Source organism: Pseudomonas wadenswilerensis (assembly GCF_900497695.1).
GTDB classification, from domain to species: Bacteria; Pseudomonadota; Gammaproteobacteria; order Pseudomonadales; family Pseudomonadaceae; genus Aquipseudomonas; species Aquipseudomonas wadenswilerensis.
In genome coordinates this window covers 399921-494253 of the sequence record NZ_UIDD01000006.1, presented here as the reverse complement: position 1 = coordinate 494253, position 94333 = coordinate 399921, and the positions used below count along the sequence as shown (strand labels likewise).

Here is a 94333-nt window from a genome sequence, read left to right as displayed (position 1 = left end):
CTATTATGGCGCCCAATTGGAGGCAAAATCAGTGCGAAAATCTTACTCGAACGAATTCAAAATCAAAGCTGCCGAGATGGTGCTGGACGATGGTGAGTCAGTCCCTGATGTCTGCGAGAGCCTTGGCCTAGGGCGGACCGCGCTTCGTCGCTGGGTCGAGCAACTGCGCCAGGAACGAGAAGGTCAAACACCAGTCGGCGCCAAGGCCATCACTCCAGAGCAGCAGCGAATCCAGGAGCTGGAAGCGCTAGTCCGGCAAAAGGACCGGGATATCGAAATCCTAAAAAAGGCCAGTGCTCTCCTGCTTCGGGACTCCAAGGATCGTTCTCGTTGATCAACGAACTGAGTGAGCAATTTGGTGTTTTCGACTGCTGTCGCGTCCTTGGAGTTCGGCGCAGCAGTTTCTACGCATGGCGAAAACGCCAGGGACGAAAGGATCCGGTCAGAGAGGATCTGCGTTCAACGATGGCCAGCCTTTTCAAGGCCTCTCGTAGCTCTGCTGGGTCGCGAACGCTGGTTCGGGAATTGCGTCGTGCTGGCCATAAAGCCGGGCGATACAAGGTACGTATGCTGATGAAGGAAGCCGGTCTGCAATGCAAGCAACGCAGGCCGCATCGTTACCGATCATCGGGCACAGAAGCATTGATCGCGAGTAACCAGCTCAAGCGAAACTTCAACGTCTCGACGGTCAACCAGGTGTGGTGCGGCGATGTCACCTACATCCAGGTAGGCAAGCGTTGGCTGTACTTGGCGGCTGTGATCGACTTGTATGCTCGCCGAGTGGTGGGCTGGGCTTTCTCAATGATCGCCGATGCCCGGCTTGCCTGCGAGGCGCTACGAATGGCGGCCGAATCTAGAGGTAGACCGGCTGGAGTGATGTTCCACTCGGATCAGGGCTGTCAGTACACCAGCCATAAATTCAGGGCTGCTCTTGAGGAGTACGGTCTGGAACAGAGCATGAGTCACCGAGGCCAGTGCTGGGATAACGCCGTCATGGAGCGCTTCTTCGGTGCATTGAAGTCTGAGTGGATGCCAGCAGAAGGTTACGAAACCGAAGCGCAAGCACAGTTAGACATCCAGGCTTATCTGATGCGTTACAACCTTAAGCGTCTCCACAGCTACAACGGCTATGAAACCCCGGTAGCCATGGAGAAAAAGCTCAAGGTTGCGGCATGAACCTAAACCGGTGTCCAAAATCTGTTGACCAGTTCAGACCTGCTCTTCTAGGGAGCTAACCGGCCCAAGAATTCTTGCAGCCGCAAGATCGGACCTGTCCTTCTCTATCCTTCGGCTGTCCGCTAGGGCGCGATACGAAAAGACCAAAGCCACTATTACGGCTGCGCATGTGCCTATGGCGGCTGCCGCCTCCCAAACATCTTTCAGCACCAAAGCTATTTCCCTCTCAATACGCCTCAAAACGGACAGTCAGAGATATCCCACTTTCTTGATTCGCGCCACCCCGGCGAGGGCGGCGCCTGCAAAGGAGATTGCCATGAACCCCTACCAGATCACTGGGCCGGCGCAGATCGGCGTCAGTGGTGGCCGCACCAGCGGGCACATGCTCTGGAAAATCCTTGAGGCCCACGGCGGCAAGCTCCCGGCAAACGTGCACGCCTTCTTCCAGAACACCGGCAAGGAGCGCGAGGAGACACTGATCTTCATTGGCGCCATGGCCAAGCACTGGAGCGTCAACATCGTTTGGATGGAATGGTGCCGCGTGTACGGCCAACCGGACGACGCGCCCTGGTACAAGATCGTCGACTTCGAGACGGCCAGCCGCAACGGTGAACCATTCACGATGATGCTGGAGTACTACCAGGCCTACCGCAAGGCGGAAAAGAACCTGCCCGCCGTACTGCCGAACTTCAGCAACAACATGTGCACCGCTTACTTGAAGGTGAAGATCGGCGAGAAGCACATGCGCGCCTTGGGCTATGACGAGTGGGACTGCATCGTCGGCATCCGCTACGACGAACCCCGCCGCTACAGCCGAATGATGACCGCCAACGAGCGCGCCAATGCTCGCTGGGACAGCGTCTGCCCGTCCTACGTCGCGGGCATCACGAAAGAGGCTGTGACGGCCTTCTGGGCAGCGCAGCCTTTTGACCTGGGCATGGACTCGGATTACGGTAACTGCGACCTGTGCTGGAAAAAGAACGAGGCCAAGTTGATAAGAACCATTCAGGCAGACCCGTCCAGAGTGATCTGGTGGTCTGGTACCGAGGAGCGGTTCGGCCAAGTATTCCGCAAAGATCGTCCCAACTACCGATCGCTGGCTTGGTCAGCAGACCAGCGCGCTAGACAAACTGACTTGGATTTTGACTTCCTGACAGAAGACATTGACTGCTTCTGTGGAGACTAGCTTGCCCGCTCCTTCCGAATTATAGGCTCTCCCGGCATCCCCACGTAATGATAATCATGTCCCCTCTCAATTTTATCATAGTATACTTTATAATGACCCTCAAACGGATGCCCCTCAAGAAGAACATCCTCTAACCTCTGTCTCCCGCAAAACTTCAGCAGTCTACTCATAACTTCTGAAATATTAAAAACGTGCCTCGCAGGACTACTAACAAATCCCGTGTCTGTTACGTGCTCTGAAAAAGCCCAGAAACATATTTGTGGCTCCGTTTGGCGCTTGTCTTCAAAGTACATTTCTCGACGGAGTTCCATGCAATCTACAATCCAGAGAAATAGTTCATCATCGCTCAGGCCGTTTTCAGTTCGTTCCACTATACTTTTGCGCAGTTCCAACCACTTCTCAACCACCTCATCACTCCCGGAAGACTCGAACACGTCGCCGGAATAATGATTGCTGGGGAAAAGCTTACTGTACAAGTCATTTTTTTGGTAGAAGATAACTCCAAGCTCTTTAGCGGTGTAATCGAGCATGTCGACAAAGTCAGCACGATGACTTATAAACAACTGTGCTTTTGAAAACGAATTATTATCCTCAGAGGAGGATTTCGCGATATCCGCAGCTCGCCAAGCTGCCCAGGCAGCAACTGCAGCAGCGATTGCCGATAACATGCCAACAATGTCAGATACTGAGAATTCTTTTTTGAGTGTAAAGTCCGAATAAGATTTCACATCAATACTCAAAATAACAATTACCAGAAGAGCCCAACATACAACGCGCCAATCCTTATTCATACCTTTCCCTTCTGTATCTTGGCCTAGATTATGCAATAACCCTGCTCACTATAGGTATCCCCATGCCCACAGAAAACCGACCCAGCAACACCGAACAGATAGTCAGCGCCCGCGTGTGCGCTTACACACCAGGCCAATCGAAGGTCGAGCTTCAGTTGATCCCACCCAGCGCTCTGCCATCTTGGCTTGAGCTAGGGCAGCAAGTCATAGCCCAGCCAGCCGCCCAGCACCAGGGCGAGCCGGCGGTCGTGGTACCGGAAGGATACTGCCTCATGCCCAGGCAGCTCACAGCCGAAAACGGCGCAAAGGCCCTGTTGCTTGGTGAGTTCAAGTTGCAGGTCACGCGCGAATGTCCTGAATGCCAGGAGCTCGAAGAGCCATTAGAGGGCTGCGAGGTCTGCGATGGAGAAGGTGAGTACGCGCAGCGCCACACCATTCCATGGGATCAGATCAAGTTCATCTACAGCGAGGCGGTCAAGGGTCTCGCTCTCCAGCCGGAAGCCGTCCGGTAGCGCAAACCCCAACAAGAGCACTTTTGTACTCCAGGCTGCCTCATAGCCGCCTGAGCATCCAGACTGCGCTCTCGATCTCATCGATAGCACCAGGCACGTACTCAGCTGTCACCCAGCGCCAGGAGACGTTGCCGATCAGGCCGCCAGTGGCTTGCCTTCGAAGCTCATCAGCATCGAGCCCCTTCTGCTCAGCCGCAGCCAGAATGGCCACAAGCGCCTGCTCTAAATGCACAACCCGTTCTGCGGACATGGCTGCTCTCCGGTTGAGAGATTCAGCCTAGTTCCTCTCCCCTCTATTGAACAGCCGCTATATGGCGGCAAGGACGAAGTCATGCCCAGGAAAAAGCACCTCATCGTCGACTCAGGATGCACTCAGGACAATGAGCGCTGGTCTCTCTCGGCCTGCGGGCTGAATGAAGACTCCGATGTGGAGTGGGACGGCACCCGCGATCGGGAGTCGGTCAGCTGCAAACGGTGCCAGGAGCACATGACGAAGCCGAGAAAGGCACCAGATCCATTCCACAAAGAGCGCCCCATTCTGTTCAACGGCGCGATGGTCCGCTCAATCTTATCCGGGCAAAAGACAGTGACGCGGCGGCCGATCAAGGGCCGCCAAGTGCCCAGTCGCAGCGAGTCCGACTCTCCCGAGCACCAGTGGATCGCGGTGGTTCAAGATCATCCGCGATGGGGATTTGCTGTTTTTGGCGCAACTGAGGAGGAGTGTGCCGCTGAACTGGCTGTTTACGGGGCCGGCCCGTATGGCCGCCGCGGTGACCGGCTGTGGGTGCGCGAGACGTTCATGGATCTGCTGGGCACCGGAGTTGAACACCGGCCGACACCCGACAGCCCGTTGCAGCGCTACGCCTACGCCGCCGAATGCCCGCCAGGCTCGTTCTCGGATGAGGCGCGCAAGGACTTCGGCTTGAAGTGGAAGCCCAGCATCCACATGCCTCGGGCGGCCTGCCGCATCCTGCTGGAGGTCACCGACGTGCGTGTCGAGCGACTGAAGGACATCACCCCGGACCTGGCGATTGCCGAAGGCGTCGACGCCGACATGTGCCGCCAATACCTGGAAACTTCACCTTCGCGTTTTGAGTGCAAGGCTGCGGCAATCCACGGGTTCGCGGGCCTTTGGCAATCCACCGGCGGCGATTGGGACGCTAACCCCTGGGTCTGGGTCGTCGAATTTAAACGAGTTGACTAGCTATCCGATTGGCATTCGAAGGGCTGGGAAGCGACTCATCCAATCAGTTAAAAGCTGAACCATAACGCCGTGAAGCTCTTTGCTCTCTGACGCAACGCGAATGCACAAAGCACGAATCTCGACACGCTCTTCAAATGTGGCTGCAGCAGGCCAGTTCACCTCACCGGTTAAGCGATGCACAACTCTGTGACGATCCTCCACCAACGAGGTGATCCTTTCTACCAGCTCTGGCATAGGCCCTATTTCAGAGACCTCATTCAGAATCGCCTTCACGGGTTGCTTGAACGCCGTTGACGAATGTACTGGGACTACATCCTCCAACGTGTCTGCATCCGCCTGTTTGATTGCAAGCCTTGCCGCTACAACGAAAATCCTTTCAAACATCTGGCAACTGACTACAGCGACTCCAATGGCTTCGTAGATCTGTGCGTCGGTGATCTGTTCCATAAGCGATCTCGGTCTGTTGGCTAATTACATTCTGACGCAAAGCACGACCGTAACCCTTCCCCCTACAACAACTCAAGCCTGCCGGTAGGCGGGCATGGAGAGCTATTGCCATGACCCTGAAAACCATCTACTCGGCTCACCTCGAGGCCGGCCTGGAAACTCCCGCTATCACGCAGCAGCAACTCAATGACGCCCTCACCGAGTTTCGTCAGCACGGCTTGAGCATCGACGGCGGCAACGCCTACAAGCGCGATCTGTGCGACGCAATCATTGGCGCCATGGCATTCGGTAAACAGAACAACAATCCACCGCCTGCCGAACACTGGTGCAAGGAGTTTTGGGATATAGGTCGGGCCGAGGGGGCTCGGCAGGAAGAGCTGTTGGAAGCGCTGGCCCAAGCACGCGAACAGCGGGATGCCCTGCTCAGTGCGGCGCAAGAAGCCTTGAGGGTGATTGATCGAATCAAACCCGCAGGAAATGGAAACGGAACCCAGGTGCGCCTCGCAACAGCCATCGAGAAAGCCACCGCTTGACCCCTACCCACCTCTGCCGCCATGCGCGGCGTGGAGACAATCATGAAAAGAGAACTGATCAAGATCAGTGAATTCCAGCGCCGAAAATGGGGCGAGAACGGCACTCCGCTTTGCTCCCAGGCTATTCGCAATTACCTGCGCAACCGCAAGCTGCCTGGCGAGCGGATCGGGAAAATCTGGTACGTTGACTGGTCTGCATACCAGCGGACCACCGGCAACGCGCTGGTCGACATGGTGCTGAAAGGAGCTGCGTGATGGTTCCTCGACCAAGGAACAAGGCCAACAAGGGCCTGCCCCAGAACCTCTACTTCGACGCGCGCCGGGGCACATACCGCTACCGGCGCCCTACAGACGGGAAGTGGTTCCAGTTCGGCGCCGACCGCGGCAACGCTATCGACGCTGCCTCACAACTGAACACCACTTTCCTGCGCGGTGGCGACCTGGTGGCCGCTGTCCTGGGCGAAACCACGGTCACCATCGCCGAGTTCCTCGATACCTACGAGCGGGACGTACTGCCGCCCCGGGAACTGGCAAAGGCAACACTCGACCTGTACGCAGTCAGGTTCAAGCAAGTCAGGGCTGCCCTCGGCGAGCGGCCGGTGGACCAAATCACCATCCGCATGGTCGCCGAGTTCCTGGAGCCACTGACCGCCCGCGCCAGCAACCAGGCCCGGGCAATCCTCATCGATGTGTTCAATCACGCTGCGGCGAAGGGCCTGTGCCCGGACAACCCGGCGGCCAGCACCATCCCCAAGATCGAGAAGAAACAGCGCAAGCGGCACACCGTCGAAGGTCTCAAGGCCATCCGCGAGAAGTCGCCCCGCTGGCTGCAGAACGCGATTGATCTGGCACTGATAACCGCGCAGCGCCGCGGCGACATCCTCAACATGAAGTTCGAAGATGCGCGAGATGGGTTCCTGTACGTGGTCCAGAGCAAGACCGAGAAAGCATCTGACGCCGGCTGGCTGAAAATCAAGATTACCGACCAGTTGGGCGAAGTGCTGACCAGGTGCCGGGACGACATCCTGTCGCCGTATCTGGTGCACCGCCGGCCGGAAAGAAAGAAGAAGCGCGAAGGAAAGGATCACTGGACGAAGGTGGACGAGAGGTTTCTCACCCGGGCCTTCAAGGATGCGAGGGATGCCGCCGGCTGCTACAACGACCTCAAAGAGGAAGAGATGCCGGGGTTTCATGAGGTGCGCGCCCTATCCCTTCACCTGTACAAACGAGCAGGCAAAGACGGGCAGAAGATCGCCGGGCATGCTACCGAAGGCATGACCAGGAACTACCAGAAAGGGCACGAAGATGTGGTGTGGTCCGAGGTCGAAGCTGACCTGGATATCGGCGATTTCGCCGGGTAGTTTTGCGCGAGTTTTGCGCATGTTTTGCGCGGGCACAAAAAAGCCGGTTCAGATAACCGGCTTAACTGCCTGATTTTACTCAGTAAATAATGGTCGGGACGGAGTGATTCGAACACTCGACCCCTTGCACCCCATGCAAGTGCGCTACCGGGCTGCGCTACGCCCCGACTGGGCTTGAAGCATGTTCCCCTTGTTGCTGAGAACGTTGAAGAATGTACCCTAACCTTTTGAATTATGGAAGCATTTTTTCCAAAATTCCGGGCCCGATAAGGGTTACTTCTTCAGCACCACCAACACGTCTTCCAACTCGACAATCATCTGCCGGATCAGTTGTTTGTACTGGGTGGTGTCGTCCTTGGCTTCATCGCCAGAGAGGCGCAGGCGCGCCCCGCCGATGGTGAAGCCCTGGTCGTACAGCAGCGCGCGGATCTGGCGGATCATCAGCACGTCCTGGCGCTGATAGTACCGCCGGTTGCCGCGGCGCTTTACCGGGTTGAGTTGCGGGAATTCCTGCTCCCAGTAGCGGAGCACGTGCGGTTTTACCGCGCAAAGCTCACTCACTTCACCAATGGTGAAGTAGCGTTTGCCTGGAATCGGCGGAAGCTCGTCGTTATGACTTGGTTCCAGCATAGGCCTCAACTCGGGCTTTCAACTTCTGCCCTGGACGAAAGGTGACAACCCGACGTGCCGTGATCGGGATTTCTTCCCCAGTCTTGGGGTTACGGCCCGGCCGCTGGCGCTTGTCGCGCAGGTCGAAATTGCCGAATCCGGACAATTTGACCTGCTCGTTGTCTTCAAGAGCGTGCCTGATTTCCTCAAAGAACAGCTCGACCAATTCCTTGGCCTCGCGCTTGTTCAGGCCCAGCTCCTCGTACAGCCGTTCGGCCATCTCAGCTTTCGTCAGAGCACCCATACGCTATTTCCTTAACGTGGTGTTCAACCTTTGTTCGAGCGAGGTGAGGATGTTTTGCGTCGCGGTGTTCACCTCTTCATCATTAAGAGTGCGCGATGGATGCTGCCAGGTCAAGCCGACGGCCAGGCTTTTTCTATCAGGATCAATGCCTTTACCCTGATAAACATCAAACAGCCTGAGGTCTGTGAGCCATTCGCCTGCATTGTCACGAATTACTTCAAGCACCGAGCTCGAAGCAACATCACGTCCTGCCACCAAGGCCAGGTCACGACGCACTTCCGGGAACTTCGACAGCTCGCTGAACTTCGGCAGGCGGCCTTCGGCCACTTCGCCCAGGACCAGCTCGAAGACGTACACCGGACGATCCAGGCCCAAGGTCTTGGCCAGCTCCGGGTGGATGGCACCCAGGTAGCCGACTTCGCGACCGTCACGCTCGATGCGTGCGGTTTGGCCCGGGTGCAGCGCCGGGTGTTTGCCCGGGACGAAGCTGAACTCGGCGAGCGAACCGGAGAAGCCCAGTACCGCTTCAACGTCTGCCTTCACATCGAAGAAGTCGATGCTGTCACGGCCGTTGGCCCAGCCTTCCGGCAGGCGGCTGCCGCAGACCACACCAGCGAGCATCGGCTGCTGCTTGAGGTCACCCAGCTGGCCGACGAAGCGCAGGCCGCTTTCGAACATGCGCACGCGGTCTTGCTGGCGGTTGAGGTTGTGCTGCAGCGACTTGACCAGGCCCGGCCACAGGGAGGCACGCATGGCCGCCATGTCGCTGGAGATCGGGTTGGCCAGCAGCAGCGGCTCGACGCCCGGGCTGAACAGTTCGAACAGTTTCGGGTCGATGAAGCTGTAGGTGATGGCTTCCTGGTAACCACGGGCCACCAGCAGGCGGCGCAGGGCTGGCAGTTCGCCACGGGCTTCAGCCTTGGCCTGCGGGGCCAGGCGCGCTTGCGGGTAACGTACCGGCAGGCGGTTGTAGCCGTACAGGCGCGCCAGTTCTTCGATCAGGTCGACTTCCAGGCTGATGTCGAAGCGATGGCTAGGTACTTCGACCTGCCACTGCCCTTCGCCGGCGGTGGTTTTCAGGCCGAGGCCGTTGAGCAGCTGCTCGACGTCGGCGCTGGCCATTTCCATGCCCAGCATCTGGGTCAGGCGCTCGGCGCGCAGGGTGACCGGGGCAACCTTCGGCAGGTGCGCTTCGCTGGTGACGTCGATCACAGGACCGGCTTCGCCGCCGACGATGTCCAGCAGCAGGCCAGTGGCGCGCTCGATGGCTTCGCGAGCCAGCTGCGAGTCGACGCCACGCTCGTAGCGGTGCGAGGCATCGGTGTGCAGGCCGTAGGAACGGGCCTTGCCAGCGACGGAGATCGGCTCGAAGAAGGCGCTCTCGAGGAAGATGTCGCGGGTGCCCGCGGCAACGCCACTGTGCTCGCCACCCATCACGCCGGCAATGGCCAGGGCGCGGCTGTGGTCGGCGATCACCAGGGTGCCGGGACGCAGGGTAACTTCCTGGCCATCGAGCAGTACCAGCTTCTCGCCCTCTTCTGCCATGCGCACGCGGATGCCGCCGTTGATCTCGGCGAGATCGAAGGCGTGCATCGGCTGGCCCAGCTCGAGCATCACGTAGTTGGTGATGTCGACGGCAGCGTCGATGCTGCGCACGTCGGAGCGACGCAGGCGCTCGACCATCCACAGCGGGGTCGGCTTGGTCAAGTCGACGTTACGGATAACGCGGCCCAGGTAGCGCGGGCAGGCAGCTGGCGCCAGCACTTCAACCGGACGCACTTCGTCGTGGGCAGCAGCAACGGCCGGCACTTGCGGACGGGTAACCGCTACGTCGTACAAGGCACCCACGTCACGGGCCAGGCCCGCCACAGACAGGCAGTCGCCACGGTTCGGGGTCAGGCCGATCTCGATGCTGGCGTCGTCCAGGTCCAGGTACACGCGAATGTCTTCGCCAACCGGGGCATCGGCAGCCAGCTCGAGCAGGCCGTCGTTTTCTTCGCTGATCTGCAGCTCGGCCGCCGAGCAGAGCATGCCGTTGGATTCAACGCCACGCAGCTTGGCTTTCTTGATCTTGAAGTCGCCCGGCAGTTCGGCGCCGATCATCGCGAACGGGATCTTCAGGCCAGGGCGCACGTTAGGCGCGCCGCACACTACCTGGAAGGTCTCGCTGCCGTTGCTGACCTGGCACACGCGCAGCTTGTCGGCATCGGGGTGCTGTTCGGTGCTCAGCACCTCACCGACGATGATGCCGCTGAACTGGCCGGCGGCCGGGGTGACGCTGTCGACCTCAAGGCCGGCCATCGACAGACGGGCGACCAGATCGTCACGGGATACCTGCGGGTTGACCCAACCGCGCAGCCACTTTTCACTGAATTTCATCCTGCTCTCCTGAAAGATTCGTTACGGGTGCGCGACCTAGCGAAATTGCGCAAGGAACCGCAAGTCGTTGTCGAAGAACAGGCGCAAATCGTTGACGCCGTAACGCAGCATGGCCAGGCGCTCGGCGCCCATGCCGAAGGCAAAGCCCTGGAATTCTTCGGGGTCGATGCCCGACATGCGCAGCACGTTCGGGTGAACCATGCCGCAGCCCATGACTTCCAGCCAGCCGGTCTGCTTGCACACGCGGCAGCCTTTGCCGCTGCAGATGACGCACTGGATGTCGACTTCAGCCGAAGGCTCGGTGAAGGGGAAGAACGACGGACGGAAACGTACCGCCAGCTCTTTTTCGAAGAACACCCGCAGGAATTCTTCGATGGTGCCTTTGAGGTCGGCGAAATTGATGTCGCGATCGATCAACAGGCCTTCGACCTGGTGGAACATCGGCGAGTGGGTCAGGTCCGAGTCGCAGCGGTAAACGCGGCCCGGGCAGACAATGCGGATGGGCGGCTGGGTGGACTCCATGGTCCGCACCTGCACCGGCGAGGTGTGGGTACGCAGCAGCATGTTGGCATTGAAATAGAAGGTGTCGTGCATTGCCCGGGCCGGGTGGTGGCCGGGAATGTTGAGCGCTTCGAAGTTGTGGTAGTCGTCTTCGACCTCAGGGCCTTCGGCGATGCCGTAGCCGATGTGGGTGAAGAACTGCTCGATGCGTTCCAGGGTACGGGTGATCGGATGCAGACCACCGGAGGTCTGGCCACGGCCCGGCAGGGTCACATCAATGCACTCGGCAGCCAGACGGGCGCTGAGCTCGGCTTCTTCAAACGCCGCCTTGCGCGCGTTGAGCACCTCGGTGACGCGTTCCTTGGCGTCGTTGATCAGCGCGCCAACTTTTGGCCGCTCTTCGGCAGGCAGGTTGCCCAGGGTCTTCATCACCTGGGTCAGTTCGCCTTTCTTGCCAAGGAATTGCACCCGGATCTGTTCCAGGGCATTGATGTCTTCAGCGCGTTCCACGGCCTCCAGGGCTTGGGAGACCAGCGCGTCCAGGTTTTCCATGTACAGACTCCAGATACGAAATAGGGGAAGAGCGCAGGCTCTTCCCCTATTAAGACGTTTAACACCAGGCGCCGGAAATGACGCCAGGTGATTGTCGGGGGTACTTAAGCCAGCGAGGCTTTAGCTTTCTCGACAATCGCAGCAAACGCCGCTTTTTCGTTCACTGCCAGATCGGCCAGAACCTTGCGGTCGATTTCGATCGACGCTTTTTTCAGGCCAGCGATCAGGCGGCTGTAGGACAGACCGTTGATACGCGCACCAGCGTTGATACGAGCGATCCACAGAGCGCGGAACTGACGTTTTTTCTGACGACGGTCGCGGTAGGCGTATTGGCCTGCCTTGATGACCGCTTGCTTGGCAACACGGAATACGCGCGAGCGAGCGCCGTAGTAGCCTTTAGCCAGTTTCAGAATTTTCTTGTGACGCTTACGAGCGATGACGCCACGCTTTACACGAGCCATGAGTAACTTCCTCTATCTAGAACCAAAAATTAACGAAGGCGCAGCATGCGCTCGACTTTTGCCACGTCCGACGGGTTCAGCAAGCTGCTACCACGAAGTTGACGCTTACGCTTGGTCGACATTTTGGTCAGGATGTGGCTCTTGAAAGCGTGTTTGTGCTTGATGCCGTTAGCCGTTTTCAAGAAACGCTTGGCTGCACCGCTTTTGGTTTTCATTTTTGGCATGTTCGGATACTCCGCATTCAGTTGATAAACATAACCGCAAGGCCTGCCGTGCCCTGGTGGTTATTTCTTTTTCTTGGGTGCGATGACCATGATCAGCTGGCGTCCTTCCATCTTAGGATGCTGTTCGACAGAACCGTATTCCACGAGGTCACCTTCAACCCGCTTCAGCAGTTCCATACCCAGCTCCTGGTGGGCCATCTCACGACCGCGAAATCTCAAGGAAATCTTGGCCCTGTCCCCATCACTCAGGAAACGTACCAGGTTGCGTAGTTTTACCTGGTAATCCCCCTCCTCCGTCCCTGGACGAAACTTGATTTCTTTAATCTGGACCTGCTTCTGATTCTTCTTGGCCTCGTTGGCTTGCTTCTTCTTTTCGAAGAGGTGCTTGCCGTAGTCCATGACCTTACAGACAGGCGGTACTGCGTCGGCAGAGATCTCTACCAGGTCCAGCTTCGCTTCTTCAGCGATACGAAGCGCTTCATCAATCGAGACGATGCCAATCTGCTCGCCGTCAGCGCCAATTAACCGAACCTCGCGTGCCGAGATATTCTCGTTGATCGGGGCCTTCGGTGCAGCTCGTTTATCGTTTCTCATTTCACGCTTAATAGTAATTACTCCGATTCTTGGCGACCACGCCGGGAAACCGCTTGAGCGAGGAATTCAGCGAATTGAGCGACGGGCATCGAGCCCAGGTCAGCGCCTTCACGAGTACGCACAGCGACGGTTTGCGTTTCGACTTCGCGATCCCCTATAACCAAAAGGTAAGGGACCTTGAGCAAAGTATGCTCGCGGATTTTAAAGCCGATTTTCTCATTTCTCAAGTCGGACTTGGCACGGAACCCGCTTTCGTTGAGAGTTTTTTCAACATTCTGGGCGAATTCGGCCTGCTTGTCGGTGATATTCATGATCACCGCCTGGGTTGGCGCGAGCCAGGCCGGGAATGCACCTTCGTAGTGCTCGATGAGAATTCCGACGAAACGCTCGAACGAACCGAGGATTGCACGGTGCAGCATCACGGGATGCTTGCGGCCGTTGTCTTCGGAAACGAATTCGGCGCCCAGACGGATCGGCAGGTTGAAATCGAGCTGCAGGGTACCACACTGCCAGACGCGGCCCAGGCAATCTTTCAGCGAGAACTCGATCTTCGGCCCGTAGAAGGCACCTTCGCCCGGCTGCAGGTCGTACGGCAGGCCGGCGCTGTCGAGGGCGGCGGCCAGTGCAGCTTCGGCGCGATCCCACAGCTCATCGGAACCGACGCGCTTTTCAGGGCGGGTCGAGAGCTTCATTTCGATGTCTTTGAAGCCGAAGTCGGCGTAGACATCCATGGTCAGCTTGATGAAGGCGGCGGACTCGGACTGCATCTGCTCTTCGGTGCAGAAGATGTGCGCGTCGTCCTGGGTGAAGCCACGCACACGCATGATGCCGTGCAGCGCACCCGACGGCTCGTTACGGTGGCAGGCACCGAACTCGGCCAGACGCAGCGGCAGCTCGCGGTAGCTCTTCAGGCCCTGGTTGAACACCTGCACGTGGCACGGGCAGTTCATCGGCTTGATGGCGTAGTCGCGGTTTTCCGACTGGGTGGTGAACATGTTGTCGGCGTAGTTGGCCCAGTGGCCAGACTTTTCCCACAGCGAACGGTCAACAACCTGCGGAGTCTTGATCTCCAGGTAGCCGTTCTCGCGCTGAACCTTGCGCATGTACTGTTCCAGAACCTGGTACAGGGTCCAGCCGTTCGGGTGCCAGAACACCATGCCCGGCGCTTCTTCCTGGAGGTGGAACAGGCCCAGGCGCTTGCCGATTTTACGGTGGTCGCGTTTTTCGGCTTCTTCGATGCGCTGAATATAAGCAGCCAGCTGCTTCTTGTCGGCCCAGGCGGTGCCGTAGACGCGCTGCAACTGCTCGTTTTTAGCGTCGCCGCGCCAGTAGGCGCCGGACAGCTTGGTCAGCTTGAAGGATTTCAGGAAACGGGTGTTCGGCACGTGCGGGCCGCGGCACATGTCGACGTATTCTTCGTGGTAGTACAGGCCCATGGCCTGTTCATCCGGCATGTCCTCGACCAGGCGCAGCTTGTAGTCTTCGCCGCGGGCCTTGAACACTTCGATCACTTCGGCGCGCGGAGTGACCTTTTTGATGACGTCGTACTCGGTTTCGATCAGCTGCTGCATGCGCTGTTCGATCGCCGCCATGTCTTCGGGCGTGAAAGGACGCTCGTAGGCGATGTCGTAATAGAAGCCTTCGTCGATGACCGGACCGATGACCATGCGCGCAGTCGGGTACAGCTGCTTGACCGCGTGGCCGACCAGGTGGGCGCACGAGTGACGGATGATCTCCAGCCCCTCTTCGTCCTTGGGCGTGATGATTTGCAGGCTGGCATCGTTCTCGATCAGGTCGCAGGCGTCGACCAGCTTGCCGTCGACCTTGCCGGCGACGGTGGCTTTGGCGAGGCCCGCACCAATGGATGCGGCGACTTCGGCAACGGAAACTGCCTTGTCGAATGAACGTTGACTGCCATCGGGAAGAGTAATAATGGGCATGGCGCCTCCTCTCCTAGTGGTGACCCCTACCAAAGGTCACGTGGGTTGGGATGAGCCAGTACGCGATCCGCCCCTGCCTTTGCACAAGCAAAGCCTGCCTCACAGTGGCAGAAGCCCGAAGGCCTGTCAGGGAACGAACCAGAGTGACTGGAATAGTAAAAAAACAGTTGGGAGCTGCAAGCCGCAAGCTGCAAGAAAAAGCCGGCGGCGAGCTCAAGCCACGCATGCTAGCACAAAGCTTTCGGGCGATTGCGGGCAGATTGACCGGCTGGGCAGAAATATTCGGAAATTGAGCCTTGGCGGTGAACTTGCGCGGATTTTTTCCGCTCAGAGTTTGTGAAGCGTCCTACTCTTGTGAGACTCGACCCCAAGGAGTGTTTGGTTATGCGACTTCAGTCTCTTCTGGCCCTGGCGGCTGCATCTGCCCTGCTGCTGCCGTTGGGAGCCCATGCTGGCAAGCTACCCGCCAACTACCAGACGACCTGCGTAACGCAGGCGCAGAAGCAAGGCCTGGCACAGGATAAAGCCGAACAGCACTGCAAATGCGCCGGAGACGTGCTCGAAAAAAATCTCAGCGAGAAGGAGATCAAGGACCTGGATACCCTGCAGGATGGCGTAGATGCAGCGGTAATGGAACGCGCGCAAAAAAATATTGCAGCGGTCTGCGGCCCGAAAAAATAGGGCCTTTCGCCAGTTATCCATCGCTAATTTGCTCCAGATCAGCAATCTGCGAAGGTAAAAGGGGCTACAAGCCCATAATTAGACTATGATGGTCGGCGTGCACCCTGTTGGCCTCGGCAACACCGCACTACTGAAAATCATGTTTCCTGGAGATACACCCATGTCTAATCGCCAAACCGGCACCGTAAAATGGTTCAACGATGAGAAAGGCTTCGGCTTCATCACTCCACAAGGTGGCGGCGACGACCTGTTCGTTCACTTCAAGGCTATCGAAACCGACGGTTTCAAAAGCCTGAAGGAAGGCCAGACTGTCTCCTTCGTTGCCGAAAAAGGCCAGAAGGGCATGCAGGCTGCACAAGTTCGTCCAGAGTAAGATCTGACCGAATAAAAAAACCCGTCCTTGTGGCGGGTTTTTTTGTGCCTGTATTTTGGGGCTGCTTTGCAGCCCATCGCTGGCAAGCCAGCTCCCACAGGGGCTTGCGGGAGCTGGCTTGCCAGCGATGAGGCCCCGGGCTTAGCCGCAGTTCACGCGGGTGATCACGCCTTTTTCGTCGGCGTTGAGGTTCAGGCGCTCGGAGCGGTATTCCAGGGTCATGACGTCGTGAGGCTTGAGCACACGGGCCAGTTGCGAGCCACTGGCTTTGCGCGCCTGCTCGAGCAACTCGGGGGTGGCCGGCTTGCCGATGGCGAACTCGGCGCCACTGGCCTGGCAACGGCCATCGGTATTGGCGGCAACGTCTTCCGGGGCCTTCGACGATGAGCCACCAGTGCTGCTGCAACCTGCCAATACAGCGACAGCCAACAGGCTTGCCAATGATGCACGCGTGCGGAACATGAATCCTCCTTAAATACTTGAATGCTGCCCATATGACAGCACTCCTGGTTTTTCGTTGCAAAACCGGACCATTGTGCCCGAGCCAGAGCGCTCAAGACCAAGTGCAATCGTGACCGGATTTTGCACACGCTCAATACAGGTCGATGTAATCGCTGGCTGGTTTAGGCCAGTTATTCTTCAGGGCGTTGTACACCTGCTGTATCCAGCGCTCGTCGGCGGCCATCTGCGGGCCGACGCAACCTGAGCCCGCGGCCCAGGTTTCCAGACGAAAGGACAGGCCGTCCAGGTCTCGGCCACCGGTGACCTGGGACAACCAGGCAATGCCGTCGCGATTGACCCGCAGCTGGTTGTGTACCGCGCCATTTCCGGCCACCAGCAGGGCCCGCACGTTATCGAGGGTGAAGTCTTGGGGGTTGGTCAAATCGATCTGCACTGCGCTGTCCCGGCAAGCTAAAACACCGTTAGTTTGCCACGCCCCTGTGCTTATGCCTAAGTCGCAGTGCGCGGCAAGCGGCCCGCATGATTTACTGCAAGCATCGGCGGAGTGCAGGCCAGCCTCCCCTTCAAACGCCAGGGCCCGGCATTTGAACCGACAGCGTGCGCAGTTTTCATTCGAGAATCTTCATGACAAGCCACACCATCGATGCCGACATCAAGGTCAAATGGCCTGAGGGTCAGAGCGCCTACAGCCCGGCCAGCGCCGAAGAATTGCTGCTGATCGCCCTCGATCTGCTGGTCAAGGACCTGGGCCCGGACGACGCGCGCAGCTACGTCGACCAGGTCTTTGAACGTTACACCCAGCCGCCGGTCATGGCAGACGCGCCAGACGAGCACTCAACAGATCAAAAAAGCCCTGGGCATCACCCTCTGTAATCCAGGTGACATTGCCCGGCTGTTTCAGGGTGCCATACCAGTCGGTGATGGTCTGGCCAAAGGTCGGCCCGTCGCGGCTGTCGACCTGCATGAATACCTGCCGGCCGGTGAACAGCTCAGGCTTGAGCAGGTAGGCAATCACCGTGGTGTCATGCACCGGGCCGCCGGGGATGCCGTAGTGCTTCATGTCCGCCTTGACGTAGGCGTTGAGAATATCCACCACGCGCTTGCTCGCCGCATTGTTCAGGTCAGCAATCTGTTTCAGCCGCGCCTCGCTGGTCAGCACCTTGTGGGTGACATCCAGCGGCAGGTAAGTCAGCTTGACCCCGCTTTTGAGCACCACTTCGGCAGCGTGGGGATCGGCAAACAGGTTGAACTCGGCCACCGGCGTGATATTGCCGCCATTGAAGTGGGCGCCGCCCATGACGATCACTTCCTTGATGCCGTTAACGATCTCCGGCGCCTCGATCAGCGCCAAAGCCAGGTTGGTCTGCGGGCCGAGCATGGCCACGGTGATGCTGTGCGGCTTGGCACTGCTCAAGGTGTCGATCAGGTAGCGCACCGCATTGCCGTTGGCCAGCCCCTTCTGCGGCTCGCTGACCGCCACTCCGGGTAAACCTTCTTCGCCATGGATGTCGGCGGCGTAGATCGGCGTGCGCAGCAACGGCCTGGGCGCGCCGGCGTACACCGGAATCTCTTCGCGCCCTGCCCACTCCCGGGCCAGGCGGGCATTGCGCGAGGTCTTTTCCAGGCGCACGTTGCCGGCCACGGTGGTGATGGCACGGATCTTCAGCTCATCAGGCGAAGCCATGGCCAGGAACAGCGCCACTACGTCATCGGCGCCGGGGTCGGTATCGATAATCAGGTCAATGGGCGCAGCCTGGGCGCCAGCCGACAGCATGGACATCAGCAGTACTCCTTGGAGCAAACGTTTGGCACAGTTCAACATGAGACACGTCCTTATGATCAGATGGAAAAACGCTAGAAGGTCACCCCGGCAACCAACGCGATATTGCTGTAGGGCTGACATTCACCGGTCCGCACGATGGCGCGGGCACTGCGGCTCAAGTGCTTGAACTCGTCATGGCTGAGCAGGCGTCGGACGCCCAGCTCGCCCTGGGCAGTCAACTGCTCGACCGCTGTCAGACCAGGCGGCTGATGCTGGAGGATTTCGTCCGCCAGCACGTGGCTTTCGACCTGCATTTCACTCAGCACTATGCGCAGGGTGCTGGCGAAATCCGGAATGCCCGGCGTCAGCGCCAGGTCGATCAGCTCCACACCCGGCGGCACCGGCAAACCGGCGTCGCCGATCAGCAGGATGTCGCCATGGCCAAGGGAGGCGATCAGGCGCGACAGGGCGATATTGAGCAACGGCGTCTTCTTCATGGCTGCAGCTCGGCGAGGTGCGGAATCGACGGCTGTGCACCCGCACGAGTGACCGACAGGGCCGCGGCACGTTGGCCGAAGGCGATGGCCGCACCCTCCTCTTCGCCGCGCGCCAGGGCCGCGGCGAAACCGCCGACAAAGGTGTCGCCCGCCGCCGTGGTATCCACCGGCTTCACCACCGGCGCCGGGAAATGCCTGAATGCCTGAGCATCGGCAAACAATGCCCCCTGAGCCCCCAGGGTGACAATCACCTTGCCAACGCCCATGGCCAGCAACCGGGTGGCGGCCGCCTTGGCGCTTTCCAGGTCGTTGACCGGCAGCCCGCTGAGGGCTTCGGCTTCGCTTTCGTTGGGGATCAGGTAGTCGATATTGGCAAACCATTCTGCCGGCAGCGGGCCGCTGGCCGGCGCCGGATTGAGGATTACCGTCTTGCCCAGCGCCCTGCCGCGCTCAAGGGTGTAGGCAACGGTCGCCATGGGCACCTCCAGCTGACAGATGATCACGTCAGCTTGTTGCAGCAAGGCATCGAAGCGCTGCACCGACTCGGGCAGCAACTGGCCATTGCCACCGGCAATGATGACGATGGCGTTCTGGCTGGCAGCATCGACCACAATCAGCGCCACACCGCTGGACACCCCGGCGGCAATGCTCACCGCCTGGCAGTCGATCTGCTCAGCGGCCAGGGCCTGGCGCAGTTGCTGGCCATAGGCATCGTCACCGACGCAGCCAACCATCGCCACCTGCGCCCCCAGGCGCGCCGCCGCCACCGCCTGGTTGGCGCCCTTGCCACCCGGCACCGTGACGAAGGTTTCACCCACCAGGGTTTCGCCACCGCGCGGCAGGCGCTGGGCGCGCGCCACCAGGTCCATGTTCAGGCTACCTACCACTACTACATTGGCTTGCATGTGCGGGCTCGTTCTCAGCGGTAATCATTGAAAAGGTCGGGGCGCGGCGCCGTGGATTCGCGCAGGACGATGCTCGGCGCGACGATGCGCTGCTCCGGGGCACCGCGCAGGGGTTCGGCGATGCGCCGCAGCAGCAGTTCGGCGGCGCTCTCGCCCAGCTCGCGGATCGACTGGCCGACGGTGGTCAACGCCGGGAACACGTACTGGCTGATCTGGATGTCGTCGAAACCGATCACCGACAGCTCGCTGGGCACGCAGATATTGCGCTCGGCGGCGGCACGCAATACGCCGATACCGATCATGTCGTTGCCGGCAAAGATCGCCGTCGGCCGCTCGCCTTCAAGCAGCGCCGCCGCCGCGGTATAGCCACCGATACTGGTGAATTCGCTGCTCAGCAGCCAGTCCTGGCGCGGGGTAACGCCGGCTTCGGCGAGCGCCCGATGGAAACCGGCCAGGCGCAACTGGGCAACGCTGGTGCTGGCCGGGCCGCCAATGCAGGCGATGTCGCGATGGCCCAGTTCCAGCAGGTGCCGGGTCGCCAGGTATGCACCCTGCTCGTGATCGATTCGCACCAGGTCGGCAGCCACGCCTTCCAGCGCGCGGTCGACGATGACCATCGGCGTACGCACGCTGGCCAGGCTGTCGAGCAGGTCGCTGTCTTCGCCGACCGAAGCGACGATCAGGCCGTCGATGCGTTTTTCCAGCAGCACGCGCAGGTAGCTGCGCTGCTTCTGCGGGTTGTCGTCGGAGTTGCAGAGGATCACGCAGTAGCCGTTGCGCTCGCAGCCGTCCTCGATACCGCGTGCCAGCTCGGCGAAGTACGGGTTGACGCTGTTGGGCACCAGCAGGCCGATGGTTGCGGTGCTGCGGGCCTTGAGCGAACGCGCTACGGCGCTGGGCACGTAGTCGAGCTCGGCGATCGCCGCTTCGACTTTAAGGCGCACCGGTTCGCTGACCGGGCGGGTCTTGTTCAGTACATGGGACACGGTGGTGTAGGAAATCCCCGCCAGTGCCGCAACATCTTTGATGGTTGCCATTGTTTCAGTTCCGCCTGCGCGCGCGCCGGCTGCGGTAAGTGTCGAGGACCACGGCGATGACGATCACCGCCCCGGTGATGATGCGTTTGGTCGGTTCCGAGGCGCCAATCTGCGCCAGGCCTGCGGCCAGCACCGAAATGATCAGCACGCCGAAGAAGGTACTGATCACCGAGCCGCGCCCGCCCATCAGGCTGGTGCCGCCGATCACCACGGCGGCGATCACCTGCAGTTCGAGGCCGGAGCCGGCATTGGGGTCAGCGGCTTCCAGGCGGGAAATCTGGAACAGCGCGGCAAGACCTGCGAGCAGGCCCATCAGCGAGAACACCAGGATCTTGTACGGGCGCGGGTCGATACCGGCCAGGCGCACCGCCTCTTCGTTGGTGCCAATGCCGATCAGGTAGCGGCCAAACACCGTGCGCGTGAGGACCAGTTGGGCGAGGATGATCACCAGCAAGGCGATCAGGAACGACGGCGAGATACCGAAGGCCAGCGGGTTGGACAGCCAGGCAAAGGCGTCGCCGATGTAGGCGGTGCGCGAATCGGTCAACTGATAGGCCATGCCCCGGGCCATTTCCAGCACGCCGAGGGAAACAATGAACGACGGGATGCGCCAGGCCACGGTGATCGAGCCGGTGATGCTCCCGGCCAGCGCCGCCACGCCCATGCCGAGCAGGGCCGCCGGCATCACGCTCCAGCCCCAGCCGAGCATCGCCACGCTGACCGCGGAACCGGCCAGGGCCAGCACCGAGCCCACCGACAGGTCGATGCCGCCGATGATCAACACGAAAGTCATGCCCACCGCCAGCACCATCAGGTCGGGGATCTGGTTGGCCAGGGTGCTGAAGGTGGCGTACGACAGAAAGTGGCTGCTCAACAACGAGAACAGCACGATCATCGCCAGCAAGGCGCCGGCCAGGCCCAGGTAGGTACCGAGGCCGAAGTAGGTGCCGCTGCGCTTGGCGCTGGGGGCGGCGGTGTCCAGTTGCGTGGTTTTCATGGGGTTGTCCTGGGTGCCGCTTCATGCAGCAACGCATCACGTTTCTGATAGCCGGCAAAGGCTGCGGCCAGTAGTTGGTCCTGGGTCCAGCTGTCGCGCTCGAAGGTGTCGATCAGGCGCCCGGCGCTGAGCACGCCGATGCGGTCGCAAATCAGCATCAGCTCGCGCAGGTCGCTGGACACCACCACCAGCGCCTTGCCCTGGCGCGCCAGTTCGGCCAACAGGCCATAGATATCGAACTTGGCGCCCACGTCGATGCCGCGGGTCGGTTCGTCGAACAGCAGCACTGAACAGTCGCGCTCCAGCCAGCGGCCGATCACCACCTTTTGCTGGTTGCCGCCCGACAGTTCGCCGACCACCTGCTCGGGGCTGGAACTGCGGATACGCATGGCGGCGATCTGGCGTTCGGCCAGTTCGCGCTCGGCGCCACTGTTGACCACCCCAACGCGGGAAATCGCCGGCAGGTTGCCCAGGGCGATATTGGCGCTGATCGACTGGCTCAGCAGCAGGCCTTCGCCCTTGCGGTCTTCGGTGATCAGGGCAATGCCCTGGCGCACCGCGGCCACGGGCGAATCGACCCGCACCGGGCGCAAGGGCTTGCCCAGCTCGAGGCTGCCACTGTCGGCGCTATCGGCGCCGTAGATCAGCCGCAGCAACTCGGTGCGCCCGGCGCCGATCAGGCCGGAGATACCGAAAATCTCGCCGCTGCGCACCTCGAACGAGACATCCTTGACCTTATCGCTGCGACTGAGGCCGTTGACCTTGAGGATCGGCGCGCCGATGTTGCGCACGCCCAAATCGATATGCTCGCCCAGCTCGCGGCCGACCATCAGGTTGACCAGTTGCTCGCTGTTGTAACGCTGCATCGGCTCGACACACACCAGCTTGCCATCACGCAGCACGGCAATGCGCTGGGCGATGCGCTTGAGCTCTTCGAGGCGATGGGAGATGTAGACGATGGCCACGCCGCGCTGCTGCAGGCGCTCGATCTGGGTGAACAGCAGCTCCACCTCGCGGGCGGTGAGCATCGCCGTGGGCTCATCAAAAATCAGTACATGACAATCGCCGATCAGGTTGCGGGCGATCTCGACCATCTGCTGATGACCGATGCCCAGCTCGCCGACCGGGGTATCCGGGTCGATGGCGTCCAGGCCAACCTGGGCCATGGCCGCCACCGCCAGTTGGCGCAGGCGCTTGCGATTGATCCAGCCGGCGCGCCCGGGCAAATTGTCGAGAAACAGGTTCTCGGCCACGGTCAGGGTCGGCAGCAGGTTGAGCTCCTGCATGACCATGCGCACGCCCAGCCGCTCGGCGGCAGCGCGGCTGCCCGGCAGATAAGGCTGGCCTTGATAGAGCATGTGCCCGGTGGTGGGCACTTCGAGGCCGCCGATGATCTTCGACAGGGTGCTCTTGCCCGCCCCGTTTTCGCCGGTCAGGGCCAGCACTTCACCCCGGCGCAGGCTCAGGTCGATATCGCCGAGCACCGGCTGGGCGTAGGTCTTGCCGATCGCGCTGACTGAAAGTACGACATCCGCAGTCGCTGACATTGCCTGTTCTCCTGGCGCCCGCCGCACGACGGGCACCCATAGTGCGACTACTTATTGGGTGACCAGCTCGACCGGCGTCTGGATGACGTTGTCGGCGTCGACATCGGTTTTCTCGCCCTTGAGCATCTTCAGCGCCGCCTCGATGCCGAACACCGCCTGCTTGGCGGCGTACTGGTCGGCGGTGGCGAGCACGCGGCCGTCTTTGAGCATCGGTTTGATCGCATTGATGTTGTCGTAGCCAACCACTTGCACCTGCCCGGCCTTCCCCGCTGCGCGCACGGCTGAAACAGCGCCCAGGGCCATGCTGTCGTTGCCGGCCAGCAGCGCCTTGAGGTCAGGATTGGCGTTGAGCAGGGAGGCCGCCACGGCGTTGCCCTTGGCAATTTCCCAGTCGCCCGACTGCACCGAGACGACCTTGATCTGCGCCGCTTCCATCGCATCCTTGAAGCCTGCGGTGCGCTGCTGGGCGTTGGTGGTGGTCGAGACGCCTTCAATGATGGCGACCTGGTCACCGGCCTTGAGCTTCTGCGTGGCCAGGTACTCACCTACCAGGCGTGCGCCCTTGCGGTTGTCGGGGCCCACGAACGGCACGCTGAGGTTCTTGCTCTTGAGCACCTCGGGGTCGAGGCGGTTGTCGATGTTGATCACGGTGATACCCGCGTCCATGGCCTTTTTCACCACGGGCACCAGGGCCTTGGAGTCGGCCGGGGCGATGACCAGGGCATTGACCCCGGAGACGATCATCTGCTCGACGATGCGGATCTGGTTGCCGGCATCGGTCTCGTCCTTGATGCCGTTGGACACCAGGTCGAAGTCATTGGCGTGATCTTTCTGATAGGCCTTGGCGCCATCTTCCATGGTCCGGAAGAATTCGTTGGCGAGCGACTTCATCACCAGCGCGACTTTGGGCTTGGCTTCATCGGCCAGGGCTTGGGAAAAAGGGGTAGCGAGGGACAGCGAGGAAAGTACGGCGACCGCCAGCAGGCGTCCAGCAAAGGGCAGCTTCATGGGTTTACTCCGGATCTTATGATTTTTATCGGGTCGCAAACGTTTGCGTTGAGCCACTATGGGAATGTAACCAAATTTTGTCAAATCCACCGCCGGAGACCATTTGGAAAGTGCGCGTAGGAATTATCCTCAAAACAACCGGAAAACCGAACACCTCTTGTACACAATATTCGGAATTCCGAATAGAAAAATGCTTTGCCGGTGTTTCGCAAAGCCCGCAAAGCCCATGAAAATCAATAGATTGAAGATGAAAACCGACGAACGGCTGTTCTGGTACGGAATCTGCTCCTGTAAGCGCGTTACACAGCGAACTCCAGACAGAAGAGAGATCAACGATGAAAGCTGCGCTTAATTCCTTCGTTCCGGGCGCTTTGGCCCTGCTGCTGTTACTGCCCGCAGGCGTCAACGCCAAGGAAGTCGAGAACCAACAGAAACTGGCCAACGTGGTGATCCTCGCCACCGGTGGCACCATCGCCGGCGCTGGCGCCAGCACCGCCAACAGCGCGACCTACCAGGCTGCCAAAGTCGGTGTCGACAAGCTGATCGCCGGCGTCCCGGAACTGGCCACCCTGGCCAATGTGCGCGGCGAGCAAGTCCTGCAGATCGCCTCCGAAAGCATCAGCAACGAAAACCTGCTGCAACTGGGCAAGCGCGTTGCCGAACTTGCCGACAGCAAGGACGTCGACGGCATCGTCATCACCCACGGTACCGACACCCTGGAAGAGACCGCCTACTTCCTCAACCTGGTCGAAAAAACCGACAAGCCAATCGTCGTGGTCGGCTCCATGCGCCCGGGCACCGCGATGTCGGCTGACGGCATGCTCAACCTGTACAACGCCGTGGCCGTTGCCAGCAACAAGGATTCGCGCGGCAAGGGCGTGCTGGTCACCATGAACGACGAGATCCTGTCGGGTCGCGACGTCAGCAAGACCGTGAACATCAAGACCGAAGCCTTCAAGAGCCCATGGGGCCCGCTGGGCATGGTCGTGGAAGGCAAGTCCTACTGGTTCCGCCTGCCGGCCAAGCGTCACACCGTCGACTCGGAATTCGACATCAAGAAGATCAGCAACCTGCCTGCCGTTGATATCGCCTATGGTTACGGCAACGTCACCGACACCGCCTACAAGGCACTGGCGCAAAATGGCGCCAAGGCGATCATCCACGCCGGCACCGGCAATGGCTCGGTTTCCTCGCGTGTAGTGCCTGCCCTGCAGGAACTGCGCAAGCAAGGCGTGCAGATCATTCGTTCGTCCCACGTCAATGCCGGCGGCTTCGTGCTGCGTAACGCCGAGCAGCCTGACGACAAGAACGACTTCGTCGTCGCCCATGACCTGAACCCGCAAAAAGCCCGCATCCTGGCCATGGTCGCCATGACCAAGACCCAGGACAGCAAAGAGCTGCAGCGGATCTTCTGGGAATACTGATCGAGTAACCCCCAAGTGCTTGCCCGCCCTGTAGGACGGGCAAGCCTGCTTCCCCTACCCTCGCAAAAAATACTTTAAACAGACCGCAGCAAACCGCGCGGTTTGCGGTCACATGCGCTCTTTCACCGACGAGCTGTTGCGAAATTGCTTACAGTAAAATACTGTATGCGCATACAGCTAAAAAAGGAACGCTTCGTGGCCACCACTTCCGCCCCTGCCAGCAGTTACGAGCAACTGGGCACCCGCATCCAGAAAATCATCAATTCCCCCACTGCGCAAAAAGCCCGGGCCGCACTGATCTTCCGCCTGGAGCACGAATCGCCTGAAGACTGGGCCACCCTGCTCGACGAAATCGCCGAGAACGACAACGTCACCCTCGCCTACCGCGATGACGGTGGCGTGCAGATTTTCTGGGTTGTGCCGAAGGAAGATTGAAAGCGCATGAGATTTCCGGTTTTTGCAGTAGCTTGTCTGTTGTTCAGTGTCACCACCGCCCACGCCGATGCACCGCGCACCTTCAACGAAGCCAAGAAGGTCGCCTGGCGCCTGTACGCGCCGCAGTCCACCGAGTTCTACTGCGGCTGCAAGTACAACGGCAACAAGGTCGATTTGAATGCCTGCGGTTATGTGCCGCGCAAGAATGCCAACCGCGCCTCGCGCATCGAGTGGGAGCATATCGTCCCGGCCTGGCATATCGGCCATCAGCGTCAATGCTGGCAAAGCGGTGGGCGCAAGAACTGCTCGCGCAATGACAAGGTCTACCAGCGCGCCGAGGCCGACCTGCACAACCTGGTGCCGAGCATTGGCGAGGTCAATGGCGATCGCAGCAACTTCAGTTTCGGCTGGCTGCCCGAGCAGCGCGGGCAATACGGCTCGTGCCTGACCCAGGTGGACTTCAAGGCCAAGAAGGTCATGCCGCGGCCGTCGATTCGCGGGATGATCGCGCGCACCTACTTCTATATGAGCAAGCAGTACAGCCTCAAGCTGTCCAAGCAGGACCGCCAGCTGTACGAAGCCTGGAACAAGACCTACCCGCCGCAGCCCTGGGAGCGCCAGCGCAACCAGCGAGTGGCCTGCGTGATGGGCCATGGCAATGAGTTCGTCGGACCCGTGAACCTCAGCGCCTGCGGTTGAGGCTCAGGCCAGCGCCTGCAGGTAGGCGCTGGCCTGCTGGTAACGGGCCAGGCGGGCAATGTCTTCAGGGCTGGGGATACTGATGCGCGACAGGTCGCTGTTGTCGGCAAGGTCAGCCAGCTTGACCACCCGCGCCAGCGGGTCATCGCCTACCCGCACAACGAAGGCCTCGTAGCTTTCGTCATCTCGCCGGCTCAGCGCCTGCACCGCCGCAAGGATCTTCAGGGCGAAGCCTTCGCGAGCAAGGTCGGAGAGTGTCATCGGTGAATCCTCGAGCACGTCGTGGAGCACCGCGACAATGCGCTGCTCGGGCGTCGTCACCCTCAGCATCACCCGCAACGGGTGGAGGATATAGGCCGCCCCACCTTTGTCGTGCTGTCCTTCATGTGCCCTCGCCGCAACCGCAATGGCCCGCTCCAGCGTAGACATATGGCCCTCCTGCTCAGCCTGGCTGTCGTCGCAGACGCGCCATGCTGTAGACATCGATCAACTCACCGTCACGCATAGCATAGTCAATCAATTGACCTTCAACCGTAAAGCCGAAGCGTTTGTACAAGGCCAGCGCCGGATGATTGTCGGTGTACACGGTCAGCTCGACGCGCTGCAGGCCCATCCAGTTGTCGGCCACGTCCAGTACCGCCTCCAGCAGGCGACTGCCAACACCTTTGCCTTGCCAGGCTGGCGCCACACCCATGCCGATACCGCCACAGTGGGCACGGCGGATACGCGCGTATTGCTCCAGCGAGCAACTGCCGATGACTTCGCCCTGGTGCAGCGCCACCAGAAACAGCATCCGTTCGTTGTCCAGGCTCAGTCGCTTGCGCCATATCTCCGGTGACTGGTAAGGCATCTGCAGCACCTGACGCGCCACCCGCGGGTCGTTGTACAGCGCGGTCAGGCCCTCGACATGCTGTTCGGTACAACGCTGCAGGGTAATGGCGGCGGATGAATCACTCATGACGGCTCTCCTTGCGTAGAGCCGTGAGTGTACGAGGACCGGGAAGCCGCTGGCTAGCGCGGGGCGTCGTGCTGGATGACGATCGAGTCGGTGCCCAGGCGGGCCATGACGTCGGCTTGCTGCGCTTGCGCTTGAACCTTGTCGGGATAAGGGCCGAGCAGCACCACCGGCTTGCCGTTGCGGTAGACCACCGAGGACGGGATCTGCTTTTCGATCAGGCGGGCGGTCATGTCGCTCAAGGCGCCCATGTTCGCCCCCTGGACGATCTCGACATCCCAGCCCTGCGGCGCTGGCTGGTCAGCGGCGGCGTCGGCGGCGCGCTGCAGGTCGGCGCCGCCGCATTTTTCGCGAATGGCCAGGTTGCTGCCCTGGTCGGCAATAATGAGCTGATAGTCGCCGCCGGCCTGCTTGATCGCCACGTAGCTGCGATACGGCACGAAGACGCCAGCGTCATCCTTACCACGCACCTGGCCGCAGATAATGCCTTGCTGGTCGAATCGCACGTTGGCGAACTTGGCTGTCTTGGGGTTCTGCAGGTGTTCGGCCACCTGCTTGTGCACGCCTTCGACTTCGTTCTCGCAACCGGCCAGAGCCAGCACCGCCATTACCACCGCCACTTTGCGCACGCGTCTATCTCCTGAATGCAAGCGGCGGATTTTAGCATCTGCAGGCAGGGCAATGGTTACTATCGACGGCTTATCGCGATCACTGTGGGAGCTGGCTTGCCAGCGATGAGGCCCGCGCGGTTGCCGCCTGAATTGCGACCGCTTCGCGCTCGATCGCTGGCAAGCCAGCTCCCACAGGGGCATTGGCCAGCCTTGGGACTGAAATGCAAAAAGGGCGACCCTTGCGGATCGCCCTTTCTGTTACCACACAGCAGTGTGGATTTGTTTGGTAGGCACAATTGGATTCGAACCAACGACCCCCACCATGTCAAGGTGGTGCTCTAACCAACTGAGCTATGTGCCTGCTGTGGGGCGCATAATACGCAGGTCTTTAACCTTCGTAAAGCGAAATTTCATAAAAAAATCAGCAGCTTTGCTTTGCCAGCAAAAATACCGCGCAAACAAAAAAGGCGACCCTTTCGGATCGCCTTTTTCAGTACCGCCAGCAGGGGCGGATTTGATTTGGTAGGCACAATTGGACTCGAACCAACGACCCCCACCATGTCAAGGTGGTGCTCTAACCAACTGAGCTATGTGCCTGCTGTGGGGCGCATTCTACGCAATCGCCGAACAGTGTCAACTCTTTTTTTAACGCTAAGCCACTGAATAACAAAAGTATTTGCGAAAACCCGGGGTAAAGGATTTTCAACACACGACTAGCGGGTGTTTATTATTATTGATAGCATCGGTACAGTCGTAAAAAATATAAAACAGAGGTTTCGCAGCATGGCCAATACCCCCTACCCTCAGTCCTACTACGCCGCATCGGCCAATCCGGTTCCGCCGCGCCCGGCGCTGCAGGAAGAGGTACAGACCGATGTCTGCGTGATCGGCGCCGGCTACACCGGCTTGTCCAGCGCCCTGTTCCTGCTTGAAAGCGGCTTCAAGGTCACCGTGCTGGAAGCCGCCAAGGTCGGCTTCGGCGCCTCGGGCCGTAACGGCGGGCAGATCGTCAACAGCTATAGCCGCGACATCGACGTCATCGAACGCACCGTCGGCCCCAAGCAGGCGCAACTGCTGGGCCACATGGCCTTCGAGGGCGGGCGCATCATCCGTGAGCGCGTGGCCAAATACAACATCCAGTGCGACCTCAAGGACGGTGGCGTATTCGCCGCCCTGACACCCAAGCAGATGGGCCACCTGGAATCGCAAAAGCGCCTGTGGGAACGCTTCGGCCACACCCAGCTGGAGCTGATGGACCAGAAGCGCATCCGTGAAGTGGTCGACTGCGACCAATATATCGGCGGCATGCTCGACATGAGCGGCGGCCACATCCACCCGCTGAACCTGGCCCTGGGCGAAGCCGCCGCGGTCGAGTCGCTGGGCGGCAAGATCTACGAGCAATCGCCGGCCATCCGCATCGAGCGCGGCGCCAACCCGGTAGTGCACACCCCACAAGGTAAAGTGCGCGCCAAGTTCATCATCGTTGCCGGTAACGCCTACCTCGGCGGCCTGGTGCCGGAGCTGGCGGCCAAGTCGATGCCCTGCGGCACCCAGGTGATCACCACCGAGCCACTGAGCGAAGACCTGGCGCGCAGCCTGCTGCCGCAAGACTACTGCGTCGAAGACTGCAACTACCTGCTCGACTACTACCGCCTGACCGGCGACAAGCGCCTGATCTTCGGCGGTGGCGTGGTGTACGGCGCCCGTGACCCGGCCAACATCGAAGCGATCATCCGCCCGAAAATGCTCAAGGCCTTCCCGCAGCTCAAGGACGTGAAGATCGATTACGCCTGGACCGGCAACTTCCTGCTGACCCTGTCGCGCCTGCCGCAAGTGGGTCGCCTGGGCGACAACATCTATTACTCCCAGGGCTGCAGTGGCCACGGCGTTACCTACACCCACCTGGCGGGCAAGGTGCTGGCCGAGGCCCTGCGTGGCCAGGCCGAACGTTTCGATGCCTTCGCCGAGCTGCCGCACTACCCGTTCCCAGGTGGCCAACTGCTGCGCGTACCGTTCAGCGCCCTGGGCGCCTGGTACTACAGCCTGCGCGATCGTCTGGGCTTCTAATCGCCCTGCCCGGCCTGCGCCGTCACTGCCCCAGGGCGCTGACGGCCTGCCGGGCCGCTTGTTCCTGGCCCGCCTGGGCCAGGTCATTGGCCGCTTTCAGCCAGCGCTGACGGTCGACCTCGGCCGGCAACTGGCCCGGCTGCTGGACCAACACCGCCCAGCTCCCCTGCTTCTGCCAGGCTGATTCGAAGTCATCGAACTCCATCAGCAGGCGCCGGTTCATCCCCGCCCGCAACAATACCCGCTGCTTGTAGCGGTCGTAGCCGACCAGCAAGGCATAGCGCGGCTCGCTCCAGAACGCCGAACCTTGCTGAAAGCGCAGCAATACCGGATTACCTGCCGCGACTTGCGCCAGCAAGGCCTCCAGACGCGGATCGAGCGGATAGACCACCATGCCGTATTCGCGGCCAACCCGCTGGATCGAGCCTTCAAGTTTGTCGACGTTCTCCGGCAGGCCCAACGACTCGTCGAGCAATCCTGGGGTGATGCGTACACCCTGTTGCGACAGCAATGCCGCCAGGGCCATCGATGCGCTCTGGTTGGCTTCGCCACGGTAGAACGGTACCGAGCCGATCTCGACCCGTTGCGGCAGGTTTTTAAGCTGGGATGGCGGCTGGCTGGCGCAACCGGCCAGGGCCAGGCCTACCGCGCAGGCCGCCAGCAGGCGGCGTGGGGTGAAGCCGATTAGGGAAGTCAGTGGAGGCATGAACACTCGCTCGATGACGGCCGGCAGCCACTGCCCGGCCCTGAGCGCTGATCATAGGCTGGCGCGCGCCTCGGGTATAGCCCGCCGCAGGCTTAGAACAAAGCGGCCCAAGCCTCTAGACCATCGGTCAATAGCCTGCAACATGCAACGGGCTAGACTGAAGACGTGTCCGCGTTGGCGAGCCTTGTTGCCTTGCCGCGGACCTAAGGAGGCACACATGAGCCTGACAATGGCAATTTTGATGCTGGTCGGCGCCTGGTTGAGCGTCGCCGCCGCCATGCTCTGGGGGGTGTTGCGCATCGCCCGGCGTCATCATCCGCATCATCGTATTCAGCCCGAAGGCAAGGACGCGGTACCTGCGCGGCGTAGTCGCCGGCATGCCGGGGCGCATTAGATTCATAGCTGGCATAAAGCACTGTGGGAGCCGGCTTGCCAGCGATGCGGACACCGCGCAGTAACAAGCACCGCGCTGATCCCATCGCCGGCAAGGCCGGCTCCCACAGTTTCTACTTCAGCAAGTATTAAGCTTCAGTAGCCTCGCGCTTCAAGCGCGCCCGGCGCGACATGATGTTGAGCACCTCGATCGCCGTCGAGAAGGCCATCGCCGCATACACATAACCCTTGGGTACATGAGCACCGAAACCTTCGGCGATCAGGGTCATGCCGATCATGATCAGGAAGCCCAGGGCCAGCATCACCACGGTCGGGTTATCGTTGATGAACCGGGCCAGCGGGTCGGCCGCCACCAGCATCACGATCACGGCACTGATCACGGCGATGATCATGATCGGCAAGTGCTCGGTCATGCCCACGGCGGTGATGATGCTGTCGATCGAGAAGACGATGTCCAGCACCAGGATCTGCCCGATCGCCGCAGCAAAGCCCAGGGTGATGGTCGACGACGCCTTGGCTTCAGCCTGGGCGCGCGGGTCGACGCTCTCGTGGATTTCCTTGGTCGCTTTCCACAGCAGGAACAGGCCACCGGCGATGAGGATCATGTCCTTCCAGGAGAAGGTATGACCAAACACATCGACAACCGGCTCGGTGAGCTGGACGATCCAGGCCACGGTGCTGAGCAGGCCCAGGCGCATCACCAGCGCCATGCTGATACCAATGCGCCGCGCCTTGGAGCGAAATTCTTCAGGCAACTTGTTGGTCAGGATCGAGATGAAGATCAGGTTGTCGATACCGAGGACGATCTCCATGGCCACCAGGGTGGCCAGGGCGACCCAGGCGGTCGGGCTTGCAGCGAGTTCCAACAAGTATTCCATGAATCAAATCCTGCATCGGGGTAAGGGGTGGGTCAGATGTCCTGGGCGCTGTCGTCGCGCTCGGGTTTGCCAGCCTTGTCGCTGCCTTCGGAGCCGGTGGCTTCGCTCAGGGCCTGCTGGGCGGCTTCGTTGGTTTTATCGATGGCTTCCTTGGCCGACTCCGCCGCCTGGTTGAGCATCTGCTGGGCGGACTTTTCCGCCTGCTCGCAACCGCTCATGGCCAGCAGGGCCAGCAGCAACACCAGGGGTGTACCGATGGATTTGAAGTGAAGCATCTGTGGATCTCCGTGCAATTAAATCGGTGCTCATTCAGGGGCACCGTGATGGCAAGGGATTCTAAAGAGCTGAATACATCAGGAAAATTCGTATTTTTAGCGGTTATACTTCGGTTTTTACGAATCGGGAATCAGCATGCTCAATTACCGGCAACTGCATTACTTCTGGGTGGTGGCCAAGACCGGCAGCATCGTGCGGGCCTGCGAGCAGTTGAACCTGACCCCGCAGACCATCAGCGGGCAGATCACCCTACTCGAACAAACCTATGGCATCGAGTTGTTCCGCCGGGTCGGGCGGCAGCTGGAGCTGACCGAGAGCGGCCGGCAAACCCTGACCTACGCCGAACAGATGTTCCAGATTGGCGGCGAGCTCGAAGCCATGCTGCGGGCCCGGCCTGATGAGCAGCAGATCCTGTTTCGGGTCGGGGTGGCGGACGTGGTGCCCAAATCCATCGTCTATCGCCTGCTGGCACCGACCATGCACATGGAAGACGCCCTGCGCCTGAGCTGCCGCGAAGACAAACTCGAACGGCTGCTGGCGGACCTGGCGATCCAGCGCCTGGACCTGGTGATTTCCGACAGCCCCATGCCCAGTCACCTGGACATCAAGGGCTACAGCCAGAAGCTCGGCGAATGCGGCATCAGCTTTTTTGCAACGCCCGTGTTGGCCGAGCAGTACGGGCGCAACTTCCCGGCCTGCCTGCAACACGCGCCGCTGCTGATCCCCGGCCAGGAAACCGTAGTGCGCAGCCGCCTGCTGCGTTGGTTTGCCGAGCAGCAACTGCAACCACGGATCGTTGGCGAGTTCGACGACAGCGCCTTGATGCAGGCCTTCGGCCAATCCGGCAGCGGTATCTTCATTGCCCCCAGCGTGATTGCCGACGAGGTGTGCAAGCAGTATGGCGTCGAGCTGATCGGCCAGACCGACGCGGTCAACGAGTCGTTCTACGCCATCTCGGTGGAGCGCAAGGTCAAGCACCCGGGCATTGTCGCCATCACCGAAGGCGCCCGACGCCAGTTGTTCAACTGGTAGCCGGTTGCAGGCGCGGGCTCATCAGCCCCAGCGCCAGCAGCACCGACAGGCCGATGAGGATAGCGGCGGCGTAACCGAGGTTGGCCAGGCCCAGGGTATCGATCACCCGCCCGCCAATCACCGCGCCCAGGCCAATGCCCAGGTTGGCCCCGGCGATGTTCAGCGAAGCGGCAAAGGCCGGTGCCTGGGGCGCGGCCTTGATCAGCCGCACATGGCTGACCAGAAACAGCGCCGCCTGGGTCATGCCCCAGATCGCCAGGGCCAGGCCCAAGCCGTACACCGTATGGATCGCTGGCACCACGGCGATCATGCCGACCATCATCAGGGCACAGAAGGCAGCCGAGGCTTTCAACGGATGCCGATCGACCGCGCGACCCCCCAGGCTGTTGCCGATCAGGCCGACCGCACCAAAGCCCATCAGGCACCAGCCGACCAGCGCGCCGTCAAAGCCGGCCAGGCGCTCGAGCATGTCGGCCAGGTAGGTGTAGGCGGTGAACATGCCGCTGAACACCAGCACCGAGAGCAGCACATGGCCTTGCAACAGGCGGCTGCGCAGGATGCCGAACTGGCCAAGCAGCGAGGTGGCCTGGTTATGCCGGGGCGTGCGCGGCAGGTAGACGTACAGCAGCAAGGCCTTGGCCAGAGCCAGCAGCGCCAGCACCGCAAAGGCCGCGCGCCAACCCAGGGCGTCGCCGATCAGGGTACCGACCGGAATGCCGAACACCGTGGCGCACACTACGCCGAAGCTGATCTTGGAAATGGCCCGGCCGGCATAGGCCGGGCCGACGATGTCGACTGCCGTTTCACTGGCCAGGGCCCAGAACACCGGCAAACCCAAGGCCGGGATCAAGCGCGCCACGCCCATCACATAGAGGTTGTCGGCCATGGCCGCCAGGGCGTTGGACGCCGCGAACACCAGCAAAATGCCAACAAACAGCCGCTTGCGCTCGAATCGCGCCGCCCAGGCGGTGAGGAACGGGCCAAAGCAGGCCACGGTGAAGGCGAACAGGGTCACCAGCAGGCCCGCCTGAGACACGCTGACCTCAAGGTCGCGGGCAATGCCCGGCAGCAGGCCGACGATGACGAACTCGGTGGTCAGTACAGTGAAGCCGGCCGCAGCCAGCAACAAAATAGGCAGTAACATCTACACTCCGCAGCTAAACAAAAAACGGCCAGGGCCGTTTGCAAAGGGCGCGCATACTACACGCCCGCCCTACCGTCTGACACAGCGCAATCACTAAATGTGCCCTGCTGTGCTAAAGTCGCGCCCTTTTTCTCGGCCCTGCCCCGCCAGGTGCCCCATGCTCCAGCGCCGTGGTTCGCCCGCCGCCCCTGAACAAGACAGAGAAACACCTGACATGACCCCTGTTCTAAACCTGTTGAACCGCACCAGCCTGGTGGTCCAGATCATGATCGGCCTCGTCGCCGGTATCGCCATGGCGGTGTTCGCCCCCGACACCGCCGCCAGCCTCGGCTTTGTCGGCAAGGTGTTCGTTTCCGCACTGAAGGCGGTGGCGCCGATCCTGGTGTTCATCCTGGTCATGGCTTCCATCGCCAACCACCGTCACGGCACGGAAACCCATATCCGCCCGATCCTGGTGCTGTACCTGTTCGGCACCTTCGCTGCCGCTGTGGTCGCGGTGATCGCCAGCATGGCCTTCCCTTCGAACCTGGCGCTGAGCACCTCGGACGTTGCCCTGAGCGCACCCGGCGGTATCACTGAAGTGCTGCAGAGTTTGCTGCTGAGCGTGGTCGACAACCCGGTGAGCGCGTTGATGAACGCCAACTTCATCGGCGTGCTGGCCTGGGCCATCGGCCTCGGCGTGGCGATTCGTCATGCTGGGGAAACCACGCGGACGGTGGTTGCCGACCTGTCCAACGGGGTGACGCTGATCGTGCGCGTGGTGATTCGCTTCGCGCCACTGGGGATTTTCGGCCTGGTCGCCTCGACCCTGGCGCAGTCCGGGCTGGACGCCCTGCTCGGTTACCTGCACCTGCTGGCCGTGCTGATCGGTTGCATGCTGTTCGTGGCGCTGGTGGTCAACCCGATCATCGTCTTCTGGAAGATTCGCCGCAACCCCTTCCCGCTGGTACTGCTGTGCCTGCGTGAAAGCGGCATCACCGCCTTCTTCACCCGCAGCTCGGCGGCCAACATCCCGGTGAACATGGCCTTGAGCGAAAAACTCGGCCTGCATGAAGACACCTACTCGGTGTCGATCCCGCTGGGCGCGACGATCAACATGGCCGGCGCAGCCATCACCATCACCGTGCTGACCCTGGCCGCCGTGCATACCCTGGGCATTGCCGTCGACATCCCTACCGCGATCCTGCTCAGCGTCGTCGCCGCCGTGTGTGCCTGCGGCGCCTCGGGCGTAGCCGGTGGTTCGCTGCTGCTGATCCCGCTGGCCTGCAGCCTGTTCGGCATCCCCAGCGAGATCGCCATGCAGGTGGTGGCTGTTGGCTTCATTATTGGTGTGCTGCAGGACTCGGCGGAAACCGCGCTGAACTCCTCCACCGACGTCCTGTTTACCGCCGCGGCCTGCCTGGCCGAGGAACGCCAGGCCGCCTGAGCCTGACCGGCAGCCGGTGCGTCCTGCACCGGCTGCTTGTGTTTTACCCTGTTGCGCACCTAGGCTAGAGGCCTTTCTTCGCATAGAGACAGGGCCATGTCCGCCGAACACGAAACCCCTTCCGACGCCCGCTTCACCAGCACCGAGATTCGCGTGCTCGGTTCGCTGATCGAAAAACAGGCCACCAGCCCGGAAACCTACCCCCTGACCCTCAACGCCCTGGTGCTGGCCTGCAACCAGAAGACCAGCCGTGAGCCGGTGATGAACCTTAGCCAGGGCCAGGTCGGTCAAGCCCTGCGCGCGCTGGAAGGCCAGGGCCTGACCCGCCTGCAGATGGGCAGCCGCGCCGACCGCTGGGAGCAACGCGTGGACAAGGCCCTGGAGCTGGTACCGGCGCAGGTGATCCTGCTCGGGCTGATGTTCCTGCGCGGGCCGCAGACCGTTAACGAACTGCTGACCCGCAGCAGCCGCATGCATGAGTTCGAAGATGCCGAGCAGGTCGTGCACCAGCTCGAGCGCCTGATCGCCCGCGGCTTTGCCCTGCACCTGCCGCGTCAGGCCGGGCAGCGAGAGGATCGCTATACCCATGCACTGGGGGATCCGGCCGAGATCGAGGCGATTCTGGCGGCGCGTCAGCAAGGGCCGGAGCGCTCGGCCGGCGGCGCAGTGTCGGTAGAGCGGATTGAAGCGCTGGAAGCACGGATCGCGGCGCTGGAAGAGCGCTTGGCGCAGTTCGAGTAAACCCGGGGCTGCTTTGCAGCCCATCGCTGGCAAAGCCAGCTCCCACAGAGTTTGGTGCCAACAGATCCATTGTGGCAAACCAGCTCCCACAGGGTTTGGTGTACACAGATCCACTGTGGGAGCCGGCCTTGCCGGCGATGGGGCCTACGCACTACCCGCGGGCAAACGCCACCGCCCGCGCCACCTGCTCCGCCGTCGGCCGCACCCCGGTGTACAGCACAAACTGCTCCAGCGCCTGCAAGGCAATCACCTCAAGCCCGGTAATCACCGGCTTGCCCAAGCGCTGGGCCTCGACGATCAACGGTGTCTGCGCCGGCATCGCCACCACATCGAACACCTGCTGGGCCGCCGCAATCGCCTCGGGCGCGAACGCCAACTGTTCTGCCTCGACCCCACCGGCCATGCCAATCGGCGTGACATTCACCAGCATCGGCGGGCACAGGTCGCCCAGCTGCGCCTGCCAGCGATACCCGCAGCTATCGGCCAACTGGCGGCCTGCCTGTTCATTGCGGGCGACGATAATGCCCTGGGTGAAACCGGCTTCACGCAAGGCACTGGCCACCGCCTTGGCCATACCGCCACTGCCGCGCAGGGCGAAGGCCGTGGATGGATCGATCCGGTGCTGCGCCAGCAGCTGACGTACAGCCAGGTAATCGGTGTTGTAGGCCTTGAGATGACCGTCGGTGTTGACGATGGTGTTGATCGACTCGATGGCCGCCGCCGACGGGTCGATTTCATCGACCAGGGCCATGCAGGCTTCCTTGTACGGCATCGACACGCCGCAACCGCGAATACCCAGCGCGCGAATACCCGCGACCGCCGCCGGCAGGTCCTGGGTGGTCATGGCCTTGTAGTAGTAATCCAGCCCCAGCTGCTGATACAGATGGTTATGAAAGCGCACGCCAAAGGTGCCCGGACGCCCGGCCAGCGAGATGCACAGCACGGTGTCTTTGCCTGGAACAGTTGCCATTTGATTCTCCCCCTCAAGCGAATCGGCATTATGCCCAAACGCCAAGCATGGCGATGATGTTCACTATCACTCAGGTTGATTTCAACCGCCAGGCACTGGCCGTTAAGGTAGGCCCATGATTCGCAGGAGGAACCCACAATGGCCCCTATCAACATCATGTCCGTCATCGGCAGCGCCGTCCCCACCTCGCTCAGGGAGCTGGGCCTGCTGGCCTGCTGGTACCTGGTGCGCAATGGCGAAGCGATCTCCGGGCCATTGACCTCGCTGCCCGCCGCCCAGGCCCTCGCCGACCGGCTCGAAGGCCCCGGCCTGCAAGCCTGAGGCTAGCCACCGTTTTATCGTGCGTTGCTCCGCACAGCCCCTTGCCCCGCCCTTTGGCGGGGCTTTTTATGGGAGGTCGATCCGTTTGGCGGGGATTGCTATCATCGTCCCGGTTTTGAATGACCAAGCATGCTATCGGGAAGTTGTCATGAAGGTAATCAACTGGGGAATGATCGGCTGCGGCAGCGTTGCCGAGCGCAAGAGTGGCCCGGCGTTCTACAAGGCGCCGGGTTCGGCGCTGGTGGCAGTGATGGGCCGGCGCCCCGCCGCCGCCCAGGACTATGCCACGCGCCATGGCATCGCCAAGGTTTACAGCGATGCGGCGCAGCTGATCGCCGACCCGCAGATCGATGCGGTGTACATCGCCACCCCACCCGACAGCCATTTTGCCTACAGTCTGCAGGTCGCAGCGGCCGGCAAGCACTGCTGCGTGGAAAAACCGATGTCGCTCAATGCCGACAGCAGCCAGCAGATGCAACAGGCCTTTGTCGACGCCGGGCGGCATCTGTTCGTGTCCTATTACCGACGTTCATTGCCGCGCTTCCAGCAAGTTCGCCAATGGCTGCAGGACGGCCGGATTGGCGAGGTCCGGCACCTGAGCTGGACCCTGACCAAACCACCTACCGATGGCGACCGTAGCGCCAGCCCCAACTGGCGCACCGATCCGCAAATCGCCGGTGGCGGTTACTTTGCCGACCTTGCCAGCCATGGCCTGGACCTGTTCCAGTACCTGCTCGGTGATATTGTCGAGGTCACCGGCTACACCGCCCGCCAGGCCGGCCTGTATGCCGCCGAAGATGCCGTGGCCGCCAGCTGGCGTTTCGCCAGTGGCGCGTTGGGCATGGGCTGCTGGAACTTCGTTGCCGACCGCCGCGAAGACCGCGTGGATATCATCGGCAGCAAAGGCCGGATCGGCTTCTCGGTATTCGACGAATACCCGGTACGCCTGGACGCCGACCAACAGCTCAGCCTGCAGATCGCCAACCCCGAGCACATCCAGTGGCATCACGTACTGGGCATGAATGCGCATATTCGCGGTGAGGCCAGGCACCCGGCAGTCGCCGCGCAAGCGCTGAAGACCGACGGGGTGATGGATCGGATCCTGGGGCGCGAATGATTGTTGCCAGCCTTGTTCAGAGCAGCTTTCGCATGAAGTAGCGGGTATGCCCCGACGGATAGTCGGCGAGCTCACCGAAGACGGTAAAACCGAGCTTGCGGTAAAACGCCGGTGCCTGGAAGCTGAAGGTATCCAGCCAGATACCGGTACAGCCCGCGCTTCGTGCCTGCGCCTCGGCCTGAATCATCAACTGGCGTCCTACACCCTGGCCGCGCAAGGATTCGGGCACGCTGAGCAGCTCGATGAACATCCACCCGGCAGAAATCTTGCCGTACAACCCGCCAATGACTTCGCCACCCTGAGGGTCGCGCAGCAACCAGGCGATGGTTTGCAAACGAGGCTCACCGGCCTGGCTGATGTTATAGGCCCGCAACGGTTGGAGGATGGCTTCGCGGTGCTGCTCGGTGGGGCTTTGAGTGAACTCGATGCTGACTGTCATGAGGAGGTCGTCCGGTTGACCAAAGAAGGTCACGACAGTAACAAATACGCATCAGTGCCAGCCATCCTCGACATCATCGAAACCTGAACAGCACTGAGCAACGACTCCGGAGCAAACCTTCAAAGCCCTGGGAACGATGCCCGCGAAATGGCCTCGCGCGCTTGCAGGGCGCGTTCCGAAATGACATGCCAGGATGCCTCAAGCGCGATCGCTTCCATCGCCGAGGACCACTTGAGGTAAGCATGGCTGACCGTCAGGTACCCTGCCGGTGGTTTCTTGCTGGAAGTGTAGTAATGGTCAAAGTAGTAGTTGTCGACGATGGCCACCGAGCGCTTGCTGCAGCCGACCGGAGAGGTTTCGACGTATCTGTCCAGACACCTTTCAAGCGACCTGGACATCAATTGCACCACGTTCTGTTCTGCCGAGCGGCTGGAGCTGATCTGCCCACTGAGCCACTCTTCATAGCTGGGGTTTTTGGCCCTGTCCTTGGCCCATAACGCTTCGGCAAACTCGCGCTGCTGCTTGACCTCCTCTTCTGTCATCTCCTTCCATTTCGGCTGGCACGCAGAAAGCGCCATTGCCACGAGCACTAATGCAGCAGAACGTTTGAACATTTGATCTTCCCTGTGTCGCAAGTTGATTGATGATAGTGAAAATCGGGAAGCTGGAATACTCAACTGGTGGGTACAAAATGGGTACGGGATTAAATCTTTTTCATGATCCGCCCAACGGATGCAGGGCAATCGACAGGATCTGGGCCATACTCCAGAGATGTTTTTTGCGTTTTTCTGTGTGAGCCAAAGTGGCAAAACCCAGTAAATCCGGGGGTTTGGCCACTCTGCTCTACACGCGAACACACACCGAAACGAAGCAATTGGTACAAAAATTGGTACAGCTACTTCCCCTCCTCCGGCGTCCTGCCGACCGAACACCTTCCCCTTATTTACGCACTCCCCGCACATACGCTTGGCACGCCGCCAATGCAATCAGTCCCTGGTCACCGGCATCGGTGATGGCGACAATTCGTTGAGCAGCCGCTGGGTCAAGTTCGCCTCGCGGGGCTCCATGAACCATGCTGGTGGCGCCGGCGGCGGCTGGCACTCCGCAGCCACTACCCTGGGTTGGGGTGGCGAGTAGGACTGACAGCCGGAGATCAGAAGTAGCGAGGCGATCGCGCAGGCGAGCCTGAGTTGCTTGAGCATTGGTCAGCTCCTGGTGGTGGGTTTTGTCGATGGCTTGCAGTTGATCTTCTAGGGCGCGCCGCCGGGCCTGCTCTGCACCCTGCCAGTTGACTACCGCAACCGCGGCAGCCTCTCGTTCAGCCTGGAACTCATTGGCCTGCTTCTCGCTCTTCGCCTGCCACTCGACATCCATGGTCGAGCGCCCGTGCTCGTAGGCGCGCCAGAACGCCCAGGCCACCAGCACCAGCGAAACCGTCGCGCCGATCGTGCGCGCACTGATCACGCCAGCACCTTCAACGCGCGGTCATACAGCGCCTTTCGCTCAGCGGCACCGTGCGGCACGCGGCCAGACTTGCCGGTGTTGATCACGCTGCCGATGTCTTGGAAGCGGCCGGCGTCGGCCAGCTCATTCAGGCCGTGGGTCGACCACCACCAGGCGGCGGACATGGCGGCGTGCTCGGGCTGCTCGAGCAGCTCGGGCTTCTCTTCCAGCGGCAGAGCTAAGCCAGCGCCGGCGGCGGCGTAGTTCGAGCGGCCGGTGAGCTGGATCAGGCCGCGGCCACGGTACCGCCAGCCGTCCCCCGGGCAGGTGTTGCCCATGCGCCCGCTGTACACGATGTTGGCGATCTTCTCCGGCTGCCGCGCGCAGGCCGCCGCCGACACTGCGGTGAACCGGCTGGGCCAAGTACGCACCAACGCCTCGGCACTGTAGTTCAGGTTCTCCACCAGGTTGCGCAGCTGGCCCGACTCATGCCCGACCTGGGCCAGGAACGCCGCCACGCGCACCGGGCTGTCGATCTTGTGGCGGGCCATGGCCCGGTTCAGTGCAGGCAAAAAAATGCCCGCGACTGGGCGGGCGTTCGGGAGGATCTGCAGCAACTGCTGCTCGCTCAAAGGGGGCATGCGTTTCTCCAGGCAAAAATAAACCCGCTCGATGGCGGGTGGTCAGGGCTCAGTTCTTGGTGTGGGCGGCGGTGGCATGTCCAGGCGAACGTCGATCCAACTGTTCAGAGGCACATCCAAAGGCACGCCTTTGCTCAACAGCAACTCGCCGTCATCGGTGAGCGTCCAGCGTTGCTTGAACAGGCGAACCGTAACGGTGCCATCGTCGCCCTGCTCGCTCTCGGTAATACCCAGCGGCCTGCCGCCATCTGGTGAGCATGGGTCCTGCGTGCGCCACCCTTCGACAGCCAGGCCCAGGCTTCCAGCAATGCGATACTCACCCATCGCCATGCGCTCAACCTGAACGCCGCGAGCCTCGTCATTGGCTACGCCCCAGGCGCCGGCGCCCTGGAAGGTTTGCTCCTGCAGGTCGCGCCGCGCGCTGTCGGATACATTCGCGATACGCACAATCGGCGACGCCGCGGACAGCGCGCCACCGGAACCTCGGGTGGTGTTGCCGGTGTGATAGATCTCGCACCAGCCTCCCCAGGCTGGGCCGGTGAGCCGGCGAAAGCCGATAGCATTCACCGCATAATCAATTGCGAGCTGCGTACCGTAGTTTCCGGCCCCGTCGACAGTCGCCGAAAGTGCACTCAATGTGCCATAGCCAGAGCCGAAACCAGGCTTGTCCGCAGTTGCTGGGGAATACCTATAGAAACCGCTGTCTTGGATCTGCGGGCCACCGATGTTGGTCGCCAATGGTAGGCCAGTAGCCCAGGTAGCGCCGAGCCCGAAGGCGCCGCGGGTGAGCACCTGTCCGGCGGCAGTGCCGATGGTGGCCACGGCAGCATTGCCGAGACCTAAGCCGTTGCGGGCCTCTGCCTGAGTTTTCCCGCCGGTACCGCCCTTTGCAACCGGGACAACATCTTCGGTCGACACACTGCCCAGGCCCGCCAAGGTGGCGCCCCACTGCTCAACGATCTGGCGGAGCTTATCGGCAGCGTCCTTGACGTACCCCTGCATGGGCGCCAGCCCGTAGGCGCCGCCGGTGACTGTCGCGCCTTGATAGGCCGGATAGATTGACAGCACCGCCGCGCTGGCGATGTTGGTCACTTCGTACCAGCGGCCGTCAGGCCCTTGGAATGCGTCACCCACCCGACTGTTGGCGGAAAACGCCGTGCCGGTGCCGGTGACGGTTTGTTGGCCGGCAGTAATCGCCACGCTGCCTGTTCTGTACCAGGGCATGGTATCTCCTGAAATTTGGGTTACATCGAAGTAGGGGTTGAGCCTGAGGCTCAGACGCTGAGCTTTGCGAACACCGCGGCAACCCGGCCGATATCCGTCCAGGCGGCGACGTTGACCAGGTACATCTCCAGATAGCCGCCTGAGTACTGCATCCTGATACCGCACGACGATGCCCGCACTGCATGCGCCGGCATCGAACGGGAGAACGGGTTGAGCATCAGGTACTCATCCTCGGCCAAGCTCGCTGCCACAGGCGTGCGGTAGTAGTAAGCATTGGCGATTTCTAGATGGACCTGCCCGACATAGACCCATGAGTTGGAGGCCTTGGTGAAGATCACCGCAGGGGCGCCCGAGTCGTAGACCAGGTTCGTCCCGCCGTCGAAAAGCCGCAGCCCAAACTGACTGTTGCCGGGGGAAGCGAAGACCGCGGCGAACCACTTGCCGGACGGGCTGTAGGTGACGTTGGCGGCCTCGATCGAGAAACCGGTCCAGTTACCAGGGCTGCCGCTGATGTTCAGGTACCGGTAGAGCTCGGTGGCACTGGTGGTGCTGGGCCGGATGAAGATACAGGGCGGCTCCTGGGTGGTGATCGGCGCTGGAAACACAACGCTTGCCACAAACCCGGAAGGCGCCGCATAGTTGCCTTTGTGCACCATGCACAGCCTGGGCTTCTCCGAGTCGATCTGGACGAAGGAGTCATCGTTCTTGGCGTAAAATCCAAAGGTCAATTTCGAAACCTCATGACAAGTAGGCGGACCCTGATCAGGGTCACAAAGCGGGAGTCGGTTTCATTTGGATGCCGCGACAACACCGTCACCACGCCCGGAGCGAGCGAGATGTACGGCATGGCCGTTGCGTGGGTATCGCGATTGCTGTCATCTACTGCATCGATGGGCAGCAGGACTGCCGAGCATTTATCGGGATCGAAGCCTGGGATGCTGATGGTCCTGGGCGTGGTGGTGGCGGTGAAGTCGAGCAGTTCGTTGTGAAGAATCTGGTAAGTGAAGCTGGTGGTATCCAGCTCCATCACCCCGGTACTCGAAAACGTTCTTAGGCCGAAACTCATGCCGACAGATCCCCCAGTTGTGCCCGCAGGACTTTGTTGAGGTCGTACACATAGAACCCGAGGTTGTTGAGCATCGTTGAGCCGCCAGTACCAGAGCCGCGCAAGGTAAACGTGCCTGACGGAACATTGATCTCCAAAAGCGGCAAGCCCTCGGCGTTGACCGCAGCTGATCGAATCGTCATCCCGAGAATCACCTCCCTGATGAAAGCCTGCGATATGAACGCCTGATTGATAAAGACCTGGCCGTTCTGCACAACGAACGGCGAGGAAAGGTTTCCGTTGATTCCATTCACCACGGCGAAGCGGTCGGCGCTGACCAGGAACTGGCTTTGCAACCCGGCAGGACCGTTCTCGATGCCCAGGCCTATGCCGGCAACCACATACTGGTCTTGGGAGTTGAGCTGCGTCTTCACCGACCACATCGTGCTGGCCTTGCCTTCCAGGTTTACCAGTGCCTGGCTGGTGGTCTGGACCGCTGCGTTAGTGCTGCCCAGAGAGGCCTCAAGAGTTTCGGTCTTGCGTGCGATCGCTTCATCGCGGGAGGCGCTGGCTTTAACCTCCACTGCAAACGCTGCGGTCGAATCCCACTGGCTCAGCGCGCCAGCAAGGTCACCCTCTGCATCTTCGTCTCGGAAGGAAGCACGCAGCGCCTGAAGGCTCTCGGCCGTGGCCGTGACCTTGCCGCCCACCTCGGTGATGTTGGTGGTGTTGGTCTCCACCTGCTGGGCCAGGCCGTCGATGGATTCAACTGACTGACCGACATCGGTCCATAGCACCGGGTTGGGCGGCGCATTGCCGCCTGCAGGGTCTGCCGGGATGTTCTGCTTAGCCTGGTAGATTCGCCCGTCCACCACGACCATCTGGTCCTTGGTGTACGCCTCGTCTGGGCTGTACGCCTTCAGGCCATCCAGGGCGTCGATCTGCTCCTGCAGTCCGTCGATCTTCTCGACCAGATCCTGGCCGAGCTCGGTTTCGGTGATCCGGCCGACGATCATGCCAAGAATTGGCGAGGCGTCCGTGCTGGAGATGCCCCGCACAGCGTTCGGCGCCACCGGGAACCACGGCCCGATGTTGCCGGTACGGTCGATAAGGCGCGCCCAGAAGAAGAACGAAACACCACCTGCGCCGACCTGGTACTTCCAATCGCTCTGCGGGTAGGCCAGATCAGTGAGTTTGGTCGCCTGCGCCAGATCGGTGCTGGGGCTGTACCAGATCTCCGTGCGCTGGGTGTCCTCGGCGCCAGGAGGGAAGCCCCACTTCAGGCCGATTGCGAACAGCTCGCTGGTGGCGGTGAGGAACGTCACCGCCGGCGGCAATCCAGCTTTGCCAGTCAGCTGCGTGAGGCTGGAGCTTTTCCACACCGACGAGATATCGAAGGCACTCACCGCCCGCACCCGGGCCAGGTATGCCCCGGCGTAGATGCCCGTCACGTCGACCGAGGTCGTGCCGGTGCGCTGCAGCTTGATCCAGTTGCCGTTGTCCTTGCGCCACTCCACGTCATAGGCCACGGCACCTTCTACTGCCGGCCAGGCGATGGTCATGGTGCTGACTGCGAGGCCTTGCTCCACGGCATAGCTCGAGGTCAGGGTTACGCTCGCCGGCGGCGGCACCGTCGTCACCGGGATGACGCTGATCGGCCGCTCCTCAAGCTTGGCGCCGGTATCGATGGCGGCAAACTTGCTGGGGTTGAACTCCAGGGCGGTGAACTCGTACTCGCCCTCGGTGGTGCGCACACGCTTCAGCACACGGAACAACTGGACAGCCAGGTCCTCATAGTCGATCGCCCACTGCAGCTCGCGCTCCGGCTGCAGTGCGTAGGCGGTGGTCACCGTCACGTCTCGCCCGTTCACCGACTGCACCGTCCTGCCCTGGGCGGTGCCGTTGGGCAGGTTGATAATCAGTCGGTCGCCAGCCTTGATTGGCGTGTCCCGATCCAGGGTGATCACCCGGCCGAGCGCAGCCGATATGCGCCCGCCGGTCGGGCGGCCGGCGACCACTTCGTCAGCCACCGGGATGACGAAGCCCGGCAGCACGTTCGCCCCCTCCATGCCCGTCTTGAACGAGACGGTGCGATCCTGGCTATTGCTCAGCAGTGCCCACTTGCCACGGCGCTGGGCCTCACTGGCACGGGTGCAGCCGATAGCCGAGATTTCGATGGGCCGATCCCGGAACCGGCGCTGCAACGCAATGTCGGTTACCGGAATCACGTCGGTGTCGTAGTTGTTGGCCGGGTTGTCGTAGCTCACCAATGCGCGGCTGTAGTGCGTGTCGCGGCCGGCGCCACCATAGACGAAATCGCCGTCGATGACGTTCGACCTGGTGAAGACGTAGTCGATATCCTGCGCACGCGGCATGTCGGCCTGCATGTACAGCGAGCCCTGAGCCCAGTAGACCATACCCCTGTAAATTGCCGAGAGATCGCGCAGCAGCGTCCAAGCCTCGGCCTTGCCCTGCAAGTTCAGGTCGCACAGGTAGCGCGGCTCCTGGCCGCCTACACCATCCGGCACAAGCTGGTCGCAGTACTGCGAGATGCGGTACATCTCCCATTTGTCGACCATCCAGGGCTGAATGCGCTTCCCCAGGCCGAACCGGTCGTTGACGCACAGGCCATAGGTGGCCCAAACCGGGTTGTTGGTCCAAGCCTGCTTGAAAGTGCCATCCCACACGCCGGTGTAGGTGCGTGTCACCGGGTCGTAGTTGCTCGGCACAGGCCAGCGCTGCGCCTTACAGTTGACCGTTACCGCCGGGATGTTATGGAACTGCTCGGCATTGAACTCGATGTAAAGCAGCGCGGTGTTCGGGTAGCGCAGCTTCTGGTCGATGATCTCGGTGTAGCCCGCGATCAGCATCTGATCCGCAATCGTGCCGCTGTTGGCGTTTGGTGTGATGCGGCGAATCCGGAAAGCCCACCCGGAGGTGGCCGGCGGCAGGCTGACAGGCTCCGATCGCTGGTAGCCATTGGTGGTCTTGCCGTCAACAGCACCACGAAGGGACTCGACAAATGCCCCGCCGTCGGTAGAAACGTCGATGGCGTACTCGATGCGATAGCCGTTCGTGCCGTTGTCGTCCTGACTGGCAAGGCGGGGCCAGGAGAACCGCACGCGGAATCTGGAGAGCTGGAGATTGCTCAGGGTGCGGGTGAAGGGCGTGTCGCTACGCAGCTCGACGTTTACCGTCGTCTCGTTCTCGATCGCCGGAATACCCTGAATGTAATCCTGTTCGATCGAGCCTGGGCGCCACTCCCACTTGACCCCCGGGAAGTTCACATTGCCGCTGGCATCCACGATCGGGGTGTTATCCAGGTAGATATCACGGTCCGTCGGAGTTTCGTCAAACTCACCCTCACCCACCGCCAGCAGGATCTTGGCGATGTTCGTCGACTGCAGGCTATCCGGCGCCTCAACCGGACTTTTCGGCTTCTTCTCGCCACCTTTGGCGCCGGTGATTTCTGGTAGAAGTGCTGCGCCCATGCTTTCCTCCGGGCAATAAAAAACCGCCCGGAGGCGGTTGGTGGTGTTTCAGGCTGACGGCTACGCCTTGTCCTCGGCGTAGATCGAAGCGGAGATAATCGCTCCGCCCCAGCGGCGCTTGCCGATGCAGATCGGGACGGGGTTGCCGCTGGCTGTAGTGTTCTTTGCGCTGCCAAAGGCGTAGGACGGCAGGTTTTCCGGGGCGCCGCTTTGTGAAAGGCCTTTGGCTTGGGGGCTGAGCATCTGGATTACCCCGCCAGCAACCATGCCAATACCTGCGCCAATCAAGGGAGCACCAAATGGAGTGGCTGAGAGGAACACCCCGGCAACGATCATTATCGCTCCAACGATGGTCTGCAGGATCCCGCCACGCTTGCTACCAGCAACCACCGGAACGATCCTGAGCTCACGAGTACCTCCTCGCTCGAAGTCACCAATCCCAACATTCCGGCGGTTCCTGAAGACTGCAAAACTCATCCCAAGTCGATCAAGGCGCTGAATCTCTTCTTCAAAGCCCGGAAGCGTAGCCTTGAGAGCCTTGAACACCTCCCATGACTTGCCGGTATCTAGTAGCCTTCGATGTATCCGGCCAAATTTTCTGGCGAGGGTTCCCGAGAGCTTGATTATGGTGAACGGCTCGTAATGTGCTGCTGTAGCGGCCATGCTTTCTCCAGGCGCAAAAAAGCCGCCCGGAGGCGGCTGGATCAGTTGTAATCGACGTAGGGGCCTATATAGATGCCGCTCATGTCTCCGCTAATTCTGTAAACAGTCTCTTTGCCGTTTTGCACGTTTCCAACGATCGTCCGCACCGCCATGCCGCCGCAGAGCCCGGAGTTCGCCAACCCTATTCCAATGCTTGGCTGGCCCGGTGGCAGGTGGAAGCTGGCTCGCTGGCCCGTACCCAGCTTGGCGGCTCTTTTGCCGTCTATAAACACAACCACATCACAACCAGAGCCTACCGCCCCTGAATCCCTAAGAACGATAACGGTGCCGCTATCCCCTCGCGGCTTTACCTGAAACGCGTAAAGTTCATCTCGCGGGACTGGTGTTGCCTCGCGGACGGAGATTGCAGATGACGCACACCCGGCCAGCAGCACCATCGCCACTGCCCCAATAAGAATTCGCATATGGTCCCTCCCTTGAAAATGGGGACTCTATCACCGTGCGTCTCGATGTCGTAGCACCAGGCGGGTGCGCGCCAGCCAGGGGCCACCAAATACGATGATCTCTGAGGGCCTGCCGTACAGGTGGTGCATCAGGAACGGCCCTTGGCCGAATACCTGGACTTGCTCGCCAGGCAGCTGCGGATCTGCGCCCAGGTAGATCCCGGCATGGTTCGGGTGCGCGGCCCTCCCCACCTCCATGACGACCATGTCGCCGCGCTGTGGTCGGTCGACCTGGTAGAAGCCCGCCGCTTCGTAGGCCTGCTCGTACAGGCTGGGCCCGCCGGCCTGCTCCCACCACCCATCCTCCCGGGCATAGGCCGGGAACTCCAGCCCCCACTCACGCTGATACCAGTCCGCGCAGGACTGCCAGCAGTCCCAGGCGCCGTGCACGAATGGTCGACCCAGCAGCGGCGTGCTGCCAGTTGGAGTGATGGTGCGCAGGTCGCCTTCAGGCCAGGACAGGATGTGCCAGGGCAGTGCCGTGGCTTCGCACATGGCCAGGTCACGCGGTGACGGCCTGCTGGTGGCGTCGGGGTGCGAGTGCACGATGCCGATCACCTCGCCCCGGTCTTCCGCTGCGGCGTATTCCTCAGGCGCGATCCGGAACTCTTCGCTCGGGTCGCTCGCAGTGTTGGTGCACGGCACGTAGATTTGCTTTCGGCCTAAGGCCAGTATCAGCCCGCAGCACTCGCGCGGGTACTCAGCCGCGGCGTGCGCTTGCACGGCGGCCAGGATGTGTTTGCGCATGGTCAGCTCCGTGCAATCAGGGATACAGCCGGGAAGCCGCCGAAGGGCAGCGGGTTGCCAATGCCGAAACGCGGCACGCACCCGGTGCCCAGGCAGCCATCGCACTCGTCCAGCTCAGGGTTGTCAGTGAGGTTGCCGTCCTTGTCACGGTACGGCCCCATGTAGCCGCAGTTGGGCCCCCGGTAGCCATTGGTCATAGCCCAGTGGCACAGCGTGGTCATCTGCCTGCCGATCGTTTCCCCGCCCACGTCGCCAGGGCTGGCCAACTCCCAGGACACCGTTTGACCGTTCTCCGACACTTTCTGGTCGATGTACCAAACCTCAATTCCTTCTTGGGTCGGGTCGGCCTGGGGGTTGCCACCAGGGAAGTTGGCCGCGTCCAGGAATTGGCCGAGCGTGCTCCGGATGGTCAGTTTGAACTCGAGCAGATCGTCGAAGGCTAAGCACAGTGCGGTGATCCGGCTATTCACGTTGCCGACCGATAGCGTAGGGCGCACTGCGGTACCGTCCGAGTTTGCTTCGATACCATCGACTTTCAGCGGCCAGGCGCCGTACTCCTCGCCCTGCCACCAGATCGACTTGGCTGGCAACTGATCCGCGTCAGCGCCAGCATCAGCGAGCTCCTGCGGCGTGTGCGGAATGGCGTGGCCATGGAAGCGCAGCACATTGGCGCCGAAGTCCGAGCCATCCATCTCGAACAGCAGCACCTCGGAGCCTGGCTCCAGCTTCTGGATCTGTGAAACCAGGCTCATGGGTGGTATGCCCTCTCGAAGGTCAGGTTGATTACGGCGATGCTGCCGGGTCGGCGTTGCTGGCCGATCCTTTCGCAGCGATACAGGCCCAACTCGCCGCCGGGCGGCGTCCACAGAAATGAGCGGAAGCCACGGTGGGCGCGGATGAAGTCAACGATTGGCTTCACTTCCTCGGCAGCACCGCCAAATGACAGCGTCCAGCTGTCGGTCTCGGCGTTGATCCCGTCTCCCACCACCTGGGCGTAGTTGTCGCCGAACTGCGACTTCCGGGTCTTCAGCATGCTCTCGCCGCTGGCCTCGTCATCAGGCGACCAGGTGAATGTCTCGATAGCCACTGCTACCTCCCCTTCGTATTTCGATAGCTGGAACCACCTGGGCGCCAGGAGGCGGCGATTGCGCGATCAGCGATACCCTGCATCTGCTGCTGAAGGTTCTGCTCGAGCGCAGCAGTATCGAGCTGCATGCCCTCCGAGCTGCGGTCTTCAACGGTGATGCTCATCGGTGCGTTGACCTGCACCACCGTCCCGCCACCCTGGTTGCCGCCAACGACCTGCACGCCCAGCGACCCATCCGCGCCACGGGCGAGCGGCATGATCGCCTCCGGCCCTGCTTCGCCCGCAATACCCAGGCCTCCGTTGGCCATGCCGAAGCCCGTGGGCTTGGTCAGCACGCTGTTGGTGAAGGCACCGCCCTTGGCGAACATCTGCACGCCGCCGTCCCACGCGCCCCCCAATGCCTGGAAGTAAGCGCTCGAATAGCCGGCCTGGGATGCGCCAAGGTTCGAGGAGACCGCGCCAGCAGAGCCCGCCGGCAGGCCATTGCCACCGCCGAAGTAGCTGCCAGCCGCCGAGATACCCATACCTACCAGACCGCTGAGCAACGAACTCGCGGCTTGCTGGCTGGCAATCCTGGCCATGTCGCTGAGGATGCTGGTGGTGAAGTCCTTGAACTTCATCTTGCCAGTCATGGCGAAGTTCGCCAGCGAGTTGCTTGCCGAATCGAAGCCCGCCGTCAGGGTGCGGTCCGTTGCACCCGCCACGTCAGCCGCATCTGCCTTGATGTTGGCCCATGCCCGCCGTACGCCGTTGCGGTAATCGCGCTGGGCTTCAAGACGGGCGCCGTGGCCATCCACCTCCATCTGCAGTTCGCGCGCCTGATAGTCGGCCAGATCCGCCAGGCGTTCTTCATAGGCCTGCTGGCTGAGCCGGCGAGAAACGTCCTCTTGCTGCTCCTCCAGTTGACGGCGCGCCTCGGCGTACTTCTGCCGCACTGCGTTCAAGCGGTCGGCCTGCTCGCGCTCGTCGTCGCCCATGCCGACCCCGGCCACGTCCGCGTTGATCGCGTCCTGCCGAGTCTGCAGCACCACCTCCATGGCTTTGCGGTAGGCATCAGCACTGTTACGCCGCTGCTCGGCCAGCTTCCGCTCAGCCTCAGTACGCTGCTGAATGGTCGTATCGCCGTAGGCGGTGTTCAGGTTCTTGATGCCGAGCTCCATCTCGGCGGCGGTGATCTTGCCTGCAGCCTGAGCTTTGCGTAGCCCCTGCACACCTTCAGTCAGATCTTCGAGGCGCTTTCTCTCGGGCAGCGCCCTATCAATGATTGCGTCGAGCGCCTTGATCTCGTCGTTCAGAGCCTTGGTGCGGCTCTTGCTACTGTCCGTGGCGTCCTTGTTGGCCTTTTTCTGTGACTCGATCGCACTTGCCGCCGACAGAATCGCCTGCCGATCAGTCTCTGTAAGGTCGGCGTTCTCCGCGATGTGCCGGTTGGCGATCTTGATCGCATCGCCATTGTCCTGCAGACCAGCCAACTGCTTCTGCAGCGTTTCAAGGTAGGTCTGCCCCGCCGAACTCATACCAGCCTTGGCAGCATTGTTGGCGTGGGTAGCCGACGTGTTCTGCTCCGTAACTCCAGTCAGCACCCGCAGGGTCTCGGCAATCAACCCCGAGCGCTGGTCGGCATCACTGACTGCACCAGCCTGGGTGATCCACTGCTGTACCGTGCTGGCTGGCAGGTTCAGGCGATCGCCTACTTCGCGAAGCACCGGCGACAGGTCAGACCCCGCCGCGCGGGCCTCCTTCAGCCGGTCAACCACCTCCTGGTAGGCGCGCAACTGCTTACCGTACTGGCCGCCTGAGTCTCTGGCCGGCGCTGTGACCACGGACTGGCGGATAGACTGGGCCAGGTCACCATAGGCGCTGCGCACCGCATCAGCGGCACCGACCTGTTCCTGCTGCCATTTGACCAACGAAGCCTCGCGCTGGTCCCGATTGAGCTTGGCAAACTCCTCGCGCAGCTGCGAAACCGGCTTGTGCATATCCTCAAGGCTGACACCGGCCTTGTCGGCGCTGTCACCCAGCAGCAGAAAGCTGGCAGCGGCAGTGCCAGCGAGCAATGCCAGGCCGGCAGGTCCACCGAGTGCCGCCAGCAGGCCACCCGTGGCGGCGCGGGTGAGGTTAGCTTGGGCGATCGCAAGGGCATCCGTGGAAGCCTTGAGCGCCGCCTGCCTGGGCAGCAGTTGCGTCTGCACCAGTGATAGGCGCTGCAGGCCGGTCGCGGCAGCCACCGAAGCCTGGGCTTGCTGCAACTGCGCCTGCGCGTAGAGACGCTGTGCATCAGCAGCGCGCAAGGCGGATCTGGCGTTCTCTACCTCTGCTGCGCGCTGCGCCAGCGATGCCTTCAGGGCCAAGCCGGCCTTGGCGACGTACAGGGTGAGCGCAGCTGCACCTGCCCCACCCATCGCGACGGCAACCAAGTCCACGTTATCAGCCAGCGCAAGAAGCACCTTCGACAGCGAGCCGACCGCGCCGGTGCGTTCCTCCATACTGCCCAGGAAAGTGCCGATGGCGTTGTTGATGTTGACGAGGGCGTCCTGCACGCTGGTGGACATGTCGACAGCAGCCTTGCGGTTGACCTCGACCGTGCGCAACAAGCCGGCATTCAGGTCATCCAGGGCGAGCTTGCCTTGCACCCCTAACTTGCGGATCTCTGCCGCACTCTTGCCGGTGCCGGCGGCGATGGCGTCGACGATGGTCGGCATCGCGCTCTGGATGGAGACCCACCCGTCGGCGTCGATCTTGCCCGTCTGCAATGCCTTGGAATAGGCGTCGAGTGCAGATCCAGCCTTGTCGGCCGCCGCGGCGTTGGTCACCAGCAGAAAGCTGAAGCTGTCGGTGATATCCAGAGTTTGCTGGGTGTTGAAGCCCAGGCTGCGCATCACGTCAGCCGTGCGGATGTACAACTCTTGCGCTTCGGCCAGCGGGCGGTAGGTTTCCTGGGCGGTACGCAGCAGGCGCTCCTGTACCACCTGATATTCGGAAGCATTGCCAGCGGCAGCCTTCATCCTGTCGGACATCTGCCCGTAAGCGTCGACCTGCTTGATGATGCCGCCGATCAGGCCGGCACCAGCCACAGCAGCGAAAGCACCGCGCATTAGCACGCCTGCGGATTGGGCTGCGACTCCTGCCCTGTCAAAGGCCGAATCGACGGTAGCCAGGTTGCGGTCGATCGCCTGCGTGCTGCGCGCAACCACCTGGTCAGCATTCGCCAGTTCCCGGCGTAACTGTGCAGTAGTCGCCTCGATCTGGACCAGCATCCCCTGGACTTGTTGGTCGGCCATGCAAATCTCCAAGCACAAAAAAGCCGCACGAAGGCGGCACGTTACTTACTGTTTGGGTTGCCCTCGGAGGAAGCTCTTCAACTTGTCCGCGACGCTTTGACGTTTCTGGGGCGCGACCTGGGTCTGCCCTTGTTTCTGGCCGCGCCCAGTCCAGTCGAGCCGGGCATCGAGCGCGAGCATGATTTGCGGTATTGGGGTATGCCACGCGGTGTCAGGCGGCCAGCCAAGCCAGCCGGTGGCCACGCCGAACAAATAGTCGACGTAGCTGCCGTCCTTCACTGCGCTGTGCTGTCCGCCTCGTCCTTTCCCCGGGCGACCACGCTCGGCGGCACCGGATTGAGCAGCACGGTGATGAAATCAGTCAGACGAGCCGACACCTTCGCCACGCCAGTCTGGAACACCTCAGCGGCGACCTGGGCGTGCTGGTCGGCCTGCAGGCCGGCGCCGGCGACGATGACGTCGGCGCTGGCAGCGATGCTCATCAGCCGCATCGATTCAAGCGCGCCGCGCAGACCGCCGAACCGACTTTCGATCAGTAGCGCCGCCTCGAGGGTCGGGCGCAGGGTGTAAGTTCGTGCACCGACCACCAGCGTGGTGGTGCCATACAGAGCTTCGCACATGGGGTTTTCTCAGCTGAGGACGGGGCCGAAGCCCCATCGATCAAGGGGTGGCCGGACCTGCCACGATTTCGAGGATGTCGGTGTTGATGCCGAGCGTGATGTTGCGGCGCACTACGTTGTCGGCGGAGCCCGCGGCCACGGTGTTGTTCATCACCTTCACCGCGAAGTAGAACGTGGTCGGCAGGATAGCCGGAGTCGCGCCTGGGTCACCGTCGTTGAGCGTGACCTTGATGTTGTAGTTGCCCTTGGTGCGATCCTTGTGCGCGACGGCAACGGCCTTCTGGCCGAGGTCGCCGTTGTCCAGGCCCACGGCCAGGGTCATGTTGCCGGCGTCAGCGGTGCCCTTGTACTTGCGCACCCGACCATCCGCCAGGGAGGTGAAGTTCACCGGATTGAAGGTGTCGCCGAACTCGCCCAGGTCTTCGATCTCGCCCACATCGACGTAGGTGTCGGCCTTGTACTCGGTTTCGGTGTCGGCGCCGGTCTTGCCGCCAATCGCAAGGCGGCAGCCGGCGGCTGTATTGAGGTTGTCATCGGCCATGGGTGTTCCTCCAAAGGCGCATTGGATAAAAGCCGCGGCGCGGCCGGTGTTGAATTCAGTGGGTGGTGATCACGCGAACCGTGACCGAACCCTGGTATGTCACGCCGTCAGCATCGCGCTGGGCGTCGGCTTGTTCGACCCGGACGGAAACGGCCCGCCCTACCGTCAGCGGCAGGCGGCGCTCGTCGAGGGCGGCGATTACCTCGCCATTGATGCGCTTGACCTCGGCTTGGCCGACGGCATCGGACCACACTGACAGGTAGATCAGGCGCGTCTCGCGCTTGCGGCCGGCGATGGGGGTGGCGTTCACCGAGACCTCTCGGTCGATCGACACATAGGGCATGTCGGCATTCATTGGGGCGCCGTCGTAGATCGGGCAGCTGACCTCTGCCTCGAGCCTGGCGAAGATCGCCTCCTGCAGCGCCAGCGATGGATCAGCCATTCCCTACCCCCTGACTTGCTTTGCGCAACGTGCGCGTGATTGCTGCCTCAATCTCTGCCAGAACGAACTCCCGATTGACCTGCATCGCAGGCCTGAGCCAAGGGTGAGCTGGCCTGGCGGGGATATCCGGGTACTTGCCGAAGAAAGTGGTGCCGTCGCTCTTGTTCTTCGTGTCGCGCCGACCGAGGCGATTCTTGCCGCTGAGTTTCGAGCGGTCGCGGTTGGTAGTGTGAGAGCCCGATACCGCATTGGAGTCAGCCCGGTGGTACAGCTTGCCTGAGTAGCCTTTCGTTCCGTACTCCAGGAACCGCAAGTAGAAATAACGCTGATTGTTGAGCTTGCCCCGCAATCCAACCTCAGCGTTTAACCCGCTTGTGGAAACAAACGCCGTCAGGGCTCCAGCAGCTGCGCCTGTGTCCTTCGGAACCAAATCCTTCATTGTCTGCAGCACGCGGTCAGCGGACTTCTGCATTGCAGGCTTCAGCTCGTTATCCATGGTTTTGTGGATGTTGCGCAGCAATCGCCGAAGCTTGAAGTCTCCGGACATCCTGGAGCGACGGGCCATGACCTACTCCTTCGCCGAATCAGCCTTGGCTGGGGCGGCAGGTTTAGCGGGGACCTCCTCGACGTAGCCGCGGGCGATCAGCTCCTTGCCGACTTCAGCCGATACGTCGAAGGTGTCGCCCTTCTCCCGCTCGCCGACAGCGCCGGAGAGCGGGCCCAGTGCTCGAATCTTCATTGGGTGTACCTCATGGATTGGGAATGGTGGAACACAGCAGGCGCTGCATCGTGCGGTCGTTGTCCAGCAGCGGCGCCTCGACCTTATAGGTGACGCCATCGCACGCCAGGCGCCAGCCGGCAACGATGTCTGCCCGGGGCCTGATGCGGACCTCCGCGCTAATCACCGCCTGCAGTTGCTCGGCGACTGGGGCGACACGGCCGGTCGGCATGGTGATTTCCGCCCAGACCTTGCCAGCATCCAGCCAGGTCTCTTCGGCGCCGCCAGATGCGTTCTTCTGCCGGTGCGGTTTCGTCACCACGCAACGGTGTTTCAGGGGGCCTGCTCTCATCAGAAGCGCTTCCTGTACCAGAGCAGCCTTTCGACCGCGAGAGGAACGGCGGTGGAGATGGTGCCTGTGACCACGGCTTCGCGGTTTGCGTACCAGTGGCCGACCAGCAGCAGGATCGCCTGCTCAACATCTGGGGTCAGCCCCATCTCTTCTGGCCCGGCCGGGTCGGCCTCGACCAGTGCACGATCACAGTGCATCGCAACGTGCGCCTTGGCCGCCTCGATGTAGCCGATGACGATCGAGTCTTCTTCATCACCATCCAGGCGAAGGTGAAGCTTCACGCGGGCCAGGTCGAGCATTTACTTGGCCTCAGCCGCAGCTTTCTCAGCGGCAGCCTTGTCAGCAGCCGCTTTTTCGGCGGCGGCTTTATCGGCAGCCTCCTTTTCAGCAGCTGCTTTTTCTGCTGCGGCCTTCTCGGCAGCGGCTTTCTCAGCTGCAGCTTTGTCGGCGGCAGCCTTGTCTTCCTTCGGAATTGCAGGCTTGGCTTCCTTGGGCTTGGCCACCCGCGGCTTGCCGTTGGCGTCCAGCTCAACAGCCAGGCCTTTACCGATCAGGGTGTGGGCGTACTCGTCATCGGCCTCTTCGAAAGTCGCGTTGGCCTTGATCTTGTTCGAATCGGCGCCAAGCGACAGGCCGTTACCGACAAAGCCCCACAGAATCTTAATTTTCATGCTGCCTCCAGAAACGAAGGGGCCGGCAATGCACCGGCCTTCGCTGTGGTTGAGTTATGCGCCAGTCGGGAACCGGCCTTTGACCAGAGCTTCCTTGCGGCGCACACCGAGGCCCAGGCGCTCCTCGACCAGCAGCGCGCGTTCGTTCTTGATGAACTGATCGTTGATCAGGCCCATCTTGAACAGGAACGACATGCGGTCAAACAGCGTGGTGGAGCGCGCGAAGTTCGCGGTCAGGAATTCACCGCCGGTATCGGCATCACCTTCATCCATGCTGTCGGAGGTGATTACCGGGCGGCCCCACAAGATTGGGGTTACCAAGCCCTGCAGGTTGGCGAACAGGTAGCGGTTCTCGCCATCCTTCTGCAACTCGATGTTCATCCAGTCGAGCTCGGTCATTACCACGCCGTCGGCCGACATCTGCGACTGCTTGCGCACTTGGTAGATCGAACGACGCACCAGGTCGATCGCGGTGTCACCAGCCTTGCTCAGCGCGGTGTTGTAGGCAGTCGCCTGGGTCATCAGGCCATTCAGGTTCTCGCCGCTGCCGTCTCCCTTGAGGATCTGCGCTTCCTCCTCGAGCTTGAGGTCGTAGCGCAGCAGCTGCTGCAGGTAGGCGAACAGCTGTGGCACGTCATCCAGCGCTTCATCGGTGACCGGCATCCATACCGCGATCTTCTTCACGCGGTCAGTTTCGGTGGTGAAGGTCACGTTACTGGTCGGCTTCAGGCCGCCCTCGGCCACAGGCGCCGCGCCGCGGGTGTGTACGTTCTCGCGGAAGTAGGTGTAGTTCTGACCGGATACCGGCACAGCAGTCAGAAGGTCGCGGATACGCAGCTCTTGGCGAATACCAGGCTGAATCACCGGATCATACTGCGGCACCACGATGCCCGCGCTGGTGACCTTCATTTCCTTCATGCTGGCCATGTCGGACTTGGTCACGTCGAGCTCGGCAAGGCCGCCACCCTTCTTCAGGGATTTGTAGCTCTCATCGCCCTGGATGAGGTCAATGAAGCTTTTGCCCTCGGACGGCTGGCCGCGCAACCTGACTCCCTTCTGCTCCAGATCCTGCACCTGGTCGATGACACGCTGCAGCTCACCTTTCTGATTGTCGATCTGGCTCTTCAGGTCAGTAGTGACCCTGTTACCCTTCTCGACCTCAGCGATGGCTGCGTCGTACTTGGTTTGCAGGCTCTCGAAGCCGCTCTTCAGTTGCAGCTCCAGCGAGTCCTTCAGTTCTTTTACTTCGCTCATGGCGATACTCCGAAATGGTGGGTGAACAGTTTGGAAATGTCTTTCAGCTCATCCACGATCGCCGTGGCCTCGCTTCCGCCGTCACGGCGTAGCGCGGGGTAGCCGAGCGAAGCGACAGCTGCCGCTTCCTTCTGCGAAAGCCCCATGCGTTCGCGCAGGGCATTCTCGAAAAGTCGAATGTCAGATTTCACAGTGAGGACATGCGCCTCAGGGTTCATGCCGAAAGGCACGAATGAGGCCTCCCAGAGCTCGGCCTCCTTGATGACCCGAACGCGCCGACCGGCCCGCTCTTCGAAGTCAGCTTTGATGGTGTTGAAGCCAATCGACATGCTGTCGAGAATCTCGGCCTTCATCAGCTCGTAGGCGTCACGGGCATAGCTAACGGCCAGATTGACCTTGCCCTTCACCAGCAACCCATGGTCGTCTTGGGTGTAATCGGCGGCGCCCACCAGCCGGGTGAGGTCGTGATACAGCGCCAGCTTCAACTTGCCACTCCGGGTCGCCTTCACTCGGGTGAAAGCCCCAGGCAGGATGACGTCGTCGCCCAGGTCGACGTTGTTGAACACTGCGGCGTAGCCTTCAAAGTTGCCGACGTCATCAACGGACTTGAGCTCAAACGGAACTTCAAGATTCGCCATTTTTGTCCATCTCCCACCGGGTTACCCGGTTGTATTCATCGCCCTCCAGGGGAGGCAGGTTTTCCTTTACGCGGACTTCGTTGATAGTCATCCAGCCAGAGCCGCCAGAACCGCCAAGAGCACTGCCGTAGTAGGTGGCGCGGCCGGCACTGTCGGCGCGCAGTAGCCCCTCGACAGCAAACTCGGCGAAGCGAGCGCGGGCCCGATAGAGCTTGTCGTTGAACTCGTCCTCGACCGCGTCGATGTACGGCTTGAGACCGAAGGTGATGTAGCCGGTAAGCTGCTGCTCAAGGTTGGAACCCATAATCGAGGTCTTGCCGGCGCGGTTGGCCAGCCACAGCGGTACGCCATAGATGCCCGCCAGGGCTTCCTCTTGGAACTGCTGCGACTCGATGAACTGGGCGTCCTTCTGGCTGATGCCGGCTGGAACGATCTTCGGGTTGCCCTGCAGGACGGCCATCTTGCCGATGTCATCGGTGTCGGCCTTGCGCACATCAGGGAACTTCGCCATCACCTGAGCCTGCTGGGCCTGGGTCAGGAACTGTTCGTAGATGACGTAGCCGCCGGTGAAGCCGCCCTTGCGCATGAAGCGAGCCGACCATTGCTGCCCCGCTTTCGCCAGGCCCATGGTTTCAGCCTGGTGCTCGAGGGGCGAAAGACCGACGACTCCGTCAAGGCTGAACAGCTTGAAATGCAGCATGTGCTCAGGCGACACCGGGTACGGATCACCCTCGCTGGGCGTAACCCAGTAGATGAGGTCGTCCTCTGCGTCGATCTTGACGGTCCGCCAATCCAGTGGCACCAGGCCTATCGGGTCGCCGTGGATGTTCCGCTCGATCAAAGCAAACGCATTGCCCCGTAGAGCCATGTTCACGACCACGAACTTGAGGAAGTTCAGCATGGTGATGTAGGGGTGCGGCTTGCGCAGCAGCTTGAGCATCCGGTCGTTACCTGTGACCAGTGCCCTGCCGGCTTCCTTGTCTTCATAAAGCTTGAGCGGCAAGCCACTCAGGGATTCTGAGAGGATCTTGACGCAGGACCAGACCATGCTGATCGACAGGGCGGTTTTGGCGGATACCCGAACCCCCGCTTTGGTGCGCTTGCCGCCGACCTCAAGATCAACTTCGACGTAGTCGCCCGTGGCTGGATCGGTGTAGCCGAAAAATCCCCAGGTCCTGGGGTTGTACCATTTGAATGCCATGGTCAGCCTATTAGTCCGAAGAAGCCGTTATCCAGGTAATCACCCATGCCGCCTTGGGCTTCCGGGTTGAGAGCCATGAGCGTCACGGCGTTAAACAAGGCCATCAGCGGGTCGATCTTCGCTGAGCCGCTGGCCTGCTTGGTGATGAGGATGGCGTTGCCTCGCGGCTCGACCCGGGCGTTGCCGCAGCACCAGGCCATCATGGGCTGGCCGCCGTGCCACAGCCCGCCCTCGGCAAGCTTCCGCTCAGCAGTTTTGATTGCGCCGCCCAGGGTGTAACCCTGCTTCACGCCGCCGATTTTCTCGCGGGGGATACCCTTGAGCTCCAAGGCATCGAGAATCGCGCCGATCCCCACCGGGTCGAGCCCCACCTGGTCGAGCAGGCCGGCCTCTTCTACCTCAGCGACAAGATCGGCAATCTGGTCCACGTCATCGCCGATACGTTCAACCAGGGTCAGGTGTCCATCCTGGGCGAAGTCCCGTATACGAGGGGCCTCAGCCTTGCGGCGCTCCAACACCGAGGGGTGCGCCCAGGCGTGAGTCCAGACCAGCCAGCGCCGACTGTCTCGCTCACGCCCCACTGCGGCGAAACCGAGCAAGTCATCCAGGCCGCCGCCGTCGATACCGATGTCGATCACCTCGCACCGCTCGATCAGGTCCTCCAGCGTTCGGCAGCTCTTCGAGACCTGCTGCTCCCAGTAGTCGGCGCCTGCCCAGCGATCCGAAAGCAGTGCCAAACCGATTTCGACGTTGAGGTGCTTAGCCAGAAAGCCCCGGAACGACTCTTCCCCATCCATCTGGGCCTGGGCATAACCCCGCTCAATGAACGGTTCGTCGACCGAGAGCCCCAGATTTGGATTGGTGATGTAGGCATTCGAGAAGTCTCGATGGGCACCCGCGTCGAGCAGGGCCTTCGGAAACTCATACAGCACTGGCAGGAACGACCTGTCGACGATCTCACCGTCCCGGACCTTGCGGGCATACATCAACTTCTGCCGGAACACCCCAGCAGGTGGAGCATCGGACTGAGTCGTTGCCCAGATGATGAAACCCTCAGGGCGGGAAGCTAGCCCGCCGGTAGCCTCACGAAGCATCGCTTCGGCGTTGCTCCGCTTGCCGAACACCCAGAGCTCATCGATGAAAACGCCAATGGCCTTCTTGCCAGACACCGTCTCGCTGTCGGCAGCTACCACCTTAAGGGTGGCGTTTGTCTGGTGGTGGGTCACGGTGCGGATGTGATCCTGCACCTTGAGGAGCGCCGAAAGCTCCTCGTCGGCCCGAACCATGTCGCGGATCGGGATATAGGAGTTGTCGGCAATTTCCTTGGTCGGCGCCAGGATGATGAACTCACCCGATGGCCGCCAGTTCAGGATCAGGGCCGTGAGCATGATCCCTGCCGCAATGGTCGACTTCCCGTTCTTCTTGCTGATCAGCAGCATGAACTCGCTGACCAGGCGCCGGCCTTCGTCAGGGTCGTAGGCGCCGAAGATCGCCGCCACGAACTGGTTGACCCAATCGCGGACCGTCTCGGACATCAGCGGGCTGCCGGTGGCATCGACCATCCGCAGGGCGCCGAACACTTCGAGGGCTTCCTCTGCCTCAGTTGGGAACAGCGGTCCGAAGGGAATCAAGCTCTGGCGCGCAACGATGCGCTGCTCCCAGTCGGGGCATGACGTTGTCCATTCCATCACTTCACCGATCGCAGCGGGCCGCGGCGGGCGCCGAACTTGCCAGACGCTGCATCAGCAGCCTTCTCTTTTGCCTGTTCCTTCTTCCCGCTCTCGCCTTTCCGGGGATGCACGAAGGGCATCAGGGCCTTCGCCGCGTCTACACGCAGCTTCGCCTCCGTGCCCATGTCGTTCATGACAGCGAGCAGGAAGTCTTTCGGGTCCTTGTGAGACAGCGCTCGGGAGAGGTCAAAGCCAGCTGGCTCCCACTCACCCTCAACGCTCTGGGGGTCAGCCTCATGGTCTGCCGAGGGCGAATCGCGGGTGGGCCCGACGGCCCCGCCTTTAACATCCCTTTTAACATTCGCTTTAACATCGCCCGGCATAAGACCGAGCGCTCGAAGCTTGTTCACCTCAGCGACGACACCGGGATCCTTGGCCAACCGAGACCCAGCTGCAGACGCCGATTTTTCAGGGCATCCAGCCGCAATGGCTGCGTCTCGATTGGACGCACCTCCCCTCAGCGCTGCGATGAAGGCGCGCTTCTTGGGTGTTAAAGCCATTTAACAAAAATCCTGTGGGGGAAAAAAATCTGTGCGTGGGGTCGAGGGCGGTCTAGCTGCGGCGGAGTCCCAATATTTTGGGCACCCCCTCCCCATGCCCAGATTTTTCGATCTAGAGCCTTCGCCGTGCTTTTTTTCTTAGAAAAATAAGATTTTTACAGCGCTATAAGATCCCGGCAGCCTCCTCGGCCCGCTTCACCGAGTCGTGGCAGGGCTTGCAGAGCGGCTGCCAGTTGGCCTGATTCCAGAACAGATCCTGGTCACCGCGATGCGGTGTGACGTGGTCAACCACGCTGGCCGCTGTCGTCAGTCCGTGCCGCGCGCAGTACACACACAGCGGGTTGTCGAGCAGGTAACGCTCTCGCGCCTTCTGCCACTTGTAGCCGTAGCCACGCTGAGTACTGGTCTTGTCGCTTCGCCAGCTGCCTGGGGTAATGGTCTTCAGTCGAGAGCCTTGGCCTTCCTTTACTCGGGAGTCGAGCGTCTTGAGCCTGGCCATCAGCCCTCAACCTTCCGGCTCATGAACCGGTCGGAGTACTCGCGCAGCTTCTCCACGCCGATGAAGCCGACCATGCAGCCAGCGAACACAGCGAGGTTGGTGGGTAGCGAGAAGTACTCGAGCACTGGCATCAGGCTCGTACCGATCAGGCCGCACAGGATTCCTTCAAGGAACATCTTGCGGCGACCGCCACCACCGTAGATAACACGACACATCGCGACAGCTGCGGCTGTGCCACCGGTGTATAGCTGCGGCTGGTGGGCAATCGCCCAGGCAATCAGGACGGCCCACAGGCCGGGGTCTTTCTCTGGCATATGGGCCATCTCGATTCCTCCCGTTACGGGGAGTGATGAACAAAAAAGCCCGCGCAGGGCGGGCAGTGGCTATGTGCTATGGTCATCGCGTGACTCCCAACCTACAAGGAAGATGCAATGAAACAGCGGCAACAGCAGACAGATGCTTTCAAGGTCAAGACCGAATCGGGAAAGACCTATGGCATTGAGGAATTCACGCACCAGATCTACCAAGAGTTCTTGAACCCTGCTGATAACGGCTGGGCCGATGGAATAAAGGAGTTCAAGGTGGTGGGGGGCGGAAGAGCAAACCGAAAGAGCAGCAATGAATATGAAATCGTTGCAACCGGAGAGATTGCGGTCCGCATCTGATTTTCTAACCCAGAAACAAAAAGCCCGACTCAATGGTCGGGCTTCTTTTAGTCACTCCTCAACACGCGCAGGAATGACAGGATGGGGATAATTTCGCTCAGTCGCTCACTGATGTCAACAGGCAATCACGCAGCGTCTTTCATCAGCAGTCCTTCAGCCTCCAGAATCACCCGCACCTCAGCCAAGGCATCGTCTACCATGCCATCGAGCTTCTCGTTGATCTGAGCTCTCCAGCGACGGCGCGTCGGCTCGGGCGTGGCGTCCAGGTCCCAGGTGTTCATGTCATAGAAGCTGTCGGCCAGGATGATCACATCCTCTTCCAGCGCTTCGATCCGCCGCCTTTCAGCCTGGCCTGCAGCGACTGCGGCATTCACCGTCGCCTCCCGGCGCCATGGCGATGCATCGAGCGGCACCTCGACCGACACTGAGCGCGGCGCCTTCCGGCGAGCCCCCTTCAGCTTCGGGATAGCCCAAGCCGTCACTGCCTTATAGATGAACAGCTGCGGCGCCGGGCTGGCAATGAGCGGCCTCACCAGCGTGATGGCCTGCACCTTCTTCACCTTGCTGGTGCTGTACTTCGCCACCAAGGCATCCCAGTGGCGATCCTTCAGCAGGTGATGCAGGCGCGCCGACAGCCAGTAATCCACCTGAGTACGCTCCAGCCCATGCGACTGGCCACCCAGCGAGGCCAGGCAGCCACCCTCCTCTTCGGCTGCCTTGTACAGCTTCTGCCAGGCCTGCCCTTTTGCAGCCCCCTTTTCCCCCGCAGCCAATGCCGCAACCACAGCTCCCGATACACTTCCGTAGACCATGTCCTTCCCCTCAATCCAATGTGCTATTCGAACCACCAGCCCCGCGGCGGTTGTTGTCCTGGTAAATCGCCTCCGGCCCAGTGGCCCGAGGCTGTTTCAATTCGTTGATCTGTCGCTGTGCGGCCTGCAGGCGCAGGCTCAGTTGGGTGACCAGCTCATCCACCGGCAGCGCTTCCCCTGTCGAGGCGACCACCCAGCCCGAGGCGTTGCATTGCACGCAGGCCAGGTCATGGAACACGCCCTTGATCACCGCTTTGCCACGGCACGCCGGGCACTGGGTCAGCTCGATAATCGCCTTCTTGAAAGCTGGGCCGTGCCTCTTCATCAACCGACCACCTTCAGCCCTTGAGCCCGCAGCGACTCCTCAGCAACCCCACGGGCCCATGCAGCATCCGGATCACCCATCTGGACAGGAAACGGATTGGTGATGCGCAGGGTTTCGCGAGAGGCCTGCCAAGCTTCCCAGCGGGCGGCGTATCGGGCAGCTTGATCACCAGAACAGCAGCCGGAACAGTCCAGGATGTAATCGCCCGTACGGCCGACCTCTGGCTCCCAGCGCATGCCGCTCGGGACTGGATAGCGCTCCTCGAACTGGGCGCGGGTTTTGTCGCTGCTCATCATTTCGAAACCTCGCTTTTTACGGATTCGGCAACAGCCTCGCAGGCAGCGCCGTTACTGGCCTCGAAGGCAATATGCGAATTTCCGTTTCCAGTGCTGGTCGAGCCGTGAATGACGGCAAGCCCCTTGCCATCAAGCCAGCCGTGCCACTTCTCCAGGGCTTCACGCTTGAGCAGGTCCGCCGAGGTGTGGATATAGGTCTGCACGTTGCGGGTTAGGGTGTGGTTCACCAGCATCTCGCCGATCAGGTAGTCGACACCCAGGTCAGTCCAGCCAGTTCGAGCCACCTTGCGCAGGTCGTGACTGGTCCACTCTCCGGCGCCCAGTCGAGCGAAGGCGGCGCAGGCCTGGCTCTCGGTCAGCGGTCGGCCATTCTTCGACGGGAAGATGTAGGCGCCCTGATAGCCCTTGCCCTGCTGCCAGCGGCGATAGCGATTCATCAGGGCCAGCGCCTGATGGGTCAGCGGCAAGCGATGCTCGCAGCGCGTCTTGGTGTTCTCGGCGGGGATGAACCACTCGGGCTGTTCCCCCTGGGTCATGTGTGCCCATCGCGCCATTCGGGTCTCGCCAACCCGGGTGCCATGACACAGCATCAGCAGTGCCAGCGTGCAATCCACCGGGGTCTCATCGAACCGAGCAGCCAACTGATCGAGCACCACCTCCAGCTGCACCGCCCTCAGGCGTGCTGGCTTCGGTTTTATCCGGGCCTTGGTGAAGTCGGTGAATTTGAAGCCCGCGATCGGATTCGTCGTGATCATGTGCAGCTTTGCTGCCTGGCGAAACGAAACCACCAATACGCCCCACATTAGGCGGACGTAGGAAAGCGAAACCTCTTCCTGGAGCGGCCACATGGCGAGCTTATCTAGGCTTGAACGGGTGACCTCGGAAACCGGCAGGTCATCCAGCCGCGGCTTCAAATGGCAGGAGATGACTGAAGCCGTGGTGGATCGGCGCTTGGCGGATAGACTCCGGTCGCGAGATTGCCGGTCGGCGTACCAGGTCAGCAGCTGGCCGACGGTGTGCAGGGTGCCGGCAGCAGTTGATGCACCGGGGTCCACAGCCAGGCGCTCACGAATCGCCGGTAGCGCGCTGATCAGGTTCTTCACCGGCAGCTCGGGATAGCTGGCGATCTTGCTCCACTTGGAGCCAGCCACCAAATACCAAGTGCCCCGGTCGCGACTTTGACCGAATCGCAGGTAAACGCCAGGAAAGCGCGCATCGCGAAGGTCGCGGACTGTGCCCGCCGAGGCCTGGCGCTTTATCTCCGCGTCCGAGAAGGTGGTGAGAAGCGTCTTGCTCATGCCGCAGCCCTCGTCTGCGGCTGCAGCAGGTAGGCGCGGATTGCTTCAATCGCGTCAATGGAACCCCGGCAAACGATCGCCAGATAGCCTTGGTCGAGCAGTGCCTGAATGTAGGCGTCCTGGCTCGGCGACACGGCGGCATCGAATGGCGGCTTGGCCTTGAGCTCGATGTACAGGCCGAAGTGCCCGCCACGCGCCATGGGCAGCACCAAGTCAGGAACACCGGCCTTCACGCCCTGGGCCTTGAGCTTGGCAGCAACCGCTTTCACCCGGTGCCCGCCATTCGGGACGTGATAGGTCAGTTTGTAGGCCTCAGGGAAGCGCAACTTCAGCTCCTGCATCAGCGAGGCCTGCTCCAGGCCTTCACGGTCTACCGGCTTGGCCCGGGTCTTCTTGCCGGGGAAGAGTGGTGGCGGATTTCGAGCCGGAGGTTTCTGGTTGTTCATGCGGCAATCACCCCCTCGCGGATCAGCAGGGCCTGGGTGCGCATGACGCCCTCGGCGTGATACTGGCGCGCGGTCTCGCGATCAACGATGTTGCTGCGGCCATCGCAGGCGTCGTGGCAGGCGCTGCAGGCATGGGCGCCCTGCAGGTCGTTCGGTTTCATGCCGACGCCACAGGTGCCGGCCATGCGGTAATGGGCCAGCACGGTAGTGTTGGGGTCGCCGTTGCAGACGCCCGGAATACGCACCTGGCATTCCCGGCCGCGCGCGGCTTTGGTCAACTTGCTCTGCTTCATGAGCGTTCGTCCTTGTTGAGGTCGATGACGGTGAAAGTGGCAGGCCACATCCGCAGGCCGTGCAAGGTCGCCGACTGTTCGTCGCGATACAGGCCCACGGGCGGATGTGGCTCGGCGGTGAGGTCGAGCAGGTGGCCACAGGCGTACAGGGCCCAGTGGTACTCGGTGAGGTCGGGAGCCAGCATCTTGGGGTCGGCCATCAGAACCGGTCCTTGTTGGCGTACCGGCGTGATAGAGGGGTTACCTTCTCCTGCTGCGCCTTCGGTGCCGGAGCCCAGCCGGCGGCCAAGTTCTCAAAACGGTTGTACTGGCCGAGGAAGGCGGTACGGACGGTACCCATTTCGATATCGCGGCCCTTGCCGATGATGATCTCGGCAATGCCTTTGGCCTCGGTGTTTTCGTGGTAAACCTCGTCGCGATAGACGAACAGGATCACGTCGGCGTCCTGCTCGATAGCGCCTGACTCTCGAAGGTCGGACGCTACCGGGCGCTTGTTCGGGCGCTCCTCGCATTTGCGTGAGAGCTGGCTGAGCAAGACCACTGGAATGCCGAGCTCTTTCGCCAGCAACTTGCAGCCGCGGCTGATGCTACTGACTTCCTCGGTGCGGTTGCCGCCGTCACCTTCGACCAACTGCAGGTAGTCGATCATCAGCAGGTCCAGGCCATAACGCATCTTGTGCCGGCGAGCCATGGAACGGATGCGGCCAATCGAAGAGCCGGCCTTGTCGGCGATGTACAGCGGCGCGAATTGAATGGCCTTCGTCGCGACCGCAAGTTCAGTGCCGTGGTCCTGGCATGCAGTGCCGTTCTTGACCAGGGTCAGCGGGATACGGCCTTCGGATGCGACCAGGCGATCAATGAGCTGGCCCTTGTTCATCTCCAGGCTGATGGCCAGGGACGACTTGTTCTGGCGAATCGAGGCCTCGCCGATAAACCCCATGGCCAGCGTCGTCTTGCCCATGCCAGGGCGCCCCGCGACGATGTAGAGATGGTCAGGCTGCAGGCCGCCAATCTTGTCGTCCAGCTCCTTCAAGCCGGTAGAGATGCCGATCAGCGTTTCGCCGCGCGCGTGACGGTCGTGTCGTTCCTGCCACACGTCGAGCTGGTCGATCACGACATCGCCGGCCTTGACGATATCGTCATCACCAGCACCGCAATCGATCGACATGGCGGCAGCCTGGACTGCAGCAATCTTCGCCTGGACATCCTCAGTGCCCTGGGCAATGTCCATGGCCTGCTCGCCCAAGCTGTACAGGGCGCGCTCTATCGCCCTTTCCCGCACGATGCCCGCGTAGGTCTTGGCGCTGGCCACGCTCGGCGTGTTGTCCACGATCTCAGCGCAGTACGCCAGGGCTCGGTCACCATTCGGCAGGTTACCGATCTGCTCGCCTACGGTCAGGAAGTCCACGGCCTTGCCGGTGGCTCTGACGGCCATGATCCCGCGAAACACTTCGGCGTTCTCGGCGAAGTAAAACGACTCAGGGGAAAGGTCGTCGCTCAGGGTATCGATCAGCTCAGGGCGAATCATCATCGCGCCCAGGAGGCCGTGTTCAGCCTCGATGCTGTACGGATCACGCATGGTAATTTCCCTCTACCACTTTGACGAAATTGGTCGGTGCTACGAGCCAGTCGAAGTTGCACCGGAACGGTTTGTTGTCGCGGCCCCCTACCCGACCCATCAGCCAATCGCTGGCCTGAACCATGCCGAAGAAGTCGCTCCAGAAATCGAGATCCTGGTGGACAGGGCTTTCAGCCCACCGAGCCTGGATCTTCGACTTGCGGTCCTTGTTGACCAGGACAACCCGAGGCAACTCTGGCAACAACTCGTTGAACAGTTCGACGATCTGATCGACCGGGGCCTGATTCGAGGCTTCGCGGGTGCTCGCGGATACTCCTGACGGTTCCTTGATGGTTCCCTTACGGTTCTGGGGGCATTTAATGCCGGGGTGTGGGGCATCTGTTGCCGGGGTGGGGGGCATTTCTTGCCGGGGTACCTCGGAATCTGTTGCCGGGGGGCATTTGCTGCCGGGGTCGTAGCTGTAAGGGCTGACGGTGTACCAGGTCGAACGCCCGGCCCGCATATGCGCAGTGAGGATCTTGGCCTCTTCCAGCCAGCGCAACGCATAACGAACAGAACGCTCTGTGAGGCAGGTCCGCTCAGCAATACGGGCTACCGAAGGCCAGCAAACGCCTTCGTCGTTGGAGTTGTCTGCCAACGAAATCAACACAGCCTTCTGCGCCGGAGTCATCCCCTGCAAAGGCCAGCAAGCGCTCATCACGACGGTGCTCACATGGCACCTCTCAACCCGATCACCTGACGCGACAGGTTTGGCGAATTGCCGAAAACTGACGCGACGGGCTTGGTGTTGCTTGCATCGACTGCAGTGTGCATAATCGACCTCACGTTGTTTTGAAGAAGCCGCCCTGCCAGGCGGTTTTTTTTCGCCTGCAATTCCAGTACTGGATGGATTCGCAGGTGTTTTGGTCATCTACTGGCGCAATGCCAGGATCGGGATACTTCGTTTCGCAATCAGGCGGCGTCTTTGTTTCCATCCGCTGGCGGGAAAGCGTCATCCAGCAAGCAAGCGGCACCGAGCGCATTGAGCGCAGCCACAATCAGCCGGGCTTCTTCAAGGCCTGGGCTTCGACGCCCGGCCTCATAATTTGCGAGGCGCGACTGGTTCCAGTTGAGTTGCCGCCGCAAAGCGGCCTGGCTGATTCGCGCCCCCTCTCGAATCTTTCGAACGTTGTTCATAGGGGTTCCTCATTAACGTACGCTCAGGATAAACACGTATCGTGTTAATGACAATCACGAATAGTGAAAGGAAGGTATTTCATAACGTGATTACAATCACGCCTATGAAAGAGACCCTTGGACAGCGCATCAAAAGGCACCGAAAGGCTGCCGGACTTTCACAGGCGGCCCTGGCAGCAGCGTGCGGCTGGAAGTCCCAATCCCGTGTCGGGAACTATGAAACGGACACCCGGGAGCCCACCCTTGCCGATCTAAGTCTGATCGCCAAGGCGGTTGGCGTAGAGGCGTCTGAGCTCATTCTCGACTTCAAACCGAAGACCGAAGCTGAAGCAATGCCGGCAACAAAGGTGGAAGCAAACGCGACTTACCTGGGCCCCATTGACGTATGGGATGACGACACGCCATTGGATGGAGATGAGGTTTACGTGCCTTACCTCAAAGAAGTTGAGCTTTCAGCAGGCCAAGGTAGAACGGTCATCGAGCAGTCCCAGTCTCGCAGGTTGCGATTTGGCAAGCTGACACTGCGGCGCCAAAACGTGCAGCCAAGTGAAGCCGTCTGTGTCACCGTTGGCGGCAATAGCATGGAACCTGTTCTTCCCGACGGAAGTACTGTCGGGGTCGATCAAGGCTCAACATCAATCGTTGACGGCAAGATGTACGCGATAAACCACGGCGGGCAATTACGGGTGAAGACCCTTTACCGCCTGCCTGGTGGCGGTATCAGGATGCGCAGCTTTAATCGTGATGAACACCCCGATGAGGAGTACACCGCAGAGGAGATGATCGCAAAAGAGATCATTGTTCTCGGCAAGGTGTTCTGGTCCTCAGTGCTCTGGTAGCGCCCCACTCAACACCCTGAAGCCCGGCCAAGCGCCGGGCTTTTTGTTGCCTTCGAAAAAAATAATCACGTTACGTGTTGACTTGAATAAACACGTTACGTGATATTAGCGCCATGCCGGATCACCACCGGCCAGCAACGAAGGCAGCGATGGACAGGCCTCAACAGTCCAGAGGGTTGGCAACTGACCCAGGCGTGCAGCGTAAAGCGCCAAGAACAGTTATCCGGCGGACCAGGGTCGCGGTCGGAGACAACAATTCGAAGATTGCCAAAGACCGACGCCAGCAGCGGGTCTCGGCAGATTTCACTGGCTGGCCTTGGCGACAGGGCCAGACGGGAAATCAACAGCGCGATCGAGGTCGCCATGAACGTAGAGCCATCGCAACAACACCTGACAGCCTCTATCGAGGGTGAGCAACTGGTCATTCGTGCAGGTGTCGAGTACCTGCTCAACATCATTCCGTTCACCGACACCTGGCCGACGAACAACGCCGGAGATCCTTGCAAGATCACGGACAAGGAGCAGTTCCTGAAGGACCTGATCTGCGAGCTGGGTCGCGAGAACGAGCAAGGCGCCACCCTGCTTCACCTGGCGATCGATGAGGCGGCCGCTGAAGTGACCGAGCAGGGTTACGAAAGCGTTGAGCTGCCGGAAGACTTCGACTGAACAACCAGCGCCACGTCAGCCTGACGTTAACTGCCCGATCACCTGGTTCCCCATCACCAGGCTACATCGGAGTGTGATCTGAATGCGCAGGCTGATGCGCAAGGAAATACCCAACGGGCTTTGCACGACCTGCCTAACACGCTCCTCGTGCATCGACGCTCCGTAGGGATCCTCATCTAAGCACTGCCCCTTGATGAGGCAAGCCGGAAAGATTGCAGCACCGGCCAGATCACACCCCAATGCAGCCAACACCCGAGGTAACTCATCATGGAAACGATCACCAGCGGCTCATGGAAGGGCTTCCTCGGGCGCGGCCTGGCCCCGCGTGAACTTGAAGCACTGCTTGCGGTAGCTCAGGGCATGACAGCCAAAGAGATTGCCCGCCTGATGCAGATCACCCCGGGCACCGTGGCCAACCGAATCGAAAACGCGATGTACAAGCTCGGCGTTCACCGGCGTGCGGCCCTGGTCGCCGAAGCCATGAAGCGCCAGATCATCAGCCCGATGTGCATCCTGCTGGTCGGGTTGATGGCTATGCACGCCGTCACGGGCGACACCGACCCGATGCGCCGCGACCGCCGCGTGCCCGAGCGCCGTATTGCCCAGGTCCGAATCATCCGCAAGGCCGAATCCTTCGACCTGCACGCCTGACACCCACCCCGAGGAGCTCACCATGCACCCAGCCATGCAGCAGCGCGTGGACGGCCTGGCCGCCCTGCGCGAACGTACCATCCTGGCCACCGCTGACTTCTACGCCAAGATCGGCCTTCCCGCTCCAACGACCGAGCCGCGGTACAAGGCCGTAGCCAAGGGCAAGGCGTGGCACATCGTCGACGTGGAGACCGGCAAGACGCGCTGCTTCTGCTTCACCTACAAGGCAGCCCTGCGGTTTGTTGATGCTCTGGAGGCAGCTGCGACGCGCAAGCTGGTAGGGCGGCAATGATCGGCGGCCCTACCCCCAATGAGCGCCAGCAGGTGCTGGATCAGCTCAGCGCCAGCATTGACCAGTTCTTTGCCGGTGGCGGGCAGCCAGTCGAATTGCCCGCCTTCGAATACCGCCCTCGCCGGCCGCACCACGGCAGCCATAACGCCGAAGGCGACTCAACCGCCCGGGCTGCCGCCACGCAGAAGCGCCAACTGGTAGAGCGTGCTCGGGAGGCGGCGAAGACCATGACCCTCGACGAAGCCTATCGCTCCCTCGGCGTCAGTCGCACGGAGCTACACCGCCTGGCCAAGGAAGCCGGGATTTTCTTCCAGAGCTGCGACAAAGAGCGCCAGCGTCGCGAAGTCGCCCGCCAGGCCAAGGCCGAAGAAAAGGCCAAGCTGGTCGAACTGATCAAGGCGAACAGCGGCATTGGCCTGAGCCGGAACTTCGTCGCCAAGAAACTCGGCATCAGCAACCACTACCTGGTGCGCCTGGCCGAGGAAAACGGAATCGACTTTCCGCGCTGGAGCGACAGACCTTGAAGCGTATGAACCGCGTCCGGCACGGCCGGCGCCAGCAATGGATCAACTTGCCGCCCAGCGGGCTGGCAACACTTCAAGGAGTCGCGGCGCATGAGAGTCGACCTTCCGGGCCAGTTCGACCTACCCATCCAGGTTGCCCATCACTCGCCGGCGACTCCAACAGGTAGCAAGGAAGAGCTGGCCGAGCGGATCGCCAAGGCCTTGGTCAAGTACGAAGCGCGGCCTTCGTCGGCGCTCTGGATCGAAATCCAGGCCTGCGCCCGCGCAATCCTCAAGTAATCAACATGCCGCATCCGACCACGGAGGGCGGCGCACGCATGGAGAAAGCCATGATCGAAGCCACCGAGAAGCAGCTCGAACTGCTCTGGCACACGCTGGGCATTCACCCCGAGTGCCGACTCAGCAGCCGCAATTACTTCCTCACCAGCCCAGGCTATGACGACGCGAATAACCTAGATGTGCTGGTGGCGGCCGGCCTGATGACCTGCGGCAAGGCCCCTGCCTTCTGCGCCCAGGACGATGTGGTGTATCGCGCGACGGACGAGGGCAAGCGGTTTGCCTTGGACAAGCTGCCACCGCCGCCGCCTCCGCGAAAGTACACCAAGTTCGATGCCTACCTCGATGAGTGCGAATGCTACGACGGCTTCGCTCACTTCCTCGGCATCAACATGCCGCAGTACCAGCAGCGTGGCGAGTGGGGAGCACGGGAGTATCGGATGGTGCGCTACCCCCGCGGGAGCGCGTACCGGCAGTACCGACGCCACTACGACTTTGCGCGGTGGTCTCCCTACGAAATGCTCGAAGTAGTCGGCGAGTGGGCTCCGACCTTGAAGGAAGCCAAGGCAAGCTACAAGGCCGCACTCAAGCAGTTCCGCGCACGCCCAAAGCTGCCGGCCAACGACTTCGAGCGCCTCTACTCCGCCTGACCCCGGCGCTGCCCGCCAGCCGATGCACACAAACTAACGAATGAGTTTCTCTCTGACCATGGTCTCAATAGCAGAAAATTTTTCCATCATTTTTTTTGTAAACTCATCGCCCTCATCGGACAGGTCATCCATCATTGCATTAGGCCGCCCCCGTAATAGCTGCCTGTGAGCCTCTCTGTAGTCGTCACTATTTTTTGGGTCAATGGAAATAAAGTAGGACCTAAGGTATATCGCAATTTCGTTATCTACCTTAAGTAACTGCCTGACTGCCTGCTTATAATTCGCACCCCAAATCGCATCGGCTTCAATCGAGTAAGAGAACAATTTAGCTCTAATAGGTTCGGTCCTCGTGAGGCGCCTTTGATATGTCCTTACCTCTTCAGCAAACCTTTCTAAATCAGGGTCAGCAAGAGGTTTCTCGCCTGGACCTGGAGCTATCTCGTACTCCATTACCATCGGATGCCGAACCGACTTTATCGCTTCAACATATTCGTAGATCCCCACCAAGATTTTGCGTGCCAGTTCATGATCTGCTGTGTCATGAATCTGCTTACGCCACGCATTAACACCAAAGGCCGCTAGTGCAACTGCGGCAACAGTGGCGATGGCTGCAAGAATCTCAAAGAGGTCATGAATACTTTCCACTTCAAAGAACTTAGTTTTAGCGTGTGATAATCCCCAGACCACGCCAGCACCGAACAAGCCTGTACAGCCCCACCAGATTACCCAATCTTTTTTCATATTCCCCCCATCAAAGCAGGAATTATGCCTGCGACACAAGGAGTGCGCATGCCTGCATTTCAGAAAAAGAACCCGCTCGACTTCAAAACCCAGTACGGCCTTGGCTTCGACCCGCAGGACGATGAGATCGTGGTGGACTTCTTCTGCGGTGGCGGCGGCGCCGGTACCGGCTTGGAGATGGGCCTGGGCCGGCCCGTGACGGTTGCCAAGAACCACAACCCGGCGGCGATCAGCATGCACACCGCCAATCACCCACACGCCAAACACTTCACCACCGACGTGTTCGAGGGTGACCCGGACGAAGAATGCGGCGGGCGCCCGGTGGGCTGGTTCCATATGAGCCCGGACTGCACACACCACAGCCAGGCCGCAGGCGGGCAGCCGCGCAAGCGGGAGATCCGCAATCTGTCGTGGATAGGCTTGAAGTGGGCCGGGAAGAAGCGCCCACGGGTGATCAGCCTGGAAAACGTAAAGCAGATCCTGCAGTGGGGTCGCCTGATCGCGAAGCGCGACAAGGTCACCGGTCGCGTCGTCAAGCTCGACGGCACCGTGGCGACTCCCGGTGAGCGCGTGCCAGTTCAGCAGCAGTTCCTGGTGCCTGATCCGAAGCAACGCGGCTCGACCTGGCGCCGTTTCGTGGCACTACTGGAAGGCATGGGATATGTGGTCGAGTGGCGCGTGATCAAGGCCTGCGACTTCGGGGCGCCGACCAGCCGGGAACGCCTGTTCATGATCGCCCGCTGCGACGGCCAGCCTATCGTTTGGCCTGAGCCGACCCACGCGAAGAAGCCTGCCAAGGGCCAGCAGAAGTGGCGCACCGCCGCTGAGTGCATCGACTGGACCATCCCGAGCCAAAGCATTTTTGGCCGCAAGAAGGACCTGGCACCGGCTACGCTGCGGCGGATCGCCAAGGGCATGAAGAAGTTCGTGATTAATGCCGCTGACCCGTTCATCGTACCGATCGCGAACTGGTCGGGGGAAAGCGTGCAGTCGGCACAGGAGCCGCTGCGCACCGTGACTTCCTGGCCCCGCGGCGGGTCATTCGCCATGGCCAGCCCGATCATTGCGCCAGCCACACACCAGGGTAGCGACCGGGTCAACGATCCGCACTTGCCGCTTCCCACTATCACCTGCGCCAATCGCGGCGAGCTGACGCTGATCAGCCCTACCCTGATCCAGTCGGGATATGGCGAGCGAACCGGCCAGCAACCGCGCGTGCCGGGCCTTGATAAGCCGGTTGGTGCGGTGGTCGCCGGCGGGGTCAAGCATGCGTTGGCGTCGGCGCACCTGGTGAAGTTCCGCTTCGATGACGCGGGCAAGCCTCTGGACGAACCGTTACCGACCATCACCAGTGGCGGCAACTACCAGAGACCGGCCGGCGCCGCCCACGCCATGGGCGTCTCGACGGTGTTCATGGCCCAGATGAACGGTGGCTTCAACACCACCGACGCCAAGAGCATTGAAGACCCGATGACGACGGTGACTAACACCGGCAGCCAGCAGCAGCTGGTAACGGCGAGTCTCCTGCACCTACGCGGGAACTGCGATGCTCGCGAGGTAAGCGACCCCCTGCACACCATCAGCGCCGGCGGCCAACACCACGGACTGGTCACGGCATTCATGGAGCGCCAGTTCGGTGGCAGCGTTGGCCAGGGTATCGACGCGCCAGCGCCAACCGTCACCGCCGGTGGAAGCGGCAAAAGCTCGCTGGTTGAGCTGCAGCTGTCGCCAGAGGTTGAGGCAGGCGCACTGCGGGTCGCGGCATTTCTGATCAGCTACTACGGCACCGAGAACGTGAGCGCCGCTGGCGACCCATCGCCGACCATCACCACGAAGGATCGCCTGGCCCTGGTCACCGTAACCATCAAGGGCACCCCGTACGTGATCGTCGACATCTGCCTGCGAATGCTGCAGCCCCCCGAGCTGTACCGGGCCCAGGGCTTTCCCGCCGGATACCGAATCGACAGAGGCGCCGACGGCAGGAAGTTCACCAAGACCGAACAGGTGCACATGTGCGGAAACAGCGTCAGCCCGCCGCCGATGGCAGCCCTGGCGCGGGCTAACGACCCATGGAATGCGGCTGCCACTCAGTCGAAGGCCGCTTAGTCGTCTTCGAGCTTCTGGCAGGAATAGCACTCTGGCATGCACGACTCGACGGCGGCTTTGATAGCGTCAGTCATTTCCCGACGGTCATCGAAAATGCCATCAAGCTCTCCGTCAGAGAACATCGAATTGCCGAGCATGTAGGCAGGCTGAATGTCATCCCCGTCGTGAGAGTGGACGCCGTGATGTTCGCAGTAATCCACCACGCCCGCGCGCCTTGCGATTCCAAGTGCGACTGCCTCCTGATCCTCCGCCTTCATCATCGCGTGCTTCTGTTGACCCATGAGATCACCCCCGAAGTAAAAAGGGCCGTTGACAACGGCCTAGCCCCTTAAGACTAGATCAAAAAAGGCGACTCTCATGCAGTTGCCGCGAGGTATCCCCATGCCCACAGAAAACCGATCCAGCAACACCGAACAGATGGTCAGCGTGCCGCGCGAGCAGCTGCAAGGCGCCGACAAGTTTACCTTCACGTTGAAGCACCCCCTCTCCCAAGAGAAGCGAACCGTCACGCTAACGAAAGCTGAGGTGGCCAACGGGATGGAAGACACCTTGTACGAGAAGCTGGCTGATCAGCTCTGCCGGCGCGAGTCCGTTGGCGAAACGAATGTCGTCGACTGCAACTGCGATGAGTACATCCACGATTTTGAGCTGGTTGCAGATTGCGCCAGCGCAGAGCCTACACCAACCTCCGACGGCTTCAGCGCCGGTGACATGGCCGACCAGGGTGCCAAGGCGTTCGCTGCGCGTGACCCGGAAGTTGAGGAACTGCGCCGGGCGCTGGGCGGCATGCTCTTCGCCTTCGATGATGGCGTTGGGCAGGATTGGTCACAGAGCCTGCTCGACTACGCCCGCAAGCTGACACCCGCGGTCGAGTTCAAGCCGGCCGAATGAGCAAAGAGTACATCTGTACTCCAGCCGCTTCACAGCCTCCTGAGCATTCGAACTGCGCTCTCGATCTCATCGATAGCACCGGGCACGTACTCAGCTGTTACCCAGCGCCAGGAGATGTTGCCGATCAGGCCGCCAGTGGCTTGCCTTCGAAGCTCATCAGCATCGAGCCCCTTCTGCTCAGCTGCAGCCAGGATGGCCACAAGCGCCTGCTCTAAATGCACAACCCGTTCTGCGGACATGGCTGCTCTCCGGTTGAGAGATTCAGCCTAGTTCCTCTCCCCTCTATTGAACAGCCGCGATATGGCGGCCAAGGAATCCCCGTGCGCGAAGAAACAGTCGTGATGTACGAATCCCCCGAAGCCGCCAGTATTCAAACCGTCACTGGATGGGTCGCCGCCGACGGCCGATTTTGGGGGAATGATGAGCACATGGCCCGCTACTGCGGCTCCACCCACCGCCACTGCGCGAAGAACCCCGACCATCCCATCCACGAGACACGAGGGTGGTGTCGAGCCTGTCAGGCCGAAGGTGATGCGACCAAGTTCGCCGCCATGCCGCGGCGCTCGTGGGGCGGCGAGCCAATAACCCACTACGACGGCGACCGGTATTTCTTCGACGAAGAAAGCCTGCTCGACTGGATTGTCGAACACGAGATCGATCTGGCCAACCTGAAGCTGGTCTTCTGCACTCCGAACTACCCCAGCGAGATCGACCCGAGCGACCACTTCTGCGATGACCTGCCAGAAGACGGAGAGATCAACGACGATCAGCTACTGGCGGCGTTCGAGCTGCTCAACGAAATGATCCGCAAGTGCCCTCCATTGTCCTGGTCGCCAGGAAATGAGGCCGTTGAGCTGCCCCCGGCATTTATCGACAAGGTTGCCCGCGAGCGCCTGGAGGCCCTGGCATGACCCGCCTTACCCTCTGCCTACTGCTTCTGGCCACCGGCGCCAGCGCAACCGAGAACGTCATCGACGTGCAGCACGACAGCCAGCGCGGCGTCACCTGCTACCTGCTGAACGGGCTCGGAATAAGCTGCATCCCAGACAGCCAGCTACAGGCCGGCAACGAGCGCCAGCTCTCCCCGCACGAACAAGACACCCCTACCCCTGCAAAGGCGCCAGTGCGCTGGAATGAAGAGAGGTATTCGCTGTGACGAAAGCACTGGAATACGGAAAAGACCTCTGGCTGATGCTGGCCCCGACTTTTGATCAGGCCACAGCGCTGGACGGTCACAGCGGCTATCGCGAGAAGGGGCAAGCCTTCGCCGGCTTCATCGCCGCAGTGGCTGGGACTATGTGCGCCCAGATCGGCACCGATGCGGCACGAGCGGTCCTCGAAGTAACGGCTCAGGGGCTTCCGAGCATCGAGCGCGCAACACTGAAGGCGGTGAAGCCATGATGATCCTCCCCATCGCCGCCCCGCTCTACATGGCCTGGATGATCTGGAAGGGGCCGAGGCCATGATGATCGACGTTGGAGGCGGCGTGCTTATGCCGGAAGAGTTGACTCACAGCACGGGCCAACAGCAGTCGGAGCCGCGCGCGCGGTACATAGCTGTGATCCACGGCTGGCACGTCCATAGCAAAGGCTTCAACGTGCATCAGCTATCGGCAACCAATTACGACGAAGCCGAGAGGGAAGCCTGCTGGCTCAATCAGCAGCGGGACGCCCCCTTCGACCGCTGCGCTTATGTAGTGGTCGAGATCGATGGCCGCGAGCACCTTCCCCGGCGCCTGACTTGGCGCGAACGCCTCACCGGCAAGATTCAGTAACCCCTCCCCCTACAACAACTCAAGCCTGCCGGTAGGCGGGCGAGGATGACCTATGTCCGATTTTCAGACGACCACCGAGCCCGTCGCCAGGAAACGCCACTCCTGCTGCGAGTGTCGCGGGCACATAGAGCCCGGTCATAAATATCAACTGACCGCCGGCTGCTGGGAGGGCGACATGTCCTCCTTCAAGACCTGTCTGGCCTGCGTCGAGGCTCGCGATTGGGCAACCGCTCAGCCAGAGTGGTGTGGCGACGGCGAGCACCTCTTCTACTTCGGCATGCTGGAAGAAGACCTCTCCTATCTAGCGCCGGAGATAGCGCCCGGTGATGGCCGCCGATTCAAGGCACACCGCCTGCAATCACAGATTGTGCGTCGCCGCTTGGCCGCCAAGTCAAAACAAGCCGCCTAACCCCTCCCCCATCTCTGCCGCCATGCGCGGCGTGGAGACAATCATGCAACAAGACGAAGAAAGGCAGCCGATTACCTATGCGTCCGACAAAGTTCCCGAGGATCGAATGGCGGAGCTGATCGGAACAACAAAGCGGGCCCTGGAGGGCAAGCGAAGCCGCGGCGTGATCCCTGAAGGGGTCTGGAAGAAAGTCGATGGCAGGATTTTTTACAGCATCAGGAGATACGAAGCGTGGCTGGAAGGAGAATGGGGCTACCCGCTGGAGTCGAGTTCATCGGCAAATCAATCCGTATCCGTTTTACTGTCCACGGTGAGCGCCGATCCGAGACACTCGCGTATCCCCAAACCGCCAAGGGGATCAAGGCGGCCGCCAATCTACGCGCTCAAGTAATCAGTCTGGCCAATCATGGTGTTCTGGATGAAAAGCGTTATGCCGAATTGTTTCCGAATTCGAGCTATGCCGCTCCAACGACTGAGCTCATGTTTGGCGAGTACGCGCAGAGCTGGCTGGATAGCCTCGAAGTGGTTCACGACACGAAGGCCAACTACAAAGGCTTGATGAACAACTACTGGATGCCCCATCTGGCAACACTGCCCATCCGGGCGGTGACGCCAATGGCGCTGAGGGAGGTGGTCGCGAAGACCGAGTGGAAGAGCTCGACCGTAAAGCGTGCCGCAATTGCCCGGGTCAAGGCGATGTTTAGAGCAGCGGTGTATGACGAGGTAGTGGACAAGAATCCAGCGGCGTCAATCCAGCTACCTCAGAAAAACCGGAAGCTGGTAGACCCCTTCACGGTCGAAGAAGCCGACGCCTTAATTGAGTGGATGTACGCGAACTTTTCTCGGTGCAACCAGGTGTTTGCCGCTTTCTACGAGTTTGCCTTCTATACCGGGATGCGTACGGGGGAGATTATGGCCCTACGGTGGGACGAGATCGACCTGGAGAAAAAGACCGCTCATATATGCCGGATCGTCGTTGAGAACCAGGTGGTGGAGCGCACCAAAACCAAGTACACGCGCACGGTCATGCTGAACAGCAGGGCCATGGGCGCTCTCGAGAGGGCGCGGGAGGTGTCGCATTATCGCTCCAGGCAGAAGCGCCGGGTGTCCACAGAATCGCCGTTCGTCTTTCAGCCAGCGGGGCGATCACCGCACATGAAAGGGCCAAGCACGCCAGGGGGGCACTTCAATGAAGCGATCACCGGCAGGCAGATTCGCCCGCGCCCCCAGTACAACTGCCGGCACACCTATGCAACGATGTGCCTCATGTCAGGGATGAATCCGGCATTCATTGCAGGCCAGCTCGGACACTCTGTCCAGGTGCTACTGTCAACCTATGCGAAGTGGCTGAATTCGGCCAATGATTGGTCCGAACTTGAGAAGCTCGAAGTTCAGCTAATTGGTACAGAATTGGTACAGGATTAAATTTCGTTCATGTTTCGCCCAATGTTTACGGGCGAATCGACATGGTCTGAGCCATACTCCAGAATGCAGCGGTTTTTTGGGGGAAAACCCTTGCACAGCCAACGACATAACAACTTTTAGTGAGCCTCAACGTGAAAACTTCCCTTTCGATTCTTAGCCTGCTCCTGTTGCTCACAGGTACTGCGACCCTCACGTCGACCGCTGCTGCTCAACCCCCGGCCCAGCAACAACGCGATCCAGCGAAATTGCACCTGGCCTCCGGCAGCGCCCTGCTGATCGATCTGCAAACCAACAAGGTGCTCTACGCCAACAATCCCGACCGGGTGGTGCCGATTGCTTCGGTGACCAAGCTGATGACCGGTATGGTGGTGCTCGACGCCAAGCAGAACATGGACGAGATGCTCACGGTCACCATCGCCCAGAACAAGGAAATGAAAGGGGTGTATTCGCGGGTCAAGCTGGGCAGCCAGCTCAACCGCAAGGACATGCTGCTGATCACCCTGATGTCGTCGGAAAACCGCGCCGCCTCGACCCTGGCGCACAACTACCCGGGCGGTTACCACGCATTCATCAAGGCGATGAACGCCAAGGCCAGGGCCCTGGGCATGAGCCAGACCCGCTATGTGGAGCCCACTGGCCTGTCGACCAGCAACGTCTCCACCGCCCGCGACCTCAGCAAGCTGCTGATGGCGGCGCGCAACTACCCGCTGCTGAGCAGTTTGAGCACCACCCGCGAGCAGACCGTGGCGTTCAAAAAACCCAACTACACCCTGGGCTTTCGCAACACCGACCACCTGGTCAACAAGAGCAACTGGGATATCAAGCTGACCAAGACCGGCTTCACCAACGATGCCGGCCACTGCCTGGTGCTGTTGACCAAGATGGACAACCGCCCGGTGGCCATGGTGATCCTCGATGCCTTCGGCAAGTACACCCACTTTGCCGATGCCAGCCGCATGCGCCAGTGGCTGGAGACCGGCAGTACCAAGCCGGCGCCGGCGGTGGCCATGCGCTACAAGTCCGAGCGCACGCAGAACCGCCAGATGGCTGACTGAAAACGACAGGGCCTGTGCATGCACAGGCCCTGTTTCAAACGTCAGGCGTTGGTACTGACCAGCGAGCCCGAGCTGCTGCCACCGGCTTCGGTCAGCGCTTTGAGCAGCGCCGCCGTGGCGTTTGCGATCGACGCCGTGGTCGCGCCCACTGCCGATTGCGCGGCAGCGACAGCCGTAGCCTTGAGGACCGGCTCCATGTCGCTGGCCATGGCCTCCTGCAAGCGTTTCTGCTGCTCGGCCAATTGTTTTTGCATTTTCTTGATCATCTCGCGCAATTGCTTGATGTGTGCCGGTTCTTCGCCGGCACCGGCGTCTTCCTTTTCCTTGGCCTCTTCGGCCTTGCCGCTATCACGCACCTTGGACAGGTCGACGCTAACCACGCCCGCCGCTTCCATCCCGGCCTGCCTTTCCTGGCCGGTGACGGTGATGCCGGTGTTGATGCCGCTGTTCAGTGGGGTCCCGTTGATTGATACGGCGCTAAAACCTGCCATGTTTCTATCGTCCTGATGGTATTGGGGTTAACCCGGCTATCGGCCGCGCAGGCTGAAACTTGAGCCAGGCGGGCCTCTGGATAAATTTGCCCTGCCGCCATTCGTCCCTCCTGATACCCGAGCTTTGCCCCCGGCACGCCAGTGCACCGGGCAAACCGTTCCGATCAGCCCAGTGTCGAGATGGCAATGACCAAATCCCGTTTCCGCAAAGTCCTCTACATCGGCCTGCCCCTGGCCCTGGCAGTGGCCGCTGCAACCGCCGGCTACCTGTACTTCAAGCCGCAGCACGGCTACCCGCGCCAGATCGTCGAGCAAGCCAATGCCCTGCATGAACACATGCTGTCATTCGACAGCCATGTCACTGTGCCGCTGAACCTGGGCAGCGCCGGCAATGAAATCGACAAGAACGGGCACGGCCAGTTCGACCTGGTCAAGGCCGGGCAAGGACGCTTGTCCGGCGCGGCCCTGACCATCTTCGGCTGGCCGGAACTGTGGAACGGCCCGAATGCCCCGCACCGCCCTACCCCGGGTTTTGTCGACGAAGCCCGGCACCAGCAGGAAGTGCGCTACAAGATCATCAGCAACATGGTCCGCGACTTCCCCAACCAGGTCGGCATCGCTTACACCCCGGATGATTTCCGCCGCCTGAACGGCGAAGGCAAGTTCGCCGTGTTCATCAGCATGCTCAATGCCTATCCGCTGGGCCACGACCTGTCGCAGCTGGACCTGTGGGCCCAGCGTGGCATGCGCATGTTCGGCTTCAGCTACACCGGCAACAACGACTGGGCCGACTCGTCGCGCCCGCTGCCGTTCTTCAATGACACCGCCGACGCCCTCGGCGGCCTGTCGCCATTGGGCGAGCAGGCAGTCAAGCGCCTCAACGAGCTGGGGGTGATCATCGATGTGTCACAGATGTCGACCCTGGCCCTGGAAGACGTCGCGCGCCTGAGCCATGCACCGATCGTCGCCTCGCACTCGGCGCCGCGCGCCCTGGTGGATATTCCGCGCAACCTCAGCGACAAAGAGATGCAACTGATCAAGGACAGCGGCGGGGTGATCCAGGTGGTCGGTTTCGGCCAGTACCTCAAGCCCCTGACCAAGCCGACCCTGGACAAGCTCGAAGCCCTGCGCGTGCGCTTCGACCTGCAACCGCTGCAGGGCCTGGCCAACGCCCTGATGCCCGGCGACGCGGTAATTGCCATCTGGCCGGAGGCGCGCTTTGGTGAGTATGCCAGCAGCCTCTACGGCATCCTCGAGCAAGAGCCCAAAGCCACGCTCAAGGACTTCGTCGACGCCATCGACTACACGGTGAAAAAGGTCGGCATCGACCACGTCGGCATCAGCTCCGACTTCAACGACGGCGGCGGCCTGGATGGCTTCAAGGATGTCAGCGAGATCCGCAACGTCACCGCCGAACTGCTGACCCGCGGGTACTCCGAGGCCGATATCGGCAAGCTCTGGGCCGGCAACTTCCTGCGCGTGTGGGAACAGGTGCAAAAAAGCGCCCAGCCCGTTGCCACCACTGCCACCCCTTGAGCCGGAAAGCGCCTGACATGACTGACCGCCGTACCTTTCTCAAGCAGGCCGGGGTACTCGCCGCCAGCCTGCCACTCGCCGGCTCGCTGCTGCCCGATGCCCTGGCTGCGGGCGCACCGCCGCTGAGCGGCAAGGACAAATGGCAGCAACTGCGCCAGCTGTTTCCGCTGGACCCGAGCTATGCCCACTTTGCCAACTTCCTGGTTACCGCCCACCCCAAGCCGGTGCAGGACGCCATCGACTACTACCGCGCGCAGATCGACCGCCATCCCGCCAGCTGGGTCGACTGGGAGACGCAAAGCGAGTGGAAGCGCGAAGGCGAAGTGCGCGACTGGGCTGCGCGTTACCTGCAGGTCAAACCCCGGCAGATCGCCCTGACCGGCAGCACCACCGAAGGCCTGGGGATGATCTACGGCGGCCTGAAGGTGCGCGCCGACCAGGAGATCCTGACCACCGAGCACGAGCACTACTCGACCAACAGGATCCTCGGCTTTCGCCAGCAGCGCCAGGGCACCCAGGTGCGCAAGCTGCGCCTGTTCAACCAGCCGCGGGAGCTGTCCACCGACCAGTTGCTGAGCACGCTCGACCAGGCCATCAAGCCCAACACCCGGGTGCTCGGCATGACCTGGGTGCACTCTGGCAGCGGGGTCAAGTTGCCGGTCGGCGAGATTGGCAAGCTGGTCCGCCAGCACAACCGTGATCGTGATGAAAACGAGCGCATTCTGTATGTGATCGACGGTGTGCACGGCTTCGGCGTAGAGAACCAGAACTTCGCCGATTTCAACTGCGACTACTTTATCGCCGGCACCCACAAGTGGATGTTCGGCCCGCGCGGCACCGGGATCATCTGCGCCGCCTCAGAGAAAATGCAGCACCTGGTGCCAACCTTCGCGACCTTCTCCGAAGACGAAGACTTCGCCACCATCATGACCCCCGGCGGCTACCACGCCTTCGAACACCGCTGGGCGCTGGGCAAGGCCTTCGAGTTGCACCTGCAACTGGGCAAGGCCGATGTCGAGCAACGCATCCATCAACTCAACGACTACCTCAAGGCGCAGCTCAAGGAGCACAGCGCCATCGAACTGGTGACGCCGCAGAGCCGCGAATTTTCTGCCGGTTTCACCTTTCTGCGCATCAAGGATCGCGACCCGGACGCCATCGCCGCCTACCTCAACGAACAACGCGTTGTCGTCGATGCCGTGCACCGCGATGTCGGCCCGGTGCTGCGCATGGCGCCGGGCCTGCTCAACAACGAGCAGGAAATCGATCGGGCCATGGCCCTGCTGGTTAAAAAACTCTGAAAAGGCTCTCCCATGTCCTCATCCCTGCGCTTCCCGTTGTCCCTGCTCGCCCTGGTGGCCAGCATCGCTACCGCACACGCCGCCGAGACGCAGCAGCCCGGCAAGGTGTTTCGCGATTGCAAAAGTAGCTGCCCGGAAATGCTCGTACTGCCGGCCGGCAGCTTCACCATGGGCACCCCGGAAAACGAACCCGGCCGCCAGGCCGATGAAGGCCCGCAACACCGCGTGACCTTCGCCAAGCCGTTCGCCATCAGCCGCTACCAGGTCACGGCCGGTGAATGGGACGCCTACCTGCGCGAGTCCGGCGTCAAGATCGCCGACGGCGACAGCCGTCCGGGTCGCGAGTGCAAGGCCAGCAAGCCGCGCTATCAACAAGGCCCGCGGCAACCGGCGGTGTGCATGAGCTACCACGACGTCCAGGCCTATGCCGACTGGCTGACGAAAAAGACCGGCAAGCACTACCGGATGATCAGCGAAGCCGAGCGCGAGTACGCCGCCCGCGCCGGCAGCAGCGGGCCGTTCCCGTTCGAGCTGGACCCGGATGGCGACTACCAGATCAGCCGTAACGCCAACGTGTACGGGCCCAAGGATGGCTTCAGTTTCAGCTCGCCAGTGGGCAGTTACCCGGCCAATGCGTTGGGTGTGTATGACATGCACGGCAACGTCTACGAGTGGGTCGCCGACTGTTATCACGACAGCTACGAAGGCGCCCCGAATGACGGCAGCGCCTGGCAACAAGCCGAGTGCAAGGTGGTGGTGATCCGCGGCAACGACTGGGGTGAGGCGCCGATTTTCTCGCGCTCGGGGAACCGTAACGCCAGTGTCCCGGACAACCGTGGCGACTGGATCGGGGTACGCCTGGTACGCGAACTCTAAGCCGCCGCGCTGGCTAAATTGTGCCCCGCCCTGCTCGTCCTATCGATGTACTCCCGCAGGCCCTGGGGCCGCCTCCTCGATGCGCCCGCCTCGACACTTCAAGGAATCACAGCATGAGCCAGACCCTTACCTCCAAGAAGGTCCACGACCTCATCGGCGTGGGCTTCGGCCCTTCCAACCTGGCCCTGGCCATTGCCCTGGAAGAGCTCGCCGAGACCAATGGCTACGCCCTCGATGCGCTGTTCATCGACAAACAGGTCGATTACCGCTGGCACGGCAATACCCTGGCGACCCAGAGCGAACTGCAGATCTCTTTCCTCAAGGACCTGGTGTCGCTGCGCAACCCCACCAGCCCCTACAGCTTCGTCAATTACCTGCACCAGAAGCAGCGCCTGGTCGATTTCATCAACCTGGGCACCTTCTATCCTTGCCGCCTGGAGTACAACGACTACTTGCGCTGGGCCGCCGAGCACTTTGCCAACCAGGCGCAGTACGGCGAGGAAGTGGCGCGGATCGAACCGGTGCTGGAGGCCGGCAAGGTGCAACACCTGAACGTGATTTCCCGCGATGCCCACGGCCACGAACACAGCCGCCTGGCGCACGCCGTGGTGGTCGGCACCGGCGGTACGCCGAAGGTGCCGGCAACCTTCACCGCGTTCAAGGATGACCCGCGGGTGTTTCACCATTCGCGCTACCTGAGCAGCCTTGAGGCACTGCCCTGCGCCCAGGGCAAGCCGATGCGCATCGCCATCATCGGTTCGGGACAAAGCGCCGCCGAAGCCTTCATCGACCTCAATGACAGCTACCCGTCGGTCAAGGTCGATATGATCGTGCGCGCCTCGGCCCTCAAGCCGGCCGACGACAGTCCGTTCGTCAACGAGATCTTCGCGCCGATGTACACCGACCTGGTGTTCAACCAGAGCCATCCCGAGCGCAAGAAACTCATCGACGAGTATCACAACACCAACTATTCGGTGGTCGATGTCGATCTGCTCGAGCGCATCTACGGCATCCTCTACCGGCAGAAAGTCGCGCACCAGTTCCGCCATGCCGTGCTGTGCCGACGCCAGGTTGAATGCGCCACCGCCACCGCCGAGGGCATCGAGCTGACCCTGCAGGACCTGGCCACCCACCAGCAACAGACCCACCGCTATGACGCAGTGATCCTGGCGACCGGCTACGAGCGCCGCTCTCATCGCGAACTGTTGGCGCCACTGCAAGGTTACCTGGAGGACTTCAGCGTCGATCGCGACTATCGCGCCCTGGCCAGCCCCGACCTGCAGGCGGCGGTCTACCTGCAGGGTTTCTGCGAAGCGTCCCATGGCTTGAGCGATACCTTGCTTTCGGTGCTGCCTGCCCGTGCAGCGGAAATCGGCCAGTCGCTGTATCACAGCCTGGCGCACAAAGCGCAGCCCGTCCCCCTGCAGGCCGACATCGTCGCCCTCTCCCGCGCCTGAAACAGGAACCGCGTCATGAGCAATCACCCACCCGGCGCGATCCGCCAACTCTTTGCCCTGCTCAAGCCATTCTGGCCGACCGTTGGCCTTGCCACCTTGCTGGGAATGCTCGGCGGCCTGTCGGTCACGGCCCTGCTGGCGACCATCAACAATGGCCTGCACGCCGAGAACGGCCTCAGCCAGGGCGTGGTGCTGGCTTTTTGCGGACTCTGCGTGGTGGCGTTGCTGAGTAGTATCTGTTCGGACATCGGCACCAACTATGTCGGTCAGCATGTCATTGCCGCGCTGCGCAAGAACCTCGGTGAGAAGGTCTTGTCGGCGCCCATCGAGCAAATTGAGCGCTACCGCAGCCACCGCCTGATCCCGGTGCTGACTCATGACGTCGACACTGTCAGCGATTTTGCCTATGCCTTTGCCCCGCTGGCCATTTCCCTGACGGTAACCCTGGGTTGCCTGGGCTATCTGGCCTGGCTGTCGCTGCCGATGTTCCTGCTGATCCTGGTTGCCATCGGCCTGGGCACGGCCATCCAGTACGTGGCCCGGGCACGCGGCATCCGTGGCTTCGTGGCGGCGCGCGAAGCCGAGGACCAGTTGCAGAAGCATTATCATGCGGTTGCCGAGGGCGCCAAGGAACTGCGCATGCACCGCCCCCGGCGCCAACGCATGCTGATCGATGGCATTCGTCGCACCGCTGACAGCATCTGCAATACCCAGGTGCGTTCGATCAACACCTTTGTCATCGCCAAGAGCCTTGGCTCGATGCTGTTCTTTGTCGTGATCGGCCTGGCGCTGACGCTGCAATCCCTCTGGCCGAGCAACGACAAGACGGTGATGAGCGGTTTCGTGCTGGTATTGCTGTACATGAAAGGCCCGCTGGAACACTTGATCACCACCCTGCCGATTGTCAGCCGCGCACAGATTGCCTTCAGGCGCATCGCCGAGCTGTCCGAGCAGTTCTCGTCGCCCGAGCCGCACCTGCTGCTCGATGCTGCAGCACCTGCCGCAACGACGCTGCACAGCCTGGAACTGGTCGATGTGCGTTACACCTACCCCGCCAGCCCTGGCGTCGAACCGTTCAGTGTCGGCCCGGTAAACCTGCAGTTGGCACCCGGGGAGATCGTGTTCATCGTCGGCGAAAACGGCTGCGGCAAGACAACCCTGATCAAGCTGCTGCTGGGCTTGTACGAACCGCAACAAGGGCATATCGCGGTCAACGGCGAGGCCGTGGTGGCGGCAACCCGGGATGACTACCGCCAGTTGTTCACGACCATCTTCGCCGACTACTACCTGTTCGACGAGCTGGTCGAGGGCACGCAGAGCGTCCCCAAGGATGCCGACAAGTACCTTCAGCGGCTTGAAATTGCCCACAAGGTCAGTATCCACAATGGCGCCTTCAGCACCACCGACCTGTCCACCGGACAACGCAAGCGCCTGGCCCTGCTCAATGCCTGGCTGGAGGGGCGGCCCGTCCTGGTGTTCGACGAATGGGCCGCCGACCAGGACCCGACCTTCCGCCGCATCTTCTATACCGAGCTGCTGCCCGACCTCAAGCGTCTGGGTAAAACCATCATCGTCATCTCCCACGACGATCGCTATTTCGGCGTTGCCGACCAACTGGTGCGCATGGAACGCGGCCACGTCAGCACGGCGCTCGAACCCGTCTGACCGGAGCGGGGCAAACTCCCGGAAAAATATTTGTACGGTTTTGCCCCGCTCGTGCGTTTCATTGAAAGTTAATAAAAATTATTACCACTTGCCACCTTGGGAGCATTCATTCGTGCAGGTTCGCCATTCACTTACACCCCTCACCCACGCCTTGCTGCTGAGGCATTACCTCAAGGCGCCGGTTGCCGCAGTGGTCCTGGGGATGACCGTCGCTGCACCGGTACAAGCTCAGGCGCAGACCCAGCAATACGATTTCAACATTGCTGCCCAGTCGATGACGGCAGCGCTCAACCAACTGGCCGAACAGACCAACCTGCAGGTGCTCTACAGCCCTGATTCGGTCCAGGGCCTGCGTACCCAGGGGGTACAGGGGCGCTTGAGCGTGGCCCAGGCAGTCCAGCAACTGTTCAACGGCACGTCGCTGCGCTACTCCCTCGATGGCAACACCCTGACCCTGCTGGCCAAGACCGACGATGGCGCGCTGAACCTGGATGCCAGTGTCATCTCCTCGACCCTGGTCTCCGACTCACCCTACGGTGAAACTCCCGGCTATATCGCCCGCCGCACCCTGACCGGCACCAAGACCGATACGCCGATCCTGGAAAACCCGCAGGCCATCTCGGTCATTACCCGCGAGCGCATGGACGACCTCGGTGCCCAGCGCCTGTCCCAGGCCCTGAGCTACACCTCCGGCGTGCGTGCCGACTCCGGTGGTGCGAGCAACGCAGCCGACAACATTTTCCTGCGCGGCTATGCCATCTCGTTCACCTACCGCGATGGCTTGCGCCTGCGCCCCCTGGGTTTCTTCGGCATGATCGGCGAAGAGCCCTACGGCATGGAGCGGGTCGAGGTACTCAAGGGCCCGACCTCGATCCTCTTCGGGCAGAACGAGCCCGGCGGCATGGTCAACTCGATCTCCAAGCGCCCGACCGACTATGAGCGTGGCGAAGTCGCCATTTCCGGCGGTAGCGGTCATCGTCGCCAGGCCAACTTTGACATCAGCGGCCCGCTCAACGAAGACAAGACCCTGTCGTATCGCCTGGTCGGCCTTGGCCGCGAAGCCGATGGCGTCTACGACCATACCGACGACGACCGTGCCTACGTGGCGCCGAGCCTGACCTGGCGGCCGAACGAGCAGACCAGCCTGACCGTGCTCACGGCCTACCAGAAGAACAAGGCCCTGGCCCCGACCACCATTCCCTGGGCCGCCGTCAACGGCAGCAGCCCGTACGGCAAGGTGCCCATGGATCGCTTCATCGGTGAACCCGGCTTTGACACCGAAGAAGTCGAAAGCACCTCGCTGGGCTACGAGTTCAGCCACGAGTTCAACGACACCTGGACGGTCCGCCAGAACCTGCGCTGGAGTACCTTCGACAACCAGGAAAACTACCTGGCCCGGGTCAGCGGGCTGGTCACCGGCCCCGACGGCGTACCCAACGCTTCGGTAAACCGCGACTACCAGATCCGCCATGCCTATGGCGATCTGTTCACGGTCGACAACCAGCTGCAGGCACGCTTCGACACCGGCCCGATCGCGCACACCACCCTGATGGGCGTGGACTACAGCTGGAGCAAGTCGATCCGTAACGAACGCTGGGGACGCGCGACGCCGATCAACGTGTTCGATCCCAGCTACGGTGCCCCGGTCGACACCTCGGTCTACACCGCCTGGGTCAATACCGTGCAGCGCAATACCCAGGTCGGTTACTACTTCCAGGACCAGATGAAATGGGATCGCTGGGTGCTGACCCTCGGCGGTCGCCAGGACTACGCACGCAACCGCACCGAAGACCGCTTCACCGACGTCGAAACTGCTGACCAGGACTGGGATGCCTTCACCGGCCGCGCCGGCCTGGTGTACCTGTTCGACAACGGTTTCGCCCCCTATGTGAGCTATTCCGAATCGTTCAACCCGATCGCCGGTACCGGAGCGCCGCAACGCGGCAGCAAGACCTTCGAACCGGAAACCGGCAAGCAGTACGAAGCGGGCATTCGTTACCAGCCACCGGGCACCGAGACGCAGCTGACCTTGTCGGTGTACGACCTGACCAAACAGAATGCCCTGACGCCGGACGCCGAGTTCATCGGCTACAGCATCCAGACCGGCGAAGTGCGTTCCAAAGGTGTCGAGTTCGAAGCCATCACCACCGTCGCCGAGGACCTCAAGCTCACCGGCTCGTTCTCCTACAGCGACGTGGAAGTGACCAAGAGCAACAGCGGCAACGAAGGCAAGCAGCCGTTCAAAGTGCCGGCCAAGCTGGCCTCGGTCTGGGCCGACTACAGCTTCCCCTTCGATCCGCTGCAAGGCCTGAGCATCGGTGTCGGCGCCCGGTACACCGGTTCCACCTACGGCGATGCCATGAACACCTTCAAGGTGCCCTCCTACACCTTGTATGACGCCGCCGTGCGTTACGACCTGGGCAAGCTCGACCCGAGCCTGCGCGGGGCCCAGGCCAGCGTCAACGTCAACAACCTGACCGATAAGTACTATGTCGCCTCGTGCTTCTTCTCGCTGGCGTGCAACATGGGTGAAGGCCGTTCGGTCGTCGCCGAAGTCAGCTACAAGTGGTGAAGTCCTGACAGACAAAAGCCCCCTGTACAGGGGGCTTTTTTTTGGGTTCTTCACGGGTTGCCGGGGGCTATGATCCTTGGGTTGGGTTGGGTTGGGTTGGGTTGGGTTGGGTTGGGTTGGGTTGGGTTGGGTTGTTGAGGCTACGGCTGTGGGCTTATCCATTCGATGTGGCGCCGCTACCGGCCCCTTCCGCCCTTACGGCGGGTCCCTTTTGTCTTGGCAAGAGGAACCAAAACCGCTCGCTCCAGCATACGGCCCTACGCTGCGCTCCGGGTTCCTTCGCTACGGTGCCTTCCAGGGGCATCGCGGCCTACGACTTGCTACGCCAAGTCTACGTCTCGCGACTTCGGCCTGGGCCGAAGGGTGCTACGCACCCGCCCCCTCCAGACACCTACGCTCAGCCTCCTGAAGTCGCGAAGTTACGGGCGGCGCCTGCACTGGCGTATCTGCGAAAGCAGATGTTGGCGAAGCCATGCTGACGCAGGAGCGGGACTGAACTGGTCAACAGATTTTGGACACCGGTTTAGGTTCATGCCGCAACCTTGAGCTTTTTCTCCATGGCTACCGGGGTTTCATAGCCGTTGTAGCTGTGGAGACGCTTAAGGTTGTAACGCATCAGATAAGCCTGGATGTCTAACTGTGCTTGCGCTTCGGTTTCGTAACCTTCTGCTGGCATCCACTCAGACTTCAATGCACCGAAGAAGCGCTCCATGACGGCGTTATCCCAGCACTGGCCTCGGTGACTCATGCTCTGTTCCAGACCGTACTCCTCAAGAGCAGCCCTGAATTTATGGCTGGTGTACTGACAGCCCTGATCCGAGTGGAACATCACTCCAGCCGGTCTACCTCTAGATTCGGCCGCCATTCGTAGCGCCTCGCAGGCAAGCCGGGCATCGGCGATCATTGAGAAAGCCCAGCCCACCACTCGGCGAGCATACAAGTCGATCACAGCCGCCAAGTACAGCCAACGCTTGCCTACCTGGATGTAGGTGACATCGCCGCACCACACCTGGTTGACCGTCGAGACGTTGAAGTTTCGCTTGAGCTGGTTACTCGCGATCAATGCTTCTGTGCCCGATGATCGGTAACGATGCGGCCTGCGTTGCTTGCATTGCAGACCGGCTTCCTTCATCAGCATACGTACCTTGTATCGCCCGGCTTTATGGCCAGCACGACGCAATTCCCGAACCAGCGTTCGCGACCCAGCAGAGCTACGAGAGGCCTTGAAAAGGCTGGCCATCGTTGAACGCAGATCCTCTCTGACCGGATCCTTTCGTCCCTGGCGTTTTCGCCATGCGTAGAAACTGCTGCGCCGAACTCCAAGGACGCGACAGCAGTCGAAAACACCAAATTGCTCACTCAGTTCGTTGATCAACGAGAACGATCCTTGGAGTCCCGAAGCAGGAGAGCACTGGCCTTTTTTAGGATTTCGATATCCCGGTCCTTTTGCCGGACTAGCGCTTCCAGCTCCTGGATTCGCTGCTGCTCTGGAGTGATGGCCTTGGCGCCGACTGGTGTTTGACCTTCTCGTTCCTGGCGCAGTTGCTCGACCCAGCGACGAAGCGCGGTCCGCCCTAGGCCAAGGCTCTCGCAGACATCAGGGACTGACTCACCATCGTCCAGCACCATCTCGGCAGCTTTGATTTTGAATTCGTTCGAGTAAGATTTTCGCACTGATTTTGCCTCCAATTGGGCGCCATAATAGCGCCCGACGAAGGTGTCCAAAATCATTAGGCCAGTTCAGACAAGCCCGCTGGTAAAACGAGTACCAACTTGCTTGATCTTGATCTTGATCTTGATCTTGATCTTGATCTTGATCTTGATGTTCATGCACGTACTTCCAGGCGCCGCGAAAGGCGACTTCAGGAGGCCGAGCGGAGGTGCCTGTAGGGGCGGTGCGCAGCACCTTCGGCGATAGCCGAAGACGCGAGACGTAGACTTGGCGAAGCAAGTCGTAGGCCGCGATGCCCCGGAAGGTGCCGTAGCGAGGGGACCCGAAGCGCAGCGTAGGGCCGTATGCAGGAGCAAGCGGTTTTGGTTCCTTTTGCCAAGACAAAAGGGACCCGCCGTAAAGGCGGAAGGGGCCAGCAGCAGCCCCACACCGAATGGATAAACTCGCGCCCCCCCAACCCAGGATTCCGTGAACAACCTTTTTTTGCCCGCACCTTCAGCCCAACTGGTTCAGCGCCCAGTTCTCAAGCTCGGCGTAAATAGCCTCGACGTCCGCCACCATCCCTGACATGCGCAGGTAGTCATGGGTCATGTCCTCGACCCGGCG

General features: G+C 61.2%; 116 protein-coding genes, 3 tRNA genes and 1 pseudogene (1 of these 120 running past the window's edge). 43 read left to right on the top strand and 77 right to left on the bottom strand.

The annotated features are described in order from the left end of the window. Positions 1-76: 76 nt before the first annotated feature. Together CCOS864_RS11210 and CCOS864_RS11205 are read left to right on the top strand one after the other, a co-directional pair. Positions 77-1176, top strand: a protein-coding gene (locus CCOS864_RS11210; protein ID WP_244211906.1) for an IS3 family transposase whose coding sequence is annotated in 2 segments (ribosomal slippage) — positions 77-281 and positions 281-1176 — 1101 coding nt in all. Because the reading frame shifts where the segments join, the coding sequence is not laid out codon by codon here. A 316-nt stretch (positions 1177-1492) separates the two neighbouring features. Beyond that, positions 1493-2362, top strand: coding sequence for an adenine nucleotide alpha hydrolase family protein (locus CCOS864_RS11205; protein WP_208644368.1), 870 nt, complete (start codon positions 1493-1495; stop codon positions 2360-2362). On the opposite strand, the gene CCOS864_RS11200 is transcribed toward CCOS864_RS11205, so the two are convergent. After that, a complete protein-coding gene (locus tag CCOS864_RS11200; protein ID WP_115086343.1) occupies positions 2359-3153 on the bottom strand; it encodes a hypothetical protein in 795 nt (264 codons plus the stop codon). The genes CCOS864_RS11205 and CCOS864_RS11200 overlap by 4 nt on opposite strands. Before the next feature lie 272 nt (positions 3154-3425). Between CCOS864_RS11200 and CCOS864_RS28030 the strand changes: the two genes are divergently transcribed. Further along, positions 3426-3665 carry a hypothetical protein gene (locus CCOS864_RS28030; RefSeq protein WP_148708530.1) on the top strand — a complete coding sequence of 80 codons (240 nt, stop codon included), beginning with the start codon at positions 3426-3428 and terminating at the stop codon, positions 3663-3665. A gap of 40 nt (positions 3666-3705) precedes the next feature. Here the strand turns inward: CCOS864_RS28030 and CCOS864_RS11190 are convergent, their stop codons facing one another. Beyond that, on the bottom strand, positions 3706-3915 hold the full coding sequence (locus CCOS864_RS11190) for a hypothetical protein (protein WP_115086341.1): 210 nt from the start codon (positions 3913-3915) through the stop codon (positions 3706-3708). Between the two features lie 81 nt (positions 3916-3996). Between CCOS864_RS11190 and CCOS864_RS11185 the strand changes: the two genes are divergently transcribed. Next, positions 3997-4869, top strand: coding sequence for an ASCH domain-containing protein (locus CCOS864_RS11185; protein ID WP_115086340.1), 873 nt, complete (start codon positions 3997-3999; stop codon positions 4867-4869). On the opposite strand, the gene CCOS864_RS11180 is transcribed toward CCOS864_RS11185, so the two are convergent. Beyond that, positions 4870-5316 carry a hypothetical protein gene (locus tag CCOS864_RS11180; RefSeq protein ID WP_115086339.1) on the bottom strand — a complete coding sequence of 149 codons (447 nt, stop codon included), beginning with the start codon at positions 5314-5316 and terminating at the stop codon, positions 4870-4872. A 110-nt stretch (positions 5317-5426) separates the two neighbouring features. Here CCOS864_RS11180 and CCOS864_RS11175 point away from each other — a divergent pair, with 110 nt between their 5' ends. From CCOS864_RS11175 to CCOS864_RS11165, 3 genes are read left to right on the top strand one after another with little or no spacing between them, the layout of a single operon-like run. Further along, complete coding sequence (locus CCOS864_RS11175; RefSeq protein ID WP_244211903.1) at positions 5427-5849, top strand: hypothetical protein; 423 nt, start codon at positions 5427-5429, stop codon at positions 5847-5849. A 42-nt stretch (positions 5850-5891) separates the two neighbouring features. Then, on the top strand, positions 5892-6104 hold the full coding sequence (locus CCOS864_RS11170) for a hypothetical protein (RefSeq protein WP_045194519.1): 213 nt from the start codon (positions 5892-5894) through the stop codon (positions 6102-6104). Beyond that, on the top strand, positions 6104-7210 hold the full coding sequence (locus tag CCOS864_RS11165; protein WP_115086338.1) for a phage integrase Arm DNA-binding domain-containing protein: 1107 nt from the start codon (positions 6104-6106) through the stop codon (positions 7208-7210). The genes CCOS864_RS11170 and CCOS864_RS11165 overlap by 1 nt, the downstream gene beginning before the upstream one ends. Positions 7211-7300: 90 nt before the next feature. Here CCOS864_RS11165 and CCOS864_RS11160 read toward each other — a convergent pair. The 9 genes from CCOS864_RS11160 to thrS all read right to left on the bottom strand — a co-directional run bounded on the left by CCOS864_RS11160 (position 7301) and on the right by thrS (position 14774). Further along, positions 7301-7377, bottom strand: a tRNA-Pro gene (locus CCOS864_RS11160). Positions 7378-7483: 106 nt separating this feature from the next. Next, positions 7484-7840 (bottom strand): MerR family transcriptional regulator, encoded by a 357-nt coding sequence (locus CCOS864_RS11155; RefSeq protein WP_010222411.1) that lies wholly within the window; start codon positions 7838-7840, stop codon positions 7484-7486. Further along, positions 7821-8123: an integration host factor subunit alpha gene (gene ihfA / locus CCOS864_RS11150; RefSeq protein WP_002553164.1), complete on the bottom strand. Its 303-nt coding sequence runs from the start codon at positions 8121-8123 to the stop codon at positions 7821-7823. The genes CCOS864_RS11155 and ihfA overlap by 20 nt, the downstream gene beginning before the upstream one ends. A 3-nt stretch (positions 8124-8126) precedes the next feature. Further along, positions 8127-10502 (bottom strand): phenylalanine--tRNA ligase subunit beta, encoded by a 2376-nt coding sequence (pheT, locus tag CCOS864_RS11145; protein WP_115086337.1) that lies wholly within the window; start codon positions 10500-10502, stop codon positions 8127-8129. A gap of 36 nt (positions 10503-10538) precedes the next feature. Then, positions 10539-11555: a phenylalanine--tRNA ligase subunit alpha gene (gene pheS, locus CCOS864_RS11140; RefSeq protein WP_038994580.1), complete on the bottom strand. Its 1017-nt coding sequence runs from the start codon at positions 11553-11555 to the stop codon at positions 10539-10541. 104 nt (positions 11556-11659) lie between these two features. Next, the gene (rplT, locus tag CCOS864_RS11135; protein ID WP_010222414.1) at positions 11660-12016 is read right to left on the bottom strand and encodes a 50S ribosomal protein L20; all 357 of its coding nucleotides are present in this window, start codon (positions 12014-12016) and stop codon (positions 11660-11662) included. A gap of 29 nt (positions 12017-12045) precedes the next feature. Continuing rightward, entirely contained in the window at positions 12046-12240 is a 195-nt protein-coding gene (gene rpmI / locus CCOS864_RS11130; RefSeq protein WP_045194535.1) for a 50S ribosomal protein L35, read from the bottom strand. A 60-nt stretch (positions 12241-12300) separates the two neighbouring features. Then, positions 12301-12852, bottom strand: coding sequence for a translation initiation factor IF-3 (gene infC, locus CCOS864_RS11125; protein WP_177414878.1), 552 nt, complete (start codon positions 12850-12852; stop codon positions 12301-12303). After that, on the bottom strand, positions 12852-14774 hold the full coding sequence (gene thrS / locus CCOS864_RS11120) for a threonine--tRNA ligase (RefSeq protein ID WP_115086335.1): 1923 nt from the start codon (positions 14772-14774) through the stop codon (positions 12852-12854). The genes infC and thrS overlap by 1 nt, the downstream gene beginning before the upstream one ends. Before the next feature lie 384 nt (positions 14775-15158). Here thrS and CCOS864_RS11115 point away from each other — a divergent pair, with 384 nt between their 5' ends. Together CCOS864_RS11115 and CCOS864_RS11110 are read left to right on the top strand one after the other, a co-directional pair. Beyond that, on the top strand, positions 15159-15455 hold the full coding sequence (locus CCOS864_RS11115; protein WP_115086334.1) for a hypothetical protein: 297 nt from the start codon (positions 15159-15161) through the stop codon (positions 15453-15455). 160 nt (positions 15456-15615) lie between these two features. Next, positions 15616-15828: a cold-shock protein gene (locus tag CCOS864_RS11110; protein ID WP_007956027.1), complete on the top strand. Its 213-nt coding sequence runs from the start codon at positions 15616-15618 to the stop codon at positions 15826-15828. A gap of 141 nt (positions 15829-15969) precedes the next feature. Here CCOS864_RS11110 and CCOS864_RS11105 read toward each other — a convergent pair whose 3' ends face one another. Continuing rightward, positions 15970-16290: an I78 family peptidase inhibitor gene (locus CCOS864_RS11105; protein ID WP_115086333.1), complete on the bottom strand. Its 321-nt coding sequence runs from the start codon at positions 16288-16290 to the stop codon at positions 15970-15972. Positions 16291-16420: 130 nt separating this feature from the next. Next, on the bottom strand, positions 16421-16723 hold the full coding sequence (locus CCOS864_RS11100; RefSeq protein ID WP_115086332.1) for a hypothetical protein: 303 nt from the start codon (positions 16721-16723) through the stop codon (positions 16421-16423). 191 nt (positions 16724-16914) lie between these two features. Between CCOS864_RS11100 and CCOS864_RS11095 the strand changes: the two genes are divergently transcribed. Further along, positions 16915-17163, top strand: a complete 249-nt coding sequence (locus tag CCOS864_RS11095) for a hypothetical protein (protein WP_115086331.1) — start codon at positions 16915-16917, stop codon at positions 17161-17163. On the opposite strand, the gene CCOS864_RS11090 is transcribed toward CCOS864_RS11095, so the two are convergent. The 7 genes from CCOS864_RS11090 to CCOS864_RS11060 all read right to left on the bottom strand — a co-directional run bounded on the left by CCOS864_RS11090 (position 17099) and on the right by CCOS864_RS11060 (position 24043). Then, positions 17099-18070: a nucleoside hydrolase gene (locus CCOS864_RS11090; RefSeq protein WP_415842523.1), complete on the bottom strand. Its 972-nt coding sequence runs from the start codon at positions 18068-18070 to the stop codon at positions 17099-17101. The two genes, CCOS864_RS11095 and CCOS864_RS11090, sit on opposite strands and share 65 nt — an antisense overlap. Positions 18071-18144: 74 nt before the next feature. Continuing rightward, positions 18145-18549 carry a D-ribose pyranase gene (gene rbsD / locus CCOS864_RS11085; RefSeq protein ID WP_115086329.1) on the bottom strand — a complete coding sequence of 135 codons (405 nt, stop codon included), beginning with the start codon at positions 18547-18549 and terminating at the stop codon, positions 18145-18147. Then, on the bottom strand, positions 18546-19454 hold the full coding sequence (gene rbsK, locus CCOS864_RS11080; RefSeq protein ID WP_115086328.1) for a ribokinase: 909 nt from the start codon (positions 19452-19454) through the stop codon (positions 18546-18548). The genes rbsD and rbsK overlap by 4 nt, the downstream gene beginning before the upstream one ends. Positions 19455-19468: 14 nt before the next feature. After that, the gene (locus tag CCOS864_RS11075; RefSeq protein WP_115086327.1) at positions 19469-20491 is read right to left on the bottom strand and encodes a LacI family DNA-binding transcriptional regulator; all 1023 of its coding nucleotides are present in this window, start codon (positions 20489-20491) and stop codon (positions 19469-19471) included. A gap of 4 nt (positions 20492-20495) precedes the next feature. After that, positions 20496-21488, bottom strand: coding sequence for an ABC transporter permease (locus CCOS864_RS11070; protein WP_115086326.1), 993 nt, complete (start codon positions 21486-21488; stop codon positions 20496-20498). Then, positions 21485-23035 (bottom strand): sugar ABC transporter ATP-binding protein, encoded by a 1551-nt coding sequence (locus tag CCOS864_RS11065; RefSeq protein ID WP_115086325.1) that lies wholly within the window; start codon positions 23033-23035, stop codon positions 21485-21487. Before CCOS864_RS11065 ends, CCOS864_RS11070 begins: the two co-directional genes overlap by 4 nt. Before the next feature lie 51 nt (positions 23036-23086). Further along, a complete protein-coding gene (locus CCOS864_RS11060; protein ID WP_115086324.1) occupies positions 23087-24043 on the bottom strand; it encodes a sugar ABC transporter substrate-binding protein in 957 nt (318 codons plus the stop codon). A gap of 335 nt (positions 24044-24378) precedes the next feature. On the opposite strand from CCOS864_RS11060, the gene CCOS864_RS11050 reads away from it, so the two are divergent. From CCOS864_RS11050 to CCOS864_RS11040, 3 genes are all read left to right on the top strand, one after another. Continuing rightward, entirely contained in the window at positions 24379-25467 is a 1089-nt protein-coding gene (locus CCOS864_RS11050) for an asparaginase (RefSeq protein WP_115086322.1), read from the top strand. 165 nt (positions 25468-25632) lie between these two features. Beyond that, positions 25633-25902, top strand: a complete 270-nt coding sequence (locus CCOS864_RS11045; RefSeq protein WP_038994566.1) for a DUF1654 domain-containing protein — start codon at positions 25633-25635, stop codon at positions 25900-25902. Positions 25903-25908: 6 nt separating this feature from the next. Further along, on the top strand, positions 25909-26601 hold the full coding sequence (locus tag CCOS864_RS11040; protein ID WP_115086321.1) for an endonuclease: 693 nt from the start codon (positions 25909-25911) through the stop codon (positions 26599-26601). Positions 26602-26604: 3 nt separating this feature from the next. On the opposite strand, the gene CCOS864_RS11035 is transcribed toward CCOS864_RS11040, so the two are convergent. The 5 genes from CCOS864_RS11035 to CCOS864_RS11015 form a co-directional block, all read right to left on the bottom strand. Next, positions 26605-27030: a bifunctional (p)ppGpp synthetase/guanosine-3',5'-bis(diphosphate) 3'-pyrophosphohydrolase gene (locus tag CCOS864_RS11035; RefSeq protein WP_115086320.1), complete on the bottom strand. Its 426-nt coding sequence runs from the start codon at positions 27028-27030 to the stop codon at positions 26605-26607. A gap of 13 nt (positions 27031-27043) precedes the next feature. Further along, complete coding sequence (locus CCOS864_RS11030) at positions 27044-27559, bottom strand: GNAT family N-acetyltransferase (protein ID WP_115086319.1); 516 nt, start codon at positions 27557-27559, stop codon at positions 27044-27046. A 53-nt stretch (positions 27560-27612) separates the two neighbouring features. Next, positions 27613-28185 (bottom strand): SPOR domain-containing protein, encoded by a 573-nt coding sequence (locus CCOS864_RS11025; protein WP_115086318.1) that lies wholly within the window; start codon positions 28183-28185, stop codon positions 27613-27615. A gap of 266 nt (positions 28186-28451) precedes the next feature. After that, a tRNA-Val gene (locus tag CCOS864_RS11020) sits at positions 28452-28528 on the bottom strand. Between the two features lie 159 nt (positions 28529-28687). Next, positions 28688-28764 (bottom strand) — tRNA-Val (locus tag CCOS864_RS11015). A gap of 186 nt (positions 28765-28950) precedes the next feature. Between CCOS864_RS11015 and CCOS864_RS11010 the strand changes: the two genes are divergently transcribed. Continuing rightward, the gene (locus CCOS864_RS11010; RefSeq protein ID WP_115086317.1) at positions 28951-30234 is read left to right on the top strand and encodes an NAD(P)/FAD-dependent oxidoreductase; all 1284 of its coding nucleotides are present in this window, start codon (positions 28951-28953) and stop codon (positions 30232-30234) included. 22 nt (positions 30235-30256) lie between these two features. On the opposite strand, the pseudogene CCOS864_RS11005 reads toward CCOS864_RS11010, so the two are convergent. Continuing rightward, positions 30257-30995 (bottom strand): annotated as a pseudogene (locus CCOS864_RS11005) (peptidase C39 family protein). A gap of 162 nt (positions 30996-31157) precedes the next feature. On the opposite strand from CCOS864_RS11005, the gene CCOS864_RS28220 reads away from it, so the two are divergent. Continuing rightward, the gene (locus tag CCOS864_RS28220; RefSeq protein WP_166675699.1) at positions 31158-31334 is read left to right on the top strand and encodes a hypothetical protein; all 177 of its coding nucleotides are present in this window, start codon (positions 31158-31160) and stop codon (positions 31332-31334) included. A gap of 127 nt (positions 31335-31461) precedes the next feature. Here the strand turns inward: CCOS864_RS28220 and CCOS864_RS11000 are convergent, their stop codons facing one another. Then, the gene (locus CCOS864_RS11000) at positions 31462-32211 is read right to left on the bottom strand and encodes a TerC family protein (RefSeq protein WP_115086315.1); all 750 of its coding nucleotides are present in this window, start codon (positions 32209-32211) and stop codon (positions 31462-31464) included. Between the two features lie 32 nt (positions 32212-32243). Then, on the bottom strand, positions 32244-32486 hold the full coding sequence (locus CCOS864_RS10995) for a hypothetical protein (protein ID WP_115086314.1): 243 nt from the start codon (positions 32484-32486) through the stop codon (positions 32244-32246). A 136-nt stretch (positions 32487-32622) separates the two neighbouring features. On the opposite strand from CCOS864_RS10995, the gene nhaR reads away from it, so the two are divergent. Beyond that, positions 32623-33519 (top strand): transcriptional activator NhaR, encoded by an 897-nt coding sequence (nhaR, locus tag CCOS864_RS10990; protein WP_115086313.1) that lies wholly within the window; start codon positions 32623-32625, stop codon positions 33517-33519. Here nhaR and CCOS864_RS10985 read toward each other — a convergent pair. Next, positions 33509-34663, bottom strand: coding sequence for an MFS transporter (locus CCOS864_RS10985; RefSeq protein WP_115086312.1), 1155 nt, complete (start codon positions 34661-34663; stop codon positions 33509-33511). The genes nhaR and CCOS864_RS10985 overlap by 11 nt on opposite strands. A gap of 214 nt (positions 34664-34877) precedes the next feature. Here CCOS864_RS10985 and sstT point away from each other — a divergent pair, with 214 nt between their 5' ends. Continuing rightward, the gene (sstT, locus tag CCOS864_RS10980; RefSeq protein ID WP_115086311.1) at positions 34878-36089 is read left to right on the top strand and encodes a serine/threonine transporter SstT; all 1212 of its coding nucleotides are present in this window, start codon (positions 34878-34880) and stop codon (positions 36087-36089) included. A gap of 96 nt (positions 36090-36185) precedes the next feature. After that, positions 36186-36830 carry a YceH family protein gene (locus CCOS864_RS10975; RefSeq protein ID WP_115086310.1) on the top strand — a complete coding sequence of 215 codons (645 nt, stop codon included), beginning with the start codon at positions 36186-36188 and terminating at the stop codon, positions 36828-36830. Positions 36831-36981: 151 nt separating this feature from the next. On the opposite strand, the gene CCOS864_RS10970 is transcribed toward CCOS864_RS10975, so the two are convergent. After that, complete coding sequence (locus CCOS864_RS10970; RefSeq protein WP_115086309.1) at positions 36982-37800, bottom strand: shikimate 5-dehydrogenase; 819 nt, start codon at positions 37798-37800, stop codon at positions 36982-36984. 138 nt (positions 37801-37938) lie between these two features. On the opposite strand from CCOS864_RS10970, the gene CCOS864_RS10965 reads away from it, so the two are divergent. Next, on the top strand, positions 37939-38121 hold the full coding sequence (locus CCOS864_RS10965) for a hypothetical protein (protein ID WP_115086308.1): 183 nt from the start codon (positions 37939-37941) through the stop codon (positions 38119-38121). Positions 38122-38269: 148 nt separating this feature from the next. Further along, positions 38270-39238, top strand: coding sequence for a Gfo/Idh/MocA family protein (locus tag CCOS864_RS10960; protein ID WP_115086307.1), 969 nt, complete (start codon positions 38270-38272; stop codon positions 39236-39238). Positions 39239-39254: 16 nt separating this feature from the next. On the opposite strand, the gene CCOS864_RS10955 is transcribed toward CCOS864_RS10960, so the two are convergent. The 30 genes from CCOS864_RS10955 to CCOS864_RS10815 form a co-directional block, all read right to left on the bottom strand. Then, positions 39255-39677 (bottom strand): GNAT family N-acetyltransferase, encoded by a 423-nt coding sequence (locus CCOS864_RS10955; protein WP_115086364.1) that lies wholly within the window; start codon positions 39675-39677, stop codon positions 39255-39257. A gap of 119 nt (positions 39678-39796) precedes the next feature. After that, positions 39797-40291, bottom strand: a complete 495-nt coding sequence (locus CCOS864_RS10950) for a hypothetical protein (protein WP_115086306.1) — start codon at positions 40289-40291, stop codon at positions 39797-39799. A 325-nt stretch (positions 40292-40616) separates the two neighbouring features. After that, positions 40617-41102 carry a lysis system i-spanin subunit Rz gene (locus tag CCOS864_RS10945; protein ID WP_415842524.1) on the bottom strand — a complete coding sequence of 162 codons (486 nt, stop codon included), beginning with the start codon at positions 41100-41102 and terminating at the stop codon, positions 40617-40619. 35 nt (positions 41103-41137) lie between these two features. Beyond that, positions 41138-41761, bottom strand: a complete 624-nt coding sequence (locus CCOS864_RS10940; RefSeq protein ID WP_115086305.1) for a glycoside hydrolase family 19 protein — start codon at positions 41759-41761, stop codon at positions 41138-41140. 42 nt (positions 41762-41803) lie between these two features. Then, positions 41804-42985 carry a pyocin knob domain-containing protein gene (locus tag CCOS864_RS10935; RefSeq protein WP_208644367.1) on the bottom strand — a complete coding sequence of 394 codons (1182 nt, stop codon included), beginning with the start codon at positions 42983-42985 and terminating at the stop codon, positions 41804-41806. Positions 42986-43035: 50 nt separating this feature from the next. Beyond that, positions 43036-43713 (bottom strand): hypothetical protein, encoded by a 678-nt coding sequence (locus CCOS864_RS10930; protein WP_115086304.1) that lies wholly within the window; start codon positions 43711-43713, stop codon positions 43036-43038. Further along, positions 43710-44051 carry a hypothetical protein gene (locus tag CCOS864_RS10925; RefSeq protein WP_148708529.1) on the bottom strand — a complete coding sequence of 114 codons (342 nt, stop codon included), beginning with the start codon at positions 44049-44051 and terminating at the stop codon, positions 43710-43712. Before CCOS864_RS10925 ends, CCOS864_RS10930 begins: the two co-directional genes overlap by 4 nt. Next, positions 44048-47521 carry a TipJ family phage tail tip protein gene (locus CCOS864_RS10920; protein ID WP_115086302.1) on the bottom strand — a complete coding sequence of 1158 codons (3474 nt, stop codon included), beginning with the start codon at positions 47519-47521 and terminating at the stop codon, positions 44048-44050. Before CCOS864_RS10920 ends, CCOS864_RS10925 begins: the two co-directional genes overlap by 4 nt. A 60-nt stretch (positions 47522-47581) precedes the next feature. Beyond that, entirely contained in the window at positions 47582-48184 is a 603-nt protein-coding gene (locus CCOS864_RS10915; RefSeq protein ID WP_115086301.1) for a tail assembly protein, read from the bottom strand. A 41-nt stretch (positions 48185-48225) separates the two neighbouring features. Next, positions 48226-48648 (bottom strand): hypothetical protein, encoded by a 423-nt coding sequence (locus tag CCOS864_RS10910; RefSeq protein WP_115086300.1) that lies wholly within the window; start codon positions 48646-48648, stop codon positions 48226-48228. A 30-nt stretch (positions 48649-48678) separates the two neighbouring features. Beyond that, positions 48679-49434, bottom strand: coding sequence for a C40 family peptidase (locus CCOS864_RS10905; RefSeq protein ID WP_115086299.1), 756 nt, complete (start codon positions 49432-49434; stop codon positions 48679-48681). Positions 49435-49436: 2 nt separating this feature from the next. Next, on the bottom strand, positions 49437-50186 hold the full coding sequence (locus CCOS864_RS10900; protein ID WP_115086298.1) for a phage minor tail protein L: 750 nt from the start codon (positions 50184-50186) through the stop codon (positions 49437-49439). After that, a complete protein-coding gene (locus CCOS864_RS10895) occupies positions 50183-50521 on the bottom strand; it encodes a phage tail protein (RefSeq protein ID WP_115086297.1) in 339 nt (112 codons plus the stop codon). The genes CCOS864_RS10900 and CCOS864_RS10895 overlap by 4 nt, the downstream gene beginning before the upstream one ends. Before the next feature lie 2 nt (positions 50522-50523). Continuing rightward, positions 50524-53802, bottom strand: a complete 3279-nt coding sequence (locus tag CCOS864_RS10890; RefSeq protein WP_115086296.1) for a phage tail tape measure protein — start codon at positions 53800-53802, stop codon at positions 50524-50526. 45 nt (positions 53803-53847) lie between these two features. Continuing rightward, entirely contained in the window at positions 53848-54081 is a 234-nt protein-coding gene (locus tag CCOS864_RS10885) for a hypothetical protein (RefSeq protein ID WP_115086295.1), read from the bottom strand. Next, the gene (locus CCOS864_RS10880; RefSeq protein WP_115086294.1) at positions 54078-54422 is read right to left on the bottom strand and encodes a hypothetical protein; all 345 of its coding nucleotides are present in this window, start codon (positions 54420-54422) and stop codon (positions 54078-54080) included. The genes CCOS864_RS10885 and CCOS864_RS10880 overlap by 4 nt, the downstream gene beginning before the upstream one ends. Before the next feature lie 40 nt (positions 54423-54462). Next, complete coding sequence (locus CCOS864_RS10875; protein ID WP_115086293.1) at positions 54463-54963, bottom strand: hypothetical protein; 501 nt, start codon at positions 54961-54963, stop codon at positions 54463-54465. 55 nt (positions 54964-55018) lie between these two features. Further along, positions 55019-55405 carry a DUF3168 domain-containing protein gene (locus tag CCOS864_RS10870; protein WP_115086292.1) on the bottom strand — a complete coding sequence of 129 codons (387 nt, stop codon included), beginning with the start codon at positions 55403-55405 and terminating at the stop codon, positions 55019-55021. Further along, on the bottom strand, positions 55398-55970 hold the full coding sequence (locus tag CCOS864_RS10865; RefSeq protein WP_115086291.1) for an HK97-gp10 family putative phage morphogenesis protein: 573 nt from the start codon (positions 55968-55970) through the stop codon (positions 55398-55400). The genes CCOS864_RS10870 and CCOS864_RS10865 overlap by 8 nt, the downstream gene beginning before the upstream one ends. A gap of 3 nt (positions 55971-55973) precedes the next feature. Continuing rightward, positions 55974-56144 carry a hypothetical protein gene (locus tag CCOS864_RS28215; RefSeq protein ID WP_167458876.1) on the bottom strand — a complete coding sequence of 57 codons (171 nt, stop codon included), beginning with the start codon at positions 56142-56144 and terminating at the stop codon, positions 55974-55976. Between the two features lie 10 nt (positions 56145-56154). Next, positions 56155-56475: a phage head closure protein gene (locus CCOS864_RS10860; RefSeq protein WP_115086290.1), complete on the bottom strand. Its 321-nt coding sequence runs from the start codon at positions 56473-56475 to the stop codon at positions 56155-56157. Further along, a complete protein-coding gene (locus tag CCOS864_RS10855) occupies positions 56475-56774 on the bottom strand; it encodes a head-tail connector protein (protein ID WP_115086289.1) in 300 nt (99 codons plus the stop codon). The genes CCOS864_RS10860 and CCOS864_RS10855 overlap by 1 nt, the downstream gene beginning before the upstream one ends. Further along, positions 56775-57146 (bottom strand): hypothetical protein, encoded by a 372-nt coding sequence (locus CCOS864_RS10850; RefSeq protein WP_115086288.1) that lies wholly within the window; start codon positions 57144-57146, stop codon positions 56775-56777. It abuts the gene before it with no gap. 54 nt (positions 57147-57200) lie between these two features. Continuing rightward, a complete protein-coding gene (locus tag CCOS864_RS10845) occupies positions 57201-58400 on the bottom strand; it encodes a phage major capsid protein (protein ID WP_115086287.1) in 1200 nt (399 codons plus the stop codon). Then, entirely contained in the window at positions 58397-59038 is a 642-nt protein-coding gene (locus CCOS864_RS10840; RefSeq protein ID WP_115086286.1) for an HK97 family phage prohead protease, read from the bottom strand. The genes CCOS864_RS10845 and CCOS864_RS10840 overlap by 4 nt, the downstream gene beginning before the upstream one ends. Further along, a complete protein-coding gene (locus tag CCOS864_RS10835) occupies positions 59025-60239 on the bottom strand; it encodes a phage portal protein (protein ID WP_115086285.1) in 1215 nt (404 codons plus the stop codon). The genes CCOS864_RS10840 and CCOS864_RS10835 overlap by 14 nt, the downstream gene beginning before the upstream one ends. Before the next feature lie 2 nt (positions 60240-60241). Beyond that, a complete protein-coding gene (locus tag CCOS864_RS10830) occupies positions 60242-61927 on the bottom strand; it encodes a terminase large subunit (RefSeq protein ID WP_167458875.1) in 1686 nt (561 codons plus the stop codon). Next, positions 61927-62469 carry a terminase small subunit gene (locus tag CCOS864_RS10825; RefSeq protein WP_115086283.1) on the bottom strand — a complete coding sequence of 181 codons (543 nt, stop codon included), beginning with the start codon at positions 62467-62469 and terminating at the stop codon, positions 61927-61929. The genes CCOS864_RS10830 and CCOS864_RS10825 overlap by 1 nt, the downstream gene beginning before the upstream one ends. 163 nt (positions 62470-62632) lie before the next feature. Beyond that, positions 62633-62968: an HNH endonuclease gene (locus CCOS864_RS10820; RefSeq protein WP_115086282.1), complete on the bottom strand. Its 336-nt coding sequence runs from the start codon at positions 62966-62968 to the stop codon at positions 62633-62635. After that, entirely contained in the window at positions 62968-63291 is a 324-nt protein-coding gene (locus CCOS864_RS10815) for a phage holin, lambda family (RefSeq protein ID WP_115086281.1), read from the bottom strand. The genes CCOS864_RS10820 and CCOS864_RS10815 overlap by 1 nt, the downstream gene beginning before the upstream one ends. Before the next feature lie 108 nt (positions 63292-63399). On the opposite strand from CCOS864_RS10815, the gene CCOS864_RS10810 reads away from it, so the two are divergent. Further along, complete coding sequence (locus CCOS864_RS10810; RefSeq protein WP_115086280.1) at positions 63400-63633, top strand: hypothetical protein; 234 nt, start codon at positions 63400-63402, stop codon at positions 63631-63633. 125 nt (positions 63634-63758) lie between these two features. Here the strand turns inward: CCOS864_RS10810 and CCOS864_RS10805 are convergent, their stop codons facing one another. The 10 genes from CCOS864_RS10805 to CCOS864_RS10755 all read right to left on the bottom strand — a co-directional run bounded on the left by CCOS864_RS10805 (position 63759) and on the right by CCOS864_RS10755 (position 69858). Continuing rightward, positions 63759-64445, bottom strand: a complete 687-nt coding sequence (locus CCOS864_RS10805; RefSeq protein ID WP_115086279.1) for a hypothetical protein — start codon at positions 64443-64445, stop codon at positions 63759-63761. A 10-nt stretch (positions 64446-64455) separates the two neighbouring features. Next, the gene (locus tag CCOS864_RS10800; protein ID WP_115086278.1) at positions 64456-64773 is read right to left on the bottom strand and encodes a hypothetical protein; all 318 of its coding nucleotides are present in this window, start codon (positions 64771-64773) and stop codon (positions 64456-64458) included. Then, positions 64770-65066: a phiTE_015 family protein gene (locus CCOS864_RS10795; RefSeq protein WP_115086277.1), complete on the bottom strand. Its 297-nt coding sequence runs from the start codon at positions 65064-65066 to the stop codon at positions 64770-64772. Before CCOS864_RS10795 ends, CCOS864_RS10800 begins: the two co-directional genes overlap by 4 nt. Next, complete coding sequence (locus CCOS864_RS10790) at positions 65063-66364, bottom strand: tyrosine-type recombinase/integrase (RefSeq protein WP_115086276.1); 1302 nt, start codon at positions 66362-66364, stop codon at positions 65063-65065. Before CCOS864_RS10790 ends, CCOS864_RS10795 begins: the two co-directional genes overlap by 4 nt. Next, positions 66361-66810 carry a VRR-NUC domain-containing protein gene (locus CCOS864_RS10785; protein ID WP_115086275.1) on the bottom strand — a complete coding sequence of 150 codons (450 nt, stop codon included), beginning with the start codon at positions 66808-66810 and terminating at the stop codon, positions 66361-66363. Before CCOS864_RS10785 ends, CCOS864_RS10790 begins: the two co-directional genes overlap by 4 nt. Then, positions 66807-67103: a DUF1364 domain-containing protein gene (locus CCOS864_RS10780; protein ID WP_115086274.1), complete on the bottom strand. Its 297-nt coding sequence runs from the start codon at positions 67101-67103 to the stop codon at positions 66807-66809. Before CCOS864_RS10780 ends, CCOS864_RS10785 begins: the two co-directional genes overlap by 4 nt. Beyond that, positions 67100-67303 (bottom strand): hypothetical protein, encoded by a 204-nt coding sequence (locus tag CCOS864_RS10775; RefSeq protein ID WP_115086273.1) that lies wholly within the window; start codon positions 67301-67303, stop codon positions 67100-67102. Before CCOS864_RS10775 ends, CCOS864_RS10780 begins: the two co-directional genes overlap by 4 nt. Beyond that, the gene (dnaB, locus tag CCOS864_RS10770; protein ID WP_115086272.1) at positions 67303-68682 is read right to left on the bottom strand and encodes a replicative DNA helicase; all 1380 of its coding nucleotides are present in this window, start codon (positions 68680-68682) and stop codon (positions 67303-67305) included. The genes CCOS864_RS10775 and dnaB overlap by 1 nt, the downstream gene beginning before the upstream one ends. Continuing rightward, positions 68675-69394 (bottom strand): helix-turn-helix domain-containing protein, encoded by a 720-nt coding sequence (locus tag CCOS864_RS10765; protein WP_244211902.1) that lies wholly within the window; start codon positions 69392-69394, stop codon positions 68675-68677. The genes dnaB and CCOS864_RS10765 overlap by 8 nt, the downstream gene beginning before the upstream one ends. Positions 69395-69633: 239 nt before the next feature. Beyond that, a complete protein-coding gene (locus CCOS864_RS10755) occupies positions 69634-69858 on the bottom strand; it encodes a helix-turn-helix transcriptional regulator (RefSeq protein ID WP_115086271.1) in 225 nt (74 codons plus the stop codon). A gap of 104 nt (positions 69859-69962) precedes the next feature. Between CCOS864_RS10755 and CCOS864_RS10750 the strand changes: the two genes are divergently transcribed. The 7 genes from CCOS864_RS10750 (at position 69963) to CCOS864_RS10715 (ending at position 73756) form a co-directional block, all read left to right on the top strand. Continuing rightward, positions 69963-70697 carry an XRE family transcriptional regulator gene (locus CCOS864_RS10750; RefSeq protein WP_115086270.1) on the top strand — a complete coding sequence of 245 codons (735 nt, stop codon included), beginning with the start codon at positions 69963-69965 and terminating at the stop codon, positions 70695-70697. A 363-nt stretch (positions 70698-71060) separates the two neighbouring features. Beyond that, positions 71061-71363, top strand: coding sequence for a hypothetical protein (locus CCOS864_RS10745; RefSeq protein ID WP_115086269.1), 303 nt, complete (start codon positions 71061-71063; stop codon positions 71361-71363). A 267-nt stretch (positions 71364-71630) separates the two neighbouring features. Beyond that, positions 71631-72014: a response regulator transcription factor gene (locus CCOS864_RS10735; RefSeq protein ID WP_115086267.1), complete on the top strand. Its 384-nt coding sequence runs from the start codon at positions 71631-71633 to the stop codon at positions 72012-72014. A 22-nt stretch (positions 72015-72036) separates the two neighbouring features. Beyond that, a complete protein-coding gene (locus CCOS864_RS10730) occupies positions 72037-72306 on the top strand; it encodes a hypothetical protein (RefSeq protein ID WP_115086266.1) in 270 nt (89 codons plus the stop codon). After that, the gene (locus CCOS864_RS10725; RefSeq protein WP_115086265.1) at positions 72303-72830 is read left to right on the top strand and encodes a hypothetical protein; all 528 of its coding nucleotides are present in this window, start codon (positions 72303-72305) and stop codon (positions 72828-72830) included. The genes CCOS864_RS10730 and CCOS864_RS10725 overlap by 4 nt, the downstream gene beginning before the upstream one ends. A gap of 90 nt (positions 72831-72920) precedes the next feature. Continuing rightward, positions 72921-73109 (top strand): hypothetical protein, encoded by a 189-nt coding sequence (locus tag CCOS864_RS10720; protein WP_115086264.1) that lies wholly within the window; start codon positions 72921-72923, stop codon positions 73107-73109. A 50-nt stretch (positions 73110-73159) separates the two neighbouring features. Continuing rightward, positions 73160-73756, top strand: a complete 597-nt coding sequence (locus tag CCOS864_RS10715; RefSeq protein WP_115086263.1) for a hypothetical protein — start codon at positions 73160-73162, stop codon at positions 73754-73756. 33 nt (positions 73757-73789) lie between these two features. Here the strand turns inward: CCOS864_RS10715 and CCOS864_RS10710 are convergent, their stop codons facing one another. Next, positions 73790-74497: a hypothetical protein gene (locus tag CCOS864_RS10710; RefSeq protein WP_115086262.1), complete on the bottom strand. Its 708-nt coding sequence runs from the start codon at positions 74495-74497 to the stop codon at positions 73790-73792. A 48-nt stretch (positions 74498-74545) separates the two neighbouring features. Between CCOS864_RS10710 and CCOS864_RS10705 the strand changes: the two genes are divergently transcribed. After that, positions 74546-76603: a DNA cytosine methyltransferase gene (locus tag CCOS864_RS10705; protein WP_115086261.1), complete on the top strand. Its 2058-nt coding sequence runs from the start codon at positions 74546-74548 to the stop codon at positions 76601-76603. Here the strand turns inward: CCOS864_RS10705 and CCOS864_RS10700 are convergent. After that, complete coding sequence (locus tag CCOS864_RS10700; protein WP_148708528.1) at positions 76600-76884, bottom strand: type 1 periplasmic-binding domain-containing protein; 285 nt, start codon at positions 76882-76884, stop codon at positions 76600-76602. The two genes, CCOS864_RS10705 and CCOS864_RS10700, sit on opposite strands and share 4 nt — an antisense overlap. Positions 76885-76984: 100 nt before the next feature. Here CCOS864_RS10700 and CCOS864_RS10695 point away from each other — a divergent pair, with 100 nt between their 5' ends. Continuing rightward, the gene (locus CCOS864_RS10695; protein WP_148708527.1) at positions 76985-77494 is read left to right on the top strand and encodes a hypothetical protein; all 510 of its coding nucleotides are present in this window, start codon (positions 76985-76987) and stop codon (positions 77492-77494) included. A 29-nt stretch (positions 77495-77523) separates the two neighbouring features. On the opposite strand, the gene CCOS864_RS10690 is transcribed toward CCOS864_RS10695, so the two are convergent. Further along, the gene (locus tag CCOS864_RS10690) at positions 77524-77733 is read right to left on the bottom strand and encodes a hypothetical protein (RefSeq protein ID WP_095162612.1); all 210 of its coding nucleotides are present in this window, start codon (positions 77731-77733) and stop codon (positions 77524-77526) included. A gap of 81 nt (positions 77734-77814) precedes the next feature. Between CCOS864_RS10690 and CCOS864_RS10685 the strand changes: the two genes are divergently transcribed. The 7 genes from CCOS864_RS10685 (at position 77815) to pbpG (ending at position 82157) form a co-directional block, all read left to right on the top strand. Then, a complete protein-coding gene (locus tag CCOS864_RS10685; protein WP_115086258.1) occupies positions 77815-78405 on the top strand; it encodes a hypothetical protein in 591 nt (196 codons plus the stop codon). Beyond that, positions 78402-78650 carry a hypothetical protein gene (locus CCOS864_RS10680; protein WP_115086257.1) on the top strand — a complete coding sequence of 83 codons (249 nt, stop codon included), beginning with the start codon at positions 78402-78404 and terminating at the stop codon, positions 78648-78650. The genes CCOS864_RS10685 and CCOS864_RS10680 overlap by 4 nt, the downstream gene beginning before the upstream one ends. Beyond that, the gene (locus CCOS864_RS10675; protein ID WP_115086256.1) at positions 78647-78895 is read left to right on the top strand and encodes a hypothetical protein; all 249 of its coding nucleotides are present in this window, start codon (positions 78647-78649) and stop codon (positions 78893-78895) included. The genes CCOS864_RS10680 and CCOS864_RS10675 overlap by 4 nt, the downstream gene beginning before the upstream one ends. A gap of 61 nt (positions 78896-78956) precedes the next feature. Continuing rightward, complete coding sequence (locus CCOS864_RS10670; protein WP_115086255.1) at positions 78957-79268, top strand: hypothetical protein; 312 nt, start codon at positions 78957-78959, stop codon at positions 79266-79268. Positions 79269-79320: 52 nt separating this feature from the next. Further along, complete coding sequence (locus CCOS864_RS10665; protein ID WP_115086254.1) at positions 79321-79677, top strand: hypothetical protein; 357 nt, start codon at positions 79321-79323, stop codon at positions 79675-79677. 246 nt (positions 79678-79923) lie between these two features. Then, on the top strand, positions 79924-81102 hold the full coding sequence (locus tag CCOS864_RS10660) for a tyrosine-type recombinase/integrase (RefSeq protein ID WP_244211901.1): 1179 nt from the start codon (positions 79924-79926) through the stop codon (positions 81100-81102). Between the two features lie 131 nt (positions 81103-81233). Next, complete coding sequence (gene pbpG, locus CCOS864_RS10655) at positions 81234-82157, top strand: D-alanyl-D-alanine endopeptidase (RefSeq protein WP_115086252.1); 924 nt, start codon at positions 81234-81236, stop codon at positions 82155-82157. A 41-nt stretch (positions 82158-82198) separates the two neighbouring features. Here the strand turns inward: pbpG and CCOS864_RS10650 are convergent, their stop codons facing one another. Continuing rightward, entirely contained in the window at positions 82199-82648 is a 450-nt protein-coding gene (locus CCOS864_RS10650) for a hypothetical protein (protein WP_233674874.1), read from the bottom strand. Between the two features lie 186 nt (positions 82649-82834). Between CCOS864_RS10650 and pvdM the strand changes: the two genes are divergently transcribed. The 6 genes from pvdM (at position 82835) to CCOS864_RS10620 (ending at position 92055) form a co-directional block, all read left to right on the top strand. Beyond that, positions 82835-84184: a pyoverdine-tailoring dipeptidase-like protein PvdM gene (pvdM, locus tag CCOS864_RS10645; protein WP_115086251.1), complete on the top strand. Its 1350-nt coding sequence runs from the start codon at positions 82835-82837 to the stop codon at positions 84182-84184. Between the two features lie 17 nt (positions 84185-84201). Then, positions 84202-85485, top strand: coding sequence for a pyoverdine-tailoring periplasmic protein PvdN (gene pvdN, locus CCOS864_RS10640; protein ID WP_115086250.1), 1284 nt, complete (start codon positions 84202-84204; stop codon positions 85483-85485). A 12-nt stretch (positions 85486-85497) separates the two neighbouring features. After that, complete coding sequence (gene pvdO / locus CCOS864_RS10635; protein WP_115086249.1) at positions 85498-86361, top strand: dihydropyoverdine dehydrogenase; 864 nt, start codon at positions 85498-85500, stop codon at positions 86359-86361. Between the two features lie 113 nt (positions 86362-86474). Further along, positions 86475-87818 carry a lysine N(6)-hydroxylase/L-ornithine N(5)-oxygenase family protein gene (locus tag CCOS864_RS10630; protein ID WP_038994540.1) on the top strand — a complete coding sequence of 448 codons (1344 nt, stop codon included), beginning with the start codon at positions 86475-86477 and terminating at the stop codon, positions 87816-87818. Between the two features lie 15 nt (positions 87819-87833). Continuing rightward, complete coding sequence (locus CCOS864_RS10625; RefSeq protein ID WP_115086248.1) at positions 87834-89483, top strand: cyclic peptide export ABC transporter; 1650 nt, start codon at positions 87834-87836, stop codon at positions 89481-89483. Positions 89484-89595: 112 nt separating this feature from the next. Beyond that, the gene (locus CCOS864_RS10620; protein ID WP_233674878.1) at positions 89596-92055 is read left to right on the top strand and encodes a TonB-dependent siderophore receptor; all 2460 of its coding nucleotides are present in this window, start codon (positions 89596-89598) and stop codon (positions 92053-92055) included. Positions 92056-92584: 529 nt separating this feature from the next. On the opposite strand, the gene CCOS864_RS10615 is transcribed toward CCOS864_RS10620, so the two are convergent. Next, positions 92585-93786, bottom strand: a protein-coding gene (locus tag CCOS864_RS10615) for an IS3 family transposase (protein WP_244211900.1) whose coding sequence is annotated in 2 segments (ribosomal slippage) — positions 92585-93480 and positions 93480-93786 — 1203 coding nt in all. Because the reading frame shifts where the segments join, the coding sequence is not laid out codon by codon here. Positions 93787-94222: 436 nt separating this feature from the next. Beyond that, on the bottom strand, positions 94223-94333 hold the 3' portion of the coding sequence (locus CCOS864_RS10610; protein ID WP_115086246.1) for an alpha/beta hydrolase. It continues 852 nt past the right edge of the window; the window shows 111 of its 963 coding nt (coding positions 853-963); its start codon lies off the right edge, out of view — the gene reads right to left on this strand; it ends in the stop codon at positions 94223-94225.

Bases quoted from the DNA above. Each gene is read 5' to 3' on its own strand.
- rpmI (WP_045194535.1), bottom strand. From the start codon at position 12,240: ATGCCAAAAATGAAAACCAAAAGCGGTGCAGCCAAGCGTTTCTTGAAA.
- CCOS864_RS10710 (WP_115086262.1), bottom strand. From the start codon at position 74,497: ATGAAAAAAGATTGGGTAATCTGGTGGGGCTGTACAGGCTTGTTCGGT.
- CCOS864_RS10865 (WP_115086291.1), bottom strand. From the start codon at position 55,970: ATGGCCCGTCGCTCCAGGATGTCCGGAGACTTCAAGCTTCGGCGATTG.
- CCOS864_RS10830 (WP_167458875.1), bottom strand. From the start codon at position 61,927: ATGGAATGGACAACGTCATGCCCCGACTGGGAGCAGCGCATCGTTGCG.
- CCOS864_RS11060 (WP_115086324.1), bottom strand. From the start codon at position 24,043: ATGAAGCTGCCCTTTGCTGGACGCCTGCTGGCGGTCGCCGTACTTTCC.
- CCOS864_RS10715 (WP_115086263.1), top strand. From the start codon at position 73,160: ATGATCGAAGCCACCGAGAAGCAGCTCGAACTGCTCTGGCACACGCTG.
- rbsD (WP_115086329.1), bottom strand. From the start codon at position 18,549: ATGAAGAAGACGCCGTTGCTCAATATCGCCCTGTCGCGCCTGATCGCC.
- CCOS864_RS11110 (WP_007956027.1), top strand. From the start codon at position 15,616: ATGTCTAATCGCCAAACCGGCACCGTAAAATGGTTCAACGATGAGAAA.
- CCOS864_RS11165 (WP_115086338.1), top strand. From the start codon at position 6,104: ATGGTTCCTCGACCAAGGAACAAGGCCAACAAGGGCCTGCCCCAGAAC.
- CCOS864_RS10910 (WP_115086300.1), bottom strand. From the start codon at position 48,648: ATGCGAATTCTTATTGGGGCAGTGGCGATGGTGCTGCTGGCCGGGTGT.
- CCOS864_RS10630 (WP_038994540.1), top strand. From the start codon at position 86,475: ATGAGCCAGACCCTTACCTCCAAGAAGGTCCACGACCTCATCGGCGTG.
- CCOS864_RS10775 (WP_115086273.1), bottom strand. From the start codon at position 67,303: ATGGCCGACCCCAAGATGCTGGCTCCCGACCTCACCGAGTACCACTGG.
- CCOS864_RS11190 (WP_115086341.1), bottom strand. From the start codon at position 3,915: ATGTCCGCAGAACGGGTTGTGCATTTAGAGCAGGCGCTTGTGGCCATT.
- CCOS864_RS10915 (WP_115086301.1), bottom strand. From the start codon at position 48,184: ATGGCCGCTACAGCAGCACATTACGAGCCGTTCACCATAATCAAGCTC.
- pvdN (WP_115086250.1), top strand. From the start codon at position 84,202: ATGACTGACCGCCGTACCTTTCTCAAGCAGGCCGGGGTACTCGCCGCC.
- CCOS864_RS10965 (WP_115086308.1), top strand. From the start codon at position 37,939: ATGGCCCCTATCAACATCATGTCCGTCATCGGCAGCGCCGTCCCCACC.
- pheS (WP_038994580.1), bottom strand. From the start codon at position 11,555: ATGGAAAACCTGGACGCGCTGGTCTCCCAAGCCCTGGAGGCCGTGGAA.
- CCOS864_RS10905 (WP_115086299.1), bottom strand. From the start codon at position 49,434: ATGCGCAAACACATCCTGGCCGCCGTGCAAGCGCACGCCGCGGCTGAG.
- CCOS864_RS11095 (WP_115086331.1), top strand. From the start codon at position 16,915: ATGACAAGCCACACCATCGATGCCGACATCAAGGTCAAATGGCCTGAG.
- CCOS864_RS28220 (WP_166675699.1), top strand. From the start codon at position 31,158: ATGAGCCTGACAATGGCAATTTTGATGCTGGTCGGCGCCTGGTTGAGC.
- CCOS864_RS11205 (WP_208644368.1), top strand. From the start codon at position 1,493: ATGAACCCCTACCAGATCACTGGGCCGGCGCAGATCGGCGTCAGTGGT.
- CCOS864_RS10925 (WP_148708529.1), bottom strand. From the start codon at position 44,051: ATGAGTTTCGGCCTAAGAACGTTTTCGAGTACCGGGGTGATGGAGCTG.
- CCOS864_RS10855 (WP_115086289.1), bottom strand. From the start codon at position 56,774: ATGCTCGACCTGGCCCGCGTGAAGCTTCACCTTCGCCTGGATGGTGAT.
- sstT (WP_115086311.1), top strand. From the start codon at position 34,878: ATGACCCCTGTTCTAAACCTGTTGAACCGCACCAGCCTGGTGGTCCAG.
- CCOS864_RS11035 (WP_115086320.1), bottom strand. From the start codon at position 27,030: ATGTCTACGCTGGAGCGGGCCATTGCGGTTGCGGCGAGGGCACATGAA.
- CCOS864_RS10845 (WP_115086287.1), bottom strand. From the start codon at position 58,400: ATGAGCGAAGTAAAAGAACTGAAGGACTCGCTGGAGCTGCAACTGAAG.
- CCOS864_RS10745 (WP_115086269.1), top strand. From the start codon at position 71,061: ATGAACGTAGAGCCATCGCAACAACACCTGACAGCCTCTATCGAGGGT.
- CCOS864_RS10720 (WP_115086264.1), top strand. From the start codon at position 72,921: ATGAGAGTCGACCTTCCGGGCCAGTTCGACCTACCCATCCAGGTTGCC.
- CCOS864_RS10995 (WP_115086314.1), bottom strand. From the start codon at position 32,486: ATGCTTCACTTCAAATCCATCGGTACACCCCTGGTGTTGCTGCTGGCC.
- CCOS864_RS10780 (WP_115086274.1), bottom strand. From the start codon at position 67,103: ATGAAGCAGAGCAAGTTGACCAAAGCCGCGCGCGGCCGGGAATGCCAG.
- rplT (WP_010222414.1), bottom strand. From the start codon at position 12,016: ATGGCTCGTGTAAAGCGTGGCGTCATCGCTCGTAAGCGTCACAAGAAA.
- CCOS864_RS10690 (WP_095162612.1), bottom strand. From the start codon at position 77,733: ATGTCCGCAGAACGGGTTGTGCATTTAGAGCAGGCGCTTGTGGCCATC.
- pvdM (WP_115086251.1), top strand. From the start codon at position 82,835: ATGACCAAATCCCGTTTCCGCAAAGTCCTCTACATCGGCCTGCCCCTG.
- CCOS864_RS11065 (WP_115086325.1), bottom strand. From the start codon at position 23,035: ATGTCAGCGACTGCGGATGTCGTACTTTCAGTCAGCGCGATCGGCAAG.
- CCOS864_RS10755 (WP_115086271.1), bottom strand. From the start codon at position 69,858: ATGAACAACGTTCGAAAGATTCGAGAGGGGGCGCGAATCAGCCAGGCC.
- CCOS864_RS10835 (WP_115086285.1), bottom strand. From the start codon at position 60,239: ATGGCATTCAAATGGTACAACCCCAGGACCTGGGGATTTTTCGGCTAC.
- CCOS864_RS10840 (WP_115086286.1), bottom strand. From the start codon at position 59,038: ATGGCGAATCTTGAAGTTCCGTTTGAGCTCAAGTCCGTTGATGACGTC.
- CCOS864_RS10880 (WP_115086294.1), bottom strand. From the start codon at position 54,422: ATGTGCGAAGCTCTGTATGGCACCACCACGCTGGTGGTCGGTGCACGA.
- CCOS864_RS10850 (WP_115086288.1), bottom strand. From the start codon at position 57,146: ATGAAAATTAAGATTCTGTGGGGCTTTGTCGGTAACGGCCTGTCGCTT.
- CCOS864_RS10625 (WP_115086248.1), top strand. From the start codon at position 87,834: ATGAGCAATCACCCACCCGGCGCGATCCGCCAACTCTTTGCCCTGCTC.
- CCOS864_RS10805 (WP_115086279.1), bottom strand. From the start codon at position 64,445: ATGGTCTACGGAAGTGTATCGGGAGCTGTGGTTGCGGCATTGGCTGCG.
- CCOS864_RS11155 (WP_010222411.1), bottom strand. From the start codon at position 7,840: ATGCTGGAACCAAGTCATAACGACGAGCTTCCGCCGATTCCAGGCAAA.
- CCOS864_RS10815 (WP_115086281.1), bottom strand. From the start codon at position 63,291: ATGGCCCATATGCCAGAGAAAGACCCCGGCCTGTGGGCCGTCCTGATT.
- CCOS864_RS10900 (WP_115086298.1), bottom strand. From the start codon at position 50,186: ATGAGCCTGGTTTCACAGATCCAGAAGCTGGAGCCAGGCTCCGAGGTG.
- CCOS864_RS28030 (WP_148708530.1), top strand. From the start codon at position 3,426: ATGCCCAGGCAGCTCACAGCCGAAAACGGCGCAAAGGCCCTGTTGCTT.
- nhaR (WP_115086313.1), top strand. From the start codon at position 32,623: ATGCTCAATTACCGGCAACTGCATTACTTCTGGGTGGTGGCCAAGACC.
- ihfA (WP_002553164.1), bottom strand. From the start codon at position 8,123: ATGGGTGCTCTGACGAAAGCTGAGATGGCCGAACGGCTGTACGAGGAG.
- CCOS864_RS10730 (WP_115086266.1), top strand. From the start codon at position 72,037: ATGCACCCAGCCATGCAGCAGCGCGTGGACGGCCTGGCCGCCCTGCGC.
- CCOS864_RS10750 (WP_115086270.1), top strand. From the start codon at position 69,963: ATGAAAGAGACCCTTGGACAGCGCATCAAAAGGCACCGAAAGGCTGCC.
- CCOS864_RS10920 (WP_115086302.1), bottom strand. From the start codon at position 47,521: ATGGGCGCAGCACTTCTACCAGAAATCACCGGCGCCAAAGGTGGCGAG.
- CCOS864_RS10785 (WP_115086275.1), bottom strand. From the start codon at position 66,810: ATGAACAACCAGAAACCTCCGGCTCGAAATCCGCCACCACTCTTCCCC.
- CCOS864_RS10825 (WP_115086283.1), bottom strand. From the start codon at position 62,469: ATGGCTTTAACACCCAAGAAGCGCGCCTTCATCGCAGCGCTGAGGGGA.
- CCOS864_RS10860 (WP_115086290.1), bottom strand. From the start codon at position 56,475: ATGAGAGCAGGCCCCCTGAAACACCGTTGCGTGGTGACGAAACCGCAC.
- CCOS864_RS10970 (WP_115086309.1), bottom strand. From the start codon at position 37,800: ATGGCAACTGTTCCAGGCAAAGACACCGTGCTGTGCATCTCGCTGGCC.
- CCOS864_RS11170 (WP_045194519.1), top strand. From the start codon at position 5,892: ATGAAAAGAGAACTGATCAAGATCAGTGAATTCCAGCGCCGAAAATGG.
- CCOS864_RS10665 (WP_115086254.1), top strand. From the start codon at position 79,321: ATGTCCGATTTTCAGACGACCACCGAGCCCGTCGCCAGGAAACGCCAC.
- CCOS864_RS10975 (WP_115086310.1), top strand. From the start codon at position 36,186: ATGTCCGCCGAACACGAAACCCCTTCCGACGCCCGCTTCACCAGCACC.
- CCOS864_RS11070 (WP_115086326.1), bottom strand. From the start codon at position 21,488: ATGAAAACCACGCAACTGGACACCGCCGCCCCCAGCGCCAAGCGCAGC.
- CCOS864_RS10725 (WP_115086265.1), top strand. From the start codon at position 72,303: ATGATCGGCGGCCCTACCCCCAATGAGCGCCAGCAGGTGCTGGATCAG.
- CCOS864_RS11045 (WP_038994566.1), top strand. From the start codon at position 25,633: ATGCGCATACAGCTAAAAAAGGAACGCTTCGTGGCCACCACTTCCGCC.
- CCOS864_RS10950 (WP_115086306.1), bottom strand. From the start codon at position 40,291: ATGTTCAAACGTTCTGCTGCATTAGTGCTCGTGGCAATGGCGCTTTCT.
- CCOS864_RS11030 (WP_115086319.1), bottom strand. From the start codon at position 27,559: ATGAGTGATTCATCCGCCGCCATTACCCTGCAGCGTTGTACCGAACAG.
- CCOS864_RS10940 (WP_115086305.1), bottom strand. From the start codon at position 41,761: ATGCCCCCTTTGAGCGAGCAGCAGTTGCTGCAGATCCTCCCGAACGCC.
- CCOS864_RS10985 (WP_115086312.1), bottom strand. From the start codon at position 34,663: ATGTTACTGCCTATTTTGTTGCTGGCTGCGGCCGGCTTCACTGTACTG.
- CCOS864_RS10650 (WP_233674874.1), bottom strand. From the start codon at position 82,648: ATGGCAGGTTTTAGCGCCGTATCAATCAACGGGACCCCACTGAACAGC.
- pheT (WP_115086337.1), bottom strand. From the start codon at position 10,502: ATGAAATTCAGTGAAAAGTGGCTGCGCGGTTGGGTCAACCCGCAGGTA.
- CCOS864_RS10735 (WP_115086267.1), top strand. From the start codon at position 71,631: ATGGAAACGATCACCAGCGGCTCATGGAAGGGCTTCCTCGGGCGCGGC.
- CCOS864_RS10875 (WP_115086293.1), bottom strand. From the start codon at position 54,963: ATGGCCGATGACAACCTCAATACAGCCGCCGGCTGCCGCCTTGCGATT.
- CCOS864_RS11175 (WP_244211903.1), top strand. From the start codon at position 5,427: ATGACCCTGAAAACCATCTACTCGGCTCACCTCGAGGCCGGCCTGGAA.
- CCOS864_RS10660 (WP_244211901.1), top strand. From the start codon at position 79,924: ATGGGGCTACCCGCTGGAGTCGAGTTCATCGGCAAATCAATCCGTATC.
- CCOS864_RS11115 (WP_115086334.1), top strand. From the start codon at position 15,159: ATGCGACTTCAGTCTCTTCTGGCCCTGGCGGCTGCATCTGCCCTGCTG.
- CCOS864_RS11180 (WP_115086339.1), bottom strand. From the start codon at position 5,316: ATGGAACAGATCACCGACGCACAGATCTACGAAGCCATTGGAGTCGCT.
- dnaB (WP_115086272.1), bottom strand. From the start codon at position 68,682: ATGCGTGATCCGTACAGCATCGAGGCTGAACACGGCCTCCTGGGCGCG.
- CCOS864_RS11075 (WP_115086327.1), bottom strand. From the start codon at position 20,491: ATGGCAACCATCAAAGATGTTGCGGCACTGGCGGGGATTTCCTACACC.
- CCOS864_RS11185 (WP_115086340.1), top strand. From the start codon at position 3,997: ATGCCCAGGAAAAAGCACCTCATCGTCGACTCAGGATGCACTCAGGAC.
- CCOS864_RS11000 (WP_115086315.1), bottom strand. From the start codon at position 32,211: ATGGAATACTTGTTGGAACTCGCTGCAAGCCCGACCGCCTGGGTCGCC.
- CCOS864_RS10870 (WP_115086292.1), bottom strand. From the start codon at position 55,405: ATGGCTGATCCATCGCTGGCGCTGCAGGAGGCGATCTTCGCCAGGCTC.
- CCOS864_RS10705 (WP_115086261.1), top strand. From the start codon at position 74,546: ATGCCTGCATTTCAGAAAAAGAACCCGCTCGACTTCAAAACCCAGTAC.
- CCOS864_RS10810 (WP_115086280.1), top strand. From the start codon at position 63,400: ATGAAACAGCGGCAACAGCAGACAGATGCTTTCAAGGTCAAGACCGAA.
- CCOS864_RS10695 (WP_148708527.1), top strand. From the start codon at position 76,985: ATGCCCACAGAAAACCGATCCAGCAACACCGAACAGATGGTCAGCGTG.
- CCOS864_RS28215 (WP_167458876.1), bottom strand. From the start codon at position 56,144: ATGAAGATTCGAGCACTGGGCCCGCTCTCCGGCGCTGTCGGCGAGCGG.
- rbsK (WP_115086328.1), bottom strand. From the start codon at position 19,454: ATGCAAGCCAATGTAGTAGTGGTAGGTAGCCTGAACATGGACCTGGTG.
- CCOS864_RS10935 (WP_208644367.1), bottom strand. From the start codon at position 42,985: ATGCCCTGGTACAGAACAGGCAGCGTGGCGATTACTGCCGGCCAACAA.
- CCOS864_RS11050 (WP_115086322.1), top strand. From the start codon at position 24,379: ATGAAAGCTGCGCTTAATTCCTTCGTTCCGGGCGCTTTGGCCCTGCTG.
- CCOS864_RS11040 (WP_115086321.1), top strand. From the start codon at position 25,909: ATGAGATTTCCGGTTTTTGCAGTAGCTTGTCTGTTGTTCAGTGTCACC.
- CCOS864_RS11090 (WP_415842523.1), bottom strand. From the start codon at position 18,070: ATGTCCATGCTGTCGGCTGGCGCCCAGGCTGCGCCCATTGACCTGATT.
- CCOS864_RS10890 (WP_115086296.1), bottom strand. From the start codon at position 53,802: ATGGCCGACCAACAAGTCCAGGGGATGCTGGTCCAGATCGAGGCGACT.
- CCOS864_RS10790 (WP_115086276.1), bottom strand. From the start codon at position 66,364: ATGAGCAAGACGCTTCTCACCACCTTCTCGGACGCGGAGATAAAGCGC.
- CCOS864_RS10700 (WP_148708528.1), bottom strand. From the start codon at position 76,884: ATGGGTCAACAGAAGCACGCGATGATGAAGGCGGAGGATCAGGAGGCA.
- thrS (WP_115086335.1), bottom strand. From the start codon at position 14,774: ATGCCCATTATTACTCTTCCCGATGGCAGTCAACGTTCATTCGACAAG.
- CCOS864_RS11200 (WP_115086343.1), bottom strand. From the start codon at position 3,153: ATGAATAAGGATTGGCGCGTTGTATGTTGGGCTCTTCTGGTAATTGTT.
- CCOS864_RS10820 (WP_115086282.1), bottom strand. From the start codon at position 62,968: ATGGCCAGGCTCAAGACGCTCGACTCCCGAGTAAAGGAAGGCCAAGGC.
- CCOS864_RS10795 (WP_115086277.1), bottom strand. From the start codon at position 65,066: ATGATGAGCAGCGACAAAACCCGCGCCCAGTTCGAGGAGCGCTATCCA.
- CCOS864_RS10960 (WP_115086307.1), top strand. From the start codon at position 38,270: ATGAAGGTAATCAACTGGGGAATGATCGGCTGCGGCAGCGTTGCCGAG.
- pvdO (WP_115086249.1), top strand. From the start codon at position 85,498: ATGTCCTCATCCCTGCGCTTCCCGTTGTCCCTGCTCGCCCTGGTGGCC.
- CCOS864_RS10955 (WP_115086364.1), bottom strand. From the start codon at position 39,677: ATGACAGTCAGCATCGAGTTCACTCAAAGCCCCACCGAGCAGCACCGC.
- CCOS864_RS11105 (WP_115086333.1), bottom strand. From the start codon at position 16,290: ATGTTCCGCACGCGTGCATCATTGGCAAGCCTGTTGGCTGTCGCTGTA.
- CCOS864_RS10680 (WP_115086257.1), top strand. From the start codon at position 78,402: ATGACCCGCCTTACCCTCTGCCTACTGCTTCTGGCCACCGGCGCCAGC.
- CCOS864_RS10670 (WP_115086255.1), top strand. From the start codon at position 78,957: ATGATGATCGACGTTGGAGGCGGCGTGCTTATGCCGGAAGAGTTGACT.
- CCOS864_RS11010 (WP_115086317.1), top strand. From the start codon at position 28,951: ATGGCCAATACCCCCTACCCTCAGTCCTACTACGCCGCATCGGCCAAT.